This is a genomic window from Dietzia cinnamea NBRC 102147, assembly GCF_001571065.1.
GTDB lineage: Bacteria > Actinomycetota > Actinomycetes > Mycobacteriales > Mycobacteriaceae > Dietzia > Dietzia cinnamea.
This window is the reverse complement of record NZ_BCSW01000003.1, coordinates 1-113,801: the sequence shown is the minus strand read 5'-3', so window position 1 is coordinate 113,801 and position 113,801 is coordinate 1. Positions and strand designations below refer to the sequence as shown.

Genomic DNA, 113,801 nt, shown 5'->3' with positions numbered 1-113,801 from the left:
GGACGGCGTGTTGTCCGTCGGCCCGTGCGGGCGGCCGTCGACGGTGACCCCGCAGGCCCCGCAGATCCCCTCGCGACAGTCCGAGTCGAACGCCACCGGTTCCGCACCGGCGTCGATCAGCCCGGCGTTGAGGAGGTCGAGCAGATCCAGCACGCTCATCTCCGGCCGGGCGTCGTCGACCTCGTAATCCCGGTAGCGGCCGGACTCGGCGGGGCCCGCTTGCCTCCAGACGCGCAGTGTCAGCCTCAACGGTAGCTCCTCTCGGTGGGGGAGACCGCCGAGAACTCCAGCGGCTCGGCGTGACGGATGAAGGTCCGGGGACCACCGCGGTCGTCGCCCGCGGACCCCCAGGCCGAGACGAAGCACCACCGCTCATCGTCGCGCAGGGCCTCGCCGCCGGGGGTACGGTGCTCGGCGCGGAAGTGGGCTCCGCACGATTCATCGCGGTCGAGGGCGTCCACGCACATCAACTCGGCCAGTTCGAGGAAGTCCGCCACCCGGCCGGCGTGCTCGAGGACGTGGTTGAGGTGAGTGCCCGTGCCGGTGACCCGGAGGTCGACCCAGAACCTGGCCCGCAGGTCCCGGATGCGGTCGATCGCGTGGGAGAGGCCCTGCGCGGTGCGCGTGACACCGCAGCCGGCATAGAGGATCTCGCCCAGCTCCCGGTGGAAGTGCTCCGGTCCGGTCGACCCGCCCACGGTCAGCAGGTCCCGCACTCTCTCGCGGGCGCGGGTCACGGCCGACACGACCACCTCGTCGTCGTCGTCCGGCAGCCCGTCCTCGAGACGGGCCGCCAGATGCGCCGGAACCGAGTGCGGCAGGGTGAACCAACCGTCGACGCTCGCGCTCAGCAGTGAGTTGGCCCCGAGCCGGTTGGCGCCGTGGTAGTTCGACCCGCACTCGCCGCCCACGAACAGCCCCGGGATCGAGGTCTGCAGGTCGTAGTCGCTCCACAGCCCGCCCATCGTGAAGTGGCAGGTCGGGGCGATGCGCATGGGCACGGTGTACGGGTCCTCGCCGGTGGCGTTCGCGTACATCTCGAAGAGGTTGCCGTAGCGCTCGGTCATCCGCCCGCGCCCGTCGCGGGCCAGTGCGTCCCGGAAATCGAGGTACACGGAGTTGCGGCGCGGGCCGACCCCGCGCCCGGCGCCGATCTCGGCGGTGATCGCCCGCGAGGCGACGTCCCGGGGGACGAGGTTGCCGTAGGCGGGGTACCGGCGTTCGAGGAAGAAGTCGCGCCCGGAGTCGGGGATGTCACCCGGGGCGCGGTCGTCGCCCATGTGGCGGGGCACCCAGATCCGACCGTCGTTGCGCAGCGACTCGCTCATGAGGGTCGTCTTGGACTGCCGGTCGTGGTCCTTGGGCAGCGCGGTGGGATGGAACTGGACGAACGACGGCGAGGCGAACAGTGCGCCCCGCTGGTGCGCGCGCCACACCGCCGAGGCGTTGGAGTGGATCGCGAGCGTGGAGGCGTGGAAGACGGTCCCGTAGCCGCCGGTGGCCAGGACGACCGCGTGCGCGGTCTCTGCCCGGATCTGGCCGGTGACCAGGTCCCGTACCACCACCCCGTGGCAGCCGGAGTCGTCGACGACGAGGTCCAGCATCTCGTGGCGGGTGTGCAGCCGCACGGTGCCCGCACTGATCTGCCGCTGGAGGGCCCGGACGCCCGCGATCTGCAGTTGTTGCCCGGTCTGCCCGCGGGAGTAGTACGTCCGGGAGACCTGCACCCCGCCGAAGGACCGGGTGGCCAGCACACCGCCGTACTCACGGGCGAACGGGGTGCCGATGGCGGAGAAGTGGTCGATCACCCGCACCGACTCCTCGCCCAGCCGGAACGCCTCGGCCTCGCGGCCCCGGAAGTCCCCGCCCGAGACCGTGTCGGCGACGAATCTGGCCACGGAGTCGCCGTCCACCCGGCGGCTCCGGGCGGCGTTGATGCCGCCCTGCGCGGCCACCGAGTGCGCCCGGCGGGCGGCATCGTGATAGGTGAACGCCGTCACCCGGTAGCCGAGTTCGCCGAGCGCCGCCGCCGCGCCCGCCCCGGCAAGGCCGGTTCCGACCACCACCACGTGGAAACGGCGACGGTTCGCCGGCGACACGAGCGGGTAGGCGTCGCGTCGCCTGGTCCACGCCGTCGCGGGGTCGCCGGCGGGCGTCCCGGCGGACAGGGTGCCGCCCGCCCGCGCGTCGGGGAGGAGAACCGGGGGCGCGGTGAACGTCACGCCAGCCATCCGAGCTGAACGGAGATCGGGATGGCCGCGTTCCCGAGCAGGACTGCCACGGCGACCGTCCCACCCAGCACCGTGATCACCCCGCGGCTCCGCTCGCCGGTCACGCCCAGGTCGCCAGCCGCCGTGCGGACGCCGTGGGCGATGTGTACCGCCAACAGCAGCATGACCGTGACATAGAAGGCGGCCACCCACGTCCGCGAGAAACTGGCCACGAGGTTGGCGTACGCGGAACCGGGTTCGAACGCCGCGGGGGCGACAGGGGCGGTGCCCGTGGTCATGTCCAGGACGTGGACGACGACGAACAGCAGCGCCGCCACGCCGGTGAGCAGCATCGACCGGGCGCCGAACGAACTGGCTGTCACGCCCGTCCGCCGCCGGTGCGGACCCGCGGACGCTCGGGACCGCCGGACCAACAGCAGTGAGCACCACACGTGCGCCACCAGACTCACCGCCAGCACACCGCGGAGCACCCACAGGACGCCGCTCGGCGGGACGAGCGGGTACAGCAACCTGCGCAGCCACGCGGCGTACGCATCGAAGCCCGGAGCCCCGCCGAACACCTTGAGGTTGCCGACCATGTGCGCCAGCACGAAGGCGGTGAACAGCAATCCCGTGCCCGCCATGACGGTCTTCAGGATCCAGGTGGGCGGGGTCGGCGCCCGAGGCACGGACCGGCGGCGCGCGCGTGGAACCCCCGGCGGCGTCGTAGCGACCTCGACCACTGGGACTCCTCCCCGGACAGCGACAGACGCCAGTCTAGGCCCGCCGTCGCCCCCGGGGACCGGGATGGAGACGAACGGAGTCGTCCATACTGGGCACGTGACTACCACCACCTGGATCATCATCGCCGTCGCCGCGGTGCTGCTGCTGGCCGTCATCGCCCTGGTCGTGGGCCTGCAGCTGCGCAAGAAGCGGCAGATCTCACTGACCAAGGCCGAGGAACGCAAGGAGCTCACCCGCGAGGAGCGGTCCGGCAACTACCAGGCCGGGACGGGGTTCTCCTTCGCACAGGGCGGCGGTGTGGCCGCGCCCGCCAAGGAGCCGATCCCGAGGGAGGAGCCCCGTTCCGCTGCCGCGCCGACCGCGCCGCCCGCCGCGCCGCCCGCGCCGGAGGGCGGCGCGGGCGTCGATGCCGCGCCCGGGACCCCCGTCGTCCAGCCGGACGTCGAACCCGGTCCGAGCGCGGACACGGAGGTCGTCGAGCCCGCTCCCGTCGAGCCGGTGGTCGCGCCGCCGGAGGTGCCCTCCGACGAGGTCCCGGCGCCCACCACCGAGGGCATCACCGGGACCCCCGAGCCGGTCGCACCGGTCGAGCGCATCGATCCGGCCACCGGCCGACTCGACCGCCTCCGGGGCCGGCTGGCCCGCTCGCAGAACACCGTCGGCCAGGGGCTGCTCGGCCTCCTCGGTGCGGGCGACCTCGACGAGGGCGCCTGGGAGGAGATCGAGGACACCCTCATCATGGCCGACCTCGGGGCCACCACGACCCAGCGCGTGGTGGACCGGCTGCGGGAGGAGATCGCGACCCGCCAGGTCCGCACCGAGGCCGAGGTGCGGGACCTGCTCCGGCAGACCCTCATCGACAACCTCCACCCCGAGTACGACCGATCGCTGCGTGCGCTGCCGAACGACGGGACGCCGGCCGTCCTCCTCGTCGTCGGCGTCAACGGCACCGGCAAGACCACCACGACCGGCAAGCTCGCCCGCGTCCTCGTGGCCGACGGCCGCGCCATCCTCCTCGGCGCCGCGGACACGTTCCGCGCCGCCGCGGCGGACCAGCTCCAGACCTGGGCGGAGCGCGTCGGCGCCGAGGTCGTGCGCGGCAAGGAGGGCGCCGATCCCGCCTCGGTCGCCTTCGACGCGGTGAGGCGTGGCGTCGAGACCGGCGTGGACGCCGTGCTCGTCGACACCGCGGGCCGCCTCCACACCAAGGCCGGCCTCATGGACGAGCTCGGCAAGGTCAAGCGGGTCGTCGAGAAGAAGACCCCCGTCGACGAGGTGCTGCTCGTGATCGACGCGACCACCGGGCAGAACGGCCTCATGCAGGCCCGCGTGTTCAAGGAGGTCGTCGACATCACGGGCGTCGTCCTGACCAAGCTCGACGGCACCGCCAAGGGCGGGATCGTCTTCCAGGTCCAGCACGAGCTCGGCGTGCCGGTCAAGCTCGTCGGACTGGGGGAGGGCGCCGACGACCTGGCGCCGTTCACCCCCGAGGCGTTCGTGGACGCCCTGCTCGGGACGTAGGCCCGGGGCGGCGGGCCGCGATACACAACCGGAACCGGGGCCCGCCGCGTGTAACCGTCAGGAAACACACGCGGACACCCACCGCAACACGGCAGCGGAAACCTCTACAGGCGACCGGGGAGCGAGAAGACGCTCACCACGCGATGAAACGAGGAGGACCGCACCGTGATAGGTGACAGTGTCGCGTTGCTCGCCCAGGAGGCGACGCCGGAGTTCGATACGGGAGACACGGCCTGGATGCTCATGGCGGCATCTCTGGTCCTGCTCATGACGCCAGCCCTGGCGCTCTTCTACGGCGGTATGTCCCGGCAGAAGTCGGTACTCAACATGATGATGATGTCGTTCGGCACCATGGGGCTGGTCGGCGTCGTCTACCTGCTGTGGGGCTGGTCGATGTCCTACGGCAGCCAGTCCGTGGCCGGACTGTTCGCCAACCCCTTCGAGATGTTCGGACTGTCCGGGGTGATCGGGGACGCGAGCGGCTGGATGATGTCCGGCTCGGGCGCCTACCCGGCGGTCGTCGACGTCGCCTTCCAGGTGACGTTCGCGATCATCACCGTGGCGCTCATCTCCGGCGCGATCGCCGAGCGCGTCCGGTTCGGCACCTGGCTCGCGTTCGCCGGGGTGTGGGTCACCCTCGCGTACTTCCCGCTCGCCCACATGGTGTGGGGCGGGGGACTGCTCTCCCACTCCGACAGTGGTCTGGCCGCCATGATCTTCGGGACGGTCGACGACGGCGAGGGCGGTCTGACCGCCGCCGTGGGCCCCGTCGACTTCGCCGGTGGAACCGTCGTGCACATCAACGCCGGCATGGCCGCCCTGGTGCTCGTCCTGCTCATCGGCAAGCGGCTCGACTTCGGTCGCACCGCCTTCCGCCCGCACAGCCTGCCCCTGGTCATGCTCGGCGCCGCGCTGCTGTGGTTCGGCTGGTTCGGGTTCAACGCCGGCTCCGCTTTCGGTGCCAACGGCACGGCCGGCCTGGCCTGGGTCAACACCACCGCCGCCACTGCCGCCGCGATGCTGGGCTGGCTCCTGGCCGAGCGTATCCGCGACGGGCACGCCACCAGCCTCGGCGCGGCCTCCGGCGTCGTCGCCGGACTGGTCGCCATCACCCCCGCCGCGGGGTCGGTCCACCCGCTCGGTGCCATCGCCCTCGGCGCGATCGCGGGTGTGCTGTCCGCCCTCGCCGTGGGACTCAAGCACCGCTTCGGCTACGACGACGCGCTCGACGTGGTGGGCGTCCACCTGGTCGCCGGCCTGTGGGGCACGATCGCGATCGGGCTGTTCGCCACCGGCACCTTCGACACCGCCCCCGGGATCTTCTACTCCGGCGAGGGATGGAAGCTCCTCGTGGTCCAGATCGTGATCGCCGTCGCGGCGCTCGTGTTCACCGCGGTGATGACCGCGATCGCCTGGGCGATCTGCCGCCCCCTCGGGTGGCGGATCGACAAGTCCGACGAGCAGGCCGGCATCGACGGCGCCCAGCACGCGGAGACCGCGTACGAACCCTCCACCAGCGCGCTCATCCGCTGACCCGATCACCTCGAAAGGAACCACGACATGAAGCTCGTGACCGCGATCGTCAAGCCGTTCACGCTCGACGACGTCAAGGCCGCCCTCGAGCAGGCCGGCATCCACGGACTGACCATCAGCGAGGTCCAGGGCTACGGCCGCCAGAAAGGCCACACCGAGGTCTACCGCGGCGCCGAGTACGCCGTCGACTTCGTCCCGAAGATCCGGGTCGAGGTGGTGGTCGACGACGACACCGCCGGGGCGGTCGTGCAGCTGATCGTCGACGCGGCCCGCACCGGCAAGATCGGCGACGGCAAGGTCTGGGTGACCGCCGTCGAGAGCATCGTCCGTGTCCGCACGGGCGAGGAGGGCGTCGACGCCATCTGAGCGGCCCCGCCCGTTCACCCACGCACACCCCGCTTCCGCGCGCGGGTCGTCCCCGACGGGGACGGCCCGCGCGCTCTCGTGCGCGCCTGCTCCGTGCGGGGCCGTTCACAGAAGCGAAACACGCCCGCCCCGGCGGGGTGACACGGGCGCGGGACTCTGGATCCGACGGACGTGGGGAAGGGGAGAGGGATGACGGCGACGGCTGACGGCGAACGTGCCACGGCACTGCGGGCCGGACGCGCACGGATCCTCTCCGCGCGACGCGAGGATCTACCGGCCGCTGCGCTACGGGCCGCCCTCTGCGAGCTCTACGAGATGGAGTTGGCGAGGCTCGCCGAGGAGGCCGGCGTCGACCCGGGCTCCGGATTCGCCCTCATCGCGTTCGGCGGACTCGGTCGCAGGGAGGTCCTGCCACATTCCGACCTCGACCTGGTGCTCGTGCACGAGCGCCGCACCGACCGCGACGTGGGCGAGCTCGCCGACGCGCTGTGGTACCCGCTATGGGACTCCGGGGTGGGCCTCGACCACAGCGTCCGCACGGTCGACCAGTGCCTCGCCGTCGCCGCGGCTGACGTCTCGGTGGGCCTGAGCCTGCTCGACGCGCGGGTGATCGCCGGCGACGCGGATCTCGGTGCTCTGGTCGTCGACGGTGCCCGCCGCCAGTGGCGTGACCAGATCGCCTCCCGCTTCGACGACCTCGTCGCCGCGGCCGCGGCCAGGCGCCACCGCGCCGGCGTCATCGCCCACCGCAGCGAGCCGGATCTCAAGAACGGTGTCGGGGGGCTGCGCGACGCACAGCTCGTCACCGCCCTGGCGCTGGCGCACCTCAGCGACGGCCGGCCGGTGGTGCCCGGGGGGATGGCCGCCGCGCACCGGCTCGTGCTCGACGCCCGCACCGAGCTGCACCGGGTCGCCGGACGAGCCCGCGAGGTGCTACACGCGGAGTACGGCGACGAGGTCGGCCGTGCCCTCGGACTCGGTGACCGGTTCGACCTCGCCCGTGCCCTCAGCGACGCCTCCCGCACGATCGCCTTCACCGCCGACCAGGCGATCCGCGGATCGTGCGCCACCCTGTCGACGCGGGGACTCACCGGGCTGCTGAGGCGGTCCCCGGTCCGCCGGCCGCTGGACGACGGCGTGGTCGAGCACGCGGGCGAGGTGGCGCTGGCCCGTGGCGCGCGCGTCGAGGAGGAGCCCTGGCTACCCCTGCGCGTGGCGGCCGCCGCCGCGCGCTTCTCCCTCCCGGTGGCGGGGTCCACCCTCGGCGTCCTGGCCGAGCGCAGCCCCGCCCCCGACGGCCGCTGGCCCGCGGAGGCGCTGTCCGACCTGCTGGTCCTGCTGGGCTCTGGGGAGGCGCAGATCCCCGTTCACGAGGCCCTCGACCGTTGCGGACTGTGGGAACGCCTGCTGCCGGAGTGGTCCGGCGTGCGGGATCTGCCCGCCCGCGAACGCACGCACGTCTACACCGTCGACAGGCACCTCGTGCAGACGGCGGTCGAGGCGTCGCGGCTCACCACCTCGGTCGCGCGGGCCGACCTCCTGCTGCTCGCGGCGCTCCTCCACGACCTCGGCAAGAGCCGCGTGGGCGACCACAGCGAGAACGGCGCGGTGATGATCCGGCCGATCGCCGAGAGGATGGGGTTGAGCGTGCGCGACACCCAGACCCTGGAACGACTGGTCCGACACCACCTCCTCCTCGCGAGGACCGCCGCACGCCGCGACCCCTCCGACCCGGAGACCGCCCAGTTCGTCCTCGACACCCTGGACTGGGACACGGTCGCGCTGGACGTGTTGGCCGCGCTCACCGAGGCCGACTCGATCGCCACCGGACCGACCGTGTGGTCGGCGGGACGGGCCGGCGTGCACACGGCGCTCGTCGCGGCGTGCCGCGCCCAGGTGGGACCCCGCCCGGCCGCCGTCGAGGCCCCGACGGTGCGGGCGTCGAGACGGCACGGTCCCCCCGACGTCGTCGTCGACCTCCGTGCGGCGGGCACGGGCACCACACACGAGGTCACCCTCGTGGCCCCCGGTGCCGGAAGGTCATTGGCGGTGGCTGCGGAGGTCCTCGCCGCCCACCGACTGGAGATCGTCGACGCGGAGATCGACCTGCGGCCGCCCGGGGGGATGCGCGCGAGGATGACCGTCTCCACGCGGTTCGGCGACCCGGTGGACGCCCGCGTGCTCCGGCAGGACCTGCGACGGTCGATCGACGCCGGCCTGCCGGGATCGCTGCGCGCGGCCCTCGCCCGCGGCGAGGCCGTGCCCATCGGTCCCCCGCGGGCCAGATCCTCGGTCCTCGTCGGGCACCGCTCCGACGCGGACGGCGTGATGATGGAGGTCCGCGCCGAGGACCGACCCGGGCTGTTCGCCCGGATCGTCTCCGCGATCCTGCAGACGGGCGCCCGGATCGACTGGGTGGTGGTCCGCACCAGGGGTGCCGCGGTCGAGGACGTGTTCGCCCTCTCCGGTCCGGGTGCGGTCCTCAGCACGGCCGGTCAGGTCGAGTCACTGCTGCCGGGACACGAGCCCGCGACGCCCGTCGTCGCGCGTGCCGATACCCTGTGATCAGTCGTCGCCGACGACGCCGGGACGCGCGCGCTCCCGGGACGCGAACCAGGGAGCTGTTGCCGTGTTCGAATCCTTGTCCGACCGTCTCACAGGGGCGCTCAAGGACCTGCGCGGAAAAGGTCGGCTGAGCGACGCCGACATCGACGCGACGGCCCGCGAGATCCGACTCGCGCTGCTCGAGGCCGACGTCGCACTGCCGGTCGTTCGCGCCTTCATCTCCCGGGTCAAGGAACGGGCCAAGGGCGCCGAGGTCTCCGAGGCGCTCAACCCCGCGCAGCAGGTCGTCAAGATCGTCGACGCCGAGCTCACCGCCATCCTCGGTGGCGAGGCCCGCCGGATCGAGTTCGCCAAGCAACCACCGACGGTGATCATGCTGGCCGGCCTCCAGGGTGCGGGTAAGACCACGCTGGCGGGAAAGCTCGCGTACTGGCTCAAGGGCCAGGGGCACACGCCGCTGTTGGTGGCGTGCGACCTCCAACGCCCGGGCGCGGTCGACCAGCTACGCATCGTCGGTGAGCGCGCCGGAGTACAGACCTTCGCCCCACACCCCGGCACCTCGGTCGGCGGGGACGGCGCGGAGATCGGCGTCCAGGAGCCGGTGTCCGTCGCGCAGCGCGGGCTGGCCCACGCACGCGCCAAGATGCACGACGTCGTGATCGTCGACACCGCCGGCCGCCTCGGCATCGACGAGGAGATGATGGCCCAGGCCCGCGGCATCCGCGACGCCGTCCAGCCGCACGAGACCTTCTTCGTCCTGGACGCCATGATCGGTCAGGACGCGGTGGTCACCGCCGAGGCGTTCCGCGAGGGCGTGGGCTTCACCGGCGTCGTGCTCACCAAGCTCGACGGCGACGCGCGCGGCGGCGCCGCGCTGAGCGTCCGCGAGCTCACGGGCACCCCGATCATGTTCGCCTCGGACGGCGAGAAGCTCGAGGACTTCGACGTCTTCCACCCGGAGCGCATGTCGAGCAGGATCCTCGGCATGGGCGACGTCCTCTCGCTCATCGAGCAGGCGGAGACGGTCTTCGACGCCAAGGAGGCCGAGAAGACCGCCGCCAAGATCGGCTCCGGCGAGCTCACGCTCGAGGACTTCCTCGACCAGATGATGATGATCCGCAAGATGGGTCCCATCGGGAACCTGCTCGGCATGCTGCCCGGCGGCAAGGACATGAAGGCCGCCGTCGGCGACATCGACGAGAAGCACCTCGACCGCATCCAGGCGATCATCCGCGGCATGACCCCCGAGGAACGCGCCGATCCCAAGATCATCAACGGATCCCGGCGTCAACGCATCGCCAACGGCTCGGGCGTCACCGTCACCGACGTCAACCAGCTCGTCGACCGGTTCTTCGAGGCGCGCAAGATGATGAGCCGGATGGCCGGCCAGATGGGGATGCCCGGTGCCGGGCGAAAGAACCAGCGCAAGGGCAAGAAGGGCAAGGGGAAGGGCAAGGGGCGCGGCCCCACGCCGCCGAAGAACCGCGGCATGATGCCCGGGATGCCCGGGATGCCCGGGATGCCGCCCGGGGGCATGCCGGACCTGTCCCAGATGCCGCCGGGCCTGGACCAGCTCCCGCCCGGCCTCGAGGGCATCGATCTGGACAACCTCAAGTTCCCCAAGAGGTGACCCGACGGCCCGTGTGCACCGATTGGTGCGCGCGGGCCGGGCGTGTCTAGACTGGACCGCTGGACGCCGTCACCGGTGGGTCCCCACGCGGGGGTCCGGGCCGAACGGCGGTCACCCGGAAGGCGAAACCGGACCCCGCGAGCAGCGCGGGCGTCGCTGAATCGCCATGTGACCCACTACAGGAAGTGAGACGCGCTCATGGCCGTCAAGATCAAGCTCACCCGACTCGGCAAGATCCGCAACCCGCAGTACCGGGTCGTCGTCGCCGACGCCCGTACCCGCCGCGACGGTCGCTCCATCGAGACCATCGGCCTCTACCGCCCGAAGGAGGAGCCGAGCTTCATCCAGATCGACTCCGACCGGGCCCAGTACTGGCTCGGCGTGGGCGCCCAGCCGACCGAGGCCGTCGAGCAGCTGCTCAAGATCACGGGCGACTGGCAGAAGTTCAAGGGCATCGAGGGCGCCGAGGGCACCCTGCGCACCCCGGAGGCCAAGCCCTCCAAGCTGGACCTGTTCAACAAGGCGCTCGAGGAGGCCCAGGGCGAGCCGTCCGCCGAGGCCATCACCGCCAAGCGCAAGGCCGACAAGGCGAAGAAGGCCGAAGAGGCCAAGAAGGCCGAGCAGGAGGCCGCCGCGTCGACCGACTCCGCCGAGGGTGAGGCCGCGTCGGCTGACGCCGAGACCGCCGAGGCCTGAGACAGATGAACGACATGGTCGTCGACGCCGTCGACCACCTCGTCCGCGGCATCGTGTCGGATCCCGACGCCGTGTCCGTCCGGTCGAGTGGTGGTCGGCGCGGCACCGTGATCCGGGTGGCGGTCGCGCCCGAGGATCTCGGCCGTGTCATCGGGCGGGGCGGTCGAACCGCGTCCGCCATCCGGACGATCGTCTCCGCCGTCGGGGGAGAGGGCATCCGGGTCGACGTGGTCGACACCGACCGCTGATCCCACCCCGTACGCGCCGACAACCGGAGGACCTGACACACCATGGAGCTCGTCGTGGGCCGCGTCGTCAAATCGCACGGCGTCCGCGGCGAGCTCGTGGTGGAGGTCCGTACCGACTCGCCCGAGGAGCGCTTCGCCCCCGGCGCGCGGCTCACCGGCCGCGTCGGCAAGGGGGACCGCGCCACCGACCGTGACGTCACAGTGGAAGCCGCCCGGAGCCATTCCGGGCGGCTTCTCGTGCGCCTGGCCGGTGTATCCGACCGCGACACGGCCGACGCGCTGCGCGGCATGCTCCTGCTGGTCGACTCCGCCGAGCTCCCCGATCCAGAGGACCCGGACGAGTACCACGATCACCAGCTCGTCGGGCTCCGGGTCCTCGACACCTCGGGCGCACCGCTCGGCGAGGTCACCGAGATCGTCCACACCCCCGCCGGTGAGCTCCTCGGGATCCGACTGACCGACGGTGCCGACGCGCTCGTGCCCTTCGTCACCGAGATGGTCCCCGAGGTGGACGTCCCCGGTGGGACGTGCGTCATCGACCCACCGGAGGGGCTGCTCGACCTGGGCACGTCGTGACCGGGCCCGCCGCCGAGGAGCGGCGCGGGCCGATCATGCGTCTCGACGTCGTCACCGTCTTCCCCGACTACCTCGCCCCGCTCCGGCTCGCCCTCCTCGGTCGCGCCGTCGACCGGGGCATTATCGAGGTCGGCGTCCACGATCTGCGCGCCTGGACCCACGACGTGCACAAATCCGTCGACGACACCCCGTTCGGCGGCGGGCCGGGGATGGTGATGCGGCCGACGGTGTGGGGCGTCGCGCTCGACGACCTAGTTCCCCAGACCGACACCGGGCTGACGACGGGGCCGGCCGCCTCGGATCCGGACTCCCGGCCCCTGCTGATCGTCCCGACCCCCGCCGGGCGGCCCTTCTCCCAGTCCGACGCCCACAGGTACGCCCGCCGCCGTCGGATCGTGTTCGCGTGCGGCCGCTACGAGGGCATCGATCAGCGCGTGGTCGACGAGGCCTCCGAGCGCATGGACGTCGAAGAGGTCAGCATCGGGGACTACGTCCTGATCGGAGGCGAGGTAGCCGTCCTCGTCATCGCGGAGGCCGTGGTACGCCTCCTGCCCGGTGTGCTGGGGAACCGGCGTAGTCACGAGGAGGATTCCTTCTCCGACGGTCTCCTCGAGGGACCGAGCTACACCCGCCCCGAGATATGGCGCGACCGCCCGGTGCCCGACGTCCTCAAGAGCGGCGATCACGCGAGGATCGCACGCTGGCGCCGCGACGAATCGCTGCGGCGGACCGCGGAGAGGCGCCCGGACCTCCTGGGCGGGGCCCCGCTCAGCGCCGCCGACCTGCAGACCCTGGCCGAGCTGGGCTGGGAACCGCCAGAGGGTTGATTTGGGCCACCCCCGGCGGGGATGGCACACTAGCGAGGTTGACCTTTCGGGCGCACGCGCGCCCGGGGACGGTCGCGCTGATCCGGGGCACGAACCGGTCGACCCGCCTGACGGCGGGCGCCAGGGTCCTCTGTCCTCATTCCTGACATGCAAGGAACACAATGAACACTCTCGACTTCATCGACAACAAGTCCCTCCGGGACGACATCCCGGAGTTCCGTGCCGGCGACACGCTCGACGTGCACGTCAAGGTCATCGAGGGCTCCAAGGAGCGCATCCAGGTCTTCAAGGGCGTCGTGATCCGTCGCCAGGGCGGCGGCGTCCGCGAGACCTTCACCGTCCGCAAGGTCTCGTTCGGCGTCGGCGTCGAGCGCACGTTCCCCGTGCACTCGCCCAACATCGACCGCATCGACGTGCTCGTGCGTGGCGACGTCCGCCGCGCCAAGCTCTACTACCTGCGTGAGCTCCGCGGCAAGGCCGCGAAGATCAAGGAGAAGCGCTGAGCGCATAGAGCGCGTCGGACTCGACCGCCGTCAGCGGTGCGGGATCGACTACGCTCATCCGGGTGAGCAGCACCGACACGCCCGGACACGACACCGCCGAGCCGGGGCCCCGTGATCACGGGGCCCCGGCTCGTGGCGTCGAGAAGAAGGGCCAGCCCTGGTACATCGAGATCCCGCTGCTGGTGGTGATCGCCCTGGCCCTGGTGTTCGTCTTCCAGACCTTCGTCGGTCGCGTCTACCAGATCCCGTCCGAGTCCATGGAACCCACGCTGCACGGCTGCGCGGGCTGCACGGGCGACCGGATCTTCGTCGACAAGATCAGCTACCGGTTCGGTGATCCCCGGCCCGGCGACGTGGTCGTCTTCGAAGGGCCCGAGTCGTGGAACGAGGGGTACCAGTCCATCCGTTCGGACAACCCTGTCATCCGCACCCTCCAAAACATCGGCGGAGTGATCGGCATCGTCCCGCCCGACCAGAACGACATGGTCAAGCGCGTGATCGCGGTGGGCGGGCAGACGGTGGGGGGATGCGCGCCGGACGGGTCGCTCCTCGTCGACGGTCAACCCCTGGACGAGCCCTACCTCAACGAGGACCCGTCGCCCGCCCGTAACCCGTTGAACTGCGCGTTCGGTCCCGTCACGGTCCCCGAGGGCAACTACTGGGTGATGGGCGACAACCGCGGCAACTCCGCGGACTCCCGCTTCCACATGGGAGACGAACACCAGGGCACGGTGCCGGCGGAGAACATTATCGGCAAGGTGCAGGCGATCATCCTCCCGTTCGACCGGATCGGGACGGTCTCCTCGCCGGACATCAGCGCGGGGTGACCCGGGCACGCCCCGACCGGTCGCGACGGCACCGCCTGCTGCCCACCCGGGCGCGGGTGACCCGCAGGGACGGCCGGCTCGCGCTGGAGGCCGCGCTCACCCGACGGGGGCTGGGTCCCGTCGCGGGCGTCGACGAGGCCGGCCGCGGTTCCTGTGCGGGACCGCTCGTCGTGGCGGCGTGTGTGCTCGGTGACCGGCTCCACCCGGAACTCGCGGACCTGGACGACTCCAAAAAGCTCACCGCCGCGGCCCGCGCCCGGCTCCACGACGCGGTCCTGCGGCGCGCGAGGGCTGTCTCGGTCGTCGTGATCGAACCGGATCGGATCGACGCGCGCGGGATCCACCGCTGCAACATCGAGGGGATGCGTCGGGCGGTCGCCGCCCTGGACCCGCGACCCGGGTTCGTCCTGACGGACGGGTTCGCGGTCGACGGTCTCGGGTGCCAGTCCACGGCGGTGATCGGGGGTGACGCGGTGGTCGCATCCATCGCCGCCGCGAGTGTCCTCGCGAAGGTCACGCGCGATCGGATTATGGTGGACCTCGACTCGCGGTACCCGGGCTACGGCTTCGCCGCCCACAAGGGGTACAGCACCACGGGTCACGCCAGGGCGATCGAGCAGCTCGGTCCCAGCGACATCCATCGGATGTCGTACGCCAACGTCCGTCGCGCCGCGCAGGCGCATTCGAGGAGCAGCACGAGATGAGCGCCGAGGATCTGGAGAACTACGAGACCGAGATGGAGCTCTCGCTATATCGCGAGTACCGCGACATCGTCGGTCAGTTCACCTACGTCGTCGAGACGGAGCGGCGCTTCTACCTCGCCAACGCCGTCGAGTTGATCCCGCGGTCCGCCGACGGGGAGGTGTACTTCGACGTACGTATGTCCGACGCGTGGGTGTGGGACATGTACCGACCTGCTCGTTTCGTCAAGTACGTGCGCGTCCTGACGTTCAAGGACGTCAACATCGAGGAACTCGACAAGCCCGAACTGCGCCTGCCGGAGTAGCCACCGGCCCGGTTCTCCACAGCCCGATCCGCCTCCACAGGAGACCCCCGGCCCGGTCCGCGACCAGCGGATCGGGCCGTCGTCGTCGGGCAGGGTGTGCCCCGGCGGACCCGGACGGGCCGGGCCGCCGGGAGGACGGCGATGACAGGGGACGGGGTGGGACGCGCCAGGGGCGGCGAGGACCAGCGGGTGCGGACAGGTCGGATCGGGGAGCAACACGCGGCGGGCCTGCTGGAGGCCCGCGGTGCGGTGGTGATCAGCCGGAACTGGCGGTGTCCGGTCGGGGAACTCGATCTGGTGGTCCTGGACTCCGCGGGCAGACTGCGATTCGTCGAGGTGAGGACCCGCACCGGTAGGGGTTTCGGCAGCCCGGCCGAGTCCGTCACGGGGAAGAAGCGCCGGCGCCTGCGCCTGCTGGCCGCCCACTGGCTGGCGGAGCACCCGGGTCGCTGGCGTCAGGTCTGCTTCGACGTGGTCGGGGTGGATCTGGCCGATCCCTCACGGCCCCGGCTCGAGTTGTTCGAGGACGTGATGTAGCCGTGGCGCTCGGGCGGACGTGGGCGGTGACCCTGCACGGGGTGGGCGGTCAGATCGTCGAGGTCGAGGCGGACGTGGGACGCGGGCTGCCGGGGGTGAGCATCGTGGGGCTGCCGGATTCGGCGGTGCTGCAGGCCCGGGAGCGGATTCGGGCGGCGGTGATCAACAGCGGACTGTCGTGGCCAGTGGGCAAGGTCGTCTTGTCCCTGTCGCCGGCGGGTCTGCCCAAGCGGGGCTCCGGTTTCGACCTGGCGCTCGCGGTGGGGACCCTCACCGCGTCCGGGGAGCTGCCCGCGTCCTGCTTCGACGGCACGCTGCTGGTGGGTGAGCTCGCCCTGGACGGGCGGGTCCGTGCGGTCCGTGGGGTCCTTCCCGCGGTGCTCGCCGCCCGGGACGCCGGGCTGCCCCGCGCGATCGTTCCGAGCGCCAACCTCGCGGAGGCCCGGCTGGTGCGGGGAATCGACTCCGCGGGCGTGGACTCGCTGGCGATGCTCGGGGTGTGGAGCCGTGGTGGCGGGGCGCTGGTGTCGGACGCGCCGGCCGCGCGTGCCGTGGGCGGGCGGCCCCGCGAGGACCTCGCCGAGGTGCACGGCCAGGACGACTGCCGTCGGGCGGTGGAGATCGCGGCCGCCGGCGGGCACGCCCTTCTCCTCCGCGGGGCGCCGGGGACAGGCAAGACGATGCTGGCGCGTCGACTGCCCGGCCTCCTGCCGGATCTGGGGGAGTGCGAGGCGCTCGAGGCCACGGCCGTCCACTCGGTGATGGGCAAGCTCGCCCCGAGGGATCCGCTGCTGCGTCGGCCGCCGTTCGTCGCCCCGCACCACTCGGCCTCGGTGGCCTCGTTGGTGGGGGGCGGGAACAACGTCGCGCGTCCGGGGGCGGTGACGCTCGCGCACCGTGGGGTGTTGTTCCTCGACGAGTGCGCCGAGTTCCCCGCCCGTGTGCTCGACAGCCTGCGCACCCCGCTGGAGGACGGGGAGGTGAGGATCGCCCGCCGGGACGGTATCTCGGTCTATCCCGCGCGATTCCAGTTGGTGATGGCCGCCAACGACTGCCCGTGTGGCAGCGCGCGCCCGGACGCGTGCACCTGCACGCCGGACGCGCGGCGGAGGTACGGCCGCTCGCTGACGGGCCCATTGCGGGACCGCATCGATATCGCGGCCCGCACCCTGCCGATCGGATCGGATCTGTTCGCGGTCGGGGAGGTCGAGGACACGGCCGCGGTACGCGCCAGGGTGGCCGCGGCGCGCGCGGCAGCCGCCGAGAGGTGGGCCGGGTGCCCGGACGCGGCGGGCGCCCGGTCCAATGCCGAGGTACCCGGGCGCGTGTTGCGCTCGGTGTGGGGGCTCGATCGGAGCGCGGTGCAGCCGCTCGACCGCGCGCTCGCCCACGGGGTGCTGTCCGCGCGGGGCGTCGATCGATGCCTGCGCCTGGCGTGGACGGTCGCCGACCTGGACGGGGCGACCGTGCCGCGTGAGCCCCATGTGGCCGAGGCGTTGATGCTGCGAGGAGAGGACTGATGTCGGTGGGCGAGCAAGAGGCCGTGGCGGTGCCGTGGGACGTCCGCGAGGCGTACGCGTATCTGGGAGCGGTCACCGAAAGACCGACCGCGCAGGTGTGGGACCTGGTCGACTCGGTCGGTCCGGTCGCCGCGCGGGACCTCATCCGGGCCGGGCGGGCGGGCGAGACGCTGAACGCCCAGGCCGAGTCCCGTCGCGAGCACGTGGACGGGGCGGCCCTTCTCGACTCGGCCGCGACCGTGGGTGCCCGCCTGGTGGTGCCGGGCGACCCGGGCTGGCCGGGATACGCGCTCGCGCCACTCGACCGGCCACGCGGGCGTCGCCGGGACGGCACGGGCGGGGTGCCCACCGCGTTGCGCCCGCTCGGGTTGTGGTGGCGGGGGCCTGCCGACCCGGCGACGGCGCTGGGGAGGTCTGTGGCGGTGGTGGGCACCCGGGCGCCCACGCCGTACGGCCGGACGGTGGCCGCGGATCTGAGCGCCGGGGCCGCGGCGGAGGGGTTCACGGTGGTCTCGGGAGGCGCGTTCGGCATCGACGCGGCCGCGCACCGCGCTGTGCTCGGGGTGCGCGGCACGACGATCGCGGTCCTGGCCGGGGGCGTCGACCGCCTGTACCCGCGCGGCAACGACGGCCTGCTCCGTGAGGTCGCGGAGACAGGCGCGGTCATCTCGGCCCAGCCGCCGGGAACCGGGGTGACGCGGTACCGGTTCCTCGACCGCAACCGCATCATCGCGGCGTTGACGGGCGCGACGGTGGTGGTCGAGGCGGCGGCCCGCAGCGGTGCGCTGAGCACGGCGGCGTGGGCGGCGGCCCTCGACCGGCCGGTCGGGGCCGTACCGGGTCCGGTCACCTCGGTCGCGTCGGTCGGGTGCCATCTCCTCCTCCGGGACCGCGGGGCGGTGCTGATCGGACGCACGGCGGACGTGGTCGAGCTGGCCGGAGCGATGGGGGAGACGGCGCCGCCGCCGGCCCGGGAGGCCACGTCGTGGGACGGGCTGGACGACGTGACGCGGCGCATCCTCGAGGCGCTCCCGACCTCCGGAGGGGCCGCACCCGCGGAGGTCGCCAGGTCGGCCGGGATCGCGGCGGCCACGGTGCGGGCCGTACTCGGTCGGCTGATGTCCACGGGCGCGGCCGTGCGCGGCCCGGAGGGCTGGCGCAGATCCGGCGACGGCGGGATGCAGCTCAGCCTGCCGGTCTCCTGAGTCGGGCCCCGCGCCGGGTGGTTGCGTGCCCGTCGAAGGGGCGCGACAATCGGTGTCCATGGGACGGATGCGCACTCGTGAGGACGATGGGGAATCGCTGTCCGTGCACCTCGAGGAGGTGCTCGACGACTACGTCGCGCACCTCCTCACCGGCAGGTCTCGCTCCGAGGCGACCGCCCGGTCCTATCGATCGGACGTCCGCGGACTGCTCGGCCACCTCGCGGCGGGCGACGGCGGGCCCACCACCGGCCCGGAGCTCGGAGCCGCGCTGACCCTGCCCGCCCTGCGGGGCTGGCTCGCCGCCCAGGTGGCCGCCGGAGCCGCGCGGTCGACCGTCGCACGCCGGGTCGCGGCGGCGCGCTCGTTCAGCACGTGGGCGGCGCGCACCGGGCTGCTCCCGACCGACGTCGCGGCCAGACTGGAGGCTCCGCGCGCCCGACGGCACCTGCCCGAGGTCCTCGACGCCGCCCAGGCGGGCGAGACCATCCGGACGAGCGAACTCGGCGCGGCCGAGGGCGACCCCCTCGCCGTCCGCGACCGCCTCGTGGTGGAGCTGCTGTACTCGTGCGGCATCCGGGTGGCCGAACTGTGCGGCCTCGACGTCGACGACGTCGACGCGGAACGGCGACTCCTCCGCGTGATCGGCAAGGGCGACCGCGAGCGTGCCGTCCCGTACGGGGCGCCCGCCGACCGGGCACTGCGCGCCTGGCTCGACACCGGCCGACCGGCCCTGACGAACGCCCGCTCGGGGCCGGCCCTCCTTCTGGGTGCCCGCGGCGGACGCCTGGACCCTCGGGCGGCCCGCAGGATCGTCAACGAGGTCAGCGAGGCCACGCCGGGCGCGCCCCGCGTCTCGCCCCACGCGCTGCGCCACAGTTCGGCCACGCACCTGCTCGAGGGCGGCGCGGACCTGCGACACGTCCAGGAGCTGCTCGGGCACTCCACGCCGGCGACCACCCAGATCTACACGCACGTCTCGGCCGAGCGCCTCCGCGCCGCCTACCGCGGAGCCCATCCCCGCGCCTGATCGGGTCGCCGCCGCCGCTTCTCAGCCGACGCCGTCGCCGGGCAGTGTGGGCTTGAGACGTATCGGACGGTGGGTGGCGGCCAACAGCGCGAGCGGATCGACGTAGTCGTCGTCGTCACCGGACGGGCCTCCCGAGGCCACCCGCGCGCCCCAGTGCAGACACGCCACCACCGGACACCCGGGGTGGCCGGCGAGGAGTCGGCCGATCCGCGCACCCGCGGCGACGACGTCCCCGGCGCTCACCTCGGCGGCGACCGGTTCGTACGTCGTGCGCAGCCCGCCGCCGTGGTCGATCGACACCACCGGCCGCCCGGCCACGGCGCCTGCGAAGGACACCGTCCCGTCGGCGGGGGAGAGGACGGGTGAGTACGGCTCCGCGGCCAGGTCGACCCCGCGGTGGCCGGGTAACCACCGCCGCGCCGGAGGGTCGAACGGGGTGACCACCGACAGCGGGCCCGGCACGGGGCCGACCATCGCCGGACGTGGACCGACCGACACGGCGCCCGCGGACGTCACCGAGGCGGAGGGCACCGAGGCGGAAGGCCCCGAGGCGGGCGGCACGGAGGCGGGCGGAGCGGCGGAGGCGAGGGGCACGACGACGAGGACGACGACGAGCGCCGCGGTCACGACGCCGGCGGGCGCCCCGTCGCGTCCACCCCGTCCGCGGGACCTGATCATCGCCACGCCACGAGTGCACCGCACCGGCCCGCCCACCGCCAGGGGCGGCGCGCCGGTTGTGGACAGGGTGGACGACCATCCCCAGGGTCAGGCGACCGGTGGCGAGAGGCCCGCCTTGGCTGTGCGGGGCCGAGGGGATATGCTCTCCCGTGCGGTCGACTCTCGTCGATCGACTTCGCGTGTCCTGCGGCGACCCGGTCAACGGCGCCGCATCCGGGCCCCGGGGCTGCAGAAGAGCCCCGGCCTTCCCGGACGTCGGACCAGCAGGTGCCCCCGTATACAGGGGGTCCGGCCCGGCGCGGACACCAGGGCCCGCCGCCGCCCGGCGAGTGGGCACAACCCGATACGTACCAGAAAGCGAGGACGAGGGCCTCGCGGTCCGGCTGCTTTCAAGCCGGACGAGCCCTCAACCCATCATGGCAGTCATCTCCATGAAGCAGCTGCTCGACGCAGGCGCCCACTTCGGCCACCAGACCCGCCGCTGGAACCCGAAGATGCGTCGGTTCATCTTCACCGACCGCAACGGCATCTACATCATCGATCTGCAGCAGACCCTGACGTACATCGACCAGGCGTACGAGTTCGTCAAGGAGACCGTCGCCCACGGCGGCACCGTCCTGTTCGTCGGCACCAAGAAGCAGGCCCAGGAGGCCATCGCCGAGGAGGCCGCCAAGGTCGGGATGCCGTACGTCAACCAGCGTTGGCTGGGTGGCATGCTCACCAACTTCCAGACCGTGCACCAGCGGCTCCTGCGGCTCAAGGAGCTCGAGTCGATGGAGCAGACGGGTGGATTCGAGGGTCGCACCAAGAAGGAGATCCTCATGCTCACGCGCGAGAAGAACAAGCTCGAGCGCACGCTCGGCGGTATGCGTGACATGAGCAAGGTCCCCTCCGTGGTGTGGGTCGTCGACACCAACAAGGAGCACATCGCCGTCGGCGAGGCCCGCAAGCTGGGCATCCCGGTCGTCGCGCTGCTCGACACCAACTGTGACCCGGATGTCGTCGATTACCCGATCCCGGCGAACGACGACGCCATCCGTTCGGTCACCGTGCTGACCCGCGTCATCGCCTCCGCCGTCGCCGAGGGCCTCAAGGCCCGCTCGCAGGCCGGTAAGGCCACCGGCGAGGAGGCCGAGCCGCTCGCCGAGTGGGAGACCGAGCAGCTCGACCAGGTCACCGGTGGCGCCACCAGCGAGGGCGCCGAGGCGCCCGCCGCGGACGTCACGGGCACCGACTCGCCGGCCGCCGAGGCCCCCGCGGCCGAGGTCCCCACCGAGGCCCCGGCCACCGAGGCCTGATCAGTACCACCAGCTCGAGCGCCATCGGGCCCGGCCGCCCACGATCCCCCAGGGGATCTTCCGGGGGCCGGGCCCGAGGTGTCGGAAGCGGTGGGCAGCCGTCCCCGGACGCCCCGACGTCTAGGGTGGAGACGATCTCGCCCGCCGACCGACTCTTCAACACCTTTCCCGACAGATCACGAACCCCTTTAAGGAGGGTCGCCCCACAATGGCGAACTACACCGCTGCCGACGTCAAGCGTCTGCGTGAGCTCACCGGCTCCGGGATGATGGACTGCAAGAAGGCCCTGGAGGAGACCGACGGCGACTTCGACAAGGCCGTCGAGGTCCTGCGCATCAAGGGCGCGAAGGACGTGGGCAAGCGCGCCGAGCGCACCACGGCCGAGGGCCTGGTCGCCATCAAGGACGGCGTCATGATCGAGCTCAACTCCGAGACCGACTTCGTCGCCAAGAGCGCCGAGTTCATCGCGCTCGCCGACAAGATCGTCGACGTGGCCGCCTCGCAGGGCATCTCGGACCTCGACGCCCTCAACGCCGCCGAGCTCGACGGTGCCACCGTCGCCGACGCCGTCGTGTCGTTCTCCGCCAAGTCCGGCGAGAAGCTGGTCCTGCGCCGCGTGGGCAAGATCGACGGCCCGGTCGCCGTCTACCTGCACAAGCGCTCCTCCGACCTGCCGCCCGCCGTCGGCGTCATGGTCGCCTACTCGGGTGAGGGCGAGGCCGCGGAGTCCGCCGCGCGCGCCGCCGCGATGCAGATCGCCGCGCTCAAGGCCCAGTACGTCTCCCGCGACGAGGTCCCCGCCGACATCGTCGCCAAGGAGCGCGAGATCGCCGAGGCCACCGCCCGCGAGGAGGGCAAGCCGGAGCAGGCCCTCCCGAAGATCGTCGAGGGACGCCTCAACGGCTTCTTCAAGGACGTCTGCCTCCTCGACCAGCCGTCGGTCACCGACAGCAAGAAGACTGTCGGCGCCCTGCTCGACGAGGCCGGCGCGACGGTCTCGGCCTTCCTGCGCTTCGAGGTCGGCCAGGCCTGATGCGGCCCTGACCCGTCACGACGGGTCCCACGCGACGGCGGCACCCGGAATCCCCGGGTGCCGCCGTCGGCGTCTGTCGGCCCGGGTGTCCCCACGCCCGGCGGGCTGCGGTGTGGAGGCAGGGGCGATAGGGCAGAATGAACGCGGTCCCACCATGGGCCGCACGCCACCCCGACGAGACCCCGTCGGGGGCGTTGACGCGCGATACGGGCTCGATCCGCCCGGGACGAGGAGAACGATGACCGACCCGCGGGACGGCTACAGGCGAGTGATGCTCAAGCTGGGCGGCGAGATGTTCGGCGGCGGCGGCGTGGGTATCGACCCGGATGTGGTCCAGTCGGTCGCCCGTCAGATCGCCGAGGTGTCCCGCACGGGGGCGCAGATCGCAATCGTGATCGGGGGAGGCAACTTCTTCCGCGGCGCCCAGCTGCAGCAACGCGGCCTGGACCGCGCCCGCAGCGACTATATGGGGATGCTGGGCACCGTGATGAACTGCCTCGCCCTTCAGGACTTCCTCGAGCAGGAGGGCGTCTCCACGCGCGTCCAGACCGCCATCCACATGGGGCAGGTCGCGGAGCCGTACATCCCGCTGCGCGCCGAGCGGCACCTGGAGAAGGGGCGTGTCGTGATCTTCGGCGCCGGCATGGGCATGCCCTACTTCTCGACCGACACCACCGCGGCGCAACGCGCGTTGGAGATCAAGGCCGACGTGCTGCTCATGGCCAAGGCCGTCGACGGGGTGTACTCGGACGACCCGCGCACGAACCCCCGCGCCGAGCTTTTCACCCGCATCGAGCACCGCGAGTGCCTCGAACGCGGATTGAAGGTGGCCGACGCCACAGCGTTCAGCCTCTGTATGGACAACAACATGCCCATCCTGGTCTTCAACCTCCTCACCGAGGGCAACATCGCTCGTGCAGTGGCCGGTGAGCAGATCGGGACCCTGGTCAGCAGCTCTGACTGACGCGGCCGACCGACCCGCCCGCGACCGAACCACAGCCACCGACGAGAACGAAAAGAGACGCACATGATCGACGACACTCTGCTCGAGGCCGAGGAGAAGATGGAAAAGGCGCTCGAGCACGTCCGTGACGAGCTCGCCTCCATCCGCACCGGCCGCGCCAACCCGGGCATGTTCAACCGCGTGCTCTGCGAGTACTACGGGACCCTCACCCCGATCACCCAGATGTCCAGCATCACCGTCCCCGAACCGCGGATGCTGATCATCAAGCCGTACGAGATGTCGCAGATCGGCCCGATCGAGAACGCGATCCGCAACTCGGACCTCGGCGTCAACCCGACCAACGACGGGCAGGTCCTCCGCGTGACGGTGCCGCAGCTCACCGAGGAGCGGCGTCGCGACCTGGTCAAGCAGGCCAAGGCCAAGGCCGAGGACGGCCGGATCGCGATCCGCGGCGTCCGACGCAAGGCGATGGACGAGCTCAAGCGCATCCAGAAGGACGGCGAAGCCGGCGAGGACGAGGTCGCCGCCGCCGAGAAGGAACTCGACAAGCTCACCCAGCGCTACGTCGCCGATGTCGACGACCTGGTCAAGGTCAAGGAAGGCGAGCTGATGGAGGTGTGACCTCCCGGCCCCGATCCGCCCTTCACAGTCGAGGAGTACGCCGTGGACACCGCTCCCCCCGGACCGCCCGGGCCCACCGCCGCGGCCGCCGCACCTCCGTCGCGCGCCGGCCGGGACCTGACCCGGGCCATCCCGGTCGGGGTCGGCCTCGGCGCGCTGGTGATCGCGAGCATCGCCTTCACCCCGCGCGCCTGGTACATCGTCGCCGCGGGAGCCGTCGCGATCGGCACCTGGGAGGTGTTCAAGCGGCTGCGCCAGGCACGGTTCCGGCTCCCGTTGATCCCGCTCCTGCTGGGCGGGCAGGCGACGGTGTGGGCGGGTTTCCTCAGCGGGGCGGAGGGCGCCTTCGCCGCATTCGCCGTCACCACTGTGGTGGTGCTCGTGTGGCGACTGCTCATGGGCGGGCTGACCACCGCGCCGAAGAACTACCTGCGGGATGCCGCGGTGGCGGTGTTCGTCCTGGCGTGGATCGCCGTCCCGGGTTCGCTGGGCGCCATGCTGTCCGACGGCGAGTTCGGGGCGCAGCGGGTCGTGGCGCTCATCCTGCTGGTCGTGTGCTCGGACGTCGGCGGTTACGTCGCGGGGGTGCTGTTCGGGAAGCACCCGATGGTCCCGGCGATCAGTCCGAAGAAGTCCTGGGAGGGTTTCGCCGGTTCGTTGCTGTTCGCCACGGTCGGCGGCGCGACCGTCGTGGCGATGATGTTCAACGACAGCGTCTGGAAGGGTATCCTTCTCGGCGTCCTCACCGTGTTCACCGCGACGCTGGGCGATCTCGTCGAATCGCAGGTCAAACGGGACCTGGGCATCAAGGACATGGGGACGATGCTGCCGGGCCACGGCGGTTTCATGGACCGCCTCGACTCCGTGCTGCCCAGCGCCGTCGTCGTCTGGGTCATCTTCACGTACGTCGTGCCGACGTGACCGGCCGGGGCGACGGCATGGGGAGCCGCCGCCCCCGCGTGGTCAGTGCGCGCGGGTCGCGAGCTTGCGGGCCTTGCGTGCGCGCATCCGCAGCTGGAGGATCCGGAACCCGGCGAACAGTGCCATGATCAGTGCCCCGGCGATCGCCGCCATGAGGATCAGCACCCCCAATGGCAGGCTGAATTCCCAGCCGAGGTAGCGGACGTCGGTCGAGGTCGTGTTCTGCGCGATGAAGATCAGCAGCAGGACCGTCACCAGTGCGCCCAGGACGAGGCCTACCCACGCCGATCCGAGAAGCCCGCCGGCGGTGTCGGGATAGGGGTCGTCCCCGTTCCCCCGGCCCGGTGGTGGACTGTCGGTCGCCCCGTCCAGGGGGGCCGGCGCCGAGTCGCCGGCATCGGATCGCCCGGCGGGTATCGCGCCCGACGCGTCGCCTGCGCCCGGATGAGCAGGGTCTACGGGATCGTGTGAACGTGTGGCCATGGCAGAACTGTATGTGCTCATCCCAGCGGACGGCACCGTTGGCGGTGTGTCGTGCGCGTTCGTTTCTGACAGAATGATCGAATCATGGCTGAACCTCTTCCCCTCGTATTCGACGCCCCCCGCCGTGGGCTGCCCCCGCGGCACTTCGCCGACCTCGACTCCGACGGCCGCGCGGAGGCGATGGGTGACCTCGGGGTCCCCTCGTTCCGGGGGAAGCAGCTGGCGAACCAGTACTTCGCGCGGCTCGAGGCGGACCCGCGCGAGATGACCGACCTCCCGGCTGATCTACGCGACCGGGTGGGGCAGGCACTCTTCCCGCCGCTCACCACGTCGCTGCGTCACGTGTCCGCGGACGAGGGCACCACGCGCAAGACGCTGTGGAAGCTGCACGACGGCTCGCTGGTGGAGAGCGTGCTCATGCGCTACCCGGACCGGGCGACGGTCTGTATCTCGAGTCAGGCCGGCTGTGGCATGGCGTGCCCGTTCTGTGCGACCGGTCAGGGTGGTCTCCAGCGGAACCTGTCGACGGCGGAGATCCTCGAGCAGGTCCGCGTGGCGGCACGAGCGCTGCGGGACGGCGACATCCCGGGGGGACCCGGGCGCCTGTCGAACGTGGTGTTCATGGGGATGGGGGAGCCGCTGGCCAATTACAAGCGCGTCCTCGCCGCGGTCCGTGGGATCATCTCGCCCCCGCCGTCCGGTTTCGGGCTCTCGCAGCGCTCGGTGACCGTGTCGACTGTCGGGGTCGTCCCCGCGATCCACCGGCTCGCCGAGGAGGGGCTCCAGGTCACCCTCGCGGTGTCGCTGCACACTCCCGACGACGAGCTCCGGGACACCCTGGTGCCGGTGAACAACCGCTGGCCGGTAACCGAGGTGATGGACGCGGCCCGCCACTACGCCGACGCCACGGGTCGACGTGTGTCCATCGAGTACGCGCTGATCCGCGATGTGAACGACCAGGTCTGGCGTGGGGAGATGCTCGGTCGGCTGCTCGCGCAGCGGCTCGGACCCATGGCGCACGTCAATCTCATCCCGCTCAACCCGACCCCGGGGAGCGAATGGGACGCCAGCCCCCGCCACCAGCAGGACGCCTTCGTCGCGGCCGTGCGCGCTGCCGGCGTCTCCTGCACCGTCCGCGACACCCGCGGGTCGGACATCGACGCCGCGTGCGGCCAGCTGGCGGCCGAGGGCTGATCGCCTCACCGACGAGAAGGGCCGCCATCGCTCCGGGGAGCGATGGCGGCCCTTCGTCATGGTCCGCCCGTCGTCAGTGCTTGGCGGGAGCGACGCCCTCAGGGTTCCGGGCTGCCTCGCCGGTCGCGACAGCGCTGGCCGCGGCGTAGTGGTGAGCGGAGACCTCGTGGATCCGGCTCTTCTTGAGGGTGTCGTCCTTCTTGGGACGCAGCGAGATGACCATCCAGATGGCCAGGAACGCGGCGATGCTCACCAGCCAGATGTTCTCGACCCGGCCGATGTGGTTCCCGAAGAGCATCGCCAGGAGGAACAGGACGAAGAACCCGCCCACGGCGACGCCGACCATCCTGCTGTGCTTGTGCCAGCCCCAGGCGACCGAGGGCTCGTCCACGGAACTGATCCCGTTGACGACGATCTCCCTGCTGGTGTGGTGTCCGTCAGCGCTCATGCTCCCCGGTTCTCCTCACGGCTCGCTGGCAGCCCTGCGGGCCGCCGACATCGTGCCCAGTTTGTCACACCGCGTTCTCAGGTCGACGCCTAACCCGCCGCGGGAGGCCCCGAGGGGGTCGTCCGATGCGGCACACACGGCCGTCGGCGTGGACAATGGCGGGGTGACCACGCGCGTTCTCGTCCTCGGCAGTACCGGCTCGATCGGGACCCAGGCACTCGAGGTGACCTCGCAGGCCGGCGCCGACCGCTTCGAGGTGGTCGGTCTGGCCGCCGGTGGTGGCCGCGTCGATCTCCTCGCGGAGCAGATCCGCACGACCGGTGCGCGCTTCGTCGCGGTGTCGGACCCGACCGCGGCAGGGCGAATCGGCTCGGCGTTCCCGGACGTGACGGTCCTGTCCGGCCCGTCCGCGGCGACGCGACTGGTGGACGCGGTCGAGTCGGACGTGGTGCTCAACGGCATCGACGGGTCGAGGGGACTGGGGCCGACCCTCGCCGCCCTGCGCTCGGGCGCCCGGCTCGCTCTGGCCAACAAGGAGTCGCTCGTCGCCGGGGGCGCGCTCGTCACGGGGGCGGCCGCGCCGGGGCAGTTGATCCCGGTGGACTCGGAGCATTCCGCGATGGCGCAGTGCCTGCGTGCGGGCGCGAGCGACGAGGTGGCCTCGCTGGTCCTCACCGCGTCCGGTGGCCCGTTCCGCGGTCGGACGCGCGCGGAGCTGGCCGACGTCACGGCCGAGGAGGCCCTGCGCCACCCCACGTGGGCGATGGGCCGGATGATCACGCTCAACTCGGCGACGCTGGTCAACAAGTCTCTCGAGCTCATCGAGGCGCACCTGCTGTTCGGGGTGCCCTACGACCGGATCGACGTCACGGTCCACCCGCAGTCGGTGGTGCACTCGGCCGTGACCTTCGTCGACGGCGCGACGGTGGCCAAGGCGTCGCCGCCGTCGATGAAGCTCCCGATCGCGCTGGCCCTGGGCTGGCCCGACCGCGTCCCGGGTGCGTCGACGCCGCTGGATTTCACCCGCGCGCACACGTGGACGTTCGAGCCGGTCGACACCGGGACCTTCCCCGCTATCGAGGTGGCCCGCGCGGCCGGCGAGTCGGGTGGCCTGCGCACGGCGGTGTTCAACGCGGCCAACGAGGAGGCCGCGCCGGCGTTCCTCGACGGTCGGATCCGGTTCACGGACATCGTGGACGTGGTGGCGGAGACCGTCGGCGCCGCGGACGAGTGGTCGTCTGATCCGCGGGATCCCGACGACGTCGCGGCGGCGGAGTCCTGGGCGCGGCGGCACGCCGCGGCCATCGTCACGGGCCTGGAGGGCTGAGTCGTGCTGATCGTCGGGATCGTCCTGTTCGCGCTGGGGATCATGGTGTCGATCGTGCTCCACGAATACGGGCACATGAGGGTGGCCCTGTGGTCGGGGATGAAGGTGCGCCGGTTCTTCGTGGGCTTCGGCCCGACCCTGTGGTCGGTGCGGCGGGGCGGGATCGAGTACGGGCTCAAGGCGATCCCGCTGGGGGGCTTCTGCGACATCGCGGGGATGACCGCGTACGACCGGTTGCCGCCGGAGGACGAGCCGAAGGCCATGTGGCGTCAGGCGTGGTGGAAGCGCGTCGCGGTGCTGCTGGCGGGGCCGTTCATGAACATCGTGCTGGCGATCGCCCTCTTCTACACGGTCGCCCTGGGGTGGGGGCTGGCCAACCGGGACGTCCAACCGATCCCGACCGACCGGGTCGCCGCGGTGGTCGGTGACACGTGCGCGGGTGCGGACGACTGTGGCATCGGCGTGGGCCCCGCCGGTGAGGCGGGGATCCTCCCGGGCGACCGGATCACCGCCGTCGACGGGGTCCCCGTGGTGAGCTGGGCCGACCTGTCGGAGGTGGTGTCGGCGCGCCCCGGCGAGACCGTGCCGGTGGCGTTGGAGCGGGACGGGGAGGAGGTGACGACGACGACGAGGTTGACCTCGTCGACCGTCGACGGTCAGGAGCGGGGAGCGCTCGGTGTCCGGCTTTCGGAGGACGGGATCCCGCAGGAGATCCTCGATGACCCCGCGTATCAGACCGTCAACACCTATGACGCGCTCTCCGCGGTGCCCGCGACCTTCGTCTTCACCGGCGAGATGGTGGAGGCGACCGTCGAGGGGCTGATCTCGTTCCCGGCGAAGATCCCGGCCGTCGCGGCGTCGATCTTCGGTGCGGAGCGGGCCGAGGACTCGCCGGTGTCAGTGGTCGGAGCCAGCTACATCGGCGGACAGGCGGTCGAGCAGGGGCTGTGGAGTCTGTTCCTGCTCTTCCTGGCCGGGCTCAATCTCTTCCTCGGCGCGTTCAATCTCGTGCCGTTGACGCCGTTCGACGGCGGCCACATCGCGGTGGTGTTCTACGAGAAGATCCGCGACGCGGTGCGGAGGCTGCGCGGTCTGGCCCCCGGCGGCCCGGCCGACTACGAGAAGCTGGCGCCGCTGACGATGGCGGTGTTCGTCCTGCTGATCGGCGTGTCCGCGATCGTCATCACCGCCGACTTCGTCAACCCGATCCTGCTGCCGGGCTGAGCCGACCCACACCCACCTCGCCCCCGTCGCCGGTTACCCGGATAATGGCGGTCGGGACTCGTGGGCACCCGGCCCGCAGCCCCTACGGAAGGCCTGTTGTGAACGACTCATCCTCGATCCCGGTCGGACTGGGTATGCCCGACGCACCGCCGCCGGTGCTGGCGCCGCGGCGCAGAACCCGGCAGCTGTACGTCGGCCCGGTCGGCGTGGGCAGTGATCACCCGGTTTCGGTCCAGTCCATGACCAACACCAAGACGCACGACATCAACTCGACGCTGCAGCAGATCGCCGAGCTCACGGCGTCCGGCTGCGACATCGTGCGCGTGGCCTGCCCGCGACAGGAGGACGCCGACGCGCTGTCGACGATCGCCCGCAAGTCGCCGATCCCGGTGATCGCCGACATCCACTTCCAGCCCAAGTACATCTTCGCGGCGATCGACGCCGGGTGTGCGGCGGTGCGCGTCAACCCGGGCAACATCAAGGAGTTCGACGGGCGCGTCAAGGAGGTCGCCAAGGCGGCCGGTGACGCGGGCATCCCGATCCGTATCGGCGTCAACGCGGGCTCGCTGGACCCGCGGCTGCTGGCCAAGTACGGCAAGGCCACGCCCGAGGCGCTCGTGGAGTCCGCCGTATGGGAGGCGTCCCTGTTCGAGGAGCACGGGTTCGGTGACATCAAGATCTCGGTCAAGCACAACGACCCGGTGATCATGGTCGAGGCGTACCGACAGCTCGCCGCCCAGACCGACTACCCGCTGCACCTCGGCGTGACGGAGGCGGGCCCTGCGTTCCAGGGCACCATCAAGTCCGCCGTCGCGTTCGGCGCGCTGTTGGCCGAGGGCATCGGCGACACGATCCGTGTCTCCCTCTCGGCCCCGCCGGCCGAGGAGATCAAGGTCGGCGCGCAGATCCTGCAGTCGCTCAACCTGCGACCGCGGAAGCTGGAGATCGTCTCGTGCCCGTCCTGCGGTCGCGCGCAGGTCGACGTGTACAAGCTCGCCGAGGAGGTCACCGCCGGCCTCGAGGGGATGAGCGTTCCGCTGCGCGTGGCCGTGATGGGTTGCGTGGTCAACGGACCGGGCGAGGCGCGTGACGCCGATCTGGGTGTCGCCTCGGGTAACGGCAAGGGGCAGATCTTCGTCAGGGGCGAGGTCATCAAGACGGTGCCGGAGGCGGCGATCGTGGAGACCCTCATCGAGGAGGCCATGCGGATCGCCGACGAGATGGGCGAGACGGTGGGGGAGGCCGCCGAGGGCCAGGGCCCCCAGGTCAAGGTCACGCGATAGGCCGTGACCGACACGGCTGCGCCGGACACCGGGATCGGTGGGTGCCGGGAGGTCGGCCCGGGCGAGTCCCGGGCCGTGTCCGATGTGCTGGCGTCCGATCCGCTGGTCGCGGCGCCCGCCGCGGAGAAGTTCGCGACGTCGGGCGTGGTGGCCGGTGCGGACGGGCGGTTCCTCACCCTCGGCGGTCCCGCGCGGTCGCTGGTCTTCGTCGGCAGCTCCGTGCTGCCGCTGCGCGGTGACGACGCCGATCACCGCGCGCTCGGCCGCGCGGTCGCCGGCCTCGGGCTCGGTCCCATGTCCGTCCACGGTCGGCGGGAGCAGGTGGCCTCCCTGTGGCCGGCCCTCCGTGACGCCTGGGGGGAGGCCAGGGAGTACCGGGACCAGCAGTACCTCATGACGCTGGAGCGCCCGGTGGATCCCGCCATGATTCCCGACGGGATCCGTCCGGCCACCCTGGAGGAGTTCGAGCCGGTTCTGGCGGCCGCCGCGGCCATGTATCGCGAGGAGCTGCGCGCCGACCCGTTCGCCGTGGGAGCGGGGATCCCCTTCCGTCGTCGCGTCGCCCGCTCGTTGGCGCGGGGACGGACCTGGATCGGGCTCGACCGGGGCGAGGTGGTCTTCAAGGCCGACATCGCCGCTCTCGCCCCGCGGGTCGCGCAGATCCAGGGCATATGGGTCCACCGGGACAAGCGGGGCGCCGGTCTCGGATCGGGGGGGACGGCCGCGGTGTGCGCGGCGCTCCGGTCCCACGGGCTCACGCCGTCGCTCGTGGTGAACGGGTCCAATGTCGCCGCCCGCGCCGCCTACCGCCGCGTCGGCATGACCGACGCCGTCGACTACGCGACGGTCCTGCTGTGATCGGCACGGCCGCCGCCGCGCGGGCCCGACCCCGAGCGGGGTACCGCGGCCACCGCGGCTTCGGCCCGGGTCGGGCGCTGTGGGACAGTGGACCGGAAGTCGGATCGTGAGCTCGGATTTCTCGAATCGCACGGAGGGTAGGACGGCGATGGACAGGACAGCGACGGTGATCACCGGACACGGCGCCTCGCGGGGGAGGGCCGCGTGAGCGTTCCCGCCCCAGCCACTGGGCCCGTCACCACTGCGCCCGCCACCACTGCGCCCGTCACGACTGCGCCCGTCACCGGGGCGCCGGTCGGCGGTGCCGTGACCGATCCGGGTTTCCGGTCGCAGCGTGGAGCCGACCGGGTCATGCGACGCCTCCTCGGTATCCACGAGATCGACAGGAAGGCCGGCTCGGGCGCGCACCGGGCGTTCCGGATCTCCGTTCTCGTGTCCGCCGTGCGCTGCCTCATCACGTACCTCGCGATCCCGATCCTCGTGCCGCTGCTCAGCTTGTCCGGGTGGGTGGCGGCCCCGGTCGGCATCGCGCTGTGCGTCATCGCCGTGGTCAACGGAGTGGTGAGCGTGCGGCGTTTCTGGGCGTCCGACCACGCCCGGCGCTGGACCTACACCGCCTTCATGGGCGTCGTGTTCGTCATCCTCGGCGTGGCCATGGTCTCCGAGTTGAGCCGGTTGGGGGTGATGTGATGGATCCGCGACAGAACCCCGACACCGGGGCCGAGCAGGACGACCGGGTGGAGCCCGACGAGACCGGCCGGTCCCCGGGCGGCGACGTGCTCACCATGTGCCTCTTCGGGGCCATGGTGATCATCGCCTCGATCTGTTTCGTCATCTGGTGACCCGCCGCCCCCGCCCGTGAGCACCGGCGGGGCCGGTCGGCTCGACGCGGCCTATCCTGGTGGTATGACCACCTCCACCCGCCATCCCCTCGTCCCCGGTGATCCCACCCCGATACGGACGGTGCCCGACTCGATCCCGCGTCCGGAGTACGTGTGGCGCGACCGCGTCGACGAGGCCAACGGCGAGGCGTGGGTGCAGCCGCCCGAGGTGATCGACGCGATGCGCGTGGCCAGCAGGATCGCGGCGGACGCGCTCGTCGCCGCCGGCGAGGCCGTCGCGCCGGGCGTGACCACGGACGAGATCGACCGGGTCGTCCACGAGTACCTGTGTGACCACGGGGCCTATCCGTCGACGCTGGGGTACAAGGCGTTCCCCAAGTCGTGCTGCGTCTCGCTCAACGAGGTCATCTGCCACGGCATCCCGGACACCACGGTGATCCGGGACGGAGACATCGTGAACGTGGACGTGACGGCCTATATCCAGGGCGTGCACGGCGACACGAACGCGACGTTCCTCGCCGGCGAGGTCAGCGACGAGGTGCGACTGCTGGTCGAGCGGACCGAGGAGGCGATGAACCGCGGGATCAAGGCCATCCGCCCCGGACGCGAGGTCAACGTCATCGGTCGCGTCATCGAGTCCTACGCCCGGAGGTTCGACTACACGGTGGTCCGTGAGTTCACGGGTCACGGCGTCGGGCCGACCTTCCACAACGGTCTGGTCGTCCTGCACTACGACGACCCGTCGAGGACCGAGGTGCTCGAGCCGGGCATGACGCTGACCGTCGAGCCGATGATCTCCCTCGGCGGCCCGGGATTCGAGGTCTGGGACGACGACTGGACCGTGACGACCGCGGACAAGGCGTGGACCGCTCAGTTCGAGCACACGGTCGTCGTGACCGAGGACGGTTATGAGATCCTCACCCTGCCCTCCGGCTCCTGACCCGCCCGGACCGGGATATGGACGGTCGTCCCGATGCGGCCTCGAGCGTGGACACGACAGTGCATACTGTCCAGCATGATCGACTCGCCCCGTGGACCCGTGGACCAGATCGACCTGTTGGTGGTGGGCGCCGGTTTCGGCGGTATCGCCATGGCCGACCGTCTCCTGCGCGAGGGGCGGGGCCGCGACTTCCTCGTCCTCGAGGCCGCCGACGAGGTCGGCGGGACCTGGCGCGACAACACGTACCCGGGCTGCGCCTGCGATGTGCCGACGGCGTTGTACTCGCTGTCCCGTCACGCCCACCCCGGGTGGTCGCACTCGTTCGGACGCCAGCCCGAGATCCACTCCTACCTGGTGTCGGTCGCCGACCGTATAGGCCTACGTGAGCGGCTCGTCACGTCGTGTGAGGTGACCGCGGCGAAGTGGGACGCGACCGAGGGGACGTGGGTCGTCGACACCAGTCGCGGGCAGGTGCGGGCGCGTCACCTCGTGGCGGCGACGGGCGCTCTCTCCGCACCGTCGGTTCCCCGTCTCCCGGGACTCGACTCGTTCGAGGGGGAGGTGTTCCACTCCGCCCGGTGGCGACACGACATCCCACTCGAGGGCAAGAGGGTCGCGGTGGTGGGCACCGGGGCCTCCGCCGTGCAGTTCGTCCCCGAGATCGCGGGGACCGCCGAGCACGTGACGGTGTTCCAGCGGACCCCCGGGTGGATCCTGCCCCGGCTCGACCGTCCGATCTCCGAACGCCGGAAGAGGCTGTACCGGCGACTGCCGCTCCTGCAGAAGCTCGTCCGCGGCCGGATCTATCTGGGGCGCGAACTGTATGTCGTCGTGTTCACCCGCGCGCAGTTCCTGCTGCGCTTCTTCGAGTGGTTCGCGCGGTTCTACCTCTTCCTCAAGGTGCGGGATCGCCGCGTGCGCAGAGCGCTCACCCCGGACTTCTCGATCGGCTGCAAGCGCGTCCTGCTCACGAGCCACTGGCTCCCCGCGCTGACGCGCCCCGATGTGTCGCTCGTCCCCGGAGCGGCGTCCGCGGTCACGCCCCGGGGCCCGGTCGCCGACGACGGGACCGAGCACCCGGCGGACGTGATCATCTTCGGCACCGGGTTCCAGCCGACCGAGCCGCCGATCTCGAAGGTGATCACCGGAGCCGACGGCCGCACGCTCGCCGAGCACTGGGACGGCAGCCCGCGTGCCCACAACGGAGTCACGGTCGCCGGTTTCCCCAACCTGTTCCTGCTCTACGGACCCAACACGAATCTGGGGCACTCGTCGATCGTGTACATGCTGGAATCGCAGGCCGGGCACGTCCTGCGCCTGGTCGACCTGGCGGAGCGGTCGGGGAGCGGGACGATCCAGGTGCGGGCCGAGGTGGAGCGGGCCTACGCCGATCGCATGGACCGCGAGCTGGCCCACACGGTGTGGAACCAGGGCGGGTGCTCGAGTTGGTACATCGACTCGCGCGGCCGGAACTCGCTGCAGTGGCCGACGTTCACGTTCCGGTATCGCGAGCAGGTCCGCGTCGTGGATCCGGAGGACTTCGTCCTCACCTGACCGCGCCGGCCGCGGACTAGAAGCCGCGGTCGGGGAAGTCGAGCCCCAGCAGTGCGTTCTCGACCACCTCGGCCATCGCCGGGTGGATCCAGTACTGACGCCGCGCGAGATCGGGCACGGTGATCTCGAACTCCATCGCCTGGATGAGGATCTGGATGAGCGACGGCGCGTGGGCACCCATGATGTGGGCGCCGAGCAGAAGACCGGTCGCCCGGTCGGCGATCAGCTTGCAGCAACCGACCGAGTCCTCCATCGCCCAGCCGTACGCCACGTCGCCGTAGTCCTGGGTCTTGACGGTCACGTCGTACCCCGCGGCCCGCGCCTCCGACTCGGTGAGGCCGACCGACGCGATCTGCGGCCACGTGAAGACCGCGTACGGGACGTTGCTGTGGTGGAACGGGTGCAGATCGTCTGGGTGGCGCAGGTTGTGCCCGAGCACGCGCTGTTCGTGGTTGGCGACGTGCTTGAGCTGGAATGGCGAGCTCACGTCGCCCAGCGCCCACACCCCGTCGGCGGTCGTGCGGCCGTACTCGTCCACCCGGACCCGGTCGCCGTCCATCTCCACCCCCGCGGACTCGAGCCCGAGCAGATCGCCGTTCGGCGTGCGCCCGGTCGCCACGAGGAGCGCGTCGCCCGAGCAGCTCGAGCCGTCCTCGAAGGTGATCTCCACGCCCCGGCGGTCCTCACCGGTCGCGGTCATGCTGGTGATCTGCCGACCGAGTCGCACGTCCCAACGACGCCCGGCCGCCGCGGTGAACCGCTCCGCGAGCTCGCGGTCGAGATGCTTGAGCAGCACGTCGGACCGGCCGATGACGGTGACCTCCACACCCAGGGAGGAGAAGATGTGCGCGAACTCGCAGGCGATGAAGCCGGATCCCTGGATGACGATCGACTTCGGCAGCTCCGGGATACGCATCACGTCGTCGCTGGTGTGGTAGGCCACTCCTGCCTCGGTGACGATGTCGGGGACCGACGGACGGCCGCCGGCGGCGATGACGACGGAGTCGGCGGTGATGATCTCCCCGGTGCCGGTGTCAATGATGCGCGGCCCGACGAACCGCGCGTGCCCGTCGTACACCGTGACGTTGTCGCAGCGGTTACGCCGGTAGTCCTCGCCGCTGTTGGCGATGGGGTCGATCCGGCGTTCGAAGACCCTCGAGACGATGTCCGGCCACCGGACGCCGTCGAGCGTCGAGTCGATCCCGTAGGTGGACGAATGGGTGACCGAGGTGGCCGTGTCCGCCGCGTAGACGAACATCTTGGTGGGGATGCACCCGACGTTGAGGCAGGTGCCGCCGAACGTCCCCTTCTCGCAGATCGCGACGGACTTGTCGGCGAACGACTCGTCGACCAGCGAGTTGCCGCTGCCCGTGCCGATGACGACGAGATCGAAGTGGCGCGAGGGGGTCTGTGTCATTGCGGTCAGGACTCCTTGGGGCGTGCGGACAGGGTCTGGTCGAGCCAACGCCCGAGATGATCGAAGACCACCTCGAGCACGTCGGCGCGGGAGAGGAAGACATCGTGGCGGGCGCGGTCGACGGCGACGTCCGTGACGTCCGCGGAGACGCGGTCGGCGAACCGTTGCATCGACCGGACGTCGAGGATGAGATCCGTGTCGACGTCGATCTCACCGCCGCGAGGCCTCATCCCCACCGACGACGCGGTCGAACGCAACAGCAGAACCGGCAACGGCAGATCGACGCCCGCCTGCAGGCGGCGCTGGGCGCGGCGTACCGCGGCGAGCCATCCGGCGCGAACACCGACTCCTCCGGGGGGTTTGAGGGTGGTATCGAAGTGGAAGTCACCGTCGTGATCGACGTGGGTGCTGATCACGTACCGGTCCGACGTGGGCAACGGGAGCCGGTAGAACGGGCGGACCGAGCCCAATGTCCGGATCACCGGATCGAGCACCGCCCGGGCGCGTTCCGGCACGTCGAGCTGGAACCAGGGGGAGTTCAGCACCACACCGACGACGGGCGCAAGCGCGGAGCGGTCGCGACGCCGCGCCAGCCACAGGGGGACCACCAGGCCACCCGTGGAGTGCGCGAACACGAACACGGGCACGCCCGGGTGCTCGGCGACGATCACCTCGAGCGCCTGATCCAGCTCGTCGTCGTACCTCTCCAGGTCCGTCGTGAAATGGGGCGTCACACCCTCCCGCCTCGACCGGCCACACTTGCGCAGATCGATGCCGTACGTCGCCGTTCCCCGCGCGGCGAGGAACTCGGCCAGGTGCGTGTGGAAGAAGTAGTCGGACAGTCCGTGGACCACGAGCGCCACGGCGTCCGGCCGGGCCGGCGCGTCCTCGTGCCGCACCAGGGTCGCCGAGATCGGCCCCTCGCCGTCCGGATCGGTCCCGAGCGGGAGCTCGCGCCGGCGATAGGACGGGCCCAGCAGATCGGGGATCCATCGCGGGTCATGTCCGTGGGCGGCGGGATCGGGGGAGTGCGGCGACACGACGACCATCCTAGTCCGGTGTGCCGCGGCGCCGTCCCCGTGAGTAGGCTTGTAGCCCTGTGGGCGCGGGCCCCAGAGGGACAGCCCCGCGTCGACGCGAGATTCGGGTCCACGACCAATGAGCGAGGGTAGCCGGTGACTTCAGACCAGGTGGCAAAGCACGGAACGACGGATGTGGCGCTCATCGGCGCGGGCATCATGAGCGCGACCCTGGGGGCGTTGCTGCGTCGGCTCCAGCCGGACTGGGACATCCAGGTATTCGAGCGGCTCGAGGGCCCCGCAATGGAGTCCTCCGACGCGTGGAACAACGCCGGCACCGGCCACTCCGCCCTGTGCGAGCTCAACTACTCGCCCAAGACCGCCGACGGCGACGTGGACATCACCAAGGCCGTTGGCGTCAACGAGAAATTCCAGGTCTCCCGCCAGTTCTGGTCCTACGCGGTGGAGAACACCATCCTCGGCGACCCGACGGAGTGGATCCGTCCCGTGCCGCACATGAGCTTCGTCACCGGCAAGGAGGGCCAGGACTACCTGCAGAAGCGGTACGACAAGCTCGCCGGGCACCCGCTGTTCCCGGGAATGGAGCACACCACTGACTTCTCCGAGCTGGAGCGGCTGGTCCCCCTCATGGCGAAGGGCCGCTCGCCCGAGCAGCCGTTCGCGCTGAGCCACTTCTCCAACGGCACCGACGTCAACTTCGGCGCCCTCACCCGTCAGTTCGTCAAGTACCTCACCCGCACCGGCACCGAGGTGCACTACCAGAACCAGGTCAAGGACCTCGAGCGCAACACCGACGGCACGTGGCGCCTCACGGTGACCAACCGCCACACGGGTGACGAGCGCACCGTCGACGCCAAGTTCGTGTTCGTCGGCGCGGGCGGCGGCGCACTGCACCTGCTGCAGAAGTCGGGCATCCCCGAGATCAAGGGCATCGGCGGTTTCCCCGTCGGCGGTCAGTGGCTGCGCTGCACCAACTCCGAGCTCGTAGACCAGCACCAGGCCAAGGTCTACAGCCAGGCCTCCGTCGGCGCGCCCCCGATGTCCGTTCCGCACCTGGACACCCGCGTCATCGACGGCAAGAAGGGCCTGCTGTTCGGTCCCTTCGCCGGCTGGACCCCCAAGTTCCTCAAGATGGGCAGCTTCCTCGACCTGCCGTCGAGCATCCGGCTCGGCAACCTCCTGCCCATGGCAAACATCGGTCTCACCGAGATGAGTCTGGTCAAGTACCTCATCACCGAGCTGGCCAAGAACCACGGCGCACGCGTCGAGTCCCTGCGCGACTTCGTCCCGTCCGCGCAGGAGGGCGACTGGGAGAAGGTCGTCGCCGGCCAGCGGGTGCAGGTGATCAAGCCCAACGGTCGCGGCGGCACCCTCGAGTTCGGCACCGCCGTGGTCAACGCCGCGGACGGGTCCATCGCCGGCCTGCTCGGCGCGTCGCCCGGCGCCTCCACCGCTGTCGACGCCATGGTCGACGTGCTCCAGCGCTGTTTCCCGAGCCGGTTCGCCGAGTGGAAGCCCGCGCTCGAGGAGATGATCCCGTCGCTGGGTCGCAAGCTCGCCGAGGAGCCGGCGCTGTTCACCGAGCAGTTCGAGCGGTCCACCCGGACGCTCAAGCTCGACCAGAAGGTCTGATCGACCGGCGCCGTCGCGCCGCCGTCCCGACGCCCTCATCCCCCGGCCGCCTCCTCGGCGAGGCCGGGGGATGAGTCGTCTCACACGGCCCGGGTCGACGACCGGGACGCCGCCGACGGCGGATAGGATCGGGGCATGATCCGGCCCGTGAACCCGTACCCCGTCGGCCTGGACCTCGAGGGCCGTCGCGTCGTGGTGATCGGCGGCGGATCCGTGGCGCAACGCCGCGTCCCCGTGCTACTCGAGGCCGGCGCGGTCGTCCACCTCATCAGCCCGGAGGTCACGCCCACTCTCCAGGGGCTCATCGACGCGGGCCGTGTCTGGTGGGAACCCCGCGAGTACCGGACGGGGGATCTCGAAGGCGCGTGGTACGCGGTGGCCGCGACCAGGAACTCCCTGGTGAACGCCCGCGTCGCCGCAGAGGCGGAGCAGTACCGTACCTTCTGCGTCCGCTCCGACGCCGTCACGTCCGGCACGGCCGTGACCCCCGCCGTCGTCCGGCGGGGCCAGATGCTCGTGTCGGTCCTCACCGGTGACCGCGACCGGACCGCCGAGGCGCGCGACGTCGTCGCGAAGGCCCTCGACGAGGCCGGTGCCGAGGCCCCGGAGGTCGACGAATCCCTGCGCGGGACCGTCGCCCTCGTCGGAGGGGGGCCGGGGGCGGACGACCTCATGACGGTCCGTGGGCGCCGACTGCTCGCCCGCGCCGACGTGGTGGTCGCCGACCGGCTGGCCCCGCAGCGTCCGCTCGCCGAACTACGCGCGGACGTCGAGATCGTCGACGCAGCGAAGATCCCGTACGGCCGCGCGATGGCCCAGGAGGCGATCAACGAGGTACTCGTGAACCGGGCGCGGGCCGGGAAGTTCGTGGTGCGGCTCAAGGGCGGCGACCCCTTCCTCTACGGACGTGGCTTCGAGGAGGCCCAGGCCTGCGCGGAGGCCGGGATCCCGTGCACGGTCGTGCCGGGCGTGTCCAGCGCGCTCGCCGTACCCGCCCTCGCGGGCATCCCCGTCACGAACCGCGGGATGACCCACGAGCTGACCGTCGTCTCCGGACACCTTCCGCCCGGGCACCCGGGTTCGCTCATCGACTGGGAGGCGCTCGCCCGGATGCGTGGCACGCTCGTCGTGCTGATGGGCGTCAAGAACTCGCCGGCGATCGCCGGGTCGCTCATGGCCGGCGGCCGGTCGCCCGAGACCCCGGCCGCGGTGGTCGTCGACGGCAGCCTCGAGGGCCAGTCGACATACCGTTGCACCCTCGGCACCCTGGCCGCGACCCTCTCCGAGCACGAGGTGCGGCCGCCGGCCATCGTCGTGATCGGCGACGTCGCCGGCCTCCCACAGGTGCTCGCCGCCGACTGACGCACCCGGTCGCGCCCGCGGCGCCGCGGTTCCGCGCCGACCTCCGGCATGATGGCGTCGTGGGCACACCCAAGAAGATCGGCTTCCTGTCCTTCGGACACTGGATGGACCATCCGGACTCCGCGGTCCGGTCCGCCTCCGACGCGTTGCTCCAGAGCGTCGAGCTCGCGGAGGCGGCGGAGGAGCTCGGCGCGGACGGCGCGTACTTCCGGGTCCACCACTTCGCCCGCCAGCTCGGGACCCCCGCCCCGTTGCTCGCGGCCGTCGGCGCCCGGACCCGTCGGATCGAGATCGGTACCGGCGTGGTGGACATGCGCTACGCCAACCCTCTCGGATTCGCCGAGGACATCGCCGCTGCCGATCTCCTCGCCGGCGGGCGCGTCCAGCTCGGGGTCTCCCGTGGATCGCCTGAGCAGGTGATCGACGGCTGGCGCTATTTCGGTTTCCGGCCCGGGGAGGGGGAGACGGACGCGGACATGGCCCGCCGCCACACGGAGGTCTTCCTCCGGGCGGTCGAGGGCGCGGCGTTCGCCGAACCCAATCCGCGTCCGATGTTCCCCAATCCGCCGGGTCTCCTGCGCATCGAGCCCCACTCCGAGGGCCTGCGGAAACGCATCTGGTGGGGCGCCGCCTCCGACGCTACCGCCCGGTGGGCCGCCTCGACGGGGATGCACCTCATGTCCTCCACCCTGAAGGCGGACGAGTCCGGAGAGCCGCTGCACGTCCAGCAGCGCCGGCAGATCGAGGCGTTCCGGGAGGAGTGGGCGCGCCACGACCACGGTTTCGCGCCGAGGGTCTCGGTGTCCCGGTCGATCGTCGCCATCACCTCCGACGCCGACCGGCGTTACTTCCTGGGCGGCGGGCAACGCGGAGATCAGTTCGGGGACATCGAACCGGGCCTGCGTGCGGTCTTCGGCCGCTCGTACGCGGCCGAGCCCGAGGAGCTGATCGAACAGCTCCGGGCCGACGAGGCGATCAGGGCGGCCGACACCCTGCTCGTGACCGTCCCGACCCAGCTCGGCGTCGACTACAACGCCCACCTGCTCGAGTCGATCCTCACCCATGTCGCGCCGGAGCTGGGCTGGCGCTGATCCCCGCCGGGTGACGGTGCCCCGCCCGGAGAGGCCTGCCTGGGGGGCCTGCCCGGGGAGGCCCGCCCGGGGGCGATGCACCGTGCGGGGTCGTCGGCTCAGGGGGCGGTGACCATCGTGACGACCGAGTCGGACTCGTGCTCGACCGTGTGGCCGGCACGACGTGCCACCCGGAGCAGCGAGGCGACGTCGTCCATCTCCGCCCGCGACGTCGCGAGGGTCCGCGCGAGCAGCCCCTTGTGGAACTTGGAGAAATGGGAGACCACCTTGCGGGTGCCGTCCGGATACTCCGTGACCACGTCGACCGTCACCGCGCCCGGGACCGGACCGAGCTGGTGGTAACCGCCCGAACGGAGGTCCACGACGAGGTCGTCGGCCCACGCCGAGGTGGCGGCGGTGAGCGACGGCTTCCACACCGAGCGAAGCGTCCCCAGCCCGGGCAGTTTCGTCGCCGCGGAGAGCCGGTAGTGGGGGATCGGGTCGGAGGCGCCGACGAGGCCGAAGAGCGCGGAGCCGATCCACAGGCGTGCCTCGGCCCGTGATCGCGCCGCGCCGCTCAGCGACGGCTGGTCGAGCGCGTCGTAGAGGACGCCCGTGTACCGGCTCAACGCCGGGGCGGTGGGGGACGACCACAACTGCGCGTTCAGCTCGACCTCGCCCGAGAGTCGCTCGCTCAACCCCAGAGCGGCGCGCGCGGCCTCCGGGTCACCGGTGCACAGGGAGACCAGCGACTCGACGACCATCTTCCGTGTGTCGCCGAGAGACGGTAGCGAGAGCGCCGTGAGATCGAGCGGGGCACCGGAGCCGCCGATGGACTTCGTCTCGGAAGGCGAGAGGAGGATACGCACCCGGCAGAGGCTACCGTCGGGCCGGTCCGGCACCCCCGGCGGCTACTCTGGATCACCGTGATCACGCGCCTGTCCCACCTGTTCCTCCGCACCCTCCGCGACGACCCGTCGGACGCCGAGGTCCTCAGCCACAAGCTGCTCGTCCGCGCCGGCTACATCCGCCGCGTCGCGCCCGGTGTGTACTCCTGGCTCCCGCTGGGGCTGCGCACGCTCAGGCGGGTCGAGCAGGTGGTCCGCGAGGAGATGGACGCCTTCGGCGCCCAGGAGATCAGCCTGCCCGCGCTCCTGCCCCGCGAGCCGTACGAGACCACCGGCCGGTGGACCGAATACGGTCCGGCCCTGTTCCGCCTCAAGGACCGCAAGGGCAACGACATGATGCTCGGGCCCACCCACGAGGAGCTCTTCACGCTCACGGTGCAGGGCGAGTACTCGTCGTACAAGGACCTGCCGGTCACCCTGTACCAGATCCAGACCAAATACCGCGACGAGGAGCGGCCCCGCGCCGGAATCCTGCGCGGCCGCGAGTTCGTGATGAAGGACTCCTACTCCTTCGATGTCGACGACGCCGGGCTCGAGCGCTCGTACCGGGCGCATCGTGACGCGTACCAGCGGATCTTCGACCGACTGGGCATCGAGTACGCCATCTGTGCGGCCACGTCCGGCGCGATGGGCGGATCGGCGTCGGAGGAGTTCCTCGCGGTGTCGGCCGCCGGAGAGGACACGTTCGTGCGATCGACGGACGGAGCGTACGCGGCCAACGTCGAGGCCGTCGTCACCCCCGCGCCCCCCGCACGTCCGCTGGAGGGCCTGCCCGAGGCGACCGTCCACGACACGCCCGACACCCCGACCATCGACTCGCTGGTCGCGTGGGCGAACTCCGCCGGTCTCGGCCGAGAGATCGGCGCCGCCGACACGCTGAAGAACGTGATGCTCAAGGTGCGCCGCCCCGGCGAGGAGTGGGAGCTCCTGGCGGTGGGCCTGCCCGGCGACCGTGAGGTGGACATGAAGCGGGTCGAGGCCGCCCTCGAGCCCGCCGAGGTCGCGATCCTGGAGGAAGCCGACTTCGCCGCCAACCCCTTCCTCGTCAAGGGGTACATCGGCCCCCGGGCGCTCCGGGACAACGAGGTCCGGTACCTGGTCGATCCCCGGGTGGTCGAGGGCACCGCATGGATCACCGGCGCCGACGAGCCGGGCCGCCACGTCGTGGACCTGGTGTGCGGGCGCGATTTCACGCCCGACGGGACGATCGAGGTCGCCGAGGTCCGCGAGGGCGATCCGGCACCCGACGGTCACGGCACCCTGACGCTCGCCCGGGGTATCGAGATCGGCCACATCTTCCAGCTCGGCCGCAAGTACACCGATGCCTTCGGGTTCGACGTGCTGGGGGAGAACGGAAAGCCCGCACGCGTCACGATGGGCTCGTACGGGATCGGCGTCTCGCGCCTGGTCGCCGTCCTCGCCGAGCAGTTCGCCGACGACAAGGGCCTCGTCTGGCCCGCGGAGGCCGCGCCGGCCGACGTGCACGTGGTGATCGCCAACAAGGACCAGGCCGCGATCGACGGGGCGGCGACCCTCGTGGAGGCGTTCGACCGGGCGCGACTCGAGGTCCTCTTCGACGATCGCAAGGCCTCACCGGGCGTGAAGTTCAAGGACGCCGAACTCATCGGCGTGCCCTGGGTCGTCGTGGTGGGTCGCGGCTGGTCCGAGGGGACGGTCGAGCTCCGCCACCGCGCCACCGGCGACGTCACCCAGGTGGCGGTCGACGGTGCCGCGGAGGAGATCATCCGGCTCATCGGCGCCGGGCACTAGGGCCGTCAGGCGGAGGGCGGGAACCCGGGCAACGCCTCGAAGGGGGCGCCCGGGACCAACGTCCTCCACCGCGCGAGCTGCACCGCCGCCGCGCTGAGGGCGTCCACGCAGAACCGGCGCATCTCCGGCGAGTCCGAACGGCCGAGCTCCACCCGCCACGCGTCACAGCAGTCCGACTCCAGTCGGATGGCCAGGAGGACCGGGGAGGACGGGGTCTCCGGTCCCACGAGGTACCCCACCGGCGCCGGCGGGGCTCCCGGCCACAGTCGTTCCGCTTCGTCGCGGCGGGCACGGTGGGCGGCCAGTTCGCGCCGGACGGCCGCGCGGATACTCGCGTCGGCGCGGGAGAGGACGAGTCCGTACCCGTAGACCGCGGCGTCCTCCGCCGCCAGTCCCACGGCCCGGCTCATGCGAGCACCACCTCGGCGGCGGCCGTGCACGCCGCGGAGACGGCACCGGCGATCTCGGCGCGGGCCCCGTCGATCTCCGCCGCGACGTCCGCGGCCAGCGCCGCGTCCGCACGCAACCTGGCCCGAACCTCGTCGACGGGCGGGCACACCGGAGGCGGGGCCGGTGTCGCCGGCTGCTCCTCGCCCTCGCCCTCGTCCGCGGTGTCCGCCAGTCCCGCGAGCGCGTCGGCGTGCATCCGACGGGCGTCGGCGATCCGGCGCAACGCGCCGACGCGGTCCCCGTGGGTGGCGTCCGCAGCCGCCAACTCGCGGGCGTCGCGGGTGGCAGCGTCGATCAACGGGATCAGCGGGTCCGGACGGTCGACGACCGCGGGCAGCGCGCAGCCGCCGGCGACCGCGAACCCGGTGACGCAGACGGCCGCGCCCACGAATCGACGGCGGGAGAGGACCACGGGGGCGGAATGGGGCACTCCGACATCCTGCCAGGGCTCGGAGGTGGGGGCGTCGAGGCGGTACAGTGATGCGGCCCGTCCGCGTCCCGGACGGGTTCCCCGGCCCGCACTCCAGGAGCACAGTGATCGTCCCCGAGCCCGACAGGGCCCACATTCTCAGAGCGGTATCCGACCGCGGCCTCGATCTCGAGGACATCCGGGAGGACGCCCGCTCGTCCGCCTGGCGCGTGACGATCGTCGTGGACGGGGACGCCGGGGTCTCACTCGACGACCTGGCCGATCTGTCGACCGACCTCGATCCCCTCGCCGAGGGATGGGGCGGGCCCGACCGACCGGTGACCCTCGAGGTGACCAGCCGTGGGGTCGACGCACCCCTCGAGCAGCCGAGGCACTGGCGTCGGGCCCGTGGGCGCCAGGTGGATATCACCTACGTACAGGGCGCGAAGGGCCCGGCCCGCGCACGGGTCGGCGACCTGGACGAGGGCGCGGGAGTGGTCCGTCTCGTGTCCGGAGCGCGGGAGAAGAAGGTGGAGCCGGTGGCGTTGGACCAGGTGGCCCACGCCGTGATCCGGGTCGAGTTCCGGCCCGCCCCGGAGGACGAGCTGGACCTGCTGTCGGAGCCGGGGGGCCCCGGTCGTGGCGCGCGAGAAGGAGAAGACCGTTGAACATCGACATGGCAGCGCTCAACATGCTGTCCCTGGAGCGCGAGATCCCGCTGGATGATCTGGTGCAGACGCTGGAAAACGCGCTTCTCACCGCCTACAAGCGAACCGACGGAGCGCACCGCGTGGCCCGGATCGCGCTGGACCGCAAGGCCGGCACCGTCGCCGTGTTGGCAGCAGAGGTCGACGAGGACGGCAACCGCATCGGCGAGTTCGACGTCACCCCCTCCGACTTCGGGCGGGTCGCGGCCGCGACCGCGCGGCAGATCATCCTGCAGCGCCTGCGTGAAGCGGAGACCGATCGCATCTACGGTGATCTCGTCACGCGCGAGGGTGAGGTCGTCAGCGGCGTCATCCAGTCCGATTCGCGGGCCAACGCCCGGGGCATCGTGGTGGTCCACATCGGTCCGGAGAACGGCGGCACCGAGGGCACGATCGCCCCGGCCGAGCAGGTGCCCGGCGAGAGCTACCGGCACGGCGACCGCATCAAGTGTCACGTGGTGGGTGTCCACAAGGGTCCGCACGGGGCCTCCGTGTCACTGTCCCGGACACACCCGGATCTCGTCCGTGGGCTCTTCGCCCTCGAGGTTCCCGAGATCGGCGACGGTTCGGTGCGTATCGCGGCGATCGCGAGGGAGGCCGGGCACCGCACGAAGATCGCGGTCGAGTCCACCGTCTCGGGTCTCAACGCCAAGGGCGCGTGCATCGGCCCGAACGGTGCCCGGGTCCGTGCCGTGATGGCGGAGCTGAACGGCGAGAAGATCGACATCGTCGACTACGACGACGACCCGACGGTGTTCGTCGGGAACGCCTTGTCGCCGGCCAAGGTGATCTCGGTCACCGTCGCCGACGAGCAGGCGAGGGCGGCCCGGGTGGTCGTGCCCGACTACCAGCTCTCGCTCGCGATCGGCAAGGAGGGGCAGAACGCCCGCCTCGCCCACCGCCTCACCCAGTGGCGGATCGACATCCACAGCGACGCGGAGTGAGGCCCGTCGGCCGCCGGTGCCACGCGGTCGGGCGCGCCGTTCGTGTCGACACGCCATCTTCTGTAGACTGATCAGTTGTCACAGTGACTTCACGTCCACCCGTCCCCACGGGTCGGGCGGCGAGAGACCGAGGTGGCCGTATGCCGGGTCGTCAAGACCAGCGGATCGATGCCGCCGAGGACGAGGGTCCCATTCGGACCTGCGTCGGTTGCCGTCGTCGGGATAACGACTCCCGGCTGCTGCGGATCGTCCACGATCCGCAGACGGCGTCGCTCTCGCCCGATCCGCGTAGGCGGGCGGTGGGACGAGGAGCCTGGGTGCACCACGATGAGCGGTGCATCGCGACAGCACTCGACCGCAAGGCCTTCATCAGGTCGCTGCGAGTCGCCGGGAACGTGTCCCAGGACGCGGTCTCGGAGGTGCTCGAGGCCCTGCGCCCCGCGCACGACACCACCCGTCGGCCGTTCGGCCCGGCGGGGGAGCACGAGAAAAGGAACGGACCAGACACGATGAGCACACCGTGAAGCTCCAGCGATGAACGTCCATCGAATGTAGACCGAGGTCGCGCGGCCAGCCCTGCCGTGAGACCTCGCAGTGAGGAGAGCAGTGGCAGGCAAGCCCCGGGTACACGAACTGGCCAAAGAGTTCGGTATCACCAGTAAAGAACTTCTGACGAAGCTCCGCGATCAGGGAGAATTCGTCAAGTCCGCGTCGTCGACGCTGGAGGCACCGGTCGTCCGGCGCCTGCGCGAGGCGCACGCACCGGCCGGAGGTGGCGACAACGCCGCACCGGCGTCCAAGTCCGGCGGTGGGCCCGCGCCCAAGCCGGGCGCACCGACCAAGCCCGCCCCGGGCCCGCGTCCGGGTGCGACCCCGCGGTCCGCGGCGCCCGACGCGGCGCCGAAGCCGTCGGCCGCGCCCACCCCGGGTGCCAAGCCCGCGGCGCCGGCCCCCAAGCCCGCCGCGGGACCGACGCCGGGCGCCAGGCCCGCCGCGGGACCCACGCCGGGTGCCAAGCCCGCCGCACCGGGTCCGAAGCCCGGCTCGCAGCGTCCCGCCCAGGGTGCGACCCCGGGCGCAGCGGCGGCGGCGTCCCGCCCGGCTCCCGGCCCCCGTCCGGCCGGCCCGAAGCCCGGGCCCAAGACGCCGCGCGTGGGTAACAACCCGTACTCCAGCGGCACCACGCCCGCCCCGCGCCCGCAGGGCGGCCCCCGCCCGGGTCCCGGGCAGGCCGGTCCGCGTCCGGGTGGCGCACGTCCGGCACCGGGCCAGGGTGGTCCCCGTCCCCCGCAGCGCCAGGGTGCTCCGGGCCAGGGCGGCCCCCGTCCCAGCCCCGGCAACATGCCGCCTCGTCCCAACCCCGGTCAGATGCCGGGGCAGGTCGCACGGCCCGCAGCGGGCCGCGGTCGGCCCGGTGGTCCCGGCGGACGTCCCGGCGGCGGCGGCTTCCGCCCCGGCGGTGGCGGCGGCGCCCCGGCAGCGGGCGGCGGTGGCTTCCGCGGTCGGCCCGGTGGCGGCGGTCGCGGTCGCGGCGGTGCCGCGGGCGCGTTCGGACGTCCCGGCGGTGCCCCGCGCAGGGGTCGCAAGTCGAAGCGGCAGAAGCGTCAGGAATACGATTCGATGCGGGCACCGGAGGTCGGCGGCGTCCGGCTCCCCGACGGTCGTGGGCAGGTCCTGCGGCTGGCTCAGGGCGCCTCGCTGAGCGACTTCGCGGACAAGATCGACGTCAACCCGTCGCAGCTGGTCCAGGCGCTGTTCAACCTGGGCGAGATGGTCACCGCCACGCAGTCGGTCACTCCGGAGACCCTCCAGCTCCTCGGTGAGGAGATGGGGTACAAGGTCCAGATCGTCAGCCCCGAGGACGAGGACCGCGAGCTGCTCGAGTCCTTCGACCTGTCCTTCGGCGAGGACGAGGGCGGCGAAGAGGATCTCGAGCGTCGTCCCGCGGTCGTCACCGTCATGGGTCACGTCGACCACGGCAAGACCCGGCTGCTCGACAGCATCCGGTCCGCCAAGGTCGGCGAGGGTGAGGCCGGCGGCATCACCCAGCACATCGGTGCGTACCAGGTCACCGTGCCGGTCGACGACGTCGAGCGCACGATCACCTTCATCGACACCCCGGGTCACGAGGCGTTCACCGCCATGCGTGCCCGCGGCGCCAAGTCGACCGACATCGCGATCATCGTGGTGGCGGCGGACGACGGCGTGATGCCGCAGACGGTCGAGGCGATCAACCACGCGCAGGCGGCCGACGTGCCGATCGTCGTGGCGGTCAACAAGATCGACAAGGAGGGCGCGCAGCCCGACAAGATCCGTGGCCAGATGACGGAGTACGGCCTCGTGCCGGAGGAGTACGGCGGCGACACCATGTTCGTCGACATCTCCGCCAAGCAGAACCTGAACATCGATTCGCTGCTCGAGGCCGTCGTCCTCACCGCGGATGCGGCTCTGGACCTGCGGGCCAACCCGGACATGGACGCCCAGGGCGTCGCGATCGAGGCGCACCTCGACCGCGGTCGTGGCCCCGTGGCCACCGTGCTCATCCAGCGCGGCACGCTGCGGGTCGGCGACTCGATCGTCGCCGGCGACGCATACGGTCGTGTGCGCCGCATGGTCGACGAGCACGGCCAGGACGTCGAGGAGGCGACCCCGTCGCGTCCGGTCCAGGTCATCGGTCTGACCAGCGTGTGTGGCGCCGGCGACACCCTGATGGTGGTCGACGAGGACCGCACGGCCAGGCAGATCGCCGATCGACGCAATGCGCGTAAGCGCAACGCGATGGCCGCGCGCAGCCGTCGCCGGATCAGCCTCGAGGACCTGGATTCGCACCTCAAGGAGACGAGCCAGCTCAACCTCATCATCAAGGGCGACAACTCCGGTACGGTCGAGGCCCTCGAAGAGGCCCTCATGGGTATCGAGATCGACGACGAGGTGCAGCTGCGCGTCATCGACCGCGGTGTCGGCGCCGTCACCGAGACGAACGTCAACCTGGCGGCGGCGTCCGACGCGGTGATCATCGGGTTCAACGTCCGCGCGGAGGGTAAGGCCACCGAGATGGCCAACCGCGAGGGCGTCGACATCCGGTACTACTCGATCATCTACCAGGCGATCGACGAGATCGAGAGCGCGCTCAAGGGCATGCTCAAGCCGATCTACGAGGAGAAGCAGCTCGGTCAGGCGGAGATCCGCCAGATCTTCCGCTCCTCCAAGGTGGGCAACATCGCCGGTTGTATGGTGCTCGACGGCATCATGCGGCGTAACGCCAAGGCGCGGCTCATCCGCGACGGCAACGTGGTCGTGGAGGAGATGACCGTCTCCTCGCTGCGCCGCGAGAAGGACGACGTGACCGAGGTCCGCGAGGGCTTCGAGTGCGGTCTGACGGTGACGTACTCCGACATCAAGATCGGCGACGTGATCGAGACGTACGAGCTCGTCGAGAAGCCGCGCGACTGACGTCGCAGAGCACACCGTGGGGGCGGGTTCCGTATCGTACGGACCTGCCCCCGCGGTGCGCTCGTCAACACGTGACCGCCCAGCGGTCGCACCATGTCAAGGAGGATCGCCATGACCGGCAAGGGACGCGCGGGACGGCTCGGCAAGCGGATCGGCGAGATCGTCGCGACGGCCATCGAGCACGAGATCAAGGATCCGCGTCTCGAGTACGTCACCATCACCGACTCGCGCATCACCGCGGACCTGCGGGTCGCCACCCTGTACTACACGGTTCGGGGCGAGACCCTCGACGAGGAGCCGGACCTCGAGGCCGCGGAGGCGGCGTTGACCGCCGCGCGGGGGCGTCTGCGCACGATGGTCGGCAGGCAGACCGGGGTCAAGTTCACCCCGGAGCTCACGTTCGTGCTCGACTCCGTGCCCGACGCCGCGCGGCACATGGAGGAACTCCTCGCCAGGGCGCGGGCCAGCGACGAGCAGGTCCGTCGTGCGGCCGAGAACGCGCGTCCGGCCGGTGACGAGGACCCCTATCGGAAGCCGGAGGAGGACCGACCGGAGGACGACGACCGGTGACCACGGCGGTGGACGCCGCGGGGGCGGCGGACGTGTTGGGGCGGCACCGCGAGGTGACCGTGCTCTGTCACGTCCGCCCGGACGCCGACGCCCTGGGCAGCTCCTGCGGTCTGGCCCGGGCGCTGCGCGCGGTCGGCGTGACCGTCCACCATTCGTTCGACCCCGGCGTGGTCCCGGACGCGCTGCGCGCCATCCCGGGCACCGACCGGGTGATCCCGCTGTCCCGGGTGCCCGCCCACGGCGGCCTCGTGGTGACCCTGGACTGTGCGAGCCCCGACCGGGCCGGGGCCTGGGAACGGCTGGCGGAGAGCGCCTCCGAGGTGCTGGTGGTCGACCACCACGGATCGAACCCGGGTTTCGGATCGCACATGTATCTCGACCCGACCGCCGCGTCGACCGCCTCGCTCGTGTTGGAGGTGCTCGACGCCGGCGGCTACGTCGTCGACGCCGACATCGCCACCAGTCTCTACGCCGGTCTCGTCACCGACACCGGGTCCTTCCGGTGGGGCGGGTCGGACGCGCACGAGACCGCCCGCCGCCTGCTCGAGGCCGGGGCGGAGTCGGAGGAGCTCGCGTACGACCTGCTCGACGCCCGTTCCTTCACGTGGCTGCGGGTCCTGGGTGAGCTGCTCGCCACCGTCCGTCTGGACGTCGACGCCGTGGGGGGACGGGGCGCGGTCTGGCTCGCGGTCCCGTACGAGGTGATCGCCGGGGCGGACGACGACGACGTCGAGTCGCTCGTGTCCCATCTGCGGGGCGTCCGCGAGGCACGGGTGGCGGTCCTGCTCAAGGAGTACCGGCCGGGGGAGTGGGCCGTCTCGCTGCGCTCCCGGGGTGACGCGGACCGCGAGGCGATCGACGTCTCGGTCGTGGCCGGGGCTCTGGGCGGCGGCGGACACCCGTCTGCGGCCGGCTGCACCGTCCGCGGTGACCTCGACGCCGTGAGTGCGAGGCTCCGTGAACTCCTCGGCTGACCCCGCGCCCACCGCGCCGCGGTCGGCGCCGCGGCCGGAGCCGGCACCGGTGCCGGCTCCGGAGGTCGGGGTCGGGGCGATCGGCCGACGCCTGTGGTCCATCGCGCTGCCCGTTCTGCCGGTGCTGTCGGCCGAGCCCGTCTACCTGTTGGTCGACGGCATCATCGTGGGCCGACAGGGCGCGGACGCGCTCGCGGCCCTCGGCGTCGGCGCGCTCGTGCTGCTCGTGCTGGGCACCCAGATGAACTTCCTGTCCTACGGGACCACCGCCCGGTCCGCGCGGCTACACGGCGCCGGTCGGCGCGCTGATGCGGTCGCCGAGGGCGTGCAGGCGACGTGGATCGCCCTCGGCGTCGGAGCGCTCGTGGTCGCCGCGGTATCGGCGCTGATGGGCCCGCTCACCCGCGCCCTCGCCGCCGACGCCGAGGTGGCCGCGGGCGCCGCCGAGTGGCTGCGGGTGGCCGTGTGGGGTATCCCTTGCATCCTCGTCGCCTCGGCCGGCCACGGATGGATGCGCGGCGTCCAGCGCCTGCGCACCCCGCTCGTGCTGGTGGCCGTCGGGATCGGCGTGTCGACCGTCGGCTGCGTGGTGCTGGTCCCCGGACTGGGACCCGCGCCGGAGATGGGTCTGGTCGGCAGCGCCTGGTCCAACCTCGCCGGTCAGCTGCTCATGGCGGGCGGCTTCCTCACCGCGTTGGTCCTCGAGCACACGGGTTCGCTGCGTCCCCGCCGGGCCGTCATCGTCAGCCAGCTGCGGATGGGCGTCGATCTCGTCATCCGTACCGCGTCGTTCCAGATCACCTTCGCCGTGGCCACCACGGCCGCCGCCGCGGCGGGCGTCAACTCGCTCGCCGCCCACCATCTCGCGCAGCAGTTGTGGTCGCTGTACTCGCTCGTCCTGGACTCCGTGGCCATCGCCGCGCAATCGCTCGTGGGCGCCGCCCTGGGCGCCGGTCTGGCCGCGCACGGTCGGGCGCTGGCCCGGGCCGTCGTCGTGTGGTCACTCGGTCTGGGGGTCGCGCTCGCGCTGGTGACCGTGCTCTTCCGTGAGCCGCTGGCGACCCTGCTGGCCGGCGACGCCGGGGTGGCGGACCGGCTGGTGGTGGCGCTGATCGGCATGGCGGTCGTCGTCCTGCCGGCGGCGGTCGTGTTCGGTCTCGACGGGGTCCTGCTCGGCGCCGGGGACGCGGCGTACCTGCGCACGAGCACGGTGATCGCCGCGTTGTGCGGGTTCCTGCCCGTTCTCCTGGCGACCCGGCACTTCGGGTGGGGCCTGACGGGGATCTGGTGGGGGATGGGTGTCTTCGTGGGGATGCGCCTCGTCGCCGTGGGGATGCGGGTGCGCGGTGACCGGTGGGTGGTCCTCGGCGCGCGCACCCCGGAGGCCGCCGGAGCCGACGCGGAGGCCGCCGGATGACCGCGGGTACCGGCGCGGAGGCGGGTCCGTCGCTACGGGCGGTGTCCGACCTGCACGTGGGCCACCGCGGGAACGCCGACGTGGTGGACGACCTCCAGCCCGGCCACCCGGGCGACTGGCTGATCGTGGCCGGAGACGTCGCGGAGAAGACCCGCCACGTGGTGGACGCCCTGGAGCGTCTGGCGGCCCGGTTCGAGCGCGTGATCTGGGTGCCCGGCAACCACGAGCTGTGGATCGGGCGCGATGACGAGGGGATGTCCTCCACCACGAAGTACGACCGGCTGGTGGAGGCGTGCCGGGCGATCGGCGTGGACACCCCCGAGGACCCCTACCCCCTGTGGACCGGCCCCGGCGGGCCGGCGTGGGTGGTGCCGATGTTCCTGTTCTACGACTACAGCTGGACCCCCGTGGCGGGGCAGGCCCGCGCGGAGGCCCTGGCCGGGGCGCGCGAACGCCGGGTGGTGGCGTCCGACGAGTTCCTCATCGACCCGGGCCCGTTCGGCGACGCCGTGGCGTGGTGCCGGGAGCGTCTCGTGGCCACCACGACCCGGCTGGCGCGCCTCGACCCCGCCCATCCGACCGTGCTGATCAACCACTGGCCGCTGTTGCGCGAGCCCACGCGCGTACTACGCCACCCCGACTTCGCGCTGTGGTGCGGGACCGAGCAGACGGCCGACTGGCACCGCCGCTACCGGGCGACCGCGTGTGTCTACGGGCACCTGCACATCCCGCGCACGACCGTGCACGACGGCGTGCGCTTCGAGGAGGTCTCGCTGGGCTACCCGCGGGAGTGGGGGGCCCGTGGGCGTCCGGAGCCGCTGACACGCCAGATCCTGCCCGCCCCGGACGCGCCGCAGGTGCGGTGGGTGCGCGGCGGCGACGGCATGCCGCGGCTCGCCCGGCCCGGGGAGAGCGCTCCGGAGCTCGAGGAGGAGCGGTGACGGCCGATTCGTTCCCCGGTGACCTGTTCCCCGACGACGTGGCAGTGGTGACCGACACGGAGCTCGGCATGGACGACGCCGCCCTGCTGGCGTCGTTGTACCCGGTGGAGGTCGAGCAGATCGGTGCGGCGGTGGAGCGGCGGCGGGTCGACTTCGCCGGGGCGCGGGCCTGTGCGCGGGCGGCCATGACGCGGCTCGGGGTGCCGCCCGGTCCGGTGCTTCGGGGCGCGCGGGGCGTGCCGGTGTGGCCCCCGGGGCTCGTGGGCACGCTGACGCACACCGACGGTCTGCGCGCGGCCGCGCTGGCCCGGGCCGGTCGGGTGCGATCGGTGGGATTGGACGTCGAACGGCACGAACCGCTCGCCGACGGGGTGCTCGAGGCGGTGTCGCTGCCGGAGGAGGCGGCGTGGGTGCGTGCCGCGCGCACGGAGATGCCGTCGGTGGCGTGGGACGCGCTGCTGTTCACCGCGAAGGAGGCCACGTACAAGGCGTGGTTCCCGCTCACCCACCGGTGGCTGGGGTTCGCCGACGCGCACATCACCCTGGTACCCGACGGGGACGACGACGAGGTGGTCCGGGGCACGCTCGTCTCGCGGATCCTCGTCGACGCGCAGACGGTGGACGGCGGCCCGGACGCGACCGAGTTCCACGGCCGCTGGGCCGTCCGGGGCGGCCACGTGGCCTCGGCGATCGTGCTGCGGCCCGCGGGTGTCGATAGCGTGGGGCCGTGACGCCGCGCAGACCCGACCCCCGTCCCGCCCCCGAACCCGGCCTGGTGGTCGTGGACAAGCCCGGGGGGATGAGCAGCCACGACGTGGTGGCGCGACTGCGCAGGTTCTTCGGCACCCGCAAGGTCGGACACGCCGGCACCCTCGACCCCATGGCCACGGGTGTGCTCGTCGTGGGCATCGAACGCGCCACCAAGATGCTCGGCATGCTCGCGCTGGAGACCAAGTCCTACGAGGCGACCATCCGCCTCGGCGAGACCACGACCACCGACGACGCCCAGGGGGAGACCACCGCGACCGTGGACGCCTCCGCGGTGACCGACACCGCGATCGACGCGGCCGTGGCCGACCTGACGGGGGAGATCGACCAGGTGCCGTCGGCGGTCAGCGCGATCAAGGTCGACGGGAGGCGGGCCTACGACAGGGTGCGGGCGGGGGAGGAGGTCGAGCTCCGGTCCCGGCGGGTCACCGTCTCCCGGTTCGACGTGCTCGAGCGGGTCCGCGCCGGGGCGGTGATCGACCTCGTCGTCGTCGTCGACTGCTCCACGGGGACCTACATCCGCGCGCTCGCCCGTGACCTCGGCGCCGCGCTCGGCGTCGGGGGCCACCTCACGGCGCTGCGCCGGACCCGGGTCGGACCGTTCGGCCTCGATGTCGCCCGCACGCTCGACGAGCTGGAGGCCGCGCCGACCCTGTCCCTCGACCTCGACGCGGCCGCCCTGGCCGCGTTCCCCCGCCGCGACATCGACGCGGACGCCGCCGAGGGGCTCCGCCACGGACGGTGGCTCGAGGCCCGGGGTGACACCGGCGTCGTCGCCGCCGTGGGCCCGGACGGTCGTGTCGCGGCGCTGGTCTCGGAGTCCGGACGCCGCGCCGCTCCGGTCGTGGTCATGCGCCCGGCGGGGCTGTGAACCCCGCGCGTAAGGTGGTCGCCGTGCAGCTGTGGCGGACGTTCGACGAGATCGTGATCCCCGACGGCGGGACCTCCGTCGCCCTCGGGGTGTTCGACGGACTCCACCGGGGGCACCGCGCCCTCGTGGACCGCGCGGTCGGAGCGGGTCGCGAACTCGGTGCCAGCCCGGTGCTGGTGACCTTCGACCCCCATCCCGTCGAGGTCGTCCGGCCGGGCACGCACCCGTCCGTCCTCACCCCCCTCGCCCGGCGCGCCGAGCTCGCGGGGGGATTCGGCGTGGACGCCGTCTTCGCGCTGCCCTTCGACCGCGAGATGGCCTCGTGGGAGCCCGACGAGTTCGTGGACCGCGTCCTCGTCTCCGGGCTCCACGCCCGCGCCGTCACCGTCGGTCGCAACTTCACGTTCGGTCGCAGTGCCGCCGGCACCCCCGAGACGATGCGTGCCCTGTGCGCGGAGCGGGGGATCGCGTGCGAGGTGGTCGACCTGCTGGAGTCCGGCGGCGAGACCGTCTCCTCGAGTCGGATCCGGCGCCTGCTGTCGGAGTCCGACGTCGCCGCCGCCGCGGAGATCCTCGGCCGCCCCCACCGCGTCTCGGGCGTCGTCGTGCACGGCGCCGGGCGAGGGGGTCGGGACCTGGGCTACCCGACCGCCAATCTCGACCTGCCCGAGCACACCGCGGTCCCCGCCGACGGCGTGTACGCGGGCTGGTTCACCGTCCTCGACGACGGCCCGGTGGACGGGTCGATCGTCCCGGGGCGCCCGTACGCGTCCGCGATCTCCGTCGGCACCAACCCGACGTTCGGGGACGCCGCGCGCAGTGTCGAGGCGTTCGTGCTGGACGAGTCCGCCGACCTGTACGGCCGGACGGCGGCCGTCGACTTCGTCGACCACGTGCGCGACATGGAGAAGTTCTCCTCCGTGGACGAGTTGCTCGTGGCGATGGACCGCGACGTCCGACGCACCCGCACCGTGCTCGGGGCCTGACCGCGCCCGAATTGGGACCGCCGCCCCCGGCTGGTAACGTAGCCGGTCGGCCCTGCTGCGGTCCGCGGCGGCGGTGGCCTCACATTTTCGCGGACTGGAACAACCAGGAGTCATCATGGCGCTGAGCACCGAAGAGAAGAAGGCCGTTCTGGCCGAGTACGGGGTCCACGAGACCGACACCGGGTCCCCCGAGGCCCAGGTCGCGCTGCTCACCCGTCGCATCCAGCAGCTTACCGAGCACCTCAAGACCCACCAGCACGACCACCACTCGCGTCGTGGCCTGCTGCTGCTGGTCGGCCGTCGTCGTCGGCTGCTCAAGTACATCGCCAAGGTCGACATCGCGCGCTACCGCTCGCTGATCGAGCGCCTCGGCCTGCGCCGCTGACACCGGCCCGCCCGGACCCGTCGACGATCCCCGCCCTCAACGTGAGGGCGGGGATCGTCCGCATCCGGGCGGCGCGGCTTCCCTCGCGTCGGGGGGCGGTGCCCGCGCGCCCCGGTGACCCGGGCGTTTATCCCTGATAGCCTCAGGTGCAGCCGGTGCGCACGTGCCGGGGTGGTCGACAGGTCCGATTGGCGGTCCTCGGTAGTGGCCGCCGGAACCCGACGCACGCGGGGTCGTTGAGAGCCGCGTGAGTGCCGTTCCGGCCGCTTCGATCGAAGGCCGAGGTCGTACCGGGACCCCCTTGACACGTGACCGGCGGCCCCGGCGGACCCGGATCCGCCGCGAGGCCCCATCGCCCCCGATACGACAGGAAACACATGTCACAGATCACGGCCGTCGAGATCGAAGACGGCGTCTTCGAATCCGTCGCGACCATCGACAACGGCGACTTCGGCCGCCGCGAGGTCCGTTTCGAGACCGGCCGGCTGGCCAAGCAGGCCGCCGGCTCGGTCGTCGCCTACCTCGACGACGACACGATGCTGCTGTCCGCAACCACCGCGGGCAAGCACCCCAAGGACCACTTCGACTTCTTCCCCCTGACGGTGGATGTCGAGGAGCGGATGTACGCCGCCGGCCGCATCCCCGGCTCGTTCTTCCGTCGTGAGGGTCGCCCCAGCACGGACGCGATCCTCACGTGCCGTCTCATCGACCGGCCGCTGCGCCCGACCTTCGCGGACGGTGTCCGCAACGAGGTCCAGGTCGTCGTGACCGTCATGAGCCTCGATCCCAAGGACCTCTACGACGTGGTGGCCATCAACGCCGCCTCCGCGTCCACCCAGCTGTCCGGGCTGCCCTTCTCGGGTCCCGTCGGCGGCGTGCGCGTCGCGCTCATCCCCACGGCCGCCGACCCGGCCGGCCAGTGGGTCGCGTTCCCGACCTCCGAGCAGCTCGAGGGGGCCGTGTTCGACATGGTCGTCGCCGGCCGCGTCGTCGGCTCGGGTGACGACGCGGACGTCGCGATCATGATGGTCGAGGCCGAGGCCACCGACAACGTCATCGAGAAGATCGCCGGCGGCGCACAGGCGCCCACCGAGGAGGTCGTCGCCCAGGGGCTCGAGGCCGCCAAGCCGTTCATCGCGGAGCTGTGCGCCGCCCAGCAGGCACTGGCCACCGCCGCGCCCGGGACGCCGCGCGAGTTCCCGCTGTTCCCGCCGTACGCGGACGACGCGTACGCCGCCGTCGCCGAGGTCGCGGAGACCAAGCTCGCCGACATCATGCGCATCGCGGACAAGCAGGACCGCGAGGTCGCGACCGACGAGCTCAAGGCGTCCGTGCTCGACGAGCTCGCCGACCGCTTCGCCGACCGCCTCGGCGAGATCGGTGCCGCGTTCAAGTCGCTGACCAAGAAGATCGTCCGCCAGCGGATCCTCACCGACCACTTCCGGATCGACGGCCGCGGCGTGCGCGACATCCGCGCGCTGTCCGCCGAGGTCGAGGTCATCCCGCGCGCCCACGGATCCGCGCTGTTCGAGCGCGGCGAGACCCAGATCATGGGCGTCACGACGCTCGACATGGTCAAGATGGCCCAGCAGATCGATTCGCTCGGGCCCGAGACCAGCAAGCGCTACATGCACCACTACAACTTCCCGCCGTACTCCACCGGTGAGACCGGCCGCGTGGGCTCGCCCAAGCGTCGCGAGATCGGCCACGGCGCGCTCGCCGAGCGTGCCCTCATGCCGGTGCTGCCCAGCGTCGAGGAGTTCCCCTACGCCATCCGCCAGGTCTCCGAGGCGCTCGGGTCCAACGGTTCCACCTCCATGGGCTCGGTGTGTGCGTCGACGCTGTCGCTGCTCAACGCCGGCGTGCCGCTCAAGGCGCCCGTCGCCGGCATCGCGATGGGCCTCGTCTCCGACGAGGTCGACGGCGAGACCCGCTACGTGGCCCTCACCGACATCCTCGGTGCCGAGGACGCGTTCGGCGACATGGACTTCAAGGTCGCCGGCACCGGGATGTTCGTCACCGCGCTGCAGCTGGACACGAAGCTCGACGGCATCCCGTCAGAGGTCCTGGCCGGTGCGCTCACGCAGGCCCGTGAGGCCCGCCTGACCATCCTGGACGTGATGGCCGAGGCGATCGACGAGCCGGACGAGCTGAGCCCGCTCGCGCCGCGCATCATCGCGATCAAGGTCCCCGTCGACAAGATCGGCGAGGTCATCGGGCCCAAGGGCAAGATGATCAACTCGATCACCGAGGAGACCGGCGCGTCCGTCTCGATCGAGGACGACGGCACCGTGTACATCGGCGCCACCGACGGCGAGTCGGCGCAGGCCGCGATCGACAAGATCAACGCCATCGCCAACCCGCAGCTGCCCAAGGTCGGCGAGCGGTTCCTCGGCACCGTGGTCAAGACCGCGCCCTTCGGCGCGTTCCTGTCGCTGCTGCCGGGCCGTGACGGCCTGGTCCACATCTCGAAGCTCGGCGGCGGCAAGCGCGTCGGCAAGGTCGAGGACGTGGTGAACGTCGGCGACAAGATGCAGGTCGAGATCGCCGACATCGACAACCGCGGCAAGATCAGCCTCGTGCCCGTGGGCGAGGACTCCGACAACGGCTCCGACGCGGACGCCGGCGGCGACGACTGATCCCGTGCCCGGCGCCCCCGGAGGGGCCCGGGCACATCCGAGGCACGCACCCCGCGCGGGGTGCGTGCCTCGTTCGTTCGAGCCGCGAGAAGCAGACCGACGATGGAGGGCCGTGAACCCAGAGATCCGCGTGGACCGGACGATCCCCGGCGTCAGAGTGGTGACCGAGGAACTCCCGTGGTGCCACACCGCCGCGGTCGGCATCTGGATAGGCGCCGGGTCGGCGGACGAGGGCCCCGACGAGCACGGCGCGGCCCACTTCCTCGAGCACGTCCTGTTCAAACGCACGACCACCGCGTCCGGGCGCGAGCTGTCCGAGCGGATCGACCTGCTCGGGGGCGACCTCAACGCCTACACCGGGCGCGAGCACACGTGCTACCACGTCCAGGTCCCCGCCGAGGGGCTGGACACCGCCGTCGACGTCCTGGTGGACGTGGTGGCCAACGGGTCCTGCGACCCGGAGGACGTCGAGGTGGAGCGCGACGTGGTGCTCGACGAACTGGCGGGTCGGGCGGACGATCCGGAGGACCTCGCGTGCGAGCTGGTGGCCACCGCGGCCCTGGGACGCGATCCGCTCGCCCGCCCGGTGATCGGCACGGAGGAGTCGGTCGAGGCGCTCGACACCGACACCCTCAGAGCGTTCCACCAGCGCATCCTCGGCTCCGGAGACGTCGTGGTGGCGGCCGCGGGACGCATCGACCACCACGCGCTCGTCGCCCGGATCGCCTGCGGACCGCTGCCCGTGGCGGTGGCGCGGAGTCTCCCCGGCGCGGATGCTCCCGCCCGGCCGGGCGGGAGCCCGCGGTCCATCGTCACGGCTCGCGGGCGGCTCGCCGTCGACCGCGCTGACCCCGGCTGGGCGACCGCTCCGGTGTTGGTCGGCGAGGACGAGGACTCCGAGCAGGCACTGCTCGCGCTGGCCCGCCGCACCCCCGCGCGGGGTCACGGCGACCGAGCGGCCGCCCAGATCGGCACCGCGGTCCTGGGCGGCGGGCTGAGCTCGCGCCTGTTCCAACGGATCCGGGAGGAGCTCGGTCTGGCCTATACGGTCTACGCCGGCATGGACCAGTTCCACCCGACCGGGCTGCTCACCGTGGTCGCCGGCTGCCCCGTCGACCGCGTCGGATCGCTGCTCGGGGAACTCGGCGACGTCGTCGACGGGATGCGCACGGCGCCGCCCTCGTCCGACGAGGTGGACCGTGCGATCGGGCACCTCACGGGCTCCATCAGGCTCGGCCTGGACGACCCCCTGTCCCGGATGACGCGGATCGGACGACACCTGCTCGACCGCGACCGGGTCGTGACGGTCGAGGACTCCGTGGCCCGGCTGCGGCGGGTCACCGCCGGTGAGGTCGCCGACTACTGGGGCGCCGAGTCCGCACCCTGGTGCCTGGCCGCCGTCGGACCCGGCATGCCGGACGACGGCGCGGCGGGATTGCTCGCGCGCGTCGGCGGATAGTCTGGGGAGGACGACGATGACCACGGAGGAGACGATGACGGTGACGAAGGTCGGGGTGCTCGGGGCACGCGGCAAGGTGGGTTCGGCGATCTGCGAGGCCGTTCGCGCGGCCGGGGACCTGGAGCTCGTCGCCGAGGTCGACCAGGGCGACCCGCTCAGCGCGCTCGTCGACGCGGGGGCCGAGGTCGTGGTCGATTTCACCCATCCCGATGTGGTCATGGGCAACCTGGAGTTCTGCGTCGCCAACGGCATCCACGCCGTGGTCGGCACGACCGGGTTCACCGACGAGCGCCTCGAGGCCCTCCGCGGTTGGCTCGCCGACAGTCCGGACACCGGGGTGTTGGTCGCACCCAACTTCGCGATCGGCGCGATCCTCATGATGAGGTTCGCCGTGCAGGCGGCGAAGTACTTCCCGTCCGCCGAGATCATCGAGCTCCATCACCCGAACAAGGCGGACGCGCCGTCCGGCACCGCGTACCGCACGGCCGCCATGATGGGCGCCGCGCGGGCCGAGGCGCGGCTCGGTCCGTCGCCGGACGCGACCTCCACCGCGCTCGACGGTGCCAGGGGAGCCGACGTCGACGGCGTCCGCGTCCACTCCGTCCGGCTGACCGGCCTGGTCGCGCACCAGGAGGTGCTCCTCGGGACGCAGGGGGAGACCCTGACGATCCGTCACGACTCGCTGGACCGGTCCTCGTTCGCCCCCGGCGTCCTGCTGGGTGTCCGCTCGATCGCCGGAGCCCCGGGGCTGACCGTGGGACTCGACGCCTTCATGGATCTGTAGGTCGCCCACAGTGGACAGAGTCGTCAAACCCCTGGTCATGGCCCTCACCGCGGCGGGCCTGGTGGTGGCCTTCCTCTACCTGCTCTACCTGGGGTGGTCGATGTTCCGCGCCTCGGAGCACCTGTCCGTCCGTGGTCTCGGGGTGGGGATCCTCCTGCTCGCCGTCGTCGGGGCGTGGGCCACCTGGGCGATCGTGCGCAACGGGCTGGAGCTGCAGAAGATCTCGGCCGCGGCCGCCGCCGAGGGCGTGGAGCTGGACCTCACCGGGCTAGACCGGCGCCCCTCCGGCCGTCTCGAGCGTGACGCGGCCGACGAGCTGTTCGACCGCGTCAGCGCCGAGTACCAGGCGGCGCCGGACGACTGGCGGTCCACCTACCGTCTCGCGCGCGCCTACGACCACGCCGGTGACCGCGTCCGGGCGCGGGAGATGATGCGCACGGCCATCTCGCTGCACGAGGCCGAATCGGCGCCGGGAGGGGACCCGCGATGAGCACCGTGTTGCTCGTCCACCACGCGCCGTCGCCGCGGCTGCGTCGCATCCTGGAGGCCCTCGAGACCGGGCTCGCCCATCCGGAGCTGGAGGGCATCGCGGTGGAGTCGGTACCCGCCCTGGCCACCACCGACGACCACGTCCTGCGAGCCGACGGCTACGTCCTGCTCACCCCGGCGAACTTCGGGTACATGTCCGGTGCGCTCAAGCACTTCTTCGACCGCACCTATTACACCTGCGAGGGCGCGGTCTCCGGCCGCCCCTACGCGTTGTGCGTGCACGGCGACAACGACACAGCGGGTGCGGTCACCTCCGTCGAACGCATCACGACCGGCTGGGGCCTACGTGCCGTGGGCCCGGCCGCACAGCTCACGGGCGAACCCACACGCGAGGACCTCGACGCCGTCGCCGAGGTCGCGGCCACGGTCGCCGCACACCTGCTCGGCTGAACCGCCGGGCGCACCACGTCACCACGAGGAGACCCATCATGTCCGAGCTCGTCCGGCGGCAGGTCCGCATGGTCGCGCACACCGAGTTCCTCCCACCCGACGAGGTCGGCTGGGAGACCGACGCGGAAGGGGGGTCCGCGCTCGCGGAGTTCGCCGGCCGGGCGTGCTACCAGAGCTGGGACAAGCCCAACCCGCGCACCGCGACCAACGCGGGGTACCTCCGTCACATCCTCGAGGTGGGGCACCTGTCGGTGTTCGAGCACGCCAGCGTGACCTTCTACATCACCGGTATCTCACGATCCTGTACCCACGAGCTGATCCGGCACCGACACTTCTCCTACAGCCAGCTCTCCCAGCGGTTCGTCCCGGAGCACGACTCGAAGGTCGTCCCGCCCCCGGCGATCGCCGACGACCCGGAATTGGTCGAGATCTTCCGCCGGGCCACCGACGCCTCACGCGACGCCTACGCGGAGATGCTCGCGAGGCTCGAGGAGAGGTTCGCGGACGTGCCCAACCCGATGTTGCGGCACAAGCAGGCCCGGCAGGCGGCCCGGTCGGTGTTGCCGAACGCCACCGAGACCCGCATCGTCGTGACCGGCAACTACCGCTCGTGGCGGCACTTCATCGGGATGCGCGCCACCGAGCACGCCGACACCGAGATCCGGGGCCTCGCGATCGACGTCCTGCGGCAGCTGCGCGAGGCCGCGCCGGCCGTGTTCTCGGACTTCGAGATCGCCACCCTCGAGGACGGATCGGAGATCGCGGTCAGCCCGTACGTGCTCGAGGGATGAGCACACCCGCCGGGTCGGAATCGGGATCCGGACCAGGCTGCGGGTACCCTGGGAGACCATGACACACGTGACCACCGGGGGGCCGACACCGGCCGGTAGTGGCCGGGCCCCCGCCGAGACAGGGCGCCCGGCGCCGTTCGGCACGGTCGTCACGGCGATGGTGACCCCGTTCGGGGCCGACGGCTACGTCGATCTCAAGGCCGTCGCACGTGTCGCGCGACATCTCGTGGACTCCGGATGCGACGGCCTCGTCGTGTCCGGGACCACGGGCGAGTCGCCCACCACCACCGACGCGGAGAAGATCGCGGTCCTCGAGACCGTCCTCGCCACTGTCGGGGACAGGGCGACGATCGTCGCGGGCGTCGGGACCTACGACACCGCGCACTCCGTGCACGCGGCCCGACAGGCCGCGGCCTCCGGGGCGCACGGACTGCTCGTCGTGACCCCGTACTACTCCAAGCCCACCCAGGCGGGCCTGGACGCCCATTTCCGCACCGTCGCCGACGCGACCGACCGGCCGGTGATGCTCTACGACATCCCCCCACGGTCGGTCGTCCCGATCCAGGCGGAGACGCTGATCGGTCTGTCCGCACACCCGAACATCGTGGCCGTCAAGGACGCGAAGGGTGACTTCCACGACGCGGTCACCGTCATGTCGCATTCCGACCTCATCTACTACTCGGGGGACGATCAACTCAACCTCCCGTGGCTCGCCGTCGGGGCGAGCGGCTTCGTCAGCGTGATCGGCCACGTGGCCGCGCCGCGTCTGGTCGAGCTACGCCGCGCGTTCCTGTCCGGAGACATCGAGACGGCCCGCCGGATCAACCTCGGACTCCTCCCGCTCTTCGACGCCCAGCGGGCGCTCGGGGGCGTGTCGATGTCCAAAGCAGCACTAGAACTTCTCGGGATCCCGGCCGGTGTGCCGCGACTCCCGCAGTTACCACCCACCGACGAGCAGCGAGGGGCCCTCGAGGCACTGCTGCTCAGAGCAGGAGTCACCAGATGACGGAAAGTTCCTCCACCGGCCGCGGACGCGGCCGTACCCGACGCGCCGCGGGCCGCCCCTCGGGCGAGCCGGCGCCCACCACCGCGGTGCAGTTCACCGAGCCGATCCCGGCCGCGGACACCCCTGCCGCCGAGTCGGCACCGACCCGATCCGGCAGGGACAAGGCTCAGCAGGACAAGAGCCAGCAGGACAAGGGCCAGCGCGGCGGCCAGCTGGGCAGGTCCGACCAGGGCAACGGCGGCCAGAACAAGGGCGGCCAGAACAAGGGCGAGCAGGACAAGGGCGGCCAGAGAAAGGCCGACCAGGGCAGGGCCCAGCAGGACTCGTCCAGGGGCGGCTCACGGGGTCGCGGTCGCGGTTCCGCCTCCGGCGGTCAGGAGGGTAGCGGCCAGAAGTCGGGCGGCCAGAAGCCCGCTGGTCAGAACGGCGGGAACCAGGACTCCGGCGGTCAGAACGGCGGACGCGGGCGCGGCGGCCGCAACCGGGGCCGCGGACGCGGCGACACGTCGACGGCCGAGTTCGGCGGGGTCAAGACCATGCAGGGCGGCGACATGACCGTGCGCATGCCCCGCCCGCCCAAGCCCCGGAAGGGCGCCCTGCGGATCGTCGCGCTCGGCGGCATCTCCGAGATCGGCCGCAACATGACGGTCTTCGAGTACGACTCGAAGTTGCTCATCGTGGACTGCGGCGTCCTGTTCCCGAGCTCGACCGAGCCCGGAGTCGACCTCATCCTCCCGGACTTCGGGCACATCGAGGACCGCCTGGACCAGGTCGAGGCGCTCGTCCTCACCCACGCCCATGAAGACCACATCGGGGCGATCCCGTTCCTGCTCAAGCTGCGCCCCGACATCCCCGTGGTGGGCTCCAAGTTCACCCTCGCGCTGGTGGCGGCCAAGTGCCAGGAGCACCGCATCAAGCCGGTGTTCCGCACGGTCGACGAGTCCAGCGTCAGTGACCTCGGCAAGTTCCAGGTCCGCTACTTCGACGTCAACCACTCGATCCCCGAGTGCCTGGGCGTGGTCATCAAGGCCGGCGACAACACGGTGATGATGTCCGGCGACATCAAGCTCGACCAGCTCCCCACCGACAAACGCCCAACCGACCTGCCCAAGATGTCGAGGTTCGGCGACGAGGGTGTCGACCTGCTGCTCCTGGACTCAACCAACGCGACCACGCCGGGCATCAGCCCCTCCGAGTGCGGAGTCCGGCCCGCCCTGCAGCGGCTCATCGCCGACGCGCGCCAGCTCGTGGTGGTCGCCTGCTTCGCCTCCAACGTCTACCGCGTCCAGTCCGTAGTCGACGCGGCCGCCGCCACCGGCCGCAAGGTCGCGCTGACCGGTCGGTCGATGCTCCGCAACATGGAGATCGCGCTCGAGATGGGGCTCCTCACGGATCCGGACAGGGTTCTGGTGGACATGGACACCGCCGCCAAGCTGCCCTCCGAGAAGGTCCTCGTGATGACCACCGGTACGCAGGGTGAGGCCATGGCCGGACTCTCGCGGATGGCCCGCCGCGAGCACCGGCAGATCAACCTGTCAGAGGGTGACACCGTGCTGTTCTCCTCGTCGATCGTCCCGGGCAACGAGGAGTCCGTCTTCGGCGTTCAGAACGGACTGTCGCAGATGGGCGTGAACGTGGTCACCAGTCGCGAGGCGGACATCCACGTGTCCGGCCACGGGTACTCCGGCGAGCTGCTGTTCATCTACAACGCCGTTCGCCCGAAGAACGCCATGCCCGTGCACGGCGAGTGGCGGCACCTGCGGGCCAACAAGGCGCTGGCGATCGCCACCGGCGTGGCCGAGGAGAACGTCGTCCTCGCCCAGAACGGCGTGGTGGTGGACCTCGTCGACGGCAAGGCCTCCGTGGTGGGCCAGGTGCCGGTCGGCAACCTGTACGTAGACGGCCTGTCCACCGGCGACATCGGGGACACCGTGCTGGCGGATCGCACGGCCCTGAGCGAGGACGGCTTCATCGTCGCCACCGTCGTGGTGGACCCGCGCACGGGACGGCCCGTGAGCAAGCCGCAGATCATCGGCAAGGGCTTCACCGACGAGCCGGGCGCGCTGGCCCCGGTGGTCGAGCTGGTGGAGAACGCGCTGTGGGATCTCGCCGGCGAGGGCGAGACGGATCCGTACCGGATCGCCCAGGCGGTCCGTCGCGCCGTCGGCCGCTGGGTGTCGGAGAAGTGGCGCCGCAAGCCCATGATCGTGCCGACCGTCATCACGTCCGCCGTAGCCGAGGTCTGAGACCGTGGGTCCCGACCGTCCGAGCCTGGCCCAGCGGGAGCGGAGCGCTCTCGTCGAGACGATGCGCGCCGTCGGGCCGGACGCCCCCACGCTGTGCGAGGGATGGACGACAAGGGACCTGGCCGCCCACCTCGTCGTACGAGAGGGGCGGCCTGACGCCGCGGCCGGGGTCGTGGTCCCCGCGTTCGCGGATCGGCTCGAGCAGATCCGGCTCCGTGAGGCCGAGAGACCGTGGGAGGAGCTCCTGTCCGCGATCGCCGCGGGCGCGCCGTGGTACTCGCCGTTGCGCTACGCGGACCGCGTGGCCAACACGGCCGAGTACCTGGTCCACCACGAGGACGTCCGACGCGGCGGACCGGGGTGGACCAGGCGCGGGTTCGACCTCGAGGACCTCGAGCGGGTCTGGACGCTGGCCACCACCGTGGCGCGCACGTTCCTCCGCAAGGTCGACGCCCGCGTGGATCTGCGCACCCCTTCCGACATCGGCTCCGCGAAGATCGCACCGGTCTCGACGGGCGCCGCGTTGGCGCCCTTGGTGAGCGTCTCCGCCGATCCGGTCGAGCTGCTGCTGTGGGCGTTCGGTCGAGACGAGGTCGAGGTCGACTTCTCCGGAGCGCAGCGGGGGATCGACGCGCTGCGGGCCGTTCCGCGAGGCCTGTAGAAGAGCCCCCCGCCCGTGTGGCTGCTGTTACCGGTGGTGCCTGAGACGATAGAGTGACGGTCATGGCATCCACCTCGAGCACGCGATCCTCCCGTGCCCCCGGCGGCCGACGTCCGGCTCCGACATCGGGAGCGAAGCGATCGACCACGTCCACCTCGTCGTCGTCACGGGGTGGCGGTTCCCGGCGTGGAGCGGTGGTCTCCACGCCCAAGAAGGGCACGCGTGGCGGCGCGCGGACGGCATCCCCGGCGCCCGAGCGGACCTCCGGTGCGTTCGGCGCCGTGGGCCGCGGCCTGCGCGGGGGATGGTCGGCGGTGGCCAAGGGAGTCGGGCACGGTGTCCGTGGCCTCGGAGGAGGGGACGACGACGACAAGGTGATCCCTCCGCACCGCCGGGACGGCCTCGGGCTCGTCCTCATCGGCATCGCTATCGTCTTCGCCGGCGCCGTGTGGTTCGGCGCGGCCGGGCCGGTCGGGGACTGGATCGACACCGGGATCCGCACGATCGTCGGCACCCCCGGCGCGTTGCTACCCCTGCTGCTGGGCGGGTGGGGCGTGCTCGTCATGGCGCGTGAGCCGCGACCGGACGTGCACTCGCGCTGGCTGGTCGGCGCCACTATCACCGCTCTGGGCGTCCTGGGCCTGTGGCACCTCGGCTCCGGCTCGCCGACCGATCCGGGCGGCGTGCGCTCCGGCGCCGGCGTCCTCGGCCGGATCGTGGGCGGCACGCTCGAGGCCGGGTTGTCGGTGTTCGTCGCCGTCCCGTTGCTCGTCCTCCTCGTGGCGTTCGGCGTCCTCGTGATCGTGGGTAGGCCGGCTCGCGAGATCCCCGGCATCGTCCGTGGCTTCTTCGGCTGGGACGGCAGTGGCGACATCGTCGACCACGACTACGACGACGCCGAGGGGGACTGGGACGACGAGGCGACCACCGCGTATCCGATCGCCGAGACCACGGGGCAGGAGGACTCCGGGCGTGCGGCCACGCGGCGCAGCTCGCGGCGGCGCGTCGCCGCCTGGTCCGACACCCCCACCACGGGCGAGACCGTCGAGATGCCGCGGGCCTCTCGCGGCGCCACACAGGCACGGGACACCTCCGACGCGGACCTCCCCGGTGACGGCGCGACGCTCGACGACGAGACCCCGGCGCCGACCCGCACCCGGCGCGCCCCGCGCCGGACCGAGGTCCTGCCGGCCGGCGAGGACCCGGCGGCCGACCCCACGTCGGCGGCCGACCCCGCGGCCCGTGCCGCGGCGGAGGAGGCCCCCACCCGAGTGGCATCACCGCGGACCTCCGCACCCACGCCCGCGGCCCGTGCGTCCGCGCCCGCCCCGGTGACGCCCGCGGTGGACACCTCGGCCGTGCCGCAGACCAACACGCCGTCGACGCACACGGCCGCCGAGAGCGACACGGAGCGGCTCTCCTCGCAGACCCAGCTCCTCAGCGGCATCGACTACGCGCTGCCGCCGGTCAGCCTGCTCACCGCCGGCGACCCGCCCAAGGCGCGGAGCGAGTCCAACGACCAGATGATCGAGGCCATCCAGGGCGTTCTCGAGCAGTTCAAGATCGACGCCGCCGTCACCGGTTTCACCCGCGGCCCGACGGTCACCCGCTACGAGGTGGAGCTCGGACCGGGCGTCAAGGTCGAGAAGATCACCGCACTGCACCGCAACATCGCGTACGCGGTGGCGACGGACAACGTGCGACTGCTCGCGCCGATCCCCGGCAAGTCCGCCGTCGGTATCGAAGTGCCCAACCTCGACCGCGAACTCGTCCGGCTCGCCGACGTCCTCACCGACCCCAAGACCGCGAGCAAGCACAACCCCATGCTCATCGGTCTGGGCAAGGACATCGAGGGCGACTTCGTCACTGCCGACCTCGCCAAGATGCCGCACCTGCTGGTCGCCGGCTCGACCGGCTCCGGTAAGTCGAGCTTCGTCAACTCGATGCTCGTGTCGCTGCTCACGCGCGCCACCCCGGACGAGGTCCGTCTCATCCTCATCGACCCCAAGATGGTCGAGCTCACGCCGTACGAGGGCATCCCGCACCTCATCACGCCGATCATCACGCAGCCCAAGAAGGCGGCCGCGGCCCTGGCGTGGCTCGTGGAGGAAATGGAGCAGCGCTATCAGGACATGAAGTCCACGCGGGTACGGCACATCACCGACTTCAACGAGCGCGTGAAGTCCGGGGCCATCACCGCGCCGCCCGGCAGCGAGCGGGTCTACCGCCCGTACCCGTACATCGTGGCCGTCGTCGACGAGCTCGCCGACCTCATGATGACCGCACCGCGCGACATCGAGGACGCGATCGTCCGCATCACCCAGAAGGCGCGCGCCGCCGGCATCCACCTCGTGCTGGCCACGCAGCGGCCGTCGGTCGACGTGGTCACCGGCCTGATCAAGACGAACGTGCCGTCGCGGCTGGCGTTCGCCACCTCGTCACTGACGGACTCGCGCGTCATCCTCGACCAGGCGGGCGCCGAGAAGCTCATCGGTATGGGTGACGGCCTGTTCATCCCGATGGGCGCCTCCCGCCCCATCCGTATGCAGGGCGCGTTCATCACCGACGAGGAGATCCACGAGGTCGTCGACTACGCCAAGAACCAGGCCGAGCCGGAGTACGACGAGTCCATCACCGCCGCGAAGGACGACGGCAAGAAGGACATCGACTCCGACATCGGGGACGACCTCGACGACCTGCTCGCCGCGGTCGAGCTCGTGGTCTCGAGCCAGTTCGGCTCCACCTCGATGCTCCAGCGCAAGTTGCGCGTGGGGTTCGCCAAGGCGGGCCGCCTCATGGATCTCATGGAGTCCCGCGACATCGTGGGCCCCTCGGAGGGGTCCAAGGCGCGCGAGGTCCTGGTCAAGCCCGAGGAGCTGGCGTCGGTGCTGTGGATGATCAAGGGCGGGACCCCGCCCGAGGACGATCCCGGCGAGCAGCCCGCCGAACTCGACGCGCCGGCCGAGACGCCGGTCGGATAGCGGTCAGGAGAAGGCGCCGAAGACGGGCCTCCACTCCCGCACCGTGATCTCCGAGACCATCCCGCGTAGGCAGTGGGGGTCGTCGTTCACGAGGGAGCGCGCGGCCTCGTCGTCGTCGGCCTCCACGAGCAGCAACGCGCCTGAACCGTCGACGAACGGTCCCACGGACCGGATGGCGCCGGCGGTGACCTGCGCGTCCAGCCACTCACGGTGGGCGGGTTTGTTGGCCTCGCGCTCCTCGCTCTGGGCGGCCTCGTAGCGGTAGGTGACGGCGAACAGCGGCATGGGTGGCTCTCCCTCGGGGGTCGGCGGTGACGGGCGGGGGTGCGCCCGGGGCCAAGGGTATTCCCCGGGGTCTCGCTAAGGTGTGGGGGTGACTGCTTCCACGCGCGAGGACGGCCGCCCGGCCGCCGACGTCCCCGTTCTCAACATCGCGAACGTCCTCACCGTGCTGCGGATCCTCCTCGTGCCCGTCTTCGTCGTGATGTTCTTCGTCGCGGGCGCCCAGGAGCCGTGGTGGCGGGTGGGCGCGTTCGTCGTCTTCGCCGTGGCCATGCTCACCGACTACGTGGACGGCTACCTCGCGCGGCGGCTCGGCCTGGTGACCGACTTCGGCAAGATCGCCGACCCGATCGCGGACAAGGCGCTCATCTCCGCCGCACTCATCTCGCTGTCCCTCGTGGGCGAGCTGTTCTGGGCGGTGACCGTCGTGATCCTCGTCCGCGAGGTGGGTATCACGCTCTGGCGCCTGTTCGGCGTCGACTACGTGGTGGCCGCCAGCAAGGGCGGCAAACTCAAGACCGTGACCCAGACCCTCGGCGTGGGAATGCTCATCCTGCCGCTGCCGCACTGGGTGTGGCCCGCCGAGTGGGTCGTCATGGGCATCGCCGTGGCGCTGACCGTGTACACGGGCGTGGACTACCTGGTCAAGGCCAGGCGGGCCGCGCTCGTGCGGAGCTGAGACCGGTATGGACGCCGTACCGCCGTCGCCGGACACCGCCCCACCGTCACCGGCCGCCGCGGCGGCCGTCGCCGCGCTCCGCGACCGCGGGTGGACGCTGGGCACTGCCGAGTCCCTCACCGCCGGGTTGCTCGCCGCGACCGTCGCCGAGGTTCCTGGCGCGAGTGCCGTGCTGCGCGGGGGACTGGTCGTCTACGCGACCGCCCTCAAGCACGAGCTCGCCGATGTGCCCACCGACGTCCTCGAGCGCCACGGCGCGGTGTCCCCGGAGACCGCACGCGCCCTCGCCACGGGCGCGGCACGACGCTGCGGGGCGGAGGTGGGCGTGGGACTGACCGGCGTCGCCGGGCCCGACACCCAGGAGTGCAGACCGGTGGGCACCGTGTACGTGGGCCTGACGACCCCGGACCGCGCGGCGTGGTCGGTGCCGCTGTCCCTGTCGGGCGGCCGGTCCGCGATCCGCCGCGCGGCCTGCGAGTCGGCGTTGGCGCTGGTCGTCGCCGCGGCCGGTGGGGATACGGGGGGCGACGACGGCGACGGGAACGAATCCGGGAACTGACGCGTTGTACCGAGTGATGCCGAACATCCAGATGACCACACTGCCCCGACCGGACCAGCCCGGAGCGACTCCGCTGCTGCGCGAGACCCTCGGTACCGTCCTGCGCGGGCTTCGCGGGGAGACGGGTCGGACCCTGCGTGACGTGGCCGACGCCGCGCGGGTCAGCCCGGGCTATCTCTCCGAGATCGAACGCGGCCGCAAGGAGGCCTCGAGCGAGCTCCTCGCCTCCATCTCGGGGGCGCTCGACGTATCCCTGGGCGAGATCCTCATCCGCGCCGCGCTCGCGGTCTCGCCTCCCGGGACCCTCGCGGAACCCGTACTCGCGGCCTGACAGTGCCGCCGCGTCGCCCGGTGGTCGCACACGGGCGTCGTTCGGTACCGTGGAACAGACCCGTCGTCCGAATCGGCAGAAGGACACTACGCAGCGATGGCCAATCCGTTCACCAAGGCATGGCGCTACCTCATGGCGTTGTTCGATTCGAAGATCGACGAGAATGCTGACCCCAAGGTTCAGATCCAGCAGGCGATCGCCGACGCGCAGCGCCAGCACCAGCAGCTCTCGCAGCAGGCCGCGGCGGTGATCGGCAACCAGCGTCAGCTGGAGATGAAGCTCAACCGGCAGCTCGCGGACATCGAGAAGCTCCAGGGGTCGACCCGCCAGGCGCTGCAGATGTCCGAGCAGGCGCGCAACAACGGCGACATGCAGAAGGCCACCGAGTACGAGAACGCCGCGGAGGCGTTCGCCGCGCAGCTCGTGACCGCCGAGCAGAACGTCGAGGATCTCAAGGGTCTTCACGACCAGTCGCTCCAGGCCGCCGCGCAGGCCAAGAAGGCCGTCGAGCAGAACGCCATGGTTCTGCAACAGAAGGTCGCCGAGCGCACCAAACTGCTCAGCCAGCTCGAGCAAGCCAAGATGCAGGAACAGGTCAGCGCCTCCCTGCAGTCGATGTCGGAGCTGTCGTCGGGCGGCAACACCCCGAACCTCGACCAGGTCCGCGACAAGATCGAGCGTCGCTACGCCAACGCCCTCGGCTCCGCCGAGCTCGCGCAGAACTCCGTGCAGGGCCGGATGCTCGAGGTCGAGCAGGCGTCGACCCAGATGGCCGGTCACAGCCGCCTCGAGCAGATCCGGGCGTCGATGAAGGCCGAGGGCGGCCAGCTCGGCCAGGGCTCCGGTGCCGCCGGTCAGATCGGCCAGGGCCAGTCCCAGCCGGCCACCCCGCCGCAGCAGCAGGCGCAAACCGAACAGCAGTGATTTCTGGGCAACGGGCCGTCGGCGAGCGTGCCGGCGGCCCGTTGTCGTCCGCAGGGGAGGGTGAGACGTGACGCTGACCGAGTTCCAGGCACGCACGGTCGAGGCGTTCGGTACGCTGCGCGCCGACCATCTGGTGCGCTCGCACCACCTGGCGGCGTGCGGCGGTAGGACCGCACGCGAGGCAATCGACGCGGGGGAGTCCGTCAAGCGCGTGTGGCTCGCACTGTGCGACGAGTTCGAGGTGCCCGAGCATCTGCGCTAGGCGGATCCGCGGGGCGTGTCCCTCGACCTCGAACATCCGTTCGGCTACACTCAAGGGTATGTGATGGCGGGTCCACCGTCCACAGGGATCCACAGGGCGTGCCTCCTCCACAGGGGGAGGTCGCCGGATACGGCGCGAGGGGTTCGTGTCGTACCCGGCAGCTAACGTCCGCGAGTGAAGACCACACAGACCGATCGGCCGGAGGCCGGGGGTCGGACCGAGAACGGAGCATGAGATGGCAGGCAAGGCCAAGGCGGGCTCGAGCAAGCCCGGAGCCGCCCAGAACCGCGAGCAGGCGCTGGAGCTGGCTCTGGCGCAGATCGACAAGGCCTACGGCAAGGGCTCCGTCATGCGGCTGGGCGATGACACCCGGCCGCCGGTCCAGGTCATCCCGTCGGGCGCGCTGTCGCTCGACGTGGCACTGGGCGTGGGCGGGTTCCCCCGGGGCCGCGTCGTGGAGATCTACGGCCCGGAGTCCTCGGGTAAGACCACGGTCGCGTTGCACGCCGTGGCCAACGCCCAGGCGGCCGGAGGCATCGCGGCGTTCATCGACGCGGAGCACGCGCTCGACCCGGAGTACGCCCGCAAGCTGGGCGTGGACACGGACAATCTCATCGTCTCGCAGCCCGACACCGGTGAGCAGGCGCTGGAGATCGCGGACATGCTGGTCAAGTCCGGCGCGATCGACATCCTCGTGATCGACTCCGTCGCGGCGCTGGTGCCGCGTGCGGAGATCGAGGGCGAGATGGGTGACAGCCACGTCGGCCTGCAGGCCCGGCTCATGAGCCAGGCGCTGCGCAAGATGACCGGCGCGCTGCACAACACCGGCACCACCGCGATCTTCATCAACCAGCTGCGCGAGAAGATCGGTGTGATGTTCGGTTCGCCGGAGACCACCACCGGCGGTAAGGCCCTCAAGTTCTACGCGTCCGTCCGTCTGGACGTCCGCCGCATCGAGACCCTCAAGGACGGCGCCGACGCGGTCGGTAACCGCACCAAGGTCAAGGTCGTCAAGAACAAGGTCGCACCGCCGTTCAAGATCGCCGAGTTCGACATCCTGTACGGCGAGGGCATCAGCCGCGAGGGCTCGCTCATCGACATGGGTGTGGACAACGGCTTCATCAAGAAGTCCGGCTCCTGGTTCACCTACGGTCAGGACCAGCTGGGCCAGGGTAAGGAGAACGCTCGCCGCTACCTCAAGGACAACCCGTCGGTGCGGGACGAGATCGAGCGGAAGATCCTCGACAAGCTCAACATCGGTGCGGGCGCGGAGATCGCGGAGATCGAGGCGGAGTCCGATGAGGACGCTCCGATCGACGTGGTGCCCGTCGACTTCTGATGCCGGGCCGCTCCACGCGGTCGGGCCGGTCCGGCGGGCCGGGCCCGGCCGGCGGGGGCATCGACGCGGACGGGTTGCGCGCCGCCATCGCCGCCGTGGAGTCGCGGCCCTCGAGCACCGCGGACCTTCCCCCCTTGGCACCGGAGGCGCACGAAGCCGCCACGTCCGCCCTGCGGCTGCTGCGACATCGGCCGCGCAGTGAGCACGAACTCCGTCAGCGGTTGATCGCCAAGGAGTTCGCGCCGTCGGCCGTCGACGAGGCGCTCGATCGCGTCCGTGCGTGGGGCCTGCTCGACGACGCCGAGTTCGCCGCCGAGTGGGTCCGCGGACGCCGGCGCCGCCGCGGCCGCTCGCGCGGGGCGCTCGAGCGGGAGCTGCGCGACAAGGGCGTGGCCGAGGGACACATCGCGAACGCGGTGGCCGATATCGACGAGTCCGACGAGCGTCGGCAGGCGACTGAACTCGCGCGCGCCCGGCTCGGCAGACGCCCGGCCGCCGCGCTCTCCGGGCCCGAGGCGCAGGGCGAGCGGCGGCGGCTCGTCGCATTCCTCGCCCGGCGGGGTTATCCCACGGGGTTGGCGATGTCCGTCGTGGACGCCGAATTGGCGGCCCACGCCTCGCCCTGAGTACCCTGGCCTGCGTGGATTCTCTCGTGACCGACCTGCATCCGGCGGCGGAGAACGCCCCCGCCGAGGGCGTGGACCGCCGCACCTACCAGGTGCGCACCTTCGGATGCCAGATGAACGTCCATGACTCCGAACGGCTCTCCGGGGTGCTCGACGCCGCCGGCTACGTGCCCTTCGAGGGCGACGCCGACCCGGCCACCGGCAGCCTGCCGGACCTCGTTGTGTTCAACACTTGCGCGGTCCGTGAGAACGCCGACAACCGGCTCTACGGCACCCTCGGCCATCTGCGGCCGTGGAAGGACGCCAACCCCCGACTACAGATCGCCGTCGGCGGATGCCTGGCGCAGAAGGACAAGGACGCCGTCGTCTCGCGGGCGCCGTGGGTCGATGTCGTGTTCGGCACCCACAACCTCGGGCACCTGCCGACCCTCCTCGACCGCTCCCGGCACAACGAGCGGGCCGAGGTGGAGATCGCCGACTCCCTGCAGCACTTCCCCTCGACCCTGCCGGCGACCCGTGACTCCGCCTACGCCGGCTGGGTCTCCGTCTCCGTCGGCTGCAACAACACCTGCACGTTCTGCATCGTGCCGTCCCTGCGCGGCAAGGAGGTGGACCGCCGCCCCGGCGAGGTCCTCGCGGAGATGCAGGCCCTCGCCGACGAGGGCGTACTCGAGGTGACGCTGCTCGGCCAGAACGTCAACGCCTACGGACGGTCGTTCCACGACCCCGACGAGCCGTCCGACAAGGGCGCGTTCGCCAAGCTCCTCCGCGCGGCCGGCCGGATCGAGGGCATCGAGCGGATCCGCTTCACCTCGCCCCACCCCGCCGAGTTCACCGACGACGTCATCGAGGCCATGGCCTCCACCCCGACCGTCTGCCCGCAACTGCACATGCCGCTGCAGTCCGGCTCCGACCGCGTCCTGCGCGCCATGCGGCGCTCCTACCGCTCCGAGCGCTTCCTCGGCATCATCGATCGCGTCCGCGCGGCCATGCCGCACGCCGCCATCACGACCGACATCATCGTCGGCTTCCCCGCTGAGACCGAGGAGGACTTCCAGGCGACCCTCGACGTCGTCGAGAAGGCCCGGTTCTCCAGTGCCTTCACCTTCCAGTACTCGCCCCGCCCCGGCACCCCGGCGGCCACGATGGAGGACCAGATTCCCAAGACCGTGGTCCAGGAGCGGTACGAACGGCTCATCGCCCTCCAGGAGCGGATCACCCTGGAGGAGAATCAGGCGCAGGTCGGGCGCGTCGTCGAACTGCTCGTCACCGCCGACGAGGGCCGCAAGGACGCCGCCACCGCCCGCATGACCGGCCGTGCCCGCGACGGTCGCCTCGTGCACTTCGCGCCCGTCGGAGAAGCCGCCGACCGGGTGCGCCCCGGCGACGTCGTCACCACCCGCGTCACCGCCGCCGCCCCGCACCACCTGCTCGCCGACGACGGTGTCCTCAGCTACCGCGCCACGCGCGCCGGGGACCGCCACGAGGAGGGCCGCAAGCCCGAGACGCCACCGATCGGCGTGGGGCTGGGGCTGCCCACCCTGCGCCGCGAGACCGCCCCCGCCGCCACCATCGAGAAGGGATGCCCCACGTGAGCACCGACGACGACCGACGCGACCCTATCGCAGGGATCATGGAGGTCACCCGCAACGCGGAATCGGAACTGCGCTCGAAGGACCGCATCCTCGGACGCACGCTCGTGATCGGCCGGGCCTACCTCGCCTCGGCCGTCCTCATCGTGCTGCTCGCCGCAGCGCTCGCGCTCCCGCACAGCGACGGCGTCCGCGGATTCGACGTCCTGTTCTTCACCGACGTGGCCCGCGAGCAGTACACGTCGCTACCGTCCCACCTGTTCGTCCTCCTGTACTCGGTGGGCACCATCGTCTTCGGCGCCGTAATGATCCTGACGCAGAAGTGGTGGGCCGCCGGCATCGCGTGGAGCACGGCCTGTGTGGCCGCCGTGTACGGCGTGCTGGCGATCTGGCTGCGCCAGTCCGGCCGCGGGCCCAACGCGGACTTCCAGGACTTCGGCGGGCCGGGCTTCGGCCTCTACCTCAGCGAACTGCTCGTGCTGGCGCTGGTCGCCACCCTCGCCGCGGTGCTGTGGTCGCGGACTCCCGAGCAGCGACAGCTGGAAGAGGACGCGCGGCACGGCGACGGGGCCTGACCACACCCGCGTAGACGCCGGGAGCCCGGCCGGGGTCACCGGCCGGGCTCCCGGCGTCTGTTCGTGCCACCGTCAGCGGGTGTCGACCGCCTTCTCCGCGGCCTCGGCCCACTCACGCCACTGCGCGGCCTGCGCACGCGCACTCTCGGCGTCCCTGACCTTGCCCGCGGCGTCCGCCTTGGCGGCCTGCTCCTCGAAGTCGCGGACCCGGTCCCAGAACTGGCCGGCACGCGCCTTGGCCTCAGGATCCGTGCGGCGCCACTCGGTGTCCGCCGCGTCCGCGACCGCCTTCTCCAGCGCACGGATACGACCCTCGAGGCGACCCATCTTGTCGCGCGGGACCTTGCCGATCTCCTCCCACCGGGCCTGCAGGTCCCGCAGCGCGGACCGGGCGGCGGCCAGATCGGCGGCCGGGTCGATCCGGCCCTCGAACTCGGCGAGCAGAGCCTCCTTGGCCTCGGCGTTCGCCTCGAACTCCGCGTCCCGCTCGGCGGCCGCAGCATGCCGCGCGTCGAAGAAGGAGTCCTGGGCGGCCTTGAACCGCTTCCACAGCGCGTCGTCCGCCTCACGCGGTGCGCGGCCCGCGGCCTTCCACTCGTCCATCAGCTTGCGGAAGGCCGTCGCCGTGTCGTTCCAGTCGGTCGACCCGGACAGCGCCTCCGCGCGCTCGACGAGTTCCTCCTTGACACGCTTCACCGAGGCCCGGTTGCGATCCAGCTCCGCGAAGTGGGAGCCGCGCCGGCGGTTGAACGCCTCGCGCGCCTTGGAGAAGCGCTTCCACAGCGCGTCGTCCGTCTTGCGGTCGATCCCGCGGATCGTCTTCCACTCCTCGAGGATGTCCCGGAGACGGTCACCCGCGGCCTTCCACTGGGTCGAGGACGCGCCGATCTCCTCGGCCTCGGCCGCCAGGGCCTCCTTGCGGGCGATCGCGGCCGCACGTTGCTCGTCCTTGCGCTGACGGGCGCTGGCCTCGACCTCCGTGGACCGTTCGATCACCGCCGCCAGACGCGCCGCGAGCGAATCCAGATCGCCCACGGCCGCGGCGGTCGGGATCTGCGCCGCGAGCGCCTCGGCCGAGGCGCGGGTCTTGCGCGCGTCCTGCGGGTGCGATTCCAAACGCGTCTCCAGCAGGGACACCTCGGCCGCCAGGTCGTCGAAACGGAGCCCGAAGTGGGCCAGCCCCTCCTCGGGAGCCCCCGCCTGCCAGGAGCCCACCTGGCGCTCACCGTCACCGGTGCGCACGAACACCGCGCCCGTCTCGTCGACCCGACCCCACTGTGACGGGTCGGAACCGCGCGTCGTCCGGACATCGGTCGCGGGAGCGGGCCGCGGAGCCACCTTCCGGGCGAGCGCCGCGGGCGACGGTGCGCCCGGCCGTGGCCCGGGTCGCGGACCCGGTGCCGGGGTCGCCCCGCCGTCGTTCGCTCCGCCCGTGGCGGTGGGTGACTGCTCGGTCATCTCGTCCTCATTTCCTTCTGCCGCGTGCCACGGCACCGTCGCCGGGATCGCACCGGACGTCGCCTCGCCGCCCCGGCTCGGACCGGCGCGGCATCCTCCTAGTGTGTACCAACCGTCGCGCGGGTGTCCGCCGTATCCCCGGGTACGCCCCACCGGGCCCACCCGGCGTCACGGGGCGGCGTCCTGCGACGGTGTCGTACGCGGTCAGTAGGGTTTCGAGGTGTGAACACGTCAGTCGTCCTGGTCCCCGGTGCACCCGCGCTCGTGCCCGTGCTCTCCGGGAGCGCGGCCGCCGACTCCGCACGCCAGGTGGACGAGATGGTCCGCGTGCTCCGGCGTGCCGCGGAGGACGCGACCGCGGTCAGGGTCGTGGGCGCGGACAGCGGCGGACGCTCACTGGGCGACGTCCGCTCGACGCTCGCCCGGTGGGGGGCCGACGTGCCGGTCGGACGGCCCGGTGCCCCGCCGGCGCCGCACGAGGCGGTTCCCGATGCCGCGCTGATCGCGTGGTGGCTGCTGGACCGCGCACAGATCGGCCTGACCAGGGGCTTCACCGGCGTGACCGGGCCCTCGCCCACCACGCCGCAGGTCGCGGCGGACGACCTCGTCGTCGTCGTCGCCGACGGACCCGCCTCCCTCGCGCCGCGCGCCCCCGTCCCCGAGGACCCGCGCGGCGTCGCCCTGGACGCCCGGCTCGGCCGGTGGCTCCGGGACCCCGGCGAGCTTCCCGACCACGGGGCGGCCGTCGCCGAGGAGATCGGGTGGTGGAGCCGTCCCGCCTGGCTCGTCCTCGCCGACCTCGTGGGCGGGCGCGCCGCGCGAGAACGGCTGTCCTGGGCGCCGTTCGGTGTCGGCTACCACTGCGGGTGGTGGTCATGACCGGCCCGGCCCCCGTCGCCGTGATCGGGCCCACGGGCACCGGCAAATCGGAGCTCGCGCTGGATCTGGCCGAACGCCTCGGCGGTGAAGTCGTCAACTGCGACGCGATGCAGCAGTACCGCGGCATGGACATCGGCACCGCCAAGCTCAGGCCCGAGGAGCGTCGCGGCATCCCGCATCACCGACTCGACGTCCTCGATGTCACCCACACCGCGAGCGTCGCCGACTTCCGCGATGAGGCCGAGCGGGAGATCGCCGGGATCCGCGACCGGGGACACGTGCCGATCCTGTGCGGTGGGTCGATGATGTACATCCAGGCGCTCGTGGACGGGTGGAGCATCCCCGACACCGATCCCGAGGTGCGTGCTCGCTACGAGCGGCGGCTGGAGGAGATCGGCGTCCGCGCCCTGCACGACGAACTCGCACGGGTCGACCCCGAGGCGGCGCGGACCATCCTGCCCACCGACCCGCGGCGCACCGTCCGCGCACTGGAGGTCGTCGAGCTCACGGGGCGGCCGTTCTCCGCGTCCCGACCGACCATCGGCGAGCCGCGATTCGGCACCCGTCTGATCGGCCTGCGGTGCGCGCTGCCCGAGCTCGACGACCGGCTGGCCGCCCGGACCTCGACGATGTTCGCCGACGGGCTCGTCGAGGAGGTGCGGGGCCTCGTCGGAGTCGGGCTCCTCGAGGGCGTCACGGCCCGCCGGGCGATCGGCTACGCCCAGGTCCTCGACGAGATGGACGACGCCCTGCGCATCGACGACGACGGGCTGGCCCGTGCGGAGGAGCGGACGGTCATCGGCACCCGCCGCTACGTCCGCCGTCAACGGTCCTGGTTCGGCCGCGACCACCGGATCCGGTGGATAGACACCGACACCCGCGACCGGGCCGACGACGCCCCGCGCCCGCTGGACGCGGCGCTGCGGATCCTGGGGGAGGGATCCCGATGACCGCGCCCGGCGGCGGGCGGTCCCGCGTCCAGTCCGTCGACCGCGCGTTCTCGCTGCTCGACGCCCTGTGCCGCCGCGGCGGGCGCGCCAGCCTCGGTGAACTGGTCGCAGACACCGGTCTGGCCGCCGCGACCGTCCACCGGCTCTGCGGCACCCTCGCCGAGAGCGGACACCTCCGCCGTGACGCCGGCCGCGGCTACCTCCTCGGCCCCCGCCTCCAACGGATCGGGGACGCGGCCGAGCGCGCGACCGCCGCGTGGGCGGAGCCCGTGCTGCGGGCCGTCGTCGAGGGCACCGGGGAGACCGCCAACCTCGCCGTCCGGGAGGGCGACGGTGTTGTCTACCTCGCCCAGGTGCCCTCGCCCCACTCGATGCGGATGTTCACGGAGGTGGGGCGGCGCGTCGAGGTCCACTGCACGGCGGTGGGCAAGGCCCTCGTGGCGGGCGATGACGACGCCGAGATCCGCGCCATGTTGGAACGGGCCGGCATGCGCCGCTACACCGATTCGACCCTCGTCGAGGTCGGTGCACTGATCGAGCAGATCCACGAGGTCCGACGCCGGGGCTTCGCCACCGACGAGTCCGAGCAGGAGGAAGGGGTGCGGTGCGTGGCCATCGCCGTGGGCACGGGCGACGCCGCGTTCGCGATCTCCGCGTCCGGGCCCGAGGCCCGGTTCACCCGGGACCGCAGGGACGCCGCCGTCGACATCCTCAGGGCCGCGGTGGAGGGCCTCCTCGGCTGACCGACCGTGCCGGCGTGGCGCCGTCCCGATACAGGAAATCCGCTACCCCCGGCCCGGATTCGCTACCTCTGCAGGGGTAGCGGATGCCGAGGGGGAGTAGCGGATTCCCGCAGGGGTCAGAGCCCGTTGGCGGTCTTGAACTCGCGGCGACGGCGGTGCAGGATCGGCTCGGTGTAGCCCGACGGCTGCGTGGTGCCCTCGAGGATCAGCTCGCGGGCAGCCTGCCAAGCGATTGAGGACTCGACGTCCGGCGCCATGTTCCGGTAGGCGTCGTCGCCCGCGTTCTGCTTGTCGACGACCTCGGCCATACGGCGCAGCGAATCTTCCACGAACTCTGCCGTGACGATGCCGTGGCGGATCCAGTTGGCCAACAGCTGCGAGGAGATCCGCAGGGTGGCTCGGTCCTCCATGAGGTTCACGTCGTGGATGTCCGGCACCTTCGAGACGCCGATACCCTGCTCGACCCAGCGGACGACGTAGCCCAGGATGGTCTGGCAGGAGTTGTCGACCTCCTCCTTCTTCTCCTCGTCCGACCAGTCGGTGTTCGGGGCGAGCGGCACCGTGAGGATGTCGTCGACGCTCGCGCGACGACCGCCGGCGAGGAGCTCCTCCTGGCGGGCCAGGACGTCGACGCGGTGGTAGTGGGTCGCGTGGAGGGTCGCACCGGTCGGCGACGGGACCCAGGCGGTGTTGGCGCCGGCCTGCGGCTGGCCGATCTTCTCGGCGAGCATCTCCGCCATGAGGTCGGTCTTCGCCCACATGCCCTTGCCGATCTGCGCGCGGCCCCGCAGACCACACGCCAGGCCGGTGTCGACGTTGAAGTCCTCGTAGGCGTTCATCCAGCGCGCGGACTTCATCTCGCCCTTGCGGATCATCGGCCCGGCTTCCATGGAGGTGTGGATCTCGTCGCCGGTGCGGTCGAGGAACCCGGTGTTGATGAACACGACACGCTCCGTCGCCTCCGCGATGCAGGCGGCGAGATTCACCGACGTGCGGCGCTCCTCGTCCATGATGCCGACCTTGAGAGTGTTGGTCGGCAGGCCGAGGAGCTTCTCGACGCGGCCGAACAGCTCGGTGGTGAACGCGACCTCGTCGGGCCCGTGCTGCTTGGGCTTGACGATGTAGATCGACCCGCTGCGGCTGTTGCCGCGCTCGTTGCCCTCCGCGATCCCGTGCATGCCCGCCAGCGCGGTGATCAGCGCGTCGAGGATCCCCTCGGGGAGCTCGTTGCCCTCGGCGTCCAGGACCGCGGGGTTCGTCATGAGATGGCCGACGTTGCGGACGAACAGCATCGAGCGCCCGTGGAGGCGGACCTCCCCGGAGCCGTCCGGAGAGGTGTAGACGCGGTCGTCGTTGAGGACGCGGGTGAACGTCTTGCCGCCCTTGCTGATCTCCTCGGAGAGGTCACCCTTCATCAGGCCGAGCCAGTTGCGGTAGCCGAGCGTCTTGTCCTCGGCGTCGACAGCGGCGACGGAGTCCTCGAAGTCCATGATCGTCGTGACGGCGGACTCGAGGACCACGTCCTTGACGCCGGCCGCGTCCGTCGAGCCGATGGGGGAGTCCGGGTCGATCTGGATGTCGATGTGCAGGCCGTTGTTGCGCAGCAGCACCGAGGAGGGGCTGGCGGTGTCCCCGAGGTAGCCCACGAACTTCTCCGGGTCGGCCAGCCCGGTGGTCGCGCCGTCCGCGAGCGTGACCTGCAGCGTGCCGTCCACGACCGCGTACCCGGTGGTCCCCACGTGGCTGCCGGAGGCCAACGGCGCCGCGTCGTCGAGGAACTCACGTGCCCACTCGATCACCTTGTCGCCACGGACCTTGTTGTAGGAGTCGCCCTGTTCGGCGCCGTCGGTCTCGGGGATGGCGTCGGTGCCGTAGAGGGCGTCATAGAGCGAACCCCAGCGGGCGTTGCCGGCGTTGATGGCGAACCGCGCGTTGGTGACCGGCACCACCAGCTGCGGACCGGCGACGGTCGCGATTTCCGCGTCGACGTTCTCCGTGGTGACCGAGACCGACTCGGGCTCGGGCACGAGGTAGCCGATCTCCCGGAGGAACTCCTTGTACGCCGCCTGGTCGATCGGCGCCGGGTTCTCGTGGTGCCACGCGTCGATCTTCGACTGCAGCTCGTCCCGCACCGCGAGCAGCTCGCGGTTCCGGGGGGCGAGGTCGGCGAAGATCTCGGAGGCACCGGCCCAGAACGCGTCGGGGTCGACCCCGGTGCCCGGGATCGCCTGGGTGTTGACGAAGTCGTAGAGGACCTCGTCGACCTGGATACCGCCGACGGTGATGCGTTCGGACATCGATGCTCTCCTCAGGTAGGGGATCGTTCTCCCGACCGACTCTAATGTCCTCGTCGTGGCGCTTCATCCGCTATTTCCGCAGTGCGGAACGCCGGTCCGCCGCTAGTACGATCGCGACATGACTCCGGACCACAACACGCCGACGGCCACCGACGGCATCGCCTTCATCAAGGGCCACGGCACCCTCAACGATTTCGTGATCCTGCCCGATGACCACGCCGAGCTCGACCTCGACGAGACGCTGGTCCGCGCGCTCTGCGATCGACGCGGCGGGATCGGTGCCGACGGGATCCTCCGGATCGCCACCGCCGGCGCCCTCGTCGATCGCGGGGTCCTTCCCGCGCTACCGGACGGGGTCGACCCCGCGGACTGGTTTATGGACTACCGGAACGCGGACGGTTCGATCGCCGAGATGTGCGGCAACGGAGTCCGGGTGTTCGCCCACGCTCTGGTGGCCACGCACCGGGCCGACATCGGAACGATCGCCATCGGCACGCGTTCCGGGCCGCGGCCCGCGACGATTGTGTCCCGCTCCGGCGACGACGCCACGGTCCGGGTCGACATGGGCGAGCCGCGACTGCTCGGACTCTCCTCGGCAGAACTCGGCGGCCGCACCTTCGCGGGCGTGGCCGTCGACATGGGTAACCCCCACCTGGCCTGCGTCGTGCCCGGGCTGGACGCCGCGGCTCTGGCCGCCCTGCCGGTCGCCGACCCCCCGACCTTCGATCGCGACTTCTTCCCACACGGTGTCAACGTGGAGATCGCCACGCCCCTGACCGGGGGCCGGGTGACCATGCGCGTGCACGAACGGGGAGCGGGGGAGACGATGTCATGCGGGACCGGCATCGTGGCGACGGCGGTCGCCGCACTGGCCGACGCCGGACGCGGCAGCGGAGACGTCGTCGTGGCGGTACCGGGCGGGGAGGTCGAGGTCCACCTGGCCGACGGCGGTTCGACCCTCACCGGTCCGTCCGCGCTCGTCGCCAGCGGCCGGTTCCACGGCGGTGCGTATCACACGCCCGCATACGCGACACACGCGGCCCCGATGTGAGATGATGCTGGGGAATGACTATTGATCACACGGCCGTTGAGCGGCCGACACGCGACCTCGATCCATCCATCGGCGAACTGCAGCTCGAGGAGAGATCCTCGCTGCGCCGGGTGGCGGGTCTGTCAACCGAACTCCAGGACGTCAACGACGCCGAGTACCGCCAGCTCCGACTGGAGCGGGTCGTACTGGTCGGCGTGTGGACCGAGGGGTCCGCAGCCCAGGCGGACGCCGCGATGGCGGAGCTCGCCCAGCTCGCCGAGACGGCGGGCTCCGAGGTCTGCGACGCTCTCATCCAGCGCCGCGACAAGCCGGACGCGGCGACCTTTATCGGCTCGGGAAAGGTGAGCGTTCTCAAGGACGTCATCGCCGCGACGGGTGCCGACACCGTCATCTGCGACGGTGAGCTCACCCCGGGTCAGCTCCTGGCGCTGGAGAAGGCGGTCAACGTCAAGGTCATCGACCGGACGGCGCTGATCCTCGACATCTTCGCCCAGCACGCGACCAGTCGCGAGGGCAAGGCGCAGGTCTCCCTGGCGCAGATGGAATACATGCTCCCTCGTCTCCGCGGGTGGGGTGAGTCGCTCTCCCGCCAGGCGGGTGGCCGGGCCGGCAGCAACGGTGGCGTCGGCCTCCGTGGCCCCGGTGAGACGAAGATCGAGACGGACAGGCGCCGCATCCGCGAGCGGATGGCGAAGCTGCGTCGCGAGATCAAGGGCATGAAGCAGTCCCGCGACACCAAGCGCTACCGCAGGCGTGCCACGCCCGTTCCGTCGATCGCTATCGCCGGATACACCAACGCCGGCAAGTCGAGCCTGCTGAACCGGATCACCGGCGCCGGCGTCCTCGTACAGAACGCGCTGTTCGCCACCCTCGATCCCACCACCCGCCGCGCCGACCTCCCCGACGGGCGATCGGTCGTGTTCACCGACACGGTCGGCTTCGTCCGGCATCTGCCCACGCAGTTGGTCGAGGCGTTCCGGTCCACGCTGGAGGAGGTGGTCGACTCCGAGCTGCTACTCCACGTCGTGGACGGTTCGGACGCGTTCCCCCTTCGTCAGATCGAGGCGGTCCGCAAGGTGATCAACGAGGTGGTGGAGGAGCAGAACGCCGAGCGCCCCCGCGAGTTGGTGGTCATCAACAAGATCGACGCGGCCGACCCGGTGGTGCTCACCGAGCTGCACCACGCCCTGCCGGACGCGGTATTCGTCTCGGCGGCCACGGGGCAGGGTGTCGACGAGCTGCTCGAACGGATCATGCAGATCGTGGCCTCCGGTGACATGGAGATGACTCTAGAGGTCCCGTACACGCGGGGTGACGTGGTCGCACGGGTCCACACCGAGGGTGCGGTCGTCGAGGAGGAGCACACCGACCGTGGCACTCGCCTGGTCGTGCGGCTGCCCGCCTCGGTGGCCGGTGAGCTCGGCGAATTCGTCTCGGACAGCAGTACGCGCGACGGGGCCGCCTGACCGGCCCCTGCGACGACGACGCCGCCTGACCCGATCGATCCCGGGCAGGCGGCGTCGTCGTCGAGGGCCGGTTCAGAGCTTGCGGAACACCGTGACGACCTTGCCCAGGATTGTGGCGTGCTCGCCCGGGATGGGACTGAAGGACGGGTTGTGGGGCAGGAGCCAGACCCCCGTGGAGTCCTTGCGGAAGGTCTTCACGGTCGCCTCACCGTCGATCATCGCGGCGACGATATCGCCGTTGTCCGCTACGTTCTGCCGCCGCACCACGACGTAGTCACCGTCGCAGATCGCCGCGTCGATCATCGACTCACCGACCACCCTGAGCATGAACAGGTCCCCGGACCCGACGAGGTCGGTCGGGAGGGGGAAGACCTCCTCCACGGCCTGCTCGGCCAGGATGGGGCCACCCGCAGCAATCCGGCCGAGGACCGGGACGTAGACGGGCTCGACCGCTCCGCTCGGACGACGGACCTCGCTGGTCGGCGACCGGCGACCCCGGGCCTTCTGCCCGGGCACCCCGTGGACGTCGACAGCCCGCGGCTTGTGCGGATCCCGGGTCAGGAACCCCTTCTTCTCCAGGGTCCGCAGCTGATGCGCTACCGACGACGTCGATTGCAGGCCCACCGCGTCCCCGATCTCGCGGATGCTCGGCGGATAGCCGCGCTCCTTGACCGTGTCGTGGATGTGCAGTAGCACGCTCTTCTGTCGGTCTGTCAGTGAGTCGAAGTCGGGCTTCGGCATCTCGGGTCCCTTCGGCGAATGGATGTTCGACGTCGTCATCTGTGTACACCCTATCGCCCCTCAGCGGGGAGCGCCACACACACGTTCGAAGTTTTTCGTCGCGGAATGGTGACCTTGTCGGAGTCGCGTGATACAACTCTAGGCGTATCGGGATTCGAACAGACGTACACAGAAACCCATACGGTTGTGCGAATCCGCTTCGCACACCGTATCGAGCAGGGAGTGGACATGACCATTCTGGAGATGCACTCGCACACCGACTCCACCGCGCGCTGGACGGAGATCTGCGCGGCAGAACACCGCGCTCCCGCACCGAGCGCGGACGGTGTCCGCCGGGATCCCGACCGGTCCGGTGAGCGTCAGACCCGTGGGCGTACCGGGACCCGACCCGGCGCGCGGCCGGTGGGCCGTCGCGACTCCGCCTCGCCCAACCGCGGCGCCTCCGCCGACCGGGTCGCCACCCTCGCACCGGCGCCCTCCCGCACACCGGCTCCGCGGCGGATCGTCCAGGCCCGCCCGGTGGCGTCCGACAGTGTGCGCGCCTGCCGCGTCGAGTCGTCGGCTCCGACCCGTGTCGTCGATGACGTGCCCGCCTGGGCACTCTTGGCCTGCGGCATCGCCTTCGGGATACTCATGCTCCTGGCCGTGGCGTTCCTCGGCGGGCCCGCCTACGCGTGACCGGCGCACCTGCCTCCTAGAATGAGTCGGGGACGGTGGTCAATCGTCCCCGCGTCCCGTGGTCCACGTCCCGGGAGGCGTGAAGTCCGGTCGACGAAGGGCCACACGGGAATGTACTGCCCTACATGCCACAACGAGGACTCCCGGGTGATCGACTCACGATCGGTCGACGAGGGTCAGGCCATCCGGCGCCGCCGGGAGTGCCCGGAGTGCGGGCACCGGTTCACGACGCTCGAGACGCCACTGCTGACGGTCCTCAAACGCAACGGTGTCACCGAGGCCTTCAGTCGCGACAAGGTGGTCCGGGGAGTTCGCCGCGCCTGCCAAGGCCGGTCCATCGATGAGGACGCCCTGCGGCGCCTCGCCCAGCAGGTGGAGGACACCGTCCGCGCTCGCGGCGCGTCCGAGGTGCCCGCCCACGAGATCGGTCTCGCGATCCTCGGCCCCCTCCAGGACCTCGACGAGGTGGGCTACCTACGCTTCGCCTCCGTCTACAAGCAGTTCAGCTCGGCCGACGACTTCGAACGCGAGATCATCGCACTCAGAGACCGCCGCGCGAGCCGCTGAGCCGCCGCGCGAACGTCTGACCCGCCGGGCGCTCAACGCCGGGCGCGGGGAGCGAGCGCGTTCGCGACCGCCTTGTCGATGCGCTCGGCCGACACCGGGCGGGCCGTGCCGAGGGACTGGGCGAACAACCCCACCCTGTATTCGGCCAGCAACCACCGCAGCTCGCGGGTCGCGCGCGCGCCGCCGGGCCGACGCCGCAGAGCCGCGCACGCCTCCTCGACGGTCTCCTCCGACCGCGCCAACCGGGCTGTCAGTTCCCGATGTCGGGCGGGGGACTTCTCCGCGAGGTCGAGTCGGACACCGACCGCCTTCACGTGCCGCTCCAGGTGCGGCAGCACGTCGACCGGATGACGCGCCAGGAAACCCTTACCCACCAGGAACTCCAGTGACGGTCTCACCGCCTCGGCGACCTCGGCCGGGGCCTCAGCCACACGCACGGACACCTCCTGCGCCGCCACCAAGGCGGGCACGACCGTCGAGATCGCCGATGCCACGGCCCCCGGCACCTCCGCCCTGGCGGCGTCCCGCAGTTCGGTGAACTCCGCCACCGTCAACACCGGCACGCCCTTACGTCGGGCGATGATGCGGCCGCACGCCGCCAGGGCGGCGTCCGAGACCAGTGCCTCGACGCCCCCGTGCGGGTACTGGGTCAGGGCCAGTCGCTGCTCGACCGGGCGGCCTCGCAGGATCGAGGAGGCGGAGACGAGGTCAGACGAGATGAGCGTGAGGACCGCCGACGCCTGCCTGGTCCGGCGTTCCTCCTCCGTCGCGCACGCGACCCGGTGGATGCCGTCCGCATCGACGCGCAGGGCGGGGTAGACCGTCACCTCCACACCGTCCACCGTGCCGGTGACCGACGGGGCGAGATCTCCGATGGTGTCGGCACTCCACTGGCGGAACGGCCCGTCGTCGGGCACGAGCCGGGTGTTGAGGGTGTCGCGCACCTTGTCCTGCAAACGCGTCCGCAGCGCCGCCAAATCCGTTCCGGACGCGACGACCTTCTCGCCGTCGACCACCTCGAACCGCACCCGCAGGTGATCGGGGAGCTGCGTGGGGTCGAACTCCCGCGGGTCGACCGTCGTCCCGATCCGCGCGGACAGCGCCTGTGCCAGGGCCACCGGCAGAGGAGCGGAGCGCGGGGTGACGTCGCGGGCGAGCAGAGCGGCGTACTCCACGGGCGGCGAGCAGAGCCGCCGGAGGTACTTGGGAAGGGTGCGCAGCATCTCCGTGTAGAGCTCTTCGCGGAGACCGGGGACCAGCCACTCGAAACCGGCGGTGGTCACCGAGGACAGCTGGGGTAGCGGGATGCGGACGGTGATGCCGTCGGCGTCGACGCCCGGATCGAACTCGTAGCGCAACTCGAATCGGCGGTCGCCCTGCTGCCAGAACGGCGGGAAGTCGCCGGCGTCGGGGGCGGCCTCCGAGGTGCGGATATCGGCGGGGGTCAGCCGGATCGAGTCCGGATCGCGGTGGCCGCGCTTCTTCCACCACGACTCGAGGTGACGGCCGGAGGTGATGTCGCCGGGGAGCCGCTCGAGGTAGAACGCCACCAGGGCCTCGTCGTCGATCACCAGGTCACGGCGACGGCTGCGGGTCTCCAGCTCCCTCGCCTGCGCCACGGCCTCGGCGTTCTCACGGATGACCGGCACGCGCGTGTCGAGGCGGCCCTCGACGATCCCGTGGCGGACGAGCATCTCCCGCGCCAGGGGAGCGTCCACCCGGGACAGCAACACGCGGCGTGCCTCCACGACCGTCAGGCCCAGCAGAAGGACCTTCTCGTAGGCCATGGCGGCGCCTCGGGCGTCCGACCAGTGCGGCTCGGAGTACTGGGTACGGGTGAGGTGGCCCCCGAGCTGCTCGATCCACGCGGGGTCGATTCGCGCCACGTCGCGGGCCCACAGCCGTGAGGTCTCCACGAGCTCAGACGCCATGACCCATCGGGGTGGCTTACGGGCCAGGTCCGAGCCGGGAAAGATCTGGAAGCGGATGCCGCGGGTGCCCCGGAACTCGCGGGCGTCCTCGTCGCGCATGCCGACATTGGTGAGCAGGCCGGTGAGGATCGCCTTGTGCAGGTCGTCCTCGGAGGCCTGGCCGGAGGGCGGGTGCCAGCCGCGTTCGCGGCACATGCTCCGCAGCTGGGCGTTGAGGTCCTGCCACTCGCGGATGCGCAGCCAGTGCAGGTACTCCGCCTTGCACATCTTGCGGAACGCGCTGCCGGAGAGCTCGCGGCGCTGTTCGGTGAGGTAGCGCCACAGGTTGAGGTAGCCCAGGAAATCGGACGTCTTGTCGGTGAAGCGACGATGGAACTGGTCGGCCTTGTCCCGCTCCTCCGCGGGCCGCTCGCGGACGTCCTGCACCGTCAGGGCGGCGACCACCACGAGCACGTCTCCCAGCGCCCCGTTGCGGTGGCCCTCCACCACCATCCGGGCCAGTCGGGGGTCGAGGGGGAGCGCGGCCATGTCGCGGCCCACCTCGGTCAGGTGCGGGCGTTCGTCGTCGTCGACCGTCAACGCCCCCAGCTCGGTGAGCAGGGTCATGCCGTCGCGGACCGCCTTGCGGTCCGGCGGCTCGACGAACGGGAAGTCGTCGACGGGACCGAGATCGAGGTCCGCCATCGACAGGATCACCGAGGCGAGGTTGGTGCGCAGGATCTCGGGGTCGGTGAACTCCGGTCGTGCCTCGAAGTCCTCCTCCGAGTACAGGCGGATGCAGATGCCGTCGGCCACGCGACCGCATCGCCCGGCCCGCTGCGCGGCGGAGGCCTGGGAGATCGGTTCGATCGGAAGTCGCTGGACCTTGGTACGGGTGGAGTACCGCGAGATGCGCGCCAGTCCGGTGTCGACGACGTAGCGGATGCCGGGGACGGTCACCGAGGTCTCGGCGATGTTGGTCGACAGCACCACCCGGCGGGTGGAGTGGGCGCGGAAGGCGCGCTGCTGCTCCGCGGCGGTGAGGCGCGCGAACAGCGGGAAGATCTCCGTGTTGCGGAATTTCCGGCCACGCAGCACCTCCTCGGCGTCGCGGATCTCACGCTCGCCCGAGAGGAAGACCAGAACGTCGCCGTCGTCCTCGCGCAGCAGTTCCGCCACGGCGTCGGCGAGCGCGTCGAGGGGGTCGAGGTCGATCACCCGGTCCCCGTGCTCGACCTGGAGCGGCCGGTAGCGGATCTCCACGGGGAAGGTACGTCCGGAGACCTCGATGACCGGGGCGGGGCGACCGTCGGGGCCCGCGAAGTGGCGGGCGAACCGTTCGGGGTCGATGGTCGCGGAGGTGATGATGAGCTTGAGGTCCGGGCGCCTCGGGAGAATCTGCTTGAGGTAGCCCAGGAGGAAGTCGATGTTGAGACTGCGTTCGTGTGCCTCATCGATGATGATCGTGTCGTAGGCGTGGAGCAGCCGGTCGCGGCGGATCTCCGCGAGCAGGACGCCGTCAGTCATGAGCTTGACCGAGGTGTCGGGTCCGGTGCGGTCGTCGAAGCGCACGGCGGAGCCGACGGGGCCGCCGATCTCCACGCCGAGTTCGTCCGCGATCCTCTCGGCCACGGACCGGGCGGCGAGGCGCCGCGGTTGGGTGTGGCCGATCATGCCGCGCACGCCGCGCCCGAGCTCGAGGCAGATCTTGGGGATCTGGGTGGTCTTGCCCGAGCCGGTCTCGCCGGCGATCACGACCATCTGGTTCTCGCGGATGGCCTCCGCGATCTCGTCCTTGCGCGCGCTGACGGGGAGCTGCTCGGGGTACTCGGGAGCGGGGATCGCCTCGGCGCGCCGCCGGACGCGCTCGGCGGCCTCGTCGACGCGGCGGGCCAGGTCGTCGAGTTGGTCGGCGCGGGCCCGGCGGATCCGGGGGCGGAGCCGGTGCGCGTCGAGGGTGCCGACCTCGTCGAGCCGGACGAGCAGATCGTGGCGGGCCCGGCGGAGCTCGGGTGGGGCTGAGGTGGACGACGGCATGGTGCCCGCCAGGATATCGGCACCCGGACCGGGTCGGCCGGACGGCGTCGTCAGTCGCCGGCGGCGTCGCGCCTGGCCTGGATCCGCGTGTAGCGCTCGTGGAGTCGTTCGCGGATCTCGTCCGGCTCGTAGGAGCGGCGGCGCCGTTCGGACCTGGCGGCGAGGATCCCGGAGGCCGCGACACCCGCCAGTCCCGCCGCACCGATCATCTTGAGCCACTGTCGTCCCCGGGGAGCCATGTAGTCGAGCCTAGGCCGACCGGCCGGGCCGCCCTGGCAGGATCGCCCCATGGACATCGACACCGTGCCGCTGGCCGCGGCGGCCGACCGTACGCGCACCGGCGACCTGTGGCTGTTCCGCGGCCGGACGACGGCGGACCGGCTCATCCAGACGCTGACCAACGCGCCGGTCAACCATGTGGGCGTCGCGGTGGTGCTCGAGGACATGCCGCCCCTGCTGTGGCACGCGGAGATGGGCAGGGCGCTGCCGGACGTGTGGACGGGCCGCCGCCAGCGCGGGGTGCAGTTGCACGACCTCGAGGCCGCGGTGCGTCAGTGGACGGGCCCGTACGGGCAGCGGGCGTGGTTCCGGCAGATCTCACGGGAGGTCGGGACGGAGCAGGAGGAGGCGCTGTTGGAGACGATCGCGCGCCTGGACGGCGTGTCGTTCCCGTCGGCGGGTCGCCTCACCGCGCGGTGGGCGCGGGGACGCTGGGCGTCGCGGGGCCGGCGGTCGTCGGGCGGAGTCGTGGCCGGGAGGCCGGGGGTGGCGTCGGGGGACGACGACGAGGTGGGCGGCGGCCGGCTCCTGGACCTGATCCCGCGGCGCGGGCGGGTCTCGCCCGGTCCCGCGATGCGCATGGAGGCGGCCTACTGCGCGGAGGTCGTGGGCCTGACCCTGGAGGCGATGAGCGTGCTCCGGCCCGCCGGGGACGCCAGTTGGTACGACCCGGGGAGGTTCTGGAGCGGGGACGACCTGCCCCTGGCGCCGGGCTGGGACTACGGGCGGGAGATCGCCGTGACGGTCAACCCCCCAGGATCGCCTCGCTGACGTCGGCCTCGACCGCCTCGGGGGCCACCACGAGCAGTTCGTCACCGGGCTCGAAGGGCACGTCGGGCTCGGGGACGATCACCCGCCCTCCTCGCAGGATCGCCACGAGCGCGGCGTCGCGGGGGATCCGAACGCGGGACACGGGGCGCCCGGCCAGTGGGGTCTGCGGGGGCAGGGTCACGCTGACGAGGTTCGCGCCGCCGCGACGCAGCGTCATGAGCCGGACGACGTCGCCGACGGACACCGCTTCCTCGACGACCGAGACGATGAGTCGGGGGGTGGAGACCGCCACGTCGACCCCCCAGCGGTCGTCGAAGAGCCACTCGTTGCGGGGGTCGTTGACCCGGGCCACGACGCGGGCGACCGCGAACTCCGTCTTGGCGAGCAGGCTCACCACCAGATTGGCCTTGTCGTCCCCGGTCGCGGCGACGACGACGTCGGCCTCTTCGATACGGAGCCGCTCGAGGACGCTGAGCTCGCACGCGTCACCGACCTGCTGGTCGGCGTCCTCGACCGGGTCGGCGGAGAACACGCTGGGACGCTTGTCGATCAGGGTCACCGTGTGGCCGCCCGCGAGCAGTTCCCGGGCGATGGACCGTCCGACGACCCCGGCGCCGGCCACGACGATCCGCATCGAGCTGGTGCGGAACGCCCGGGACGGGGCGTCGGCGAGCAGGCCGGAGCCGTCGGCGTAGTCGTCGACGGTGGGGTCGGGAGTCGGGTCAGGCATCGGAGGGGCCTCGCTGCAGCAGGTCCTCCAGGCCGCGCACCGCCTCCGAGGGCAGGGTGAGGTGGACGACGTCGTCGGACTGGACGAGCGTGTCCTCGTCCGGGATGCGGCATTCGCCGAAGCGGGTGACCGCGGCGACGCGCCCACCGACCTCCGCGGCGAGCCGGTCGACGGGCAGGCCCACCCATCCCGGCGGTGCGTCGAGGGCCACGAGGGAGACCCTGTCGGTCTGGTCTCGCCACTCCACCGGACTCGTCCCGGCGGTGACGTACCGGACGAGCCGGCCGGTCGCCCAGGGGACGGTGGTGACGGTCGGGATGCCCAGACGTTCGTAGACCTCGGCGCGACCGGCGTCGTAGATGCGGGCGATCACGCGCTCGACACCGAAGGTCTCGCGGGCCACACGGGCCGCGATGATGTTGGAGTTGTCCCCGGAGGACACGGCGGCGAACGCGTCGGCGCCGACGAGTCCGGCGTCGGTGAGCACCGCTCTGTCGAAGCCCTGGCCGGTGACGGTCTGACCGCCGAACCGTTCGGGCAGTCGGGCGAAGGCCGCGGGGTCGCGGTCGATCACCACCACCGCGTGGCCGGCGGCGTCGAGCTCGGCGGACAACGCCGCCCCGACGCGGCCACAGCCCATGACGACGACCCTCATCGCGAGTCCCACTCCTCACGGCGCACCCTCGTGCCCCAGGGACGTCACGCTACTCACATCCGCGGATGCTGTCCGCCGCGGCGCGCGGGTCCTACGATGTGTCGGTGTCCAGGATCTCCAGGGTCTCCGTGGGAGCCAAGCGCCTGTTGGTGGGGCGCCCCTTCCGCAGCGACACCATCGGCACGATGCGCCTGCGCAAACGGATAGCCCTGCCGGTGTTCGCCTCCGACGCGTTGTCGTCGGTGGCCTACGCCCCGCAGGAGATCTTCCTCGTGCTGTCGATCGCCGGGATGTCGGCGATCGCGTTCACCCCGTGGGTCGGGGTGGCGGTCGCGTTCGTCATGGTCGTCGTCATCGCCTGTTACCGGCAGAACGTCCACGCCTACCCGTCGGGGGGCGGTGACTACGAGGTGGCCACGGTCAACCTCGGTCCCCGCGCCGGCCTCGGGGTTGGTGCGGCGCTGCTCATCGACTACGTCCTCACGGTCGCCGTCTCGATCTCCGCCGCGGCGGCGAACATCGGCTCGGCCATCCCGTTCGTGCAGTCCCACGCCGTCTTCTTCGCCGTACTCGCGATCGCAGGACTCGCCGCGCTCAACCTCCGGGGGATCCGGGAGTCCGGGGCGATGTTCGCGGTGCCCGTCTACGCGTTCCTCGCGTCCATGATCGCCCTCATCGTGTGGGGCCTGGTGCAGGTCGAGGTCCTCGGCCGCGACCTGCGCGCGGAGTCGGCGGGGTTCGACCTCGTCCCCGCGGAGGGCGCCGAGGTGACCGGCCTGGCGCTGGCGTTCGTCGTGGCCAAGTCCTTCGCCTCGGGCTGCGCCGCGCTCACCGGTGTCGAGGCCATCCACAACGGGGTGCCGGCCTTCCGCAAGCCCCGCGCCCGCAACGCGGCGATCACCCTCACGATCCTGGGCGTGCTGTCGGTCTCTTTCCTGCTGGGCCTCATCGCGCTGGCGCGCAGGCTCGGGGTCCGGATCGCGGAGAACCCGGCCACCCAGCTCGTCGGCGCCCCGGAGGGGTATCAGCAGAAGACGATGATCGCGCAGCTCGCGGAGCCGGTCTTCGCCGGGCTGCCGATCGCGTTCTACGTCGTCATGGTCGTGACCGCGACCATCCTCGTGCTGGCGGCCAACACCGCGTTCAACGGCTTCCCCGTGCTGGCGTCGGTCCTGGCCCGCGACAAGTACCTTCCCCGGCAGCTCGCCACCCGCGGCGACCGGCTCGCATTCTCCAACGGCATCGTGCTCCTGGCGATCGCGGCGATCGCGCTGGTGATCGCGTTCGACGCCCGGGTCACGGTCCTCATCCAGCTGTACATCGTGGGTGTCTTCGTGGCGTTCACGCTGGGCCAGCTCGGGATGGTCCGCCACTGGACACGGCGGCTGCAGCACGAGGAGATCCCGGCGGTGCGTCGGCGGGCTCGCCGGTCGCGGGCGGTCAACGCGGTCGGGTTCGGCCTCACCTCGGGTGTCCTCGTCATCGTTATGTCCACCAAGTTCTTCTCCGGCGCCTATATCGCCGTCCTCGCCATGGTGGCGGTCTTCGGCGTGATGAGGCTCATCCACCGGCACTACGACGCGGTGGCGCGTGAACTGGACGACTCCTCCCGCGAGGTCGTGCTGCCCAGCCGCACCCACTGCCTCGTCCTGGTCTCCAAACTGCACCTGCCGACCCTGCGGGCCCTCGCGTACGCCAGGGCGACCCGCCCGGACACCATCGAGGCCCTGACGGTGAACATCGACACCGCCGAGACGCGCACCCTCGTCAGGGAGTGGGAGAGCCGGGGCATCTCCGTTCCGCTCAAGGTCGTCGAGTCCCCGTACCGTGAGATCAACCGCCCGGTCGTGGACTACGTCAAGCGGCTCCGGGACCAGTCGCCGCGGGACGTGGTGATCGTGTACATCCCGGAGTACGTGGTGGGCCACTGGTGGGAGCAGCTGTTGCACAACCAGAGCGCGCTGCGCCTCAAGACCCGCCTGCTCTACGAGCGTGGCGTCATGGTCACCAGCGTGCCGTGGCAGCTGTCGTCCTCGCGTGGCCGGGCGGAGCAGGCCCGCAATGAACCGATCGTCGGGCGTTTGGGCGGACCGGAGGCGAGATGACACACGAGCACACGACCGACTGGACGGGCCGCGTCCTGCGGCTGGAGGTGGCCGGCCCGGCGCACGGCGGTGAGTTCGTCGCCCGGCACGAGGGACGGGTGGTGTTCTGCCGTGGCGGCATCACCGGGGAGACGGTCGACGTCCTGGTCGAGGACGACCCGGGCCGCGCCTTCTGCCGCGGCACCGTGCAGTCGGTGATCGACGTGTCCCCGCACCGGGTGGAGACCGCCTGCCCGGCGGCCGCCGCCGGAGCCGGGTGCTGTGATTGGAGCCACATCGAACCCGCCGCGGCCCGCGGCTTCGCCGGCCGGATCCTCGCCGAGCAGGCAGTCAGGATCGGCCGGATCGACCCGCGCGCCGACGAGATCCCGGTCGAGGCCCCCGCGGGCGACGCCACCGCGACAGGGTGGCGCACGGTCGCCCGGTGGGTCACCGGCCCGGATGGCCGTCCCGGCGTCCGTCGGGCGCGGTCGCGGGACCTCGTGATGGAGCCCTGCGTCCAACCCGATCCGCGCATTCTCGACGCGGTGACCGTCGCGGACGTGGGCCCCGGACGCGAGCTCCTCGGGCTGCTCGGTGACGACGGGACGGTCCACGTCGCCCACCGGCCCGCGGTGCGTGACGAGCCCCGCGGGCAGGGCTCGCGCGCGCGTCGATCCGCCGCGACCCGGGCCCGGGCGCGGCGCTCCCGGGCGGCGGACTGGGAGTTCGTCACCGGCGGACCCGACGTCGTGCGGCGCGTGGGGGAGCGGGAGTGGCGGTTGCCCCCCGAGGCCTTCTGGCAGGCCCACCGCAGCGCGGCGACCCACTACGCGTCGGCGGTCCGCACGGCCGTGGCGCAGGCCCCGGGACTTCCGGACGAGCCCGTCGTCTGGGACCTCTACGGGGGCGCCGGACTGTTCGCCGCGGCCGTGCGGGAGGCCGTTCCGGGCGCGGACGTGACGGTGGTGGAGTCGTCCTCGGCCTCGCTGGGGGCGGTGTCGACCACCTCCGGATCCGGCGACCCGGACACGGCGTCCGCGGCCGGCCCGGGAGTGCACACGGTGCGCTCGAGGGTCGAGACGTTCCTCGAAGACCACGCGTTGGACGCCGACGCCCGCCGGGCGCCCGACGTCGTCGTGCTCGACCCGCCGCGCGGGGGCGCCGGCATCCCCGTCATGCAGCGCCTGGCGGAGGTGGCCCGGTCACGGATCGTCCACGTCGGTTGCGACGCCGCGAGTCTGGCCCGGGACGTCGGCGCGCTCGTCGCGGCCGGGTGGACGCTGACGGACCTGCGTGGCGTCGCTGCGTTCCCCGGTACCCACCATGTCGAGGGGATCGCGGTGCTGGATGCCCCGGTCGCGCGCTGAACCGCCACGGCGGTCGGCGGCCGACCGACCGACCGCGGGCGAGCCGGCGGGCCCTCAGCCCGTAGACTGGCGATTCGACCCATCGGGGTGTCGGACAGGGAAGGGGCAGTCGACAGCAATGAGCGTGCTCGATCAGGTGAACGGCCCCTCGGACCTCAGGGGGCTCGGACCCGACGAGTTGGGCCGGTTGTGCGGCGAGATCCGCGAGTTCCTCATCCGCAAGGTCGCTGCCACGGGCGGGCACCTCGGACCCAACCTGGGCGTCGTCGAGCTGACGGTCGCCCTGCACCGCGTGTTCGACTCGCCGCGCGACCCCATCGTCTTCGATACCGGGCACCAGTCATACGTGCACAAGATGCTCACCGGGCGCCGGGATTGCTTCGACGGCCTGCGCACCCGCGGGGGCCTCTCCGGCTACCCGTGCCGGGCGGAGAGCGAGCACGACATCGTCGAGTCCTCGCACGCCACCGCGTCGCTGTCGTACGCGGACGGGCTCGCCAAGGCCTTCGCGCTGCGTGGCGAGCGCGACCGGACCGTCGTCACCGTGATCGGGGACGGGGCGATGACCGGTGGCATGGCGTGGGAGGCCCTCAACAACATCGCGGCCGCGAAGGACCGGCCCATGGTGATCGTCGTCAACGACAACGGGCGATCGTATTCACCGACGATTGGCGGTCTCGCCGAGCGGCTGGGTGCCCTGCGTCTGCAGCCCGCGTACGAGAAGGCGATGGACCGGACGAAGAGCGCCCTGACCGCCCGCAAGGATGTCGTCGGCAAAGCGGTCTACTCGGTACTGCACGGCATCAAGGCCGGCGTCAAGGACGTCGTGTCTCCCCAGGAGCTGTTCGCCGACCTCGGCCTCAAGTACATGGGTCCGGTCGACGGGCACAACCTCGCCGCCACCGAGGCGGCACTCCGACTCGCCAAGGACTTCGGGGGCCCGGTGGTGGTCCACGTGGTCACCCGCAAGGGCATGGGCTACGTCCACGCGGAGAACAACGAGGCCGATCAGATGCACGCCACCGGGGTGATCGACCCCGAGACCGGCAAGCCGCTGTCGACCTCGTCGTCCGTCGACTGGACCTCGGTGTTCTCCGAGGAGCTCTGCGCGATCGGCACAGAGCGTGACGACGTCGTGGCGATCACCGCCGCGATGGCGGGGCCCACCGGGCTCGCGGCGTTCGGCGAGCGGTTCCCCGATCGGATGTTCGACGTCGGTATCGCCGAGCAGCACGCGGTTGCCTCCGCGTCCGGGCTGGCCCTGGGCGGGATGCATCCCGTGGTGGCCGTCTACTCGACCTTCCTCAACCGGGCCTTCGACCAGCTCCTCATGGACGTCGCCCTCCTCCGTCAGCCCGTGACCCTGGTGCTGGACCGTTCGGGCGTGACCGGCCCCGACGGCGCCAGCCACAACGGGATGTGGGACCTGTCGCTCACCGGCATCGTCCCCGGCGTGCGGGTGGCCGCGCCGCGCGATGCGCTCACCCTGCGCCAGGAGCTCCGCGAGGCCGTGGCCGTCGACGACGGCCCCACTGTCGTGCGCTTCCCCAAGGGCTCCGTGGGCGAGCCCGTGCCGGCCCTGGCCACCTCCGAGGACGGCGTGGACCGCGTTCACGGCCCGGGTGATGCCGAGGTGCTGGTGGTGGCCGTGGGCCCCATGGTCGCTCCGGCCGTGGCCGCGGCCCGCGCGCTCGAGGCCGAGGGGATCTCCGTGGACGTGGTCGACCCGAGGTGGGTCTACCCCGTGCCGGCGTCGATCGTCGAGTCCGCCCGCGGCCGCCGCCTGGTGGTGACGGTCGAGGACAACGGACTCCACGGCGGAGTCGGGTCCGCGGTCTCGGCCCGCCTGGACGGTGCCGCGGTGCAGTGCGACCGTATCGCACTGGGCATCCCGCAGGAGTTCCTCGACCACGGCTCCCGCGCAGAGATCCTCTCCGAGGCCGGCCTGACCGCGGAGGGGATCGCCGAGAGCATCAGGGCCCGCCTGGCACTGTGACCGCGGCCCGGCCGACCAGGCGGGTCAGCTCTCCGCCCGGAACCGGCGCACCGCCTCGAGCAGGGGGCCGGTCGTCAACTCGATCTGCCACTCGCGTGCTTCTTCCTCACGCAGAACCTCATGGAGCAGTTCGGCGTCGTCGGCGGGAGTGGTGGTTGCCGCACGCCAGACCCACAGCCGCAGTGTCGAAGGCTTGAGGAGCAGCCCCTGGTCGATGCCCAGGTCGTCGGCGAGAGCGGCGATCGCCTCCCGCGCGACGTCCAGGAGCGCGGCGGCCTCTGGCTCGTTGCGCTTCCAGGACGCGTGCGGGGGATGCTCGGCGGGCGGCCCCTGACGTGACGGCAGGTCCTCGCGGCCGAGCCCGTCGGCCCATTCCAGTGCGGCCAGCCATTCGCCGACCAGGCGTCTGCGTTGCGGGCCGTCGAAACCGTCGATCGCCAGTAGCGCGGACCGGCTGGTCGGGCCTACCCGTGCGGCCTCGATGACGGCGGCGTCGGCCAGCAATCGCTTGGGGGCGATGTCCCGCTCGGCGGCCACGCGGTCGCGGGCCATCCACAGCTCCCGCGCGCGGGCCAGCTGGCGGGCGTCGCGCAGACTCGACAGGCGCGTCAGACGTCGCCAGGGGTCGGCGGCGGCCGGGGCCGGGACCGAGTCGACGAGGTGCCGACACTCCGCCTCGAACCACTCACGGCGGCCCAGGGCGTCGAGTCGGGGCAGCACCTCGTCCGCCAGTTCGTGGAGTAACAGCACGTCGTAGGCCGCGTAGTCGAGCCACGCGGCGGGCAGCGGCCGGCGGGACCAGTCCGCGGCCGAGTGCGCCTTGGCCAGCCCGATCCCGAGGTGCTCGGAGATCATGGCGGCGAGGTTGACCCTCTCGATCCCGAGGAACCGGCCGGCGAGCTCGGTGTCCACCAGCGACGTGGGATGGATGCCGAGCTCGCGGAGGGACGGCAGGTCCTGGCTCGCGGCGTGGAACAGCAGCGGCCGCTCCGAGAGGACGGTGGCGAGCGGTCCGACGGTCCGGCCCGGGGTCTCCGGGTCCACGAGCAGGGCGGGCTCGCCGGGGACGCGGAGCTGGAGGAGGAACGCGCGCTCGGAGTAGCGGATCCCGGAGGCGCGTTCGACGTCCACCGCGATCGGCTCGGACGACGCGTCCAGGGCGTCGACGACCGCACCGATTCCGGAGAGGTCGTCGATGAACTCGTACTCGGCAGGGGGAGGCGCCGCCCCGGGCGGGGTCTCGCCGCGGCGGCGCCCGCTCACGCCCGTCCGTGCAGGGACGTGACCCCGACGGGCGGCAGGCCGGCGGCCTGCGCCAGGGTCTTGCAGAACGCCGACGCGTGGCCGGTGAGGTCCGGCTCGAGGGCCGTCCACGACGCGCGCAGCTCCAGCTGATGGGCCTGCGGGGGGCCGGCGATGTCGCCGTAGCGGACGGAGGCCGTGCTGGTGACGGTCCCGCCGAGGGCCGTGTACGGTCCGGCCTCCTCGTCGAGCGCCTCGGTCAGCCAGCTCCACGCCACCTGCGGCAGGAGCGGATCACCCGCCAACGAGGCCTCCATGTCCGCCTGGATGTACGCGACCAACCGCAGGGTGCCGTTCCACGCGTCGTCGCCTGACGGGTCGTGCAGCAGGATGAGCCGGCCGAACGCGTCGCCGTCGGAGAATTCCGGCACGTCGTCGCCCCGGGGCGGGAGGATCTCCACACCGAGGGCGTGACTGTAGGGCGCCAGTCGCTGCGGCGGGCGGATCGGGCCGACCGAGATCTCGGGGCGGACCTCGAGCCGCGACAGCGACTCGACCGCCGCCCGGAAGACCTCGGGCTCGCCGTCATTGACCGATGTGCTCACAGGTCGTCACGCTAGCGACCACCGCCACGGGCGTGGAAGAGGCGCGCCGTCACCTGGCCGGGTGGGCAGACCGGCCCCGGCGGTCACTTCATGGGACGATGGAGGCGTGTTGAACTCTGATGCGTCCTCGTCCCCCCTTCCCGGCGGCGCCCCCGGCGCCGGAACCACCGAGCGGGTGGCCGTGGCCCCGGGCCGTCGCGCCGGGACCGGCCCCTACCTCGACGAGGTGACGGGCAGGGGCGGGTCGCACACGCCGGTGTGGTTCATGCGCCAGGCGGGACGGTCCCTGCCCGAGTACAAGGAGGTCCGGGGCGGCTCGACCATGCTCGAGGCGTGCTTCGACCCGGAGATGACCTGCGAGATCACGCTGCAGCCGGTGCGCCGTCACGGCGTGGACGCGGCGATCTTCTTCTCCGACATCGTCATCCCCCTGGCCGCGGCCGGCGTGGACATCGACATCGTCCCGGGGACCGGTCCCGTGGTGGCCGAGCCGATCCGCGACGAGTCCGACGTGGCCGCGCTGCCCGAGCTCACCCCGGACCGACTGGAGGCCATCGAGGAGGCGGTCCGGCTCATCACCGCGGAGCTCGACCCGGCCGTGGCCCTCATCGGCTTCGCGGGCGCGCCCTTCACCCTGGCCTCCTATCTCATCGAGGGCGGCCCCAGCCGCAACCACGAGCACACCAAGTCGCTCATGTACTCCCGCCCCGAGGTGTGGAACGCGCTGATGGGCAAGCTCGCCGACCTCACGACCGTGTTCCTCCGCGCGCAGATCGGGGCGGGCGTCGACGCGATCCAGCTCTTCGACTCGTGGGCCGGGGCGCTGACCGAGCGGGACTACCGCTCTCTGGTCCTGCCGCATTCCACGCGCATCTTCTCCGACGAGGTCATCTCCTCGGTACCGCGCACGCACTTCGGCGTGGGCACCGGCGAGCTGCTCGGCGCCATGAGTGAAGCCGGCCCAGAGGTGGTGGGCGTGGACTGGCGCATCCCACTCGACGACGCCGCCGCCCGGGTGCCCGGCAAGGTCCTGCAGGGCAACCTCGACCCGGCGATGCTCTTCGCCGACCGCTCGGCCCTGGACGGCGAAGTCCGGCGCATCCTCGAGGAGGGGCGCCGCGCCCGCGAGGCCGGCTCCGCCGGGCACGTCTTCAACCTCGGCCACGGGGTCCTGCCCGCGACCGACGCGGGTGCCGTGACCCACGTGGTGGAGCTCGTCCACGAACTCTCCGGCAAGTGACGGAGACGTCGCCGCGGGTCGTCGTGGTGGGGGGCGGCCTCAGCGGACTGACGGCCGCCTACCAGCTCTCCCTGGAGCTCCCCGACGCCCACGTGACCGTCCTCGAGGCGTCGGCGTCACCCGGGGGAGCGCTGCACACGGTCGACTTCCCGTCGGGGCCCATGGAGCTCGGTGCGGAGGCGTTCATCGCCCGCCGCCCCGAGGCCTCACAGCTCGTCGTCGAACTCGGCCTCACCGACTCGCTGCGCCACCCGGGCCCGCTCGGGCCGGCCATCCTCACCGGCGGGCGCGCGGTCCCCATGCCGCGCGGGACCCTCATGGGTCTGCCGTCGGACGTCGACGCCCTGTCGGAGGTGCTCGGCCCCGCCGAGCGGGAAGTCGCCGCGCGCGAGGCGGATCTGCCGCTCGCGTGGGAGCCTGGCTCGGACGTGTCCCTGGGCGCCCTGGTCGCCGAGCGGTTCGGCCCCGCGGTCGTCGCCCGGCTCGTCGATCCCATGCTCGGCGGGGTGTACGCCGCCCCCAGCAGCGGGCTCGGCCTGCGCCAGGTCGTGCCCGGGCTCGCCGAGGCGCTCGATCGCGGCGCACCCAGCCTCACCGCCGCCGCCCGCCAGCTCACCGGCACCCGCACGCCCGGCCCGGTGTTCGCCACTCTCGACGGCGGCTATCGCGTCCTCGTCGACGCACTCGCCGCCGCCTCCGGCGCCCTGATCCGCACGGGCGCGAGGTGCACCTCCCTGCGTCGCGAGGGTAACGGATACACGCTGGCGGTCGCCGGCGACCGCGGGTCGTGGACCGAGAACACGGACCTCGTCGTCGTCGCCGTCCCTGTTCGCCACGCCGCGCCGCTTCTCACCGCCGCCGGCGGCCTCGACGCCGGGGAACAGGCGCTGTCCGGAATCCGCACGGCCTCCTCGGCCGTCGTCGCGCTCGAGGTCGACCGCTCGACGAACCTCCCGGAGCGGTCCGGAATCCTCGTCGCAACCGACGAGCCGGTGCCGTTCAAGGCCATGACCTTCACGAGCCACAAGTGGCCCCACCTCGACACCCGCCCCGGTCACCTGGTGCGGGTGTCGTTCGGGCGACTCGACGACGACGAGGTGCTCGCCTCCGACGACGCCGCCCTCACCCGGATGGCCGGGTCCGCGCTGGGGGGACTGTGCGGCTCGGTGCCGACGATCCTGCACTCGCGGGTGCGCCGCTGGACGGACGCACTCGCCGAGATCGGCCCCGGTCACGACGCCCGGATCGCCGGGGTACGGGCCGAGCTGGCCGAGCGGCTACCCGGCGTGGAGCTCGTCGGCGGGGCGACCGAGGGCGTAGGGGTACCCGCCTGTATCGGGTCGGCACGGGCCGCGGCCCGTCGGCTGGCCGCGAAGTGGCAGGATTGAGCCATGGCACGCCTCGACTACTCCAAGCTCAACTCCACCCTGCGCTACCTCATGTTCTCGGTCTTCACCGTGACGCCCGGGCAGCTCGGAGACGACCGGGACGCGGTCGCCGCGGATCTCGAGACCTTCCTCGCCCGCTACGAGGGCACGGACGTCGTGGTGCGCGGACTGTACGACGTCTCCGGCCTGCGCGCCGAGGCCGACTTCATGTTCTGGACCCACGCCGAGCACATCGAGGACCTGCAGCGGTTCTACAACGACTTCCGACGCACCACCCTGCTCGGCCGGGCCAGCACGGCGTTCTGGTCCAACACCGCCCTGCACCGGCCCGCCGAATTCAACAAGAGTCACATCCCCGCTTTCCTCGCCGAGGAGGAACCGGGAGCGTACATTTCCGTGTACCCGTTCGTGCGTTCCTACGAGTGGTACCTGCTGCCCGACGAAGAGCGGCGCCAGATCCTCGCCGAGCACGGTCGCGCCGCCCGCGAGTATCCGGACGTCCGCGCGAACACCGTGCCCGCGTTCTCGCTGGGTGACTACGAGTGGATCCTCGCCTTCGAGGCGCCGCAGCTCGACCGCATCGTCGATCTCATGCGGATCATGCGCTCGACCGAGGCCCGTCGCCACGTGCGCGAGGAGATCCCGTTCTTCACCGGGCCGCGCGTCACGGCCGCGCAGCTCACCGCGTCCCTGCCGTAGGGTCCACGCTCACCCGACAGAGCGCGGAAAAGGGGCCGGCCGGAACTGATCCGGTCGGCCCCTTTCGCGCGTGTCGCGCTCAGCCCTCGGCGGGCTCGAGCGTCAGGCTCACCGAATTGATGCAGTATCGCAGGTCGGTGGGCGTGCCGTAGCCCTCGCCGGCGAACACGTGTCCCAGGTGACCGTGGCAGTTGGCGCAGATGACCTCGGTGCGGGTCATGCCGAGCGAGGTGTCCTCGCGCTCGATGACCGCGTCGCCGGCCAGCGGAGTGAAGAACGAGGGCCAGCCGCAGTTCGACTCGAACTTGGCGTCGCTGCGGAACAGCTCCGCACCGCAGCCGCGGCAACGGTAGACGCCCTCGGTCTTGGTGTCGTTGTACTCGCCCGTGAAGGGCCGCTCGGTCCCGGCCTGCCGCAGGACCTGGTACTCCGCCGGGGTGAGGCGGCGGCGCCACTCGGCGTCGTCGAGGGTGAAGTCGGGCTGGGGGGTGTGGCTGTCGGTGGGCTTGCTCATGCCCGCAGGTTACGCCGCCGCGGCAGCCGGTGCGATCCGCTCGTGGCGGCTGGGGTCCGAGCGGCGCCACAGGAGCACCACCAGGACGGTGGCCAACAGCAGCAGCCAGCCGAGGGTCGGGTGCGCGAACTCGAGCAGCCGCCCGTAGTACGGCCAGCGTGTCGACTCCCAGAAGTCGAGTGTGAAGAACCCGTAGGCGGCGAGCCACGCCGGCCAGGTGCGCACCAGGGACCTGTCGAGCACCACCGTGAGCATGATGGGGATGAGCATCATGGAGTAGTACATCTGGCCGAGGGTGGAGACGAGGAACACACCGGTGAGGACGACGCCGGAGGTGGTGGCGAGCCACAGCACCTCGTGGTTGTGGCGGTACTCGAGCAGCAGCCACACCGCCAGCAGCGTCGCGGCCACCACGAGGATCCGCGCGACCAGGATGAGCGGCTCCGGGACCCCGTAGTACAGACCGAGCCCCGCGAGCGAGCTGTTGTAGTAGTCACGCACCTCGCCCATGTAGGCCAGTGTGGTGTCGAGGTAGCTGCGGGCGTCGACGGTCAGCGCCCAGCCGGCGGCCATGGCCACGGCGGGGATCGCGGCGGCCGTGACGAACGGTTGCCACTGCCTGCGGATGAGCGGCAGCACGAGTAGAGGCGCCAGCATCGGTTTGATCGCGAGCGACAGGCCGATGGCCACGCCGGCCCACCACAGGCGCCGGCGGTGCAGGAGGTACAGGAACGCGACCTGGCAGAGGAAGATCACGCCGTTGACGTTGGTGAACACCAGCGTGTTGGTCACGGCCTCCGTGCAGAACGCGGCCAGCAGGATCGCGGGGGCGGCGAACGACCGGACGTCCAGGTCGAACAGCCGCATCAGCAGCCACAGCGCGGCGATGATCGCGGCGGTGTTGAGGCCGATGAACAGCCAGCGGGCGAGCGTGTAGTTGTCGATCATCCCGAACGGGGCCAGCATCAACGTCCCGCTGGGGGCGTAGAGGTAGTGCGGCTGGACGGTCAGCAGGTTCTCGGCGTACACCGGCTCGCCGGCGAGGAACCGCCTGGTGGCGGCGTAGACCGTGCCGAAATCGTTGGTGATCGAGCCGTTGACGGCCCGGATCAGGACACGGTGGATGACGGTCATGATCGCCAACGGCCACAACACGTGGGCAAGGACGCGGGGCACGGTCATCGTGTTTCGGGTGGGCAACGGCACGTCAGGCAGGGTACCGCCTGGCCCTCCGGGGTCGGGCGAGGCGCTCCGGTCGGTCAGGACGGGCAGGCGGCGGAGTCCTCGGCGGTGTCGGGGTCGGCCAGGAATCCGGTCACCGCGGTTCGGGCGCACCCGGAGTGCAGGATCACCCGCGACCCGGGCGCGCCCCAGGTGAGCGTGCGGACGTCGGTGGCGCCGGCGGCGGTGAGCGCGGCGACGGACGGTTCGACGGCGGCGGCGCCGGCGACGGGGTCGGCGATCCCGCCCAGGAGCAGGACCGGGACGTCGGCGGGCACGCTGACCGGGGCCTGCCCGGGGACGGGCCAGGTGGAGCATGCGGACAGCTGCGCGGCGAGGATCTCCCCGAACGGCGGGGTCCCGGCCCACTCGGTGCTCAGTTCGTCGACGCGGTTGACCGGCACGCGGCGTGACAGGTCGGAGCACCCGGCCACGTACGGCAGGGAGGTCCCGGACAGTTCTGTGGCGCGGTCGCGGACGCTGTCGGGGGTCTCGTCGGGCGCCGCGCTCACGAGGTCGCCGAGGATCACGTCGCCCGGGGACGGGGCGCCGGCGGAGGCGCCGGACAGGTCGGCCAGCGCGGAGCGGACGACGTCGGACAGCAGGGCTGCGGCCACGGTCGCGCCGGGGTCGCGGGCGCGGTCGAGGGCCCGGGCGATCGCGTCGACCTTCTGGTCGGCGTCGCCGGGTCCGCACTCCGGCCGCGTGCACGAGGCGGCCCAGAGCCGCAGCGCGGAGTCGGAGCCGTCGAGGGCGGCGCGGGCGGCGGCCTCCTGGTCGCCGTCGGCGGGGGCGGGCGAGTCGACGACCAGCGTCGACAGACGGCCGGGGTGGGCGCTCGCGTAGGCCAGGGCGGTGCGGGCGCCGGTGCCGATCCCCAGAACGGCGAGTCCGGGGACCCCCCATTCCTGCCGGAGCCGTTCGAGGTCCTCGGCGGCGCCCGCGGCGCCGAAGTCCAGTTCGCGGCCCTGGAGCTGGTCGGTGCAGGACTGCGCGGTGTCGGCGAGGGCGCCGCGCACCTCGGGGGAGGTGGGGTCGGTGCCACGGTCCGCCAGCCCGTCGAGTGTGCGCCGGGCGGGGAAGGACAGGCACGCTCCGGCCGCGCCGGACCGGCCCCGATGGTCGACGACGACGAGCGGCCGGGAGTCGGTGAGTTCGGGGCCGGCGGAGGCGAGCCGCGCCGTGAGGCTGTCGGGTGAGGTCTCGGGACCGGCGACGACGACGAGGGGCGCGGCGTCGTCCGGGGTGCCCGTCGCCGTGAGGCGCAGGACGTGCGTGTCCCCGAGCGTCGAGCACTCGACGGTGGCCTCCTCCGGCATCCCGCGGGCCCGGTCCGCCGCGCAGGGTGTCCAGGTGAGGTCGGAGCGCGGTGCGAGCCACTCCGGGCGGTCCGCTGTCTCCCGGCCGGTACCGCCGTCGGCGTCACGGCCCGGGCCGTCGCCGGTGGCCAGCCGCGGGCCCGTGGCGGGCAGAGGCGCGCAGGCGGCCGCCGCCACCGCGATGGCGGCCAGCACGGCACCGAGCGCGCGCGTCAGCCGGTCGCGGCACCGGGGAGCCGGGTGGTCTCCGCCGCGGGTCATCTGTTCGAGGCGCCGGGGAGCCGGATCGTCTCCGCCGCGCCTCACCCGGACGCCCCGTCGACGACCCAGCGCGTGTAGAGCCCGCCGCGTGGGCAGGTGAACGCGGCGGCGAGCCGCATCGGCACCCTGCTGGTGCCCGGGCCGCTGGCCAGCGGTGTGCGGTCGCCGCCGACGACGAGCTGCGGCGCGACGGACAGCACGAGCTCGTCGACCGCGCCCTCGCGGAGGAAGGTGCCGAGGAGTCCGGGGCCGCCCTCGAATGCCACCTCGGACGCCCCGAAGTGGGTGGCCAGCGATCGGACCGCCGCGCGCAGCGGCCCGGGGTCCAGCACGTGGACGGTCACGCCCTGTCGGCGGGCGGCCTCCAGGCGGTCGCCCGGGACGCCGTGTGCGGCGACGACCTGGACGGCGTCGCCCAGGGGCGCGCAGTGGTCGATCAGCCGGTCGGGGATGCTCCGGGTGAACACCAGGACCACCGGCGGGGGACCGGGGCGTCGGTCCGCCCAGGCGTCGGCGATCGTGGCGGGACCGTATCCCTCGGTCAGCGCCGTGGCGGAGCCCACCATCACCAGGTCGGCCCGGGCGCGCATGGCGTCGTAGACGAGCCTGTCGGTCGGGGTGCCGAGCCCGCCGCTACGCCCGTCGACGGTCGTGCTGCCGTCGACCGTGGAGATCATTACCGCCCGGATGCGGGGCAGGGCGAGATCGGGCTCCGGCTCCAGCGCCTCCCAGAGGGTGTCCAGGGCCGCGGGGTCGTCGTCGATCACGGTGAGCCGTGTCGTGTGCACCGCGGACTCCTTCCGTTCTGACGTCGGATGCCCCCACGATAGGCTCTGCGTATGGTCTCTCGCCTCGTTGACGTCACCCCGGTGGTCCCTGCCGACCAGCTCGTGGCCCAGATGGTGCCGCCGTCGATGTTCGACGACGTCAGCTTCGACTCCTACATCCCGGATCCGGCGCAGCCCTCGCAGGCCGCCGCGGTCAAGGCGTGTCGGCAGTTCGCGGAGGAGGTCAACTCGCGGCGCGCGCCGAAGAAGGGCCTATTCGGGCGGCGCCCCAAGGCCGTCCAGGGCACCGGTATCTACCTCGACGGCGGGTTCGGCGTGGGTAAGACCCACCTGTTGACCTCGATCTATCACAACTGTCCCGAGCCGAAGGCGTTCGGCACGTTCGTCGAGCTGACGCACGTGGTGGGTGCGCTCGGCTTCAACCGGGCGGTCGAGGAGCTCTCGGGCCACTCCGTGCTGTGCATCGACGAGTTCGAGCTCGACGACCCGGGCGACACCATGCTCGTCTCCCGCCTGCTCGCCGAGCTGACGACGGCCGGCGTCAGTGTGGCGGCCACGTCCAACACCCTGCCCGAGCAGCTGGGGGAGGGGCGCTTCGCGGCCAAGGACTTCATGCGGGAGATCCGCAAGATGTCGGGCATCTTCGAGTCCATCCGGGTGGACGGCCCGGACTACCGGCACCGCAACCTGCCGCCGGCCCCGGACCCGATGACCGACGATGACCTGCGGGCGGACGCCGAGGCGGTCGACGGCGCGACGTTCGATGACTTCGACGAGCTGTGCCAGCACCTGTCGACCCTGCATCCCTCCAAGTACAACCGCCTGGTCGACGGGGTGAACCGTGTCTGCCTGAGCGGGGTCAAGCCGCTGCCGGACCAGTCGATCGCGCTGCGGCTCGTGGTGCTCGCGGACCGTCTCTACGACGCGGGCATCCCGGTGCGGAACTCGGGCGACAAGCTGGACGCGATCTTCACCGAGGAGATGGTCGCCGGCGGGTACCGCAAGAAGTACCTGCGGGCGACTTCGCGCCTGCTGGCGCTGTCCCGCTTCGAGACCGTCGGCGGCTGAGCGCCGGCCGCAGCTGGCTCATTCCCGACGGCAGCGCCGCAGCCGGCTGATCGCCGGCCGCAGCTGGCTCATTCCCGACCGCAGCGCCGCGGCGCGCCCGGGGCCGGCGACCCGCCCGGGTTCTCAACCCGCGACGTCGCTTATCGGATCACCCGCCACCCATCGGCCTCCGCGCCGCCTATCTGCCTACGCACCACCTATCCGATAGCGCGCCACCTATCCGATAGCGCGACGCCTACGGGATCCCACAGGTGGCGCGTGGGCAGATAGGTGGCGTTGCCACAGCCGGGCATCGCCAGGGCGGCCTATCCCGAAGGAGCGCTCGAGGACCGGGATCGTCCGGCCGCGGCAGCGCGGCTCAGAAAGAGCGCGATTCAGAGAGGCAGTTCGTAGACGACATCGGTGTTGGCGACGCCGCCCACGTCAAAAGTCCGGTTCCCGCGGGGCTCGAACCCGTGCTTGACGTAGAACCGACGGGCCCGCGCGTTCGCGATATTCGTGGCCAACCAGACGCTCCGCACACCCGACTGTCGACTTCGCGCCGTCACGTCGTCGAGCATCCGGGACGCGATCCCTGCGCCGTGGTGGTCCGGGTCGACATAGAACTTGCTGATACCCCTCGTGGGGCGGTGGACGATCTGCGCTGCGCAGTCGGGATCCATCACGGTGCCCTCGACGAGCAGTACGTACCCCACGATCGCGCCGCAGTCTGCCCGGCACACCAGCACCTCGTGGTCCGAGGACTCCGTGTATGCCCTGAACGCCTCCTCACTGAGGTGCTCGGCGATGAAGGCCTCGATCACCCCCGCGTCGAGGTCCGGCGGGCACGCCAGCGGGAACGTACGGGCGGCCAGATCCGACAGGGGGCGGAGGTCGGCTTCTACGGCCTCGTCGAGTCGCGCGGTCACCCGACCAGCCTAGGGGCACCGTTCACGCGTGCAGATGGAGGCTCTCGTCCTCGCGTACCCCGCGGATGACATACCGCTCGATGTCGTCGCCACCGCCGAGGACGAGTGTGACCTCATACGAGTCGGCGGCGGTCCGGCGGAGGTCGGCGAGGACCCCGGTGGTATGACGGAAGTCGACGACGCGGCCGCGCATGCTCGCCACGTCGGCCCGGCCGACGGTCGTCGAATGGTGGAGCCGAGGCGTGGCAGTCATGCAACCATCATCCGTGACGGACATCACGCAGGCGGAACGGTCAGGTACCGGTACGGCGGCGATCCACCCAACGGCAGGGGCCCGCGGGTTAGTCCCGAAGTGCATCGCAGTGCCGGCGCTTCAACGCCGAAAGCCCCGGCCGGGGCCGGGGCTTTCGTGTGGTGCGCGATACTGGGATTGAACCAGTGACCTCTTCCGTGTCAGGGAAGCGCTCTCCCGCTGAGCTAATCGCGCGGGTTCTGCGCCCGGACGAGTCCGGACGTAGAGGTGGAGACGGGAATCGAACCCGTGTTGACGGCTTTGCAGGCCGCTGCCTCACCACTCGGCCACTCCACCGCAAAGGTATCGAGCCTGGTGAGGACGTCCTGGCTCCTCGATCCCTCCGAGCGGATGACGGGATTCGAACCCGCGACCCTCACCTTGGCAAGGTGATGCGCTACCAGCTGCGCCACATCCGCATCGCTTCCCGGCTCGCTGTTGCTCACCGCGTTGCGAGAATGAACATTAGCCGACGAGTTCCGCGGAACACAAATCCGGGGCCGGAAATGCGGGATGAACTGGGCAGATGTCCGAAATCGGCGCTCCGCAGCCGCCCCCGGCAGTCCCACACGCGGCCCGATCGGCAACCGGGGCCAGCGACGATCTCCGCGACCGCCGCGCCCGTGCCGTTCCCGCAGCGAACGCGCTTGCCGGTCCACGCTGCGATCAGGCCCACCCGGTGGCGAATCCGCGCGGGGCCCACGGCGGGCTCGGCAGACCCTTCGGCGAATTCCACCCGCGGCGCCTCCGAGCGCGCGGCTCAGATTTCGCGTCGCCTGTGATCACTCGCCGGTCGGGTGCGCGGACGGCGGCGGCCGGAGGGGGCGGGGCGCGGCGGGGTCGAGGCGGACGTGACGGGGGATTGAGGCGGTGGGCCCGTGCTGGGCGGTTGCGAGGATGCGTACCCCGAATTGGGCGGCGGGCCGGGGCTTGCTACAGTGTTCCGGTGCCGAGCGAGAGAGCCCGGCGACATGCGGTCCTATAGCTCAGCGGAAGAGCGCTCCGTTCACACCGGAGAGGTCACTGGTTCGAACCCAGTTAGGACCACAATCACAGCAGAAGCCCTCCCGGACATCGGGAGGGCTTCTGTCGTCGCAGGGGTCGATCGGGGCGCGGGAGCAGCCGGAGCGCAGGGCTGCCCGGCGGCGACGTGTCAGCCGGCGTCGGTTGTGGGCTCCGCGCTGGCCTCCGATGCCTGCTCCAATGCCTGCACGAACACCTCCACAGGCTGCGCGCCGCTCACCGCGAGCCGACCGTCGAACACGAAGAACGGCACCCCTCGGACCCCGAGGCCGCGGGCGGTCTCCACGTCGCGCCGCACCTCGTCGGAGAAATCGTCACCGGCAAGCGTCCGGTCGACCGCGTCGAAGGGCAGGCCGGCGTTGACACCGATCTTCCGGAGCACAGCGGGGTCCGAGATCACCTGCCCCTCGGAGAAGTGGGCGCGGCGCAGTCCCTCGTCCACCTCGTCGGCGCGCCCGTGCTTCGCCGCCAGCGCGGCGAGCCGGTGGGCGTCGAACGTCGAGCAGACCCGCGCCGACCGCCAGTTAAATTCGAGGCCCAACTCGCGGAACCGGGCGGCCATCTGTTCCTGGCCAGCCTCCGCCTCGGCCCGGGACATCCCGTATTTGCGGGC

109 protein-coding genes and 4 tRNA genes (1 of these 113 running past the window's edge) are annotated in these 113,801 nt (G+C 71.7%); 82 read left to right on the top strand and 31 right to left on the bottom strand.

Translation table 11 applies throughout. The annotated features are described in order from the left end of the window. The 3 genes in view from DCI01S_RS02420 to DCI01S_RS02410 are tightly spaced (each overlapping or abutting the next) and all read right to left on the bottom strand, a layout consistent with a single transcriptional unit that may run on beyond the window. Positions 1–249, bottom strand: partial view of a succinate dehydrogenase/fumarate reductase iron-sulfur subunit gene (locus tag DCI01S_RS02420; RefSeq protein WP_061227766.1) — the 5' portion only. 495 nt of this gene lie to the left of the window's left edge; 249 of the gene's 744 nt are visible here — the first part of the coding sequence; it begins with the start codon at positions 247–249; its stop codon lies beyond the left edge, outside the window. Beyond that, positions 246–2,231 (bottom strand): fumarate reductase/succinate dehydrogenase flavoprotein subunit, encoded by a 1,986-nt coding sequence (locus DCI01S_RS02415; RefSeq protein ID WP_061227765.1) that lies wholly within the window; start codon positions 2,229–2,231, stop codon positions 246–248. Before DCI01S_RS02415 ends, DCI01S_RS02420 begins: the two co-directional genes overlap by 4 nt. Next, the gene (locus DCI01S_RS02410) at positions 2,219–2,854 is read right to left on the bottom strand and encodes a succinate dehydrogenase cytochrome b subunit (RefSeq protein WP_061227806.1); all 636 of its coding nucleotides are present in this window, start codon (positions 2,852–2,854) and stop codon (positions 2,219–2,221) included. Before DCI01S_RS02410 ends, DCI01S_RS02415 begins: the two co-directional genes overlap by 13 nt. 196 nt (positions 2,855–3,050) lie before the next feature. Here DCI01S_RS02410 and ftsY point away from each other — a divergent pair, with 196 nt between their 5' ends. From ftsY to DCI01S_RS02325, 17 genes are all read left to right on the top strand, one after another. After that, the gene (ftsY, locus tag DCI01S_RS02405) at positions 3,051–4,475 is read left to right on the top strand and encodes a signal recognition particle-docking protein FtsY (RefSeq protein ID WP_061227764.1); all 1,425 of its coding nucleotides are present in this window, start codon (positions 3,051–3,053) and stop codon (positions 4,473–4,475) included. Between the two features lie 237 nt (positions 4,476–4,712). After that, entirely contained in the window at positions 4,713–6,008 is a 1,296-nt protein-coding gene (locus tag DCI01S_RS02400; RefSeq protein WP_050797242.1) for an ammonium transporter, read from the top strand. A gap of 27 nt (positions 6,009–6,035) precedes the next feature. After that, positions 6,036–6,374 carry a P-II family nitrogen regulator gene (locus DCI01S_RS02395; RefSeq protein ID WP_061227763.1) on the top strand — a complete coding sequence of 113 codons (339 nt, stop codon included), beginning with the start codon at positions 6,036–6,038 and terminating at the stop codon, positions 6,372–6,374. A 189-nt stretch (positions 6,375–6,563) separates the two neighbouring features. Continuing rightward, complete coding sequence (locus DCI01S_RS02390) at positions 6,564–8,939, top strand: [protein-PII] uridylyltransferase (RefSeq protein WP_061227762.1); 2,376 nt, start codon at positions 6,564–6,566, stop codon at positions 8,937–8,939. Positions 8,940–9,003: 64 nt separating this feature from the next. Next, a complete protein-coding gene (gene ffh, locus DCI01S_RS02385) occupies positions 9,004–10,569 on the top strand; it encodes a signal recognition particle protein (protein ID WP_061227761.1) in 1,566 nt (521 codons plus the stop codon). 198 nt (positions 10,570–10,767) lie between these two features. Beyond that, entirely contained in the window at positions 10,768–11,265 is a 498-nt protein-coding gene (gene rpsP, locus DCI01S_RS02380) for a 30S ribosomal protein S16 (RefSeq protein WP_061227760.1), read from the top strand. A gap of 5 nt (positions 11,266–11,270) precedes the next feature. Then, entirely contained in the window at positions 11,271–11,513 is a 243-nt protein-coding gene (locus tag DCI01S_RS02375) for an RNA-binding protein (RefSeq protein ID WP_007632879.1), read from the top strand. Positions 11,514–11,555: 42 nt separating this feature from the next. Beyond that, a complete protein-coding gene (gene rimM / locus DCI01S_RS02370) occupies positions 11,556–12,089 on the top strand; it encodes a ribosome maturation factor RimM (protein ID WP_007632877.1) in 534 nt (177 codons plus the stop codon). 35 nt (positions 12,090–12,124) lie between these two features. Then, the gene (trmD, locus tag DCI01S_RS02365; protein WP_061227805.1) at positions 12,125–12,916 is read left to right on the top strand and encodes a tRNA (guanosine(37)-N1)-methyltransferase TrmD; all 792 of its coding nucleotides are present in this window, start codon (positions 12,125–12,127) and stop codon (positions 12,914–12,916) included. A gap of 161 nt (positions 12,917–13,077) precedes the next feature. Further along, the gene (gene rplS / locus DCI01S_RS02360) at positions 13,078–13,419 is read left to right on the top strand and encodes a 50S ribosomal protein L19 (RefSeq protein ID WP_007632870.1); all 342 of its coding nucleotides are present in this window, start codon (positions 13,078–13,080) and stop codon (positions 13,417–13,419) included. A 62-nt stretch (positions 13,420–13,481) separates the two neighbouring features. Next, entirely contained in the window at positions 13,482–14,246 is a 765-nt protein-coding gene (gene lepB / locus DCI01S_RS02355; RefSeq protein ID WP_007632868.1) for a signal peptidase I, read from the top strand. A gap of 35 nt (positions 14,247–14,281) precedes the next feature. Then, positions 14,282–14,950 (top strand): ribonuclease HII, encoded by a 669-nt coding sequence (locus tag DCI01S_RS02350; protein ID WP_187701610.1) that lies wholly within the window; start codon positions 14,282–14,284, stop codon positions 14,948–14,950. Then, the gene (locus DCI01S_RS02345) at positions 14,947–15,252 is read left to right on the top strand and encodes a DUF2469 domain-containing protein (RefSeq protein ID WP_007632861.1); all 306 of its coding nucleotides are present in this window, start codon (positions 14,947–14,949) and stop codon (positions 15,250–15,252) included. Before DCI01S_RS02350 ends, DCI01S_RS02345 begins: the two co-directional genes overlap by 4 nt. A gap of 141 nt (positions 15,253–15,393) precedes the next feature. Further along, positions 15,394–15,789, top strand: coding sequence for a YraN family protein (locus DCI01S_RS02340; RefSeq protein WP_061227758.1), 396 nt, complete (start codon positions 15,394–15,396; stop codon positions 15,787–15,789). Positions 15,790–15,791: 2 nt separating this feature from the next. Further along, on the top strand, positions 15,792–17,309 hold the full coding sequence (locus DCI01S_RS02335) for a YifB family Mg chelatase-like AAA ATPase (RefSeq protein WP_061227757.1): 1,518 nt from the start codon (positions 15,792–15,794) through the stop codon (positions 17,307–17,309). Continuing rightward, positions 17,309–18,514 carry a DNA-processing protein DprA gene (gene dprA, locus DCI01S_RS02330; protein WP_007632857.1) on the top strand — a complete coding sequence of 402 codons (1,206 nt, stop codon included), beginning with the start codon at positions 17,309–17,311 and terminating at the stop codon, positions 18,512–18,514. Before DCI01S_RS02335 ends, dprA begins: the two co-directional genes overlap by 1 nt. A gap of 67 nt (positions 18,515–18,581) precedes the next feature. Then, positions 18,582–19,541: a tyrosine recombinase XerC gene (locus tag DCI01S_RS02325; RefSeq protein ID WP_061227804.1), complete on the top strand. Its 960-nt coding sequence runs from the start codon at positions 18,582–18,584 to the stop codon at positions 19,539–19,541. 21 nt (positions 19,542–19,562) lie between these two features. Here the strand turns inward: DCI01S_RS02325 and DCI01S_RS02320 are convergent, their stop codons facing one another. Continuing rightward, positions 19,563–20,219, bottom strand: coding sequence for a murein hydrolase activator EnvC family protein (locus DCI01S_RS02320; RefSeq protein ID WP_061227756.1), 657 nt, complete (start codon positions 20,217–20,219; stop codon positions 19,563–19,565). A 416-nt stretch (positions 20,220–20,635) separates the two neighbouring features. On the opposite strand from DCI01S_RS02320, the gene rpsB reads away from it, so the two are divergent. The 5 genes from rpsB to DCI01S_RS02295 all read left to right on the top strand — a co-directional run bounded on the left by rpsB (position 20,636) and on the right by DCI01S_RS02295 (position 25,056). Continuing rightward, a complete protein-coding gene (rpsB, locus tag DCI01S_RS02315; protein ID WP_061227755.1) occupies positions 20,636–21,517 on the top strand; it encodes a 30S ribosomal protein S2 in 882 nt (293 codons plus the stop codon). A gap of 208 nt (positions 21,518–21,725) precedes the next feature. Then, the gene (gene tsf, locus DCI01S_RS02310; RefSeq protein ID WP_061227754.1) at positions 21,726–22,550 is read left to right on the top strand and encodes a translation elongation factor Ts; all 825 of its coding nucleotides are present in this window, start codon (positions 21,726–21,728) and stop codon (positions 22,548–22,550) included. Positions 22,551–22,788: 238 nt separating this feature from the next. After that, complete coding sequence (gene pyrH / locus DCI01S_RS02305; RefSeq protein ID WP_061227753.1) at positions 22,789–23,514, top strand: UMP kinase; 726 nt, start codon at positions 22,789–22,791, stop codon at positions 23,512–23,514. Positions 23,515–23,577: 63 nt separating this feature from the next. After that, a complete protein-coding gene (gene frr, locus DCI01S_RS02300; protein WP_061227752.1) occupies positions 23,578–24,135 on the top strand; it encodes a ribosome recycling factor in 558 nt (185 codons plus the stop codon). A 42-nt stretch (positions 24,136–24,177) separates the two neighbouring features. Then, the gene (locus tag DCI01S_RS02295) at positions 24,178–25,056 is read left to right on the top strand and encodes a phosphatidate cytidylyltransferase (protein WP_061227751.1); all 879 of its coding nucleotides are present in this window, start codon (positions 24,178–24,180) and stop codon (positions 25,054–25,056) included. Between the two features lie 42 nt (positions 25,057–25,098). Here DCI01S_RS02295 and DCI01S_RS16655 read toward each other — a convergent pair whose 3' ends face one another. Continuing rightward, complete coding sequence (locus DCI01S_RS16655; RefSeq protein ID WP_082767601.1) at positions 25,099–25,539, bottom strand: LapA family protein; 441 nt, start codon at positions 25,537–25,539, stop codon at positions 25,099–25,101. A gap of 84 nt (positions 25,540–25,623) precedes the next feature. On the opposite strand from DCI01S_RS16655, the gene rlmN reads away from it, so the two are divergent. Next, positions 25,624–26,733: a dual-specificity RNA methyltransferase RlmN gene (gene rlmN, locus DCI01S_RS02285; protein WP_061227750.1), complete on the top strand. Its 1,110-nt coding sequence runs from the start codon at positions 25,624–25,626 to the stop codon at positions 26,731–26,733. 73 nt (positions 26,734–26,806) lie between these two features. Here rlmN and DCI01S_RS02280 read toward each other — a convergent pair whose 3' ends face one another. After that, positions 26,807–27,181 (bottom strand): DUF2631 domain-containing protein, encoded by a 375-nt coding sequence (locus DCI01S_RS02280; protein WP_007626791.1) that lies wholly within the window; start codon positions 27,179–27,181, stop codon positions 26,807–26,809. Positions 27,182–27,344: 163 nt separating this feature from the next. Here DCI01S_RS02280 and dxr point away from each other — a divergent pair, with 163 nt between their 5' ends. From dxr to DCI01S_RS02245, 8 genes are all read left to right on the top strand, one after another. Then, the gene (gene dxr, locus DCI01S_RS02275; RefSeq protein WP_061227749.1) at positions 27,345–28,508 is read left to right on the top strand and encodes a 1-deoxy-D-xylulose-5-phosphate reductoisomerase; all 1,164 of its coding nucleotides are present in this window, start codon (positions 27,345–27,347) and stop codon (positions 28,506–28,508) included. A gap of 3 nt (positions 28,509–28,511) precedes the next feature. Further along, complete coding sequence (locus DCI01S_RS02270) at positions 28,512–29,732, top strand: M50 family metallopeptidase (RefSeq protein ID WP_256386794.1); 1,221 nt, start codon at positions 28,512–28,514, stop codon at positions 29,730–29,732. Positions 29,733–29,866: 134 nt separating this feature from the next. Further along, entirely contained in the window at positions 29,867–31,015 is a 1,149-nt protein-coding gene (ispG, locus tag DCI01S_RS02265; protein WP_174521509.1) for a flavodoxin-dependent (E)-4-hydroxy-3-methylbut-2-enyl-diphosphate synthase, read from the top strand. Between the two features lie 3 nt (positions 31,016–31,018). Beyond that, a complete protein-coding gene (locus DCI01S_RS02260) occupies positions 31,019–31,873 on the top strand; it encodes a GNAT family N-acetyltransferase (RefSeq protein ID WP_061227747.1) in 855 nt (284 codons plus the stop codon). 351 nt (positions 31,874–32,224) lie between these two features. Beyond that, the gene (locus DCI01S_RS02255) at positions 32,225–32,563 is read left to right on the top strand and encodes a hypothetical protein (RefSeq protein WP_061227801.1); all 339 of its coding nucleotides are present in this window, start codon (positions 32,225–32,227) and stop codon (positions 32,561–32,563) included. Continuing rightward, positions 32,563–32,715 carry a hypothetical protein gene (locus tag DCI01S_RS17100; protein WP_156482527.1) on the top strand — a complete coding sequence of 51 codons (153 nt, stop codon included), beginning with the start codon at positions 32,563–32,565 and terminating at the stop codon, positions 32,713–32,715. Before DCI01S_RS02255 ends, DCI01S_RS17100 begins: the two co-directional genes overlap by 1 nt. 64 nt (positions 32,716–32,779) lie before the next feature. Continuing rightward, positions 32,780–33,655: a type I methionyl aminopeptidase gene (gene map / locus DCI01S_RS02250; RefSeq protein ID WP_061227746.1), complete on the top strand. Its 876-nt coding sequence runs from the start codon at positions 32,780–32,782 to the stop codon at positions 33,653–33,655. A gap of 75 nt (positions 33,656–33,730) precedes the next feature. Then, entirely contained in the window at positions 33,731–35,209 is a 1,479-nt protein-coding gene (locus DCI01S_RS02245) for a flavin-containing monooxygenase (protein ID WP_061227745.1), read from the top strand. Positions 35,210–35,225: 16 nt separating this feature from the next. Here DCI01S_RS02245 and mtr read toward each other — a convergent pair whose 3' ends face one another. Beyond that, complete coding sequence (gene mtr / locus DCI01S_RS02240) at positions 35,226–36,626, bottom strand: mycothione reductase (RefSeq protein ID WP_061227744.1); 1,401 nt, start codon at positions 36,624–36,626, stop codon at positions 35,226–35,228. 5 nt (positions 36,627–36,631) lie between these two features. Then, positions 36,632–37,675: an alpha/beta hydrolase gene (locus tag DCI01S_RS02235; RefSeq protein WP_061227743.1), complete on the bottom strand. Its 1,044-nt coding sequence runs from the start codon at positions 37,673–37,675 to the stop codon at positions 36,632–36,634. Between the two features lie 126 nt (positions 37,676–37,801). Here DCI01S_RS02235 and mqo point away from each other — a divergent pair, with 126 nt between their 5' ends. The 3 genes from mqo to DCI01S_RS02220 all read left to right on the top strand — a co-directional run bounded on the left by mqo (position 37,802) and on the right by DCI01S_RS02220 (position 41,751). After that, complete coding sequence (gene mqo / locus DCI01S_RS02230) at positions 37,802–39,298, top strand: malate dehydrogenase (quinone) (RefSeq protein WP_082767600.1); 1,497 nt, start codon at positions 37,802–37,804, stop codon at positions 39,296–39,298. A gap of 135 nt (positions 39,299–39,433) precedes the next feature. Further along, the gene (gene cobA / locus DCI01S_RS02225) at positions 39,434–40,660 is read left to right on the top strand and encodes a uroporphyrinogen-III C-methyltransferase (RefSeq protein ID WP_061227741.1); all 1,227 of its coding nucleotides are present in this window, start codon (positions 39,434–39,436) and stop codon (positions 40,658–40,660) included. A gap of 104 nt (positions 40,661–40,764) precedes the next feature. Next, a complete protein-coding gene (locus DCI01S_RS02220; protein WP_061227800.1) occupies positions 40,765–41,751 on the top strand; it encodes an LLM class flavin-dependent oxidoreductase in 987 nt (328 codons plus the stop codon). Positions 41,752–41,849: 98 nt separating this feature from the next. Here the strand turns inward: DCI01S_RS02220 and DCI01S_RS02215 are convergent, their stop codons facing one another. Beyond that, positions 41,850–42,599 (bottom strand): YaaA family protein, encoded by a 750-nt coding sequence (locus tag DCI01S_RS02215; protein ID WP_061227740.1) that lies wholly within the window; start codon positions 42,597–42,599, stop codon positions 41,850–41,852. Between the two features lie 57 nt (positions 42,600–42,656). On the opposite strand from DCI01S_RS02215, the gene DCI01S_RS02210 reads away from it, so the two are divergent. Then, a complete protein-coding gene (locus DCI01S_RS02210) occupies positions 42,657–44,408 on the top strand; it encodes a proline--tRNA ligase (protein ID WP_061227739.1) in 1,752 nt (583 codons plus the stop codon). A gap of 5 nt (positions 44,409–44,413) precedes the next feature. Here the strand turns inward: DCI01S_RS02210 and DCI01S_RS02205 are convergent, their stop codons facing one another. Both DCI01S_RS02205 and DCI01S_RS02200 read right to left on the bottom strand, forming a co-directional pair. Continuing rightward, a complete protein-coding gene (locus DCI01S_RS02205) occupies positions 44,414–44,818 on the bottom strand; it encodes a ferritin-like domain-containing protein (protein WP_061227738.1) in 405 nt (134 codons plus the stop codon). Next, positions 44,815–45,288 carry a hypothetical protein gene (locus DCI01S_RS02200; RefSeq protein ID WP_063935039.1) on the bottom strand — a complete coding sequence of 158 codons (474 nt, stop codon included), beginning with the start codon at positions 45,286–45,288 and terminating at the stop codon, positions 44,815–44,817. Before DCI01S_RS02200 ends, DCI01S_RS02205 begins: the two co-directional genes overlap by 4 nt. Before the next feature lie 104 nt (positions 45,289–45,392). On the opposite strand from DCI01S_RS02200, the gene rimP reads away from it, so the two are divergent. From rimP to DCI01S_RS02090, 22 genes are all read left to right on the top strand, one after another. Then, positions 45,393–45,935 carry a ribosome maturation factor RimP gene (gene rimP / locus DCI01S_RS02195; RefSeq protein WP_061227736.1) on the top strand — a complete coding sequence of 181 codons (543 nt, stop codon included), beginning with the start codon at positions 45,393–45,395 and terminating at the stop codon, positions 45,933–45,935. Next, complete coding sequence (gene nusA, locus DCI01S_RS02190; protein ID WP_007632933.1) at positions 45,932–46,918, top strand: transcription termination factor NusA; 987 nt, start codon at positions 45,932–45,934, stop codon at positions 46,916–46,918. The genes rimP and nusA overlap by 4 nt, the downstream gene beginning before the upstream one ends. Positions 46,919–47,058: 140 nt before the next feature. Further along, positions 47,059–47,442 (top strand): YlxR family protein, encoded by a 384-nt coding sequence (locus DCI01S_RS02185; protein ID WP_082767599.1) that lies wholly within the window; start codon positions 47,059–47,061, stop codon positions 47,440–47,442. Between the two features lie 82 nt (positions 47,443–47,524). Beyond that, on the top strand, positions 47,525–50,371 hold the full coding sequence (gene infB, locus DCI01S_RS16650; RefSeq protein WP_082767598.1) for a translation initiation factor IF-2: 2,847 nt from the start codon (positions 47,525–47,527) through the stop codon (positions 50,369–50,371). Positions 50,372–50,482: 111 nt separating this feature from the next. Next, positions 50,483–50,941 (top strand): 30S ribosome-binding factor RbfA, encoded by a 459-nt coding sequence (gene rbfA, locus DCI01S_RS02175; protein ID WP_007632708.1) that lies wholly within the window; start codon positions 50,483–50,485, stop codon positions 50,939–50,941. Beyond that, on the top strand, positions 50,938–51,915 hold the full coding sequence (locus DCI01S_RS02170) for a DHH family phosphoesterase (protein WP_061227735.1): 978 nt from the start codon (positions 50,938–50,940) through the stop codon (positions 51,913–51,915). The genes rbfA and DCI01S_RS02170 overlap by 4 nt, the downstream gene beginning before the upstream one ends. Then, positions 51,899–53,332 carry an MATE family efflux transporter gene (locus DCI01S_RS02165; protein ID WP_232303084.1) on the top strand — a complete coding sequence of 478 codons (1,434 nt, stop codon included), beginning with the start codon at positions 51,899–51,901 and terminating at the stop codon, positions 53,330–53,332. Before DCI01S_RS02170 ends, DCI01S_RS02165 begins: the two co-directional genes overlap by 17 nt. Continuing rightward, a complete protein-coding gene (locus tag DCI01S_RS02160) occupies positions 53,329–54,273 on the top strand; it encodes a metallophosphoesterase family protein (RefSeq protein WP_061227734.1) in 945 nt (314 codons plus the stop codon). Before DCI01S_RS02165 ends, DCI01S_RS02160 begins: the two co-directional genes overlap by 4 nt. A gap of 68 nt (positions 54,274–54,341) precedes the next feature. Further along, the gene (locus DCI01S_RS02155) at positions 54,342–55,004 is read left to right on the top strand and encodes a 4'-phosphopantetheinyl transferase family protein (protein ID WP_061227798.1); all 663 of its coding nucleotides are present in this window, start codon (positions 54,342–54,344) and stop codon (positions 55,002–55,004) included. Further along, the gene (gene truB, locus DCI01S_RS02150) at positions 55,001–55,912 is read left to right on the top strand and encodes a tRNA pseudouridine(55) synthase TruB (protein ID WP_061227733.1); all 912 of its coding nucleotides are present in this window, start codon (positions 55,001–55,003) and stop codon (positions 55,910–55,912) included. Before DCI01S_RS02155 ends, truB begins: the two co-directional genes overlap by 4 nt. 23 nt (positions 55,913–55,935) lie before the next feature. Next, the gene (locus DCI01S_RS02145; RefSeq protein ID WP_174521505.1) at positions 55,936–56,898 is read left to right on the top strand and encodes a bifunctional riboflavin kinase/FAD synthetase; all 963 of its coding nucleotides are present in this window, start codon (positions 55,936–55,938) and stop codon (positions 56,896–56,898) included. 115 nt (positions 56,899–57,013) lie between these two features. Next, positions 57,014–57,283, top strand: a complete 270-nt coding sequence (gene rpsO, locus DCI01S_RS02140) for a 30S ribosomal protein S15 (protein ID WP_007632724.1) — start codon at positions 57,014–57,016, stop codon at positions 57,281–57,283. Between the two features lie 377 nt (positions 57,284–57,660). After that, positions 57,661–59,922: a polyribonucleotide nucleotidyltransferase gene (locus DCI01S_RS02135; protein WP_061227731.1), complete on the top strand. Its 2,262-nt coding sequence runs from the start codon at positions 57,661–57,663 to the stop codon at positions 59,920–59,922. 112 nt (positions 59,923–60,034) lie between these two features. Beyond that, positions 60,035–61,381 (top strand): M16 family metallopeptidase, encoded by a 1,347-nt coding sequence (locus DCI01S_RS02130; RefSeq protein ID WP_061227730.1) that lies wholly within the window; start codon positions 60,035–60,037, stop codon positions 61,379–61,381. 34 nt (positions 61,382–61,415) lie between these two features. Then, a complete protein-coding gene (gene dapB, locus DCI01S_RS02125) occupies positions 61,416–62,165 on the top strand; it encodes a 4-hydroxy-tetrahydrodipicolinate reductase (RefSeq protein ID WP_061227797.1) in 750 nt (249 codons plus the stop codon). A gap of 10 nt (positions 62,166–62,175) precedes the next feature. Further along, positions 62,176–62,655, top strand: a complete 480-nt coding sequence (locus DCI01S_RS02120; RefSeq protein ID WP_061227729.1) for a hypothetical protein — start codon at positions 62,176–62,178, stop codon at positions 62,653–62,655. Next, on the top strand, positions 62,652–63,104 hold the full coding sequence (locus DCI01S_RS02115; RefSeq protein WP_007629933.1) for a flavodoxin family protein: 453 nt from the start codon (positions 62,652–62,654) through the stop codon (positions 63,102–63,104). The genes DCI01S_RS02120 and DCI01S_RS02115 overlap by 4 nt, the downstream gene beginning before the upstream one ends. Before the next feature lie 38 nt (positions 63,105–63,142). Then, positions 63,143–63,895, top strand: a complete 753-nt coding sequence (gene thyX, locus DCI01S_RS02110) for an FAD-dependent thymidylate synthase (RefSeq protein WP_007629931.1) — start codon at positions 63,143–63,145, stop codon at positions 63,893–63,895. Positions 63,896–63,953: 58 nt separating this feature from the next. Beyond that, positions 63,954–64,901, top strand: a complete 948-nt coding sequence (gene dapA / locus DCI01S_RS02105) for a 4-hydroxy-tetrahydrodipicolinate synthase (RefSeq protein WP_043567479.1) — start codon at positions 63,954–63,956, stop codon at positions 64,899–64,901. After that, on the top strand, positions 64,898–67,147 hold the full coding sequence (locus tag DCI01S_RS02100) for a ribonuclease J (RefSeq protein ID WP_061227728.1): 2,250 nt from the start codon (positions 64,898–64,900) through the stop codon (positions 67,145–67,147). Before dapA ends, DCI01S_RS02100 begins: the two co-directional genes overlap by 4 nt. 4 nt (positions 67,148–67,151) lie before the next feature. Continuing rightward, the gene (locus DCI01S_RS02095) at positions 67,152–67,808 is read left to right on the top strand and encodes a TIGR03085 family metal-binding protein (RefSeq protein WP_082767596.1); all 657 of its coding nucleotides are present in this window, start codon (positions 67,152–67,154) and stop codon (positions 67,806–67,808) included. Between the two features lie 62 nt (positions 67,809–67,870). Then, positions 67,871–70,789 carry a DNA translocase FtsK gene (locus tag DCI01S_RS02090; RefSeq protein ID WP_082767608.1) on the top strand — a complete coding sequence of 973 codons (2,919 nt, stop codon included), beginning with the start codon at positions 67,871–67,873 and terminating at the stop codon, positions 70,787–70,789. Between the two features lie 3 nt (positions 70,790–70,792). Here DCI01S_RS02090 and DCI01S_RS02085 read toward each other — a convergent pair whose 3' ends face one another. Further along, a complete protein-coding gene (locus DCI01S_RS02085; protein ID WP_061227727.1) occupies positions 70,793–71,074 on the bottom strand; it encodes a YciI family protein in 282 nt (93 codons plus the stop codon). Between the two features lie 88 nt (positions 71,075–71,162). Here DCI01S_RS02085 and pgsA point away from each other — a divergent pair, with 88 nt between their 5' ends. From pgsA to DCI01S_RS02040, 9 genes are all read left to right on the top strand, one after another. Continuing rightward, entirely contained in the window at positions 71,163–71,750 is a 588-nt protein-coding gene (gene pgsA, locus DCI01S_RS02080; RefSeq protein ID WP_061227726.1) for a CDP-diacylglycerol--glycerol-3-phosphate 3-phosphatidyltransferase, read from the top strand. 7 nt (positions 71,751–71,757) lie between these two features. Then, complete coding sequence (locus DCI01S_RS02075; protein WP_061227725.1) at positions 71,758–72,309, top strand: nicotinamide-nucleotide amidohydrolase family protein; 552 nt, start codon at positions 71,758–71,760, stop codon at positions 72,307–72,309. A gap of 16 nt (positions 72,310–72,325) precedes the next feature. Continuing rightward, positions 72,326–72,640: a helix-turn-helix domain-containing protein gene (locus DCI01S_RS02070; protein ID WP_061227724.1), complete on the top strand. Its 315-nt coding sequence runs from the start codon at positions 72,326–72,328 to the stop codon at positions 72,638–72,640. 96 nt (positions 72,641–72,736) lie between these two features. Further along, positions 72,737–73,564: a PspA/IM30 family protein gene (locus DCI01S_RS02065; RefSeq protein WP_061227723.1), complete on the top strand. Its 828-nt coding sequence runs from the start codon at positions 72,737–72,739 to the stop codon at positions 73,562–73,564. 67 nt (positions 73,565–73,631) lie between these two features. After that, complete coding sequence (locus tag DCI01S_RS02060; RefSeq protein WP_061227722.1) at positions 73,632–73,826, top strand: DUF3046 domain-containing protein; 195 nt, start codon at positions 73,632–73,634, stop codon at positions 73,824–73,826. A gap of 235 nt (positions 73,827–74,061) precedes the next feature. Continuing rightward, positions 74,062–75,165 (top strand): recombinase RecA, encoded by a 1,104-nt coding sequence (recA, locus tag DCI01S_RS02055; RefSeq protein WP_007627535.1) that lies wholly within the window; start codon positions 74,062–74,064, stop codon positions 75,163–75,165. Next, positions 75,165–75,791, top strand: coding sequence for a regulatory protein RecX (locus tag DCI01S_RS02050; protein WP_061227721.1), 627 nt, complete (start codon positions 75,165–75,167; stop codon positions 75,789–75,791). Before recA ends, DCI01S_RS02050 begins: the two co-directional genes overlap by 1 nt. A gap of 26 nt (positions 75,792–75,817) precedes the next feature. After that, on the top strand, positions 75,818–77,386 hold the full coding sequence (miaB, locus tag DCI01S_RS02045) for a tRNA (N6-isopentenyl adenosine(37)-C2)-methylthiotransferase MiaB (RefSeq protein ID WP_082767595.1): 1,569 nt from the start codon (positions 75,818–75,820) through the stop codon (positions 77,384–77,386). Next, positions 77,374–77,958, top strand: coding sequence for an Rv2732c family membrane protein (locus DCI01S_RS02040; protein WP_061227719.1), 585 nt, complete (start codon positions 77,374–77,376; stop codon positions 77,956–77,958). Before miaB ends, DCI01S_RS02040 begins: the two co-directional genes overlap by 13 nt. Before the next feature lie 72 nt (positions 77,959–78,030). On the opposite strand, the gene DCI01S_RS02035 is transcribed toward DCI01S_RS02040, so the two are convergent. Further along, a complete protein-coding gene (locus tag DCI01S_RS02035; protein WP_061227718.1) occupies positions 78,031–79,416 on the bottom strand; it encodes a DUF349 domain-containing protein in 1,386 nt (461 codons plus the stop codon). A 222-nt stretch (positions 79,417–79,638) separates the two neighbouring features. Between DCI01S_RS02035 and DCI01S_RS02030 the strand changes: the two genes are divergently transcribed. The 3 genes from DCI01S_RS02030 to DCI01S_RS02020 are packed head-to-tail and all read left to right on the top strand — an operon-like array spanning position 79,639 to position 81,988. Further along, positions 79,639–80,295 (top strand): class III extradiol ring-cleavage dioxygenase family protein, encoded by a 657-nt coding sequence (locus DCI01S_RS02030; protein WP_061227717.1) that lies wholly within the window; start codon positions 79,639–79,641, stop codon positions 80,293–80,295. Further along, positions 80,292–81,245 carry a tRNA (adenosine(37)-N6)-dimethylallyltransferase MiaA gene (gene miaA, locus DCI01S_RS02025; protein WP_061227794.1) on the top strand — a complete coding sequence of 318 codons (954 nt, stop codon included), beginning with the start codon at positions 80,292–80,294 and terminating at the stop codon, positions 81,243–81,245. Before DCI01S_RS02030 ends, miaA begins: the two co-directional genes overlap by 4 nt. Beyond that, a complete protein-coding gene (locus DCI01S_RS02020; protein WP_061227716.1) occupies positions 81,242–81,988 on the top strand; it encodes an IclR family transcriptional regulator in 747 nt (248 codons plus the stop codon). The genes miaA and DCI01S_RS02020 overlap by 4 nt, the downstream gene beginning before the upstream one ends. A gap of 116 nt (positions 81,989–82,104) precedes the next feature. On the opposite strand, the gene DCI01S_RS02015 is transcribed toward DCI01S_RS02020, so the two are convergent. Then, positions 82,105–84,285 (bottom strand): malate synthase G, encoded by a 2,181-nt coding sequence (locus DCI01S_RS02015; protein ID WP_061227715.1) that lies wholly within the window; start codon positions 84,283–84,285, stop codon positions 82,105–82,107. A gap of 118 nt (positions 84,286–84,403) precedes the next feature. Between DCI01S_RS02015 and dapF the strand changes: the two genes are divergently transcribed. Then, the gene (gene dapF / locus DCI01S_RS02010) at positions 84,404–85,336 is read left to right on the top strand and encodes a diaminopimelate epimerase (RefSeq protein WP_061227714.1); all 933 of its coding nucleotides are present in this window, start codon (positions 84,404–84,406) and stop codon (positions 85,334–85,336) included. Between the two features lie 14 nt (positions 85,337–85,350). Further along, positions 85,351–86,802, top strand: coding sequence for a GTPase HflX (gene hflX / locus DCI01S_RS02005; protein WP_061227713.1), 1,452 nt, complete (start codon positions 85,351–85,353; stop codon positions 86,800–86,802). 72 nt (positions 86,803–86,874) lie between these two features. Here hflX and lexA read toward each other — a convergent pair whose 3' ends face one another. Beyond that, entirely contained in the window at positions 86,875–87,543 is a 669-nt protein-coding gene (gene lexA, locus DCI01S_RS02000) for a transcriptional repressor LexA (RefSeq protein ID WP_043566147.1), read from the bottom strand. A 228-nt stretch (positions 87,544–87,771) separates the two neighbouring features. Between lexA and DCI01S_RS01995 the strand changes: the two genes are divergently transcribed. Together DCI01S_RS01995 and nrdR are read left to right on the top strand one after the other, a co-directional pair. Next, positions 87,772–88,221: a hypothetical protein gene (locus DCI01S_RS01995; RefSeq protein WP_063973517.1), complete on the top strand. Its 450-nt coding sequence runs from the start codon at positions 87,772–87,774 to the stop codon at positions 88,219–88,221. Positions 88,222–88,332: 111 nt separating this feature from the next. Continuing rightward, the gene (gene nrdR / locus DCI01S_RS01990) at positions 88,333–88,788 is read left to right on the top strand and encodes a transcriptional regulator NrdR (RefSeq protein ID WP_007626979.1); all 456 of its coding nucleotides are present in this window, start codon (positions 88,333–88,335) and stop codon (positions 88,786–88,788) included. 32 nt (positions 88,789–88,820) lie between these two features. Here the strand turns inward: nrdR and hrpA are convergent, their stop codons facing one another. After that, positions 88,821–92,735: an ATP-dependent RNA helicase HrpA gene (gene hrpA, locus DCI01S_RS01985; protein ID WP_061227712.1), complete on the bottom strand. Its 3,915-nt coding sequence runs from the start codon at positions 92,733–92,735 to the stop codon at positions 88,821–88,823. A gap of 50 nt (positions 92,736–92,785) precedes the next feature. After that, the gene (locus DCI01S_RS01980; RefSeq protein WP_061227711.1) at positions 92,786–92,974 is read right to left on the bottom strand and encodes a hypothetical protein; all 189 of its coding nucleotides are present in this window, start codon (positions 92,972–92,974) and stop codon (positions 92,786–92,788) included. Positions 92,975–93,023: 49 nt separating this feature from the next. Here DCI01S_RS01980 and DCI01S_RS01975 point away from each other — a divergent pair, with 49 nt between their 5' ends. Beyond that, entirely contained in the window at positions 93,024–93,785 is a 762-nt protein-coding gene (locus DCI01S_RS01975) for a hypothetical protein (RefSeq protein WP_061227710.1), read from the top strand. Here DCI01S_RS01975 and DCI01S_RS01970 read toward each other — a convergent pair. Continuing rightward, positions 93,760–94,419 carry a potassium channel family protein gene (locus tag DCI01S_RS01970; protein WP_061227793.1) on the bottom strand — a complete coding sequence of 220 codons (660 nt, stop codon included), beginning with the start codon at positions 94,417–94,419 and terminating at the stop codon, positions 93,760–93,762. The genes DCI01S_RS01975 and DCI01S_RS01970 overlap by 26 nt on opposite strands. An 88-nt stretch (positions 94,420–94,507) precedes the next feature. After that, positions 94,508–95,170 (bottom strand): potassium channel family protein, encoded by a 663-nt coding sequence (locus DCI01S_RS01965; protein ID WP_061227709.1) that lies wholly within the window; start codon positions 95,168–95,170, stop codon positions 94,508–94,510. A 65-nt stretch (positions 95,171–95,235) separates the two neighbouring features. Here DCI01S_RS01965 and DCI01S_RS01960 point away from each other — a divergent pair, with 65 nt between their 5' ends. The 3 genes from DCI01S_RS01960 to dxs all read left to right on the top strand — a co-directional run bounded on the left by DCI01S_RS01960 (position 95,236) and on the right by dxs (position 100,620). Continuing rightward, positions 95,236–97,275 (top strand): APC family permease, encoded by a 2,040-nt coding sequence (locus DCI01S_RS01960; protein ID WP_106386140.1) that lies wholly within the window; start codon positions 95,236–95,238, stop codon positions 97,273–97,275. Then, positions 97,272–98,624 carry a class I SAM-dependent RNA methyltransferase gene (locus DCI01S_RS01955; RefSeq protein ID WP_061227708.1) on the top strand — a complete coding sequence of 451 codons (1,353 nt, stop codon included), beginning with the start codon at positions 97,272–97,274 and terminating at the stop codon, positions 98,622–98,624. Before DCI01S_RS01960 ends, DCI01S_RS01955 begins: the two co-directional genes overlap by 4 nt. A 118-nt stretch (positions 98,625–98,742) precedes the next feature. Then, complete coding sequence (dxs, locus tag DCI01S_RS01950; RefSeq protein WP_061227707.1) at positions 98,743–100,620, top strand: 1-deoxy-D-xylulose-5-phosphate synthase; 1,878 nt, start codon at positions 98,743–98,745, stop codon at positions 100,618–100,620. A 24-nt stretch (positions 100,621–100,644) separates the two neighbouring features. Here the strand turns inward: dxs and DCI01S_RS01945 are convergent, their stop codons facing one another. After that, positions 100,645–101,883, bottom strand: a complete 1,239-nt coding sequence (locus DCI01S_RS01945; protein WP_061227706.1) for an HRDC domain-containing protein — start codon at positions 101,881–101,883, stop codon at positions 100,645–100,647. After that, the gene (locus DCI01S_RS01940) at positions 101,880–102,467 is read right to left on the bottom strand and encodes a DUF3000 domain-containing protein (RefSeq protein WP_007627671.1); all 588 of its coding nucleotides are present in this window, start codon (positions 102,465–102,467) and stop codon (positions 101,880–101,882) included. The genes DCI01S_RS01945 and DCI01S_RS01940 overlap by 4 nt, the downstream gene beginning before the upstream one ends. A gap of 106 nt (positions 102,468–102,573) precedes the next feature. On the opposite strand from DCI01S_RS01940, the gene hemE reads away from it, so the two are divergent. The 3 genes from hemE to hemQ are packed head-to-tail and all read left to right on the top strand — an operon-like array spanning position 102,574 to position 105,794. Further along, the gene (gene hemE / locus DCI01S_RS01935) at positions 102,574–103,707 is read left to right on the top strand and encodes a uroporphyrinogen decarboxylase (RefSeq protein ID WP_061227705.1); all 1,134 of its coding nucleotides are present in this window, start codon (positions 102,574–102,576) and stop codon (positions 103,705–103,707) included. Then, positions 103,704–105,095: a protoporphyrinogen oxidase gene (gene hemG, locus DCI01S_RS01930; protein ID WP_061227704.1), complete on the top strand. Its 1,392-nt coding sequence runs from the start codon at positions 103,704–103,706 to the stop codon at positions 105,093–105,095. Before hemE ends, hemG begins: the two co-directional genes overlap by 4 nt. Before the next feature lie 3 nt (positions 105,096–105,098). Beyond that, entirely contained in the window at positions 105,099–105,794 is a 696-nt protein-coding gene (gene hemQ / locus DCI01S_RS01925) for a hydrogen peroxide-dependent heme synthase (RefSeq protein WP_061227703.1), read from the top strand. A gap of 79 nt (positions 105,795–105,873) precedes the next feature. Here hemQ and msrB read toward each other — a convergent pair whose 3' ends face one another. The 4 genes from msrB to DCI01S_RS01905 are packed head-to-tail and all read right to left on the bottom strand — an operon-like array spanning position 105,874 to position 109,897. Continuing rightward, entirely contained in the window at positions 105,874–106,308 is a 435-nt protein-coding gene (msrB, locus tag DCI01S_RS01920; RefSeq protein WP_061227702.1) for a peptide-methionine (R)-S-oxide reductase MsrB, read from the bottom strand. A 9-nt stretch (positions 106,309–106,317) separates the two neighbouring features. Beyond that, entirely contained in the window at positions 106,318–107,514 is a 1,197-nt protein-coding gene (locus DCI01S_RS01915) for a glycosyltransferase family 87 protein (protein WP_232303085.1), read from the bottom strand. Positions 107,515–107,567: 53 nt separating this feature from the next. Then, positions 107,568–109,109 (bottom strand): alpha/beta fold hydrolase, encoded by a 1,542-nt coding sequence (locus DCI01S_RS01910; RefSeq protein ID WP_061227700.1) that lies wholly within the window; start codon positions 109,107–109,109, stop codon positions 107,568–107,570. A gap of 41 nt (positions 109,110–109,150) precedes the next feature. Continuing rightward, a complete protein-coding gene (locus DCI01S_RS01905) occupies positions 109,151–109,897 on the bottom strand; it encodes a dihydrofolate reductase family protein (protein WP_061227699.1) in 747 nt (248 codons plus the stop codon). 51 nt (positions 109,898–109,948) lie between these two features. Between DCI01S_RS01905 and zapE the strand changes: the two genes are divergently transcribed. Continuing rightward, the gene (zapE, locus tag DCI01S_RS01900) at positions 109,949–110,965 is read left to right on the top strand and encodes a cell division protein ZapE (protein WP_061227698.1); all 1,017 of its coding nucleotides are present in this window, start codon (positions 109,949–109,951) and stop codon (positions 110,963–110,965) included. Between the two features lie 374 nt (positions 110,966–111,339). Here the strand turns inward: zapE and DCI01S_RS01895 are convergent, their stop codons facing one another. The 5 genes from DCI01S_RS01895 to DCI01S_RS01875 all read right to left on the bottom strand — a co-directional run bounded on the left by DCI01S_RS01895 (position 111,340) and on the right by DCI01S_RS01875 (position 112,584). After that, complete coding sequence (locus DCI01S_RS01895) at positions 111,340–111,873, bottom strand: GNAT family N-acetyltransferase (protein ID WP_061227697.1); 534 nt, start codon at positions 111,871–111,873, stop codon at positions 111,340–111,342. 22 nt (positions 111,874–111,895) lie between these two features. Beyond that, positions 111,896–112,126 (bottom strand): hypothetical protein, encoded by a 231-nt coding sequence (locus DCI01S_RS01890; protein ID WP_007627691.1) that lies wholly within the window; start codon positions 112,124–112,126, stop codon positions 111,896–111,898. A gap of 159 nt (positions 112,127–112,285) precedes the next feature. After that, a tRNA-Val gene (locus tag DCI01S_RS01885) sits at positions 112,286–112,360 on the bottom strand. A 31-nt stretch (positions 112,361–112,391) separates the two neighbouring features. Continuing rightward, positions 112,392–112,462, bottom strand: a tRNA-Cys gene (locus tag DCI01S_RS01880). A 49-nt stretch (positions 112,463–112,511) separates the two neighbouring features. Further along, positions 112,512–112,584: transfer RNA gene (locus DCI01S_RS01875), tRNA-Gly, on the bottom strand. 556 nt (positions 112,585–113,140) lie between these two features. On the opposite strand from DCI01S_RS01875, the gene DCI01S_RS01870 reads away from it, so the two are divergent. Further along, positions 113,141–113,212 (top strand) — tRNA-Val (locus DCI01S_RS01870). A gap of 106 nt (positions 113,213–113,318) precedes the next feature. Here the strand turns inward: DCI01S_RS01870 and DCI01S_RS01865 are convergent. Further along, positions 113,319–113,801 (bottom strand): DsbA family oxidoreductase (locus DCI01S_RS01865; protein WP_167349527.1); only part of this gene is annotated, 483 nt, incomplete at its 5' end.

Excerpts from the sequence above, each read along its gene's own strand:
- DCI01S_RS01995 (WP_063973517.1), top strand. The coding sequence starts at position 87,772 with ATGACCATTCTGGAGATGCACTCGCACACCGACTCCACCGCGCGCTGG.
- rpsP (WP_061227760.1), top strand. The coding sequence starts at position 10,768 with ATGGCCGTCAAGATCAAGCTCACCCGACTCGGCAAGATCCGCAACCCG.
- nrdR (WP_007626979.1), top strand. The coding sequence starts at position 88,333 with ATGTACTGCCCTACATGCCACAACGAGGACTCCCGGGTGATCGACTCA.
- DCI01S_RS01910 (WP_061227700.1), bottom strand. The coding sequence starts at position 109,109 with ATGACCCGCGGCGGAGACCACCCGGCTCCCCGGTGCCGCGACCGGCTG.
- DCI01S_RS02390 (WP_061227762.1), top strand. The coding sequence starts at position 6,564 with ATGACGGCGACGGCTGACGGCGAACGTGCCACGGCACTGCGGGCCGGA.
- DCI01S_RS02375 (WP_007632879.1), top strand. The coding sequence starts at position 11,271 with ATGAACGACATGGTCGTCGACGCCGTCGACCACCTCGTCCGCGGCATC.
- DCI01S_RS02255 (WP_061227801.1), top strand. The coding sequence starts at position 32,225 with ATGCGACGCCTCCTCGGTATCCACGAGATCGACAGGAAGGCCGGCTCG.
- ispG (WP_174521509.1), top strand. The coding sequence starts at position 29,867 with ATGCCCGACGCACCGCCGCCGGTGCTGGCGCCGCGGCGCAGAACCCGG.
- DCI01S_RS02205 (WP_061227738.1), bottom strand. The coding sequence starts at position 44,818 with ATGAGCCGGGCCGTGGGACTGGCGGCGGAGGACGCCGCGGTCTACGGG.
- DCI01S_RS02235 (WP_061227743.1), bottom strand. The coding sequence starts at position 37,675 with ATGGTCGTCGTGTCGCCGCACTCCCCCGATCCCGCCGCCCACGGACAT.
- DCI01S_RS02070 (WP_061227724.1), top strand. The coding sequence starts at position 72,326 with ATGCCGAACATCCAGATGACCACACTGCCCCGACCGGACCAGCCCGGA.
- miaA (WP_061227794.1), top strand. The coding sequence starts at position 80,292 with ATGACCGGCCCGGCCCCCGTCGCCGTGATCGGGCCCACGGGCACCGGC.
- DCI01S_RS02220 (WP_061227800.1), top strand. The coding sequence starts at position 40,765 with ATGGACCATCCGGACTCCGCGGTCCGGTCCGCCTCCGACGCGTTGCTC.
- cobA (WP_061227741.1), top strand. The coding sequence starts at position 39,434 with ATGATCCGGCCCGTGAACCCGTACCCCGTCGGCCTGGACCTCGAGGGC.
- DCI01S_RS01955 (WP_061227708.1), top strand. The coding sequence starts at position 97,272 with ATGACACACGAGCACACGACCGACTGGACGGGCCGCGTCCTGCGGCTG.
- trmD (WP_061227805.1), top strand. The coding sequence starts at position 12,125 with ATGCGTCTCGACGTCGTCACCGTCTTCCCCGACTACCTCGCCCCGCTC.
- DCI01S_RS16655 (WP_082767601.1), bottom strand. The coding sequence starts at position 25,539 with ATGGCCACACGTTCACACGATCCCGTAGACCCTGCTCATCCGGGCGCA.
- DCI01S_RS02280 (WP_007626791.1), bottom strand. The coding sequence starts at position 27,181 with ATGAGCGCTGACGGACACCACACCAGCAGGGAGATCGTCGTCAACGGG.
- rpsB (WP_061227755.1), top strand. The coding sequence starts at position 20,636 with ATGGCAGTCATCTCCATGAAGCAGCTGCTCGACGCAGGCGCCCACTTC.
- DCI01S_RS02015 (WP_061227715.1), bottom strand. The coding sequence starts at position 84,285 with ATGTCCGAACGCATCACCGTCGGCGGTATCCAGGTCGACGAGGTCCTC.
- DCI01S_RS02245 (WP_061227745.1), top strand. The coding sequence starts at position 33,731 with ATGATCGACTCGCCCCGTGGACCCGTGGACCAGATCGACCTGTTGGTG.
- pyrH (WP_061227753.1), top strand. The coding sequence starts at position 22,789 with ATGACCGACCCGCGGGACGGCTACAGGCGAGTGATGCTCAAGCTGGGC.
- thyX (WP_007629931.1), top strand. The coding sequence starts at position 63,143 with ATGTCCGAGCTCGTCCGGCGGCAGGTCCGCATGGTCGCGCACACCGAG.
- hflX (WP_061227713.1), top strand. The coding sequence starts at position 85,351 with ATGACTATTGATCACACGGCCGTTGAGCGGCCGACACGCGACCTCGAT.
- DCI01S_RS02075 (WP_061227725.1), top strand. The coding sequence starts at position 71,758 with ATGGACGCCGTACCGCCGTCGCCGGACACCGCCCCACCGTCACCGGCC.
- DCI01S_RS02160 (WP_061227734.1), top strand. The coding sequence starts at position 53,329 with ATGACCGCGGGTACCGGCGCGGAGGCGGGTCCGTCGCTACGGGCGGTG.
- DCI01S_RS02185 (WP_082767599.1), top strand. The coding sequence starts at position 47,059 with ATGCCGGGTCGTCAAGACCAGCGGATCGATGCCGCCGAGGACGAGGGT.
- DCI01S_RS02400 (WP_050797242.1), top strand. The coding sequence starts at position 4,713 with ATGCTCATGGCGGCATCTCTGGTCCTGCTCATGACGCCAGCCCTGGCG.
- DCI01S_RS02415 (WP_061227765.1), bottom strand. The coding sequence starts at position 2,231 with ATGGCTGGCGTGACGTTCACCGCGCCCCCGGTTCTCCTCCCCGACGCG.
- rbfA (WP_007632708.1), top strand. The coding sequence starts at position 50,483 with ATGACCGGCAAGGGACGCGCGGGACGGCTCGGCAAGCGGATCGGCGAG.
- dprA (WP_007632857.1), top strand. The coding sequence starts at position 17,309 with ATGTCGGTGGGCGAGCAAGAGGCCGTGGCGGTGCCGTGGGACGTCCGC.
- DCI01S_RS02135 (WP_061227731.1), top strand. The coding sequence starts at position 57,661 with ATGTCACAGATCACGGCCGTCGAGATCGAAGACGGCGTCTTCGAATCC.
- DCI01S_RS01965 (WP_061227709.1), bottom strand. The coding sequence starts at position 95,170 with ATGAGGGTCGTCGTCATGGGCTGTGGCCGCGTCGGGGCGGCGTTGTCC.
- DCI01S_RS01970 (WP_061227793.1), bottom strand. The coding sequence starts at position 94,419 with ATGCGGATCGTCGTGGCCGGCGCCGGGGTCGTCGGACGGTCCATCGCC.
- DCI01S_RS02100 (WP_061227728.1), top strand. The coding sequence starts at position 64,898 with ATGACGGAAAGTTCCTCCACCGGCCGCGGACGCGGCCGTACCCGACGC.
- frr (WP_061227752.1), top strand. The coding sequence starts at position 23,578 with ATGATCGACGACACTCTGCTCGAGGCCGAGGAGAAGATGGAAAAGGCG.
- dapA (WP_043567479.1), top strand. The coding sequence starts at position 63,954 with ATGACACACGTGACCACCGGGGGGCCGACACCGGCCGGTAGTGGCCGG.
- DCI01S_RS02395 (WP_061227763.1), top strand. The coding sequence starts at position 6,036 with ATGAAGCTCGTGACCGCGATCGTCAAGCCGTTCACGCTCGACGACGTC.
- DCI01S_RS01980 (WP_061227711.1), bottom strand. The coding sequence starts at position 92,974 with ATGGCTCCCCGGGGACGACAGTGGCTCAAGATGATCGGTGCGGCGGGA.
- DCI01S_RS01975 (WP_061227710.1), top strand. The coding sequence starts at position 93,024 with ATGGACATCGACACCGTGCCGCTGGCCGCGGCGGCCGACCGTACGCGC.
- DCI01S_RS17100 (WP_156482527.1), top strand. The coding sequence starts at position 32,563 with ATGGATCCGCGACAGAACCCCGACACCGGGGCCGAGCAGGACGACCGG.
- rpsO (WP_007632724.1), top strand. The coding sequence starts at position 57,014 with ATGGCGCTGAGCACCGAAGAGAAGAAGGCCGTTCTGGCCGAGTACGGG.
- rimM (WP_007632877.1), top strand. The coding sequence starts at position 11,556 with ATGGAGCTCGTCGTGGGCCGCGTCGTCAAATCGCACGGCGTCCGCGGC.
- hemQ (WP_061227703.1), top strand. The coding sequence starts at position 105,099 with ATGGCACGCCTCGACTACTCCAAGCTCAACTCCACCCTGCGCTACCTC.
- DCI01S_RS02020 (WP_061227716.1), top strand. The coding sequence starts at position 81,242 with ATGACCGCGCCCGGCGGCGGGCGGTCCCGCGTCCAGTCCGTCGACCGC.
- zapE (WP_061227698.1), top strand. The coding sequence starts at position 109,949 with ATGGTCTCTCGCCTCGTTGACGTCACCCCGGTGGTCCCTGCCGACCAG.
- dapF (WP_061227714.1), top strand. The coding sequence starts at position 84,404 with ATGACTCCGGACCACAACACGCCGACGGCCACCGACGGCATCGCCTTC.
- DCI01S_RS02410 (WP_061227806.1), bottom strand. The coding sequence starts at position 2,854 with ATGGCGGGCACGGGATTGCTGTTCACCGCCTTCGTGCTGGCGCACATG.
- DCI01S_RS02325 (WP_061227804.1), top strand. The coding sequence starts at position 18,582 with ATGCGCACTCGTGAGGACGATGGGGAATCGCTGTCCGTGCACCTCGAG.
- lexA (WP_043566147.1), bottom strand. The coding sequence starts at position 87,543 with ATGCCGAAGCCCGACTTCGACTCACTGACAGACCGACAGAAGAGCGTG.
- tsf (WP_061227754.1), top strand. The coding sequence starts at position 21,726 with ATGGCGAACTACACCGCTGCCGACGTCAAGCGTCTGCGTGAGCTCACC.
- rlmN (WP_061227750.1), top strand. The coding sequence starts at position 25,624 with ATGGCTGAACCTCTTCCCCTCGTATTCGACGCCCCCCGCCGTGGGCTG.
- DCI01S_RS02050 (WP_061227721.1), top strand. The coding sequence starts at position 75,165 with ATGCCGGGCCGCTCCACGCGGTCGGGCCGGTCCGGCGGGCCGGGCCCG.
- DCI01S_RS02115 (WP_007629933.1), top strand. The coding sequence starts at position 62,652 with ATGAGCACCGTGTTGCTCGTCCACCACGCGCCGTCGCCGCGGCTGCGT.
- map (WP_061227746.1), top strand. The coding sequence starts at position 32,780 with ATGACCACCTCCACCCGCCATCCCCTCGTCCCCGGTGATCCCACCCCG.
- rplS (WP_007632870.1), top strand. The coding sequence starts at position 13,078 with ATGAACACTCTCGACTTCATCGACAACAAGTCCCTCCGGGACGACATC.
- DCI01S_RS01890 (WP_007627691.1), bottom strand. The coding sequence starts at position 112,126 with ATGACTGCCACGCCTCGGCTCCACCATTCGACGACCGTCGGCCGGGCC.
- DCI01S_RS02340 (WP_061227758.1), top strand. The coding sequence starts at position 15,394 with ATGACAGGGGACGGGGTGGGACGCGCCAGGGGCGGCGAGGACCAGCGG.
- DCI01S_RS02065 (WP_061227723.1), top strand. The coding sequence starts at position 72,737 with ATGGCCAATCCGTTCACCAAGGCATGGCGCTACCTCATGGCGTTGTTC.
- DCI01S_RS02040 (WP_061227719.1), top strand. The coding sequence starts at position 77,374 with ATGCCCCACGTGAGCACCGACGACGACCGACGCGACCCTATCGCAGGG.
- recA (WP_007627535.1), top strand. The coding sequence starts at position 74,062 with ATGGCAGGCAAGGCCAAGGCGGGCTCGAGCAAGCCCGGAGCCGCCCAG.
- mtr (WP_061227744.1), bottom strand. The coding sequence starts at position 36,626 with ATGACACAGACCCCCTCGCGCCACTTCGATCTCGTCGTCATCGGCACG.
- DCI01S_RS02085 (WP_061227727.1), bottom strand. The coding sequence starts at position 71,074 with ATGCCGCTGTTCGCCGTCACCTACCGCTACGAGGCCGCCCAGAGCGAG.
- dxs (WP_061227707.1), top strand. The coding sequence starts at position 98,743 with ATGAGCGTGCTCGATCAGGTGAACGGCCCCTCGGACCTCAGGGGGCTC.
- hrpA (WP_061227712.1), bottom strand. The coding sequence starts at position 92,735 with ATGCCGTCGTCCACCTCAGCCCCACCCGAGCTCCGCCGGGCCCGCCAC.
- DCI01S_RS02155 (WP_061227798.1), top strand. The coding sequence starts at position 54,342 with ATGGACGACGCCGCCCTGCTGGCGTCGTTGTACCCGGTGGAGGTCGAG.
- DCI01S_RS02035 (WP_061227718.1), bottom strand. The coding sequence starts at position 79,416 with ATGACCGAGCAGTCACCCACCGCCACGGGCGGAGCGAACGACGGCGGG.
- DCI01S_RS02345 (WP_007632861.1), top strand. The coding sequence starts at position 14,947 with ATGAGCGCCGAGGATCTGGAGAACTACGAGACCGAGATGGAGCTCTCG.
- dapB (WP_061227797.1), top strand. The coding sequence starts at position 61,416 with ATGACGGTGACGAAGGTCGGGGTGCTCGGGGCACGCGGCAAGGTGGGT.
- msrB (WP_061227702.1), bottom strand. The coding sequence starts at position 106,308 with ATGAGCAAGCCCACCGACAGCCACACCCCCCAGCCCGACTTCACCCTC.
- DCI01S_RS01960 (WP_106386140.1), top strand. The coding sequence starts at position 95,236 with ATGCTGTCCGCCGCGGCGCGCGGGTCCTACGATGTGTCGGTGTCCAGG.
- DCI01S_RS02090 (WP_082767608.1), top strand. The coding sequence starts at position 67,871 with ATGGCATCCACCTCGAGCACGCGATCCTCCCGTGCCCCCGGCGGCCGA.
- DCI01S_RS02320 (WP_061227756.1), bottom strand. The coding sequence starts at position 20,219 with ATGATCAGGTCCCGCGGACGGGGTGGACGCGACGGGGCGCCCGCCGGC.